This window comes from Paenibacillus xylanilyticus, from assembly GCF_047246825.1.
Taxonomy (GTDB): Bacteria; Bacillota; Bacilli; order Paenibacillales; family Paenibacillaceae; genus Paenibacillus; species Paenibacillus xylanilyticus_B.
The window spans coordinates 1-115,343 of record NZ_JBFOLB010000007.1; the positions used below are offsets into that span (position 1 = coordinate 1).

Annotated in this window: 101 protein-coding genes, 1 rRNA gene, 1 pseudogene and 1 riboswitch; of the genes and pseudogenes, 18 read left to right on the top strand and 85 right to left on the bottom strand. The window is 47.2% G+C overall.

The features are described from left to right. Both AB3N00_RS26340 and AB3N00_RS26345 read right to left on the bottom strand, forming a co-directional pair. Nucleotides 1–65, bottom strand: a 16S ribosomal RNA gene (locus AB3N00_RS26340); the annotation flags it as partial. A 503-nt stretch (nt 66–568) separates the two neighbouring features. After that, on the bottom strand, nt 569–1,450 hold the full coding sequence (locus tag AB3N00_RS26345; RefSeq protein ID WP_413037223.1) for a nucleotidyltransferase-like protein: 882 nt from the start codon (nt 1,448–1,450) through the stop codon (nt 569–571). Nucleotides 1,451–1,572: 122 nt separating this feature from the next. On the opposite strand from AB3N00_RS26345, the gene AB3N00_RS26350 reads away from it, so the two are divergent. Further along, entirely contained in the window at nt 1,573–1,971 is a 399-nt protein-coding gene (locus AB3N00_RS26350) for a DUF2614 family zinc ribbon-containing protein (RefSeq protein ID WP_413037224.1), read from the top strand. Nucleotides 1,972–2,101: 130 nt separating this feature from the next. Here the strand turns inward: AB3N00_RS26350 and AB3N00_RS26355 are convergent, their stop codons facing one another. From AB3N00_RS26355 to AB3N00_RS26435, 17 genes are all read right to left on the bottom strand, one after another. Then, nucleotides 2,102–3,850 carry a glycosyl hydrolase family 18 protein gene (locus AB3N00_RS26355; RefSeq protein ID WP_413037225.1) on the bottom strand — a complete coding sequence of 583 codons (1,749 nt, stop codon included), beginning with the start codon at nt 3,848–3,850 and terminating at the stop codon, nt 2,102–2,104. Nucleotides 3,851–3,966: 116 nt separating this feature from the next. Beyond that, the gene (gene perR / locus AB3N00_RS26360; RefSeq protein ID WP_024631328.1) at nt 3,967–4,389 is read right to left on the bottom strand and encodes a peroxide-responsive transcriptional repressor PerR; all 423 of its coding nucleotides are present in this window, start codon (nt 4,387–4,389) and stop codon (nt 3,967–3,969) included. A gap of 170 nt (nt 4,390–4,559) precedes the next feature. Further along, nucleotides 4,560–5,963: a DUF4097 family beta strand repeat-containing protein gene (locus AB3N00_RS26365; RefSeq protein ID WP_413037226.1), complete on the bottom strand. Its 1,404-nt coding sequence runs from the start codon at nt 5,961–5,963 to the stop codon at nt 4,560–4,562. 24 nt (nt 5,964–5,987) lie between these two features. Then, on the bottom strand, nt 5,988–6,581 hold the full coding sequence (locus AB3N00_RS26370) for a hypothetical protein (protein WP_413037227.1): 594 nt from the start codon (nt 6,579–6,581) through the stop codon (nt 5,988–5,990). A gap of 148 nt (nt 6,582–6,729) precedes the next feature. Further along, nucleotides 6,730–7,440, bottom strand: coding sequence for an MgtC/SapB family protein (locus tag AB3N00_RS26375; RefSeq protein WP_413037228.1), 711 nt, complete (start codon nt 7,438–7,440; stop codon nt 6,730–6,732). A gap of 33 nt (nt 7,441–7,473) precedes the next feature. After that, complete coding sequence (locus tag AB3N00_RS26380) at nt 7,474–7,938, bottom strand: GNAT family N-acetyltransferase (protein ID WP_413037229.1); 465 nt, start codon at nt 7,936–7,938, stop codon at nt 7,474–7,476. A gap of 124 nt (nt 7,939–8,062) precedes the next feature. Next, nucleotides 8,063–9,502, bottom strand: a complete 1,440-nt coding sequence (gene gatB, locus AB3N00_RS26385) for an Asp-tRNA(Asn)/Glu-tRNA(Gln) amidotransferase subunit GatB (protein ID WP_095292521.1) — start codon at nt 9,500–9,502, stop codon at nt 8,063–8,065. A 26-nt stretch (nt 9,503–9,528) separates the two neighbouring features. Continuing rightward, on the bottom strand, nt 9,529–10,986 hold the full coding sequence (gene gatA / locus AB3N00_RS26390; protein WP_175395354.1) for an Asp-tRNA(Asn)/Glu-tRNA(Gln) amidotransferase subunit GatA: 1,458 nt from the start codon (nt 10,984–10,986) through the stop codon (nt 9,529–9,531). Between the two features lie 28 nt (nt 10,987–11,014). Next, a complete protein-coding gene (gatC, locus tag AB3N00_RS26395) occupies nt 11,015–11,302 on the bottom strand; it encodes an Asp-tRNA(Asn)/Glu-tRNA(Gln) amidotransferase subunit GatC (protein WP_175395353.1) in 288 nt (95 codons plus the stop codon). A 221-nt stretch (nt 11,303–11,523) separates the two neighbouring features. Beyond that, entirely contained in the window at nt 11,524–11,907 is a 384-nt protein-coding gene (locus tag AB3N00_RS26400; RefSeq protein WP_024631336.1) for a hypothetical protein, read from the bottom strand. Between the two features lie 152 nt (nt 11,908–12,059). After that, nucleotides 12,060–12,275: a hypothetical protein gene (locus AB3N00_RS26405; RefSeq protein WP_413037230.1), complete on the bottom strand. Its 216-nt coding sequence runs from the start codon at nt 12,273–12,275 to the stop codon at nt 12,060–12,062. Next, nucleotides 12,268–12,606 carry a DUF5345 family protein gene (locus AB3N00_RS26410; RefSeq protein ID WP_413037231.1) on the bottom strand — a complete coding sequence of 113 codons (339 nt, stop codon included), beginning with the start codon at nt 12,604–12,606 and terminating at the stop codon, nt 12,268–12,270. Before AB3N00_RS26410 ends, AB3N00_RS26405 begins: the two co-directional genes overlap by 8 nt. A gap of 2 nt (nt 12,607–12,608) precedes the next feature. Then, nucleotides 12,609–13,136: an RNA polymerase sigma factor SigY gene (gene sigY, locus AB3N00_RS26415; RefSeq protein WP_413037232.1), complete on the bottom strand. Its 528-nt coding sequence runs from the start codon at nt 13,134–13,136 to the stop codon at nt 12,609–12,611. Nucleotides 13,137–13,243: 107 nt separating this feature from the next. Beyond that, nucleotides 13,244–13,495, bottom strand: coding sequence for a hypothetical protein (locus tag AB3N00_RS26420; RefSeq protein WP_413037233.1), 252 nt, complete (start codon nt 13,493–13,495; stop codon nt 13,244–13,246). Nucleotides 13,496–13,896: 401 nt separating this feature from the next. After that, nucleotides 13,897–14,529: an MBL fold metallo-hydrolase gene (locus AB3N00_RS26425; RefSeq protein WP_413037234.1), complete on the bottom strand. Its 633-nt coding sequence runs from the start codon at nt 14,527–14,529 to the stop codon at nt 13,897–13,899. A gap of 6 nt (nt 14,530–14,535) precedes the next feature. After that, nucleotides 14,536–15,105 carry a thioredoxin family protein gene (locus AB3N00_RS26430; protein ID WP_175395348.1) on the bottom strand — a complete coding sequence of 190 codons (570 nt, stop codon included), beginning with the start codon at nt 15,103–15,105 and terminating at the stop codon, nt 14,536–14,538. A gap of 2 nt (nt 15,106–15,107) precedes the next feature. Further along, the gene (locus tag AB3N00_RS26435) at nt 15,108–15,722 is read right to left on the bottom strand and encodes a DedA family protein (RefSeq protein ID WP_413037235.1); all 615 of its coding nucleotides are present in this window, start codon (nt 15,720–15,722) and stop codon (nt 15,108–15,110) included. A 161-nt stretch (nt 15,723–15,883) separates the two neighbouring features. On the opposite strand from AB3N00_RS26435, the gene AB3N00_RS26440 reads away from it, so the two are divergent. Continuing rightward, the gene (locus tag AB3N00_RS26440) at nt 15,884–16,231 is read left to right on the top strand and encodes a dehydrogenase (protein WP_413037236.1); all 348 of its coding nucleotides are present in this window, start codon (nt 15,884–15,886) and stop codon (nt 16,229–16,231) included. 116 nt (nt 16,232–16,347) lie between these two features. Here the strand turns inward: AB3N00_RS26440 and AB3N00_RS26445 are convergent, their stop codons facing one another. The 5 genes from AB3N00_RS26445 to yyaC form a co-directional block, all read right to left on the bottom strand. Further along, on the bottom strand, nt 16,348–18,705 hold the full coding sequence (locus AB3N00_RS26445) for an O-antigen ligase family protein (protein WP_413037237.1): 2,358 nt from the start codon (nt 18,703–18,705) through the stop codon (nt 16,348–16,350). 255 nt (nt 18,706–18,960) lie between these two features. Beyond that, nucleotides 18,961–20,235: a class I SAM-dependent methyltransferase gene (locus tag AB3N00_RS26450; protein WP_413037238.1), complete on the bottom strand. Its 1,275-nt coding sequence runs from the start codon at nt 20,233–20,235 to the stop codon at nt 18,961–18,963. A 109-nt stretch (nt 20,236–20,344) separates the two neighbouring features. Continuing rightward, nucleotides 20,345–21,034, bottom strand: coding sequence for a DUF6483 family protein (locus AB3N00_RS26455; protein WP_413037239.1), 690 nt, complete (start codon nt 21,032–21,034; stop codon nt 20,345–20,347). A 208-nt stretch (nt 21,035–21,242) separates the two neighbouring features. Beyond that, nucleotides 21,243–22,037: an alpha/beta fold hydrolase gene (locus AB3N00_RS26460; RefSeq protein ID WP_413037240.1), complete on the bottom strand. Its 795-nt coding sequence runs from the start codon at nt 22,035–22,037 to the stop codon at nt 21,243–21,245. A 109-nt stretch (nt 22,038–22,146) separates the two neighbouring features. Beyond that, nucleotides 22,147–22,689 carry a spore protease YyaC gene (gene yyaC, locus AB3N00_RS26465; RefSeq protein ID WP_413037241.1) on the bottom strand — a complete coding sequence of 181 codons (543 nt, stop codon included), beginning with the start codon at nt 22,687–22,689 and terminating at the stop codon, nt 22,147–22,149. Between the two features lie 157 nt (nt 22,690–22,846). On the opposite strand from yyaC, the gene AB3N00_RS26470 reads away from it, so the two are divergent. Next, nucleotides 22,847–23,071, top strand: coding sequence for a DUF1128 domain-containing protein (locus AB3N00_RS26470; RefSeq protein ID WP_175395340.1), 225 nt, complete (start codon nt 22,847–22,849; stop codon nt 23,069–23,071). Nucleotides 23,072–23,182: 111 nt separating this feature from the next. On the opposite strand, the gene AB3N00_RS26475 is transcribed toward AB3N00_RS26470, so the two are convergent. Together AB3N00_RS26475 and AB3N00_RS26480 are read right to left on the bottom strand one after the other, a co-directional pair. Beyond that, nucleotides 23,183–23,908: a pirin family protein gene (locus AB3N00_RS26475; protein ID WP_413037242.1), complete on the bottom strand. Its 726-nt coding sequence runs from the start codon at nt 23,906–23,908 to the stop codon at nt 23,183–23,185. 143 nt (nt 23,909–24,051) lie between these two features. Further along, complete coding sequence (locus AB3N00_RS26480) at nt 24,052–25,071, bottom strand: asparaginase (RefSeq protein ID WP_413037243.1); 1,020 nt, start codon at nt 25,069–25,071, stop codon at nt 24,052–24,054. Between the two features lie 177 nt (nt 25,072–25,248). On the opposite strand from AB3N00_RS26480, the gene AB3N00_RS26485 reads away from it, so the two are divergent. The 4 genes from AB3N00_RS26485 (at nt 25,249) to AB3N00_RS26500 (ending at nt 27,248) form a co-directional block, all read left to right on the top strand. Further along, nucleotides 25,249–25,944, top strand: coding sequence for a phosphatase PAP2 family protein (locus tag AB3N00_RS26485; protein WP_413037244.1), 696 nt, complete (start codon nt 25,249–25,251; stop codon nt 25,942–25,944). 129 nt (nt 25,945–26,073) lie between these two features. Beyond that, complete coding sequence (locus tag AB3N00_RS26490; protein WP_413037245.1) at nt 26,074–26,331, top strand: GlsB/YeaQ/YmgE family stress response membrane protein; 258 nt, start codon at nt 26,074–26,076, stop codon at nt 26,329–26,331. A 65-nt stretch (nt 26,332–26,396) separates the two neighbouring features. After that, nucleotides 26,397–26,804 (top strand): YtxH domain-containing protein, encoded by a 408-nt coding sequence (locus tag AB3N00_RS26495; protein ID WP_413037246.1) that lies wholly within the window; start codon nt 26,397–26,399, stop codon nt 26,802–26,804. 78 nt (nt 26,805–26,882) lie between these two features. Beyond that, nucleotides 26,883–27,248, top strand: coding sequence for a DUF5665 domain-containing protein (locus AB3N00_RS26500; RefSeq protein WP_413037247.1), 366 nt, complete (start codon nt 26,883–26,885; stop codon nt 27,246–27,248). A 13-nt stretch (nt 27,249–27,261) separates the two neighbouring features. Here the strand turns inward: AB3N00_RS26500 and AB3N00_RS26505 are convergent, their stop codons facing one another. The 11 genes from AB3N00_RS26505 to AB3N00_RS26555 form a co-directional block, all read right to left on the bottom strand. Continuing rightward, nucleotides 27,262–28,290 (bottom strand): magnesium transporter CorA family protein, encoded by a 1,029-nt coding sequence (locus tag AB3N00_RS26505; RefSeq protein ID WP_413037248.1) that lies wholly within the window; start codon nt 28,288–28,290, stop codon nt 27,262–27,264. A 123-nt stretch (nt 28,291–28,413) separates the two neighbouring features. After that, nucleotides 28,414–29,187 (bottom strand): sigma-70 family RNA polymerase sigma factor, encoded by a 774-nt coding sequence (locus AB3N00_RS26510; protein WP_095292462.1) that lies wholly within the window; start codon nt 29,185–29,187, stop codon nt 28,414–28,416. Continuing rightward, a complete protein-coding gene (gene rsbW / locus AB3N00_RS26515) occupies nt 29,184–29,636 on the bottom strand; it encodes an anti-sigma B factor RsbW (RefSeq protein ID WP_175395333.1) in 453 nt (150 codons plus the stop codon). Before rsbW ends, AB3N00_RS26510 begins: the two co-directional genes overlap by 4 nt. Nucleotides 29,637–29,654: 18 nt before the next feature. After that, on the bottom strand, nt 29,655–29,993 hold the full coding sequence (locus AB3N00_RS26520; RefSeq protein ID WP_095361785.1) for an STAS domain-containing protein: 339 nt from the start codon (nt 29,991–29,993) through the stop codon (nt 29,655–29,657). A gap of 86 nt (nt 29,994–30,079) precedes the next feature. Beyond that, nucleotides 30,080–31,753 (bottom strand): response regulator, encoded by a 1,674-nt coding sequence (locus tag AB3N00_RS26525; protein ID WP_413037249.1) that lies wholly within the window; start codon nt 31,751–31,753, stop codon nt 30,080–30,082. Between the two features lie 16 nt (nt 31,754–31,769). Further along, nucleotides 31,770–32,642, bottom strand: coding sequence for a CheR family methyltransferase (locus AB3N00_RS26530; protein ID WP_175395331.1), 873 nt, complete (start codon nt 32,640–32,642; stop codon nt 31,770–31,772). A gap of 71 nt (nt 32,643–32,713) precedes the next feature. Next, nucleotides 32,714–36,433, bottom strand: a complete 3,720-nt coding sequence (locus AB3N00_RS26535) for a response regulator (protein WP_413037250.1) — start codon at nt 36,431–36,433, stop codon at nt 32,714–32,716. Then, nucleotides 36,430–37,599, bottom strand: coding sequence for a PP2C family protein-serine/threonine phosphatase (locus AB3N00_RS26540; protein ID WP_413037251.1), 1,170 nt, complete (start codon nt 37,597–37,599; stop codon nt 36,430–36,432). Before AB3N00_RS26540 ends, AB3N00_RS26535 begins: the two co-directional genes overlap by 4 nt. Before the next feature lie 334 nt (nt 37,600–37,933). Then, nucleotides 37,934–38,278 (bottom strand): general stress protein, encoded by a 345-nt coding sequence (locus AB3N00_RS26545; protein ID WP_413037252.1) that lies wholly within the window; start codon nt 38,276–38,278, stop codon nt 37,934–37,936. A gap of 101 nt (nt 38,279–38,379) precedes the next feature. Beyond that, nucleotides 38,380–38,913, bottom strand: coding sequence for a hypothetical protein (locus tag AB3N00_RS26550; RefSeq protein ID WP_413037253.1), 534 nt, complete (start codon nt 38,911–38,913; stop codon nt 38,380–38,382). 71 nt (nt 38,914–38,984) lie between these two features. Further along, entirely contained in the window at nt 38,985–39,497 is a 513-nt protein-coding gene (locus tag AB3N00_RS26555) for a DUF948 domain-containing protein (RefSeq protein WP_413037254.1), read from the bottom strand. Between the two features lie 217 nt (nt 39,498–39,714). On the opposite strand from AB3N00_RS26555, the gene AB3N00_RS26560 reads away from it, so the two are divergent. Both AB3N00_RS26560 and AB3N00_RS26565 read left to right on the top strand, forming a co-directional pair. Next, entirely contained in the window at nt 39,715–39,879 is a 165-nt protein-coding gene (locus AB3N00_RS26560; RefSeq protein ID WP_017692264.1) for a DUF1328 domain-containing protein, read from the top strand. Between the two features lie 407 nt (nt 39,880–40,286). Then, nucleotides 40,287–40,751 carry a hypothetical protein gene (locus AB3N00_RS26565; protein ID WP_413037255.1) on the top strand — a complete coding sequence of 155 codons (465 nt, stop codon included), beginning with the start codon at nt 40,287–40,289 and terminating at the stop codon, nt 40,749–40,751. Between the two features lie 95 nt (nt 40,752–40,846). Here AB3N00_RS26565 and AB3N00_RS26570 read toward each other — a convergent pair whose 3' ends face one another. After that, the gene (locus AB3N00_RS26570) at nt 40,847–41,734 is read right to left on the bottom strand and encodes a cation diffusion facilitator family transporter (RefSeq protein ID WP_413037256.1); all 888 of its coding nucleotides are present in this window, start codon (nt 41,732–41,734) and stop codon (nt 40,847–40,849) included. A 291-nt stretch (nt 41,735–42,025) separates the two neighbouring features. On the opposite strand from AB3N00_RS26570, the gene AB3N00_RS26575 reads away from it, so the two are divergent. Then, nucleotides 42,026–42,214 carry a hypothetical protein gene (locus tag AB3N00_RS26575; protein WP_095292429.1) on the top strand — a complete coding sequence of 63 codons (189 nt, stop codon included), beginning with the start codon at nt 42,026–42,028 and terminating at the stop codon, nt 42,212–42,214. A 97-nt stretch (nt 42,215–42,311) separates the two neighbouring features. Here the strand turns inward: AB3N00_RS26575 and AB3N00_RS26580 are convergent, their stop codons facing one another. The 6 genes from AB3N00_RS26580 to AB3N00_RS26605 all read right to left on the bottom strand — a co-directional run bounded on the left by AB3N00_RS26580 (nt 42,312) and on the right by AB3N00_RS26605 (nt 50,959). Then, the gene (locus AB3N00_RS26580) at nt 42,312–43,937 is read right to left on the bottom strand and encodes an ABC-F family ATP-binding cassette domain-containing protein (protein WP_413037257.1); all 1,626 of its coding nucleotides are present in this window, start codon (nt 43,935–43,937) and stop codon (nt 42,312–42,314) included. Between the two features lie 206 nt (nt 43,938–44,143). Next, on the bottom strand, nt 44,144–45,187 hold the full coding sequence (locus AB3N00_RS26585) for an MBL fold metallo-hydrolase (protein ID WP_413037258.1): 1,044 nt from the start codon (nt 45,185–45,187) through the stop codon (nt 44,144–44,146). A gap of 67 nt (nt 45,188–45,254) precedes the next feature. Beyond that, a complete protein-coding gene (gene cydS / locus AB3N00_RS26590; protein WP_413037259.1) occupies nt 45,255–45,407 on the bottom strand; it encodes a cytochrome bd oxidase small subunit CydS in 153 nt (50 codons plus the stop codon). A 5-nt stretch (nt 45,408–45,412) separates the two neighbouring features. Beyond that, nucleotides 45,413–46,447 (bottom strand): cytochrome d ubiquinol oxidase subunit II, encoded by a 1,035-nt coding sequence (locus AB3N00_RS26595; protein WP_413037260.1) that lies wholly within the window; start codon nt 46,445–46,447, stop codon nt 45,413–45,415. Beyond that, nucleotides 46,444–47,790 carry a cytochrome ubiquinol oxidase subunit I gene (locus AB3N00_RS26600; protein WP_413037261.1) on the bottom strand — a complete coding sequence of 449 codons (1,347 nt, stop codon included), beginning with the start codon at nt 47,788–47,790 and terminating at the stop codon, nt 46,444–46,446. Before AB3N00_RS26600 ends, AB3N00_RS26595 begins: the two co-directional genes overlap by 4 nt. 322 nt (nt 47,791–48,112) lie before the next feature. Further along, nucleotides 48,113–50,959, bottom strand: coding sequence for an ATP-binding protein (locus AB3N00_RS26605; protein ID WP_413037262.1), 2,847 nt, complete (start codon nt 50,957–50,959; stop codon nt 48,113–48,115). Nucleotides 50,960–51,300: 341 nt separating this feature from the next. Here AB3N00_RS26605 and AB3N00_RS26610 point away from each other — a divergent pair, with 341 nt between their 5' ends. Beyond that, nucleotides 51,301–51,999: a response regulator transcription factor gene (locus AB3N00_RS26610; protein WP_413037263.1), complete on the top strand. Its 699-nt coding sequence runs from the start codon at nt 51,301–51,303 to the stop codon at nt 51,997–51,999. Between the two features lie 15 nt (nt 52,000–52,014). On the opposite strand, the gene AB3N00_RS26615 is transcribed toward AB3N00_RS26610, so the two are convergent. Further along, nucleotides 52,015–52,479, bottom strand: coding sequence for a hypothetical protein (locus tag AB3N00_RS26615; RefSeq protein WP_413037264.1), 465 nt, complete (start codon nt 52,477–52,479; stop codon nt 52,015–52,017). Nucleotides 52,480–52,703: 224 nt separating this feature from the next. Here AB3N00_RS26615 and AB3N00_RS26620 point away from each other — a divergent pair, with 224 nt between their 5' ends. The 3 genes from AB3N00_RS26620 (at nt 52,704) to AB3N00_RS26630 (ending at nt 56,618) form a co-directional block, all read left to right on the top strand. Continuing rightward, nucleotides 52,704–53,846 carry a virulence factor gene (locus AB3N00_RS26620; protein WP_413037265.1) on the top strand — a complete coding sequence of 381 codons (1,143 nt, stop codon included), beginning with the start codon at nt 52,704–52,706 and terminating at the stop codon, nt 53,844–53,846. Between the two features lie 146 nt (nt 53,847–53,992). Further along, a riboswitch (Lysine riboswitch) is annotated at nt 53,993–54,212 on the top strand. Nucleotides 54,213–54,329: 117 nt separating this feature from the next. Further along, a complete protein-coding gene (locus tag AB3N00_RS26625) occupies nt 54,330–55,799 on the top strand; it encodes an amino acid permease (RefSeq protein WP_413037266.1) in 1,470 nt (489 codons plus the stop codon). 180 nt (nt 55,800–55,979) lie between these two features. Then, nucleotides 55,980–56,618, top strand: a complete 639-nt coding sequence (locus tag AB3N00_RS26630; protein WP_413037267.1) for a class D sortase — start codon at nt 55,980–55,982, stop codon at nt 56,616–56,618. A 108-nt stretch (nt 56,619–56,726) separates the two neighbouring features. On the opposite strand, the gene AB3N00_RS26635 is transcribed toward AB3N00_RS26630, so the two are convergent. The 10 genes and pseudogenes from AB3N00_RS26635 to xylA all read right to left on the bottom strand — a co-directional run bounded on the left by AB3N00_RS26635 (nt 56,727) and on the right by xylA (nt 73,855). Continuing rightward, a complete protein-coding gene (locus AB3N00_RS26635; RefSeq protein ID WP_413037268.1) occupies nt 56,727–61,406 on the bottom strand; it encodes a collagen binding domain-containing protein in 4,680 nt (1,559 codons plus the stop codon). Nucleotides 61,407–61,605: 199 nt separating this feature from the next. Further along, on the bottom strand, nt 61,606–62,733 hold the full coding sequence (locus tag AB3N00_RS26640; RefSeq protein WP_413037269.1) for a transglutaminase domain-containing protein: 1,128 nt from the start codon (nt 62,731–62,733) through the stop codon (nt 61,606–61,608). A gap of 199 nt (nt 62,734–62,932) precedes the next feature. Continuing rightward, on the bottom strand, nt 62,933–65,314 hold the full coding sequence (locus tag AB3N00_RS26645; protein WP_413037270.1) for a YcdB/YcdC domain-containing protein: 2,382 nt from the start codon (nt 65,312–65,314) through the stop codon (nt 62,933–62,935). Nucleotides 65,315–65,582: 268 nt separating this feature from the next. After that, the gene (locus AB3N00_RS26650; RefSeq protein WP_413037271.1) at nt 65,583–66,518 is read right to left on the bottom strand and encodes an alpha/beta hydrolase; all 936 of its coding nucleotides are present in this window, start codon (nt 66,516–66,518) and stop codon (nt 65,583–65,585) included. Between the two features lie 122 nt (nt 66,519–66,640). Further along, nucleotides 66,641–67,273, bottom strand: coding sequence for a bifunctional 4-hydroxy-2-oxoglutarate aldolase/2-dehydro-3-deoxy-phosphogluconate aldolase (locus AB3N00_RS26655; RefSeq protein WP_413037272.1), 633 nt, complete (start codon nt 67,271–67,273; stop codon nt 66,641–66,643). 197 nt (nt 67,274–67,470) lie between these two features. Beyond that, a complete protein-coding gene (locus AB3N00_RS26660) occupies nt 67,471–68,541 on the bottom strand; it encodes a glycosyltransferase (protein ID WP_413037362.1) in 1,071 nt (356 codons plus the stop codon). A gap of 348 nt (nt 68,542–68,889) precedes the next feature. After that, nucleotides 68,890–69,483: pseudogene (locus AB3N00_RS26665) on the bottom strand (glycosyltransferase); the annotation flags it as partial. After that, nucleotides 69,434–70,150, bottom strand: coding sequence for a glycosyltransferase family 2 protein (locus AB3N00_RS26670; RefSeq protein ID WP_413037273.1), 717 nt, complete (start codon nt 70,148–70,150; stop codon nt 69,434–69,436). The pseudogene AB3N00_RS26665 and the gene AB3N00_RS26670, both read right to left, overlap by 50 nt. A gap of 210 nt (nt 70,151–70,360) precedes the next feature. Next, on the bottom strand, nt 70,361–71,854 hold the full coding sequence (gene xylB / locus AB3N00_RS26675) for a xylulokinase (RefSeq protein WP_413037274.1): 1,494 nt from the start codon (nt 71,852–71,854) through the stop codon (nt 70,361–70,363). 684 nt (nt 71,855–72,538) lie between these two features. Continuing rightward, nucleotides 72,539–73,855, bottom strand: a complete 1,317-nt coding sequence (gene xylA, locus AB3N00_RS26680; protein ID WP_175395306.1) for a xylose isomerase — start codon at nt 73,853–73,855, stop codon at nt 72,539–72,541. Nucleotides 73,856–74,054: 199 nt separating this feature from the next. On the opposite strand from xylA, the gene AB3N00_RS26685 reads away from it, so the two are divergent. Together AB3N00_RS26685 and AB3N00_RS26690 are read left to right on the top strand one after the other, a co-directional pair. Further along, entirely contained in the window at nt 74,055–75,221 is a 1,167-nt protein-coding gene (locus AB3N00_RS26685; protein WP_413037275.1) for an ROK family protein, read from the top strand. Between the two features lie 145 nt (nt 75,222–75,366). Then, the gene (locus AB3N00_RS26690; RefSeq protein ID WP_053779005.1) at nt 75,367–75,564 is read left to right on the top strand and encodes a hypothetical protein; all 198 of its coding nucleotides are present in this window, start codon (nt 75,367–75,369) and stop codon (nt 75,562–75,564) included. A 271-nt stretch (nt 75,565–75,835) separates the two neighbouring features. Here AB3N00_RS26690 and AB3N00_RS26695 read toward each other — a convergent pair whose 3' ends face one another. Together AB3N00_RS26695 and trxB are read right to left on the bottom strand one after the other, a co-directional pair. Next, nucleotides 75,836–76,066 carry a glutaredoxin family protein gene (locus AB3N00_RS26695; protein WP_095361761.1) on the bottom strand — a complete coding sequence of 77 codons (231 nt, stop codon included), beginning with the start codon at nt 76,064–76,066 and terminating at the stop codon, nt 75,836–75,838. A gap of 65 nt (nt 76,067–76,131) precedes the next feature. Next, nucleotides 76,132–77,073 (bottom strand): thioredoxin-disulfide reductase, encoded by a 942-nt coding sequence (gene trxB, locus AB3N00_RS26700; RefSeq protein ID WP_175395304.1) that lies wholly within the window; start codon nt 77,071–77,073, stop codon nt 76,132–76,134. A gap of 254 nt (nt 77,074–77,327) precedes the next feature. Here trxB and AB3N00_RS26705 point away from each other — a divergent pair, with 254 nt between their 5' ends. Then, a complete protein-coding gene (locus tag AB3N00_RS26705) occupies nt 77,328–78,059 on the top strand; it encodes a ZIP family metal transporter (RefSeq protein WP_175395303.1) in 732 nt (243 codons plus the stop codon). 188 nt (nt 78,060–78,247) lie between these two features. On the opposite strand, the gene AB3N00_RS26710 is transcribed toward AB3N00_RS26705, so the two are convergent. From AB3N00_RS26710 to AB3N00_RS26835, 26 genes are all read right to left on the bottom strand, one after another. Continuing rightward, nucleotides 78,248–80,197: a heavy metal translocating P-type ATPase gene (locus AB3N00_RS26710; protein ID WP_413037276.1), complete on the bottom strand. Its 1,950-nt coding sequence runs from the start codon at nt 80,195–80,197 to the stop codon at nt 78,248–78,250. Between the two features lie 297 nt (nt 80,198–80,494). Next, entirely contained in the window at nt 80,495–81,802 is a 1,308-nt protein-coding gene (locus AB3N00_RS26715; RefSeq protein ID WP_413037277.1) for a homocysteine synthase, read from the bottom strand. Nucleotides 81,803–82,039: 237 nt separating this feature from the next. Further along, nucleotides 82,040–82,885, bottom strand: coding sequence for a sugar phosphate isomerase/epimerase family protein (locus tag AB3N00_RS26720; RefSeq protein WP_413037278.1), 846 nt, complete (start codon nt 82,883–82,885; stop codon nt 82,040–82,042). 35 nt (nt 82,886–82,920) lie between these two features. After that, a complete protein-coding gene (gene kduD / locus AB3N00_RS26725) occupies nt 82,921–83,673 on the bottom strand; it encodes a 2-dehydro-3-deoxy-D-gluconate 5-dehydrogenase KduD (RefSeq protein ID WP_175395299.1) in 753 nt (250 codons plus the stop codon). A 102-nt stretch (nt 83,674–83,775) separates the two neighbouring features. After that, nucleotides 83,776–84,534, bottom strand: a complete 759-nt coding sequence (locus AB3N00_RS26730; RefSeq protein ID WP_413037279.1) for a DeoR/GlpR family DNA-binding transcription regulator — start codon at nt 84,532–84,534, stop codon at nt 83,776–83,778. Nucleotides 84,535–84,569: 35 nt separating this feature from the next. Then, entirely contained in the window at nt 84,570–85,409 is an 840-nt protein-coding gene (kduI, locus tag AB3N00_RS26735) for a 5-dehydro-4-deoxy-D-glucuronate isomerase (protein WP_413037363.1), read from the bottom strand. Between the two features lie 218 nt (nt 85,410–85,627). Continuing rightward, nucleotides 85,628–85,957: a cytochrome o ubiquinol oxidase subunit IV gene (cyoD, locus tag AB3N00_RS26740; RefSeq protein ID WP_413037280.1), complete on the bottom strand. Its 330-nt coding sequence runs from the start codon at nt 85,955–85,957 to the stop codon at nt 85,628–85,630. Beyond that, the gene (gene cyoC, locus AB3N00_RS26745) at nt 85,958–86,572 is read right to left on the bottom strand and encodes a cytochrome o ubiquinol oxidase subunit III (protein ID WP_095292385.1); all 615 of its coding nucleotides are present in this window, start codon (nt 86,570–86,572) and stop codon (nt 85,958–85,960) included. Further along, nucleotides 86,572–88,542, bottom strand: a complete 1,971-nt coding sequence (locus AB3N00_RS26750; RefSeq protein WP_413037281.1) for a cbb3-type cytochrome c oxidase subunit I — start codon at nt 88,540–88,542, stop codon at nt 86,572–86,574. The genes cyoC and AB3N00_RS26750 overlap by 1 nt, the downstream gene beginning before the upstream one ends. Before the next feature lie 21 nt (nt 88,543–88,563). Further along, a complete protein-coding gene (gene cyoA / locus AB3N00_RS26755) occupies nt 88,564–89,523 on the bottom strand; it encodes a ubiquinol oxidase subunit II (RefSeq protein WP_413037282.1) in 960 nt (319 codons plus the stop codon). Nucleotides 89,524–89,841: 318 nt separating this feature from the next. Further along, entirely contained in the window at nt 89,842–90,105 is a 264-nt protein-coding gene (locus AB3N00_RS26760; RefSeq protein WP_024631414.1) for a hypothetical protein, read from the bottom strand. Between the two features lie 326 nt (nt 90,106–90,431). Further along, nucleotides 90,432–91,778: a GH1 family beta-glucosidase gene (locus tag AB3N00_RS26765; protein WP_413037283.1), complete on the bottom strand. Its 1,347-nt coding sequence runs from the start codon at nt 91,776–91,778 to the stop codon at nt 90,432–90,434. A gap of 19 nt (nt 91,779–91,797) precedes the next feature. Continuing rightward, entirely contained in the window at nt 91,798–94,176 is a 2,379-nt protein-coding gene (locus AB3N00_RS26770) for a glycosyl hydrolase family 95 catalytic domain-containing protein (RefSeq protein ID WP_413037284.1), read from the bottom strand. A 279-nt stretch (nt 94,177–94,455) separates the two neighbouring features. Further along, nucleotides 94,456–96,159 (bottom strand): ABC transporter substrate-binding protein, encoded by a 1,704-nt coding sequence (locus AB3N00_RS26775; protein ID WP_413037285.1) that lies wholly within the window; start codon nt 96,157–96,159, stop codon nt 94,456–94,458. A gap of 337 nt (nt 96,160–96,496) precedes the next feature. Then, nucleotides 96,497–98,191 (bottom strand): ABC transporter substrate-binding protein, encoded by a 1,695-nt coding sequence (locus AB3N00_RS26780; RefSeq protein WP_413037286.1) that lies wholly within the window; start codon nt 98,189–98,191, stop codon nt 96,497–96,499. A 372-nt stretch (nt 98,192–98,563) separates the two neighbouring features. Then, a complete protein-coding gene (locus tag AB3N00_RS26785) occupies nt 98,564–100,255 on the bottom strand; it encodes an ABC transporter substrate-binding protein (RefSeq protein WP_413037287.1) in 1,692 nt (563 codons plus the stop codon). A 183-nt stretch (nt 100,256–100,438) separates the two neighbouring features. Next, entirely contained in the window at nt 100,439–101,341 is a 903-nt protein-coding gene (locus AB3N00_RS26790) for a carbohydrate ABC transporter permease (protein ID WP_239304898.1), read from the bottom strand. Between the two features lie 15 nt (nt 101,342–101,356). Continuing rightward, nucleotides 101,357–102,340, bottom strand: a complete 984-nt coding sequence (locus AB3N00_RS26795; protein ID WP_413037288.1) for an ABC transporter permease — start codon at nt 102,338–102,340, stop codon at nt 101,357–101,359. A gap of 279 nt (nt 102,341–102,619) precedes the next feature. Further along, complete coding sequence (locus AB3N00_RS26800; RefSeq protein WP_413037289.1) at nt 102,620–105,502, bottom strand: glycoside hydrolase family 2 protein; 2,883 nt, start codon at nt 105,500–105,502, stop codon at nt 102,620–102,622. Between the two features lie 190 nt (nt 105,503–105,692). Next, nucleotides 105,693–107,282, bottom strand: a complete 1,590-nt coding sequence (locus AB3N00_RS26805) for a response regulator (RefSeq protein WP_413037290.1) — start codon at nt 107,280–107,282, stop codon at nt 105,693–105,695. Further along, on the bottom strand, nt 107,275–109,065 hold the full coding sequence (locus AB3N00_RS26810; protein WP_413037291.1) for a histidine kinase: 1,791 nt from the start codon (nt 109,063–109,065) through the stop codon (nt 107,275–107,277). Before AB3N00_RS26810 ends, AB3N00_RS26805 begins: the two co-directional genes overlap by 8 nt. Before the next feature lie 312 nt (nt 109,066–109,377). Beyond that, the gene (locus AB3N00_RS26815) at nt 109,378–109,800 is read right to left on the bottom strand and encodes an OsmC family protein (protein ID WP_076311998.1); all 423 of its coding nucleotides are present in this window, start codon (nt 109,798–109,800) and stop codon (nt 109,378–109,380) included. A 17-nt stretch (nt 109,801–109,817) separates the two neighbouring features. Continuing rightward, nucleotides 109,818–110,564 carry an amino acid ABC transporter ATP-binding protein gene (locus AB3N00_RS26820; RefSeq protein ID WP_413037292.1) on the bottom strand — a complete coding sequence of 249 codons (747 nt, stop codon included), beginning with the start codon at nt 110,562–110,564 and terminating at the stop codon, nt 109,818–109,820. Between the two features lie 16 nt (nt 110,565–110,580). Continuing rightward, nucleotides 110,581–111,225, bottom strand: a complete 645-nt coding sequence (locus tag AB3N00_RS26825; protein ID WP_413037293.1) for an amino acid ABC transporter permease — start codon at nt 111,223–111,225, stop codon at nt 110,581–110,583. 31 nt (nt 111,226–111,256) lie between these two features. After that, nucleotides 111,257–112,084 (bottom strand): substrate-binding periplasmic protein, encoded by an 828-nt coding sequence (locus AB3N00_RS26830; RefSeq protein ID WP_413037364.1) that lies wholly within the window; start codon nt 112,082–112,084, stop codon nt 111,257–111,259. Nucleotides 112,085–112,216: 132 nt separating this feature from the next. After that, on the bottom strand, nt 112,217–112,849 hold the full coding sequence (locus AB3N00_RS26835; RefSeq protein WP_413037294.1) for a TetR/AcrR family transcriptional regulator: 633 nt from the start codon (nt 112,847–112,849) through the stop codon (nt 112,217–112,219). A 241-nt stretch (nt 112,850–113,090) separates the two neighbouring features. Here AB3N00_RS26835 and bacA point away from each other — a divergent pair, with 241 nt between their 5' ends. Then, nucleotides 113,091–113,879 carry an undecaprenyl-diphosphate phosphatase gene (gene bacA, locus AB3N00_RS26840; RefSeq protein ID WP_413037365.1) on the top strand — a complete coding sequence of 263 codons (789 nt, stop codon included), beginning with the start codon at nt 113,091–113,093 and terminating at the stop codon, nt 113,877–113,879. Nucleotides 113,880–113,950: 71 nt separating this feature from the next. On the opposite strand, the gene AB3N00_RS26845 is transcribed toward bacA, so the two are convergent. Further along, nucleotides 113,951–114,277, bottom strand: a complete 327-nt coding sequence (locus tag AB3N00_RS26845; protein WP_413037295.1) for a thioredoxin family protein — start codon at nt 114,275–114,277, stop codon at nt 113,951–113,953. 85 nt (nt 114,278–114,362) lie between these two features. Beyond that, a complete protein-coding gene (locus AB3N00_RS26850; protein WP_413037296.1) occupies nt 114,363–115,271 on the bottom strand; it encodes an aldo/keto reductase in 909 nt (302 codons plus the stop codon). Nucleotides 115,272–115,343: the final 72 nt, after the last annotated feature.

The following is a 115,343-nucleotide window of genomic DNA, read 5'->3' on the forward strand; positions in this document are numbered from 1 at the left end:
TCGACTTGCATGTATTAGGCATGCCGCCAGCGTTCGTCCTGAGCCAGGATCAAACTCTCCAATAAAGATGAATTTCAACAGCGCGGTTAGACGCCATGAAAATCATCTAGGGTATTGAAAAGAGCGATTAGCTCATTTTGAATCTGACGAGATTAAAAATCTCAATTGTGCTTCGAAATCATAAAGTCAGATGACTTGTACCGATTTCTCAGCGTCGATCTTGCAAGCAAGATCGTTACTCACTCGTTGTTCAGTTTTCAAAGATCAAACTTGATTTATTTCATTCTTTTTCGTCAACCTCATTTTCAGCGGCGACTTAAATAATGTATCACATTCAAGTTGTTTTCGTCAAGAACTTTTTTTATTTCTTTTTTTGAAGCATTTGTTCTTAACCTTTCCCTCAACGATTTCATCATGTTTTAACGATTAGCTCGTTTAGGGAACGAAATATAATGTATCACATTCTCTATTTGTGAGTCAACCTGTTTTTATTAATTTTTTATACAAACAAAAAAGGAAGGTTTCCCCTCCTTTTACTGAACGATATAAACTAGGTTAGGTGCCTTGTTCAGGCTTCAATCCAATACCGGATTTCCCGCCCCTCGCCTCCTATTAAGGATGGCCAACCAGCCGACTCTTTTACTATAGAACGAAACACCAGCTTCCGAAGAATTAATGGCAGGTCTTCCCCCACAAACCTCAATTGCGGATGATGGACGAGCTCATCTATGCTCCACGCTTCCTTCCGACTTCTAATAACCCGCAGAAGCAATTCGGAACAATCGCTCATTTTGGACATGACAGAAAATTCACAGGCGAGGAGGACGAGTTCCACCCGCTGCTCCAACGTCTCCGAACTAACCGTCAGCTCCTGATAGAGCTTCCAGAGTGCCCGGTCCAAACTCTGCACATGTGTCCAAACGGCATGGTCAGGGTATACTCCCTGTTCGATCAGTACAATCCTGGCCCAGTTACCCAGAGCCTCCAGTACATTGTAATACGCATCAACGACATGTCCTTCCTGGATGTGCCGCTTGGCTTCAACATACATTCTGAGAAAGCTTGCGAATTCGTGCAGCAGCTTTTGTTCGCGCAATTCCAATCCAAAAGCGGATAATTCTTCTCGCAGGGCACTTAGGGCACCATCTGCTTCCCAAATAATCTCGCCCTCAATCAAACATTGCATCAGATTGTTATTGTCCCCGGTAATTACACTGCTCTGCAGTTGATGACGCCCCGCGTAGATCATTTGATAACGCAGATCGCCATATCGGTAATGCCCAACCTTCGATATAATCTGATCTGTATTACAGACAATGAGTACAAGCAGTTCAAAATCCTGAATCAGGGAGCCGTGGAATCGCTCACCCGGATGGGAATAAGCGATAGCCCCAACTGCCCCTGACTCTTCCGACTGTCCGGACAAAAAAGCTAGGTTCTTTAATTCCACGATTCCCTCCATACAATTCATGGCAGATAAGCGCCAAGTCAGTTATAATGTAATTCTACATGCATACTGAAGTTTCCTTCTTTTCCAGGTCCAATACTACTCATACGATGGGAGCATTTTTCATGGTGTTTAAATCAGCTAAAATTAATGCTTTTCGCACTTGGGGATTGCTGCTTACCATGCTAGGCATGGGCCTAATGGTACTGGGAACTGCCGGAATTGTGTTTTGGGGACATGCAGGCAAGGTGTTTGCTGCCGTGGGACTCGTTATCGGTCTGGTTGCCATGATGGCCAGTTTGGCCATTTACTTTTGGGCCGGCATGCTGTCCACGAGCGCTGTTCAAGTAGATTGCCCCGAATGTGGCAAATTGACCAAAATGCTTGGCAAGACGGATCGCTGTATGTTCTGCCATACGATCCTCACCTTGGATCCCAATCAGGCCAACACAAACCGCCCTCATCTGAAAGCGCCTTCTCCACCACCTACTGACGTGGATCACGGCATAAGTCCAAAGGGTTAGCCTCTCTTCTCATCTAAGATCAAGAGCAAACAACAAAAAGGTCCGGCGTATAAACCGGACCTTTTTTGCATCTTTTTCAATTAGTGACTCAGGTTCATATAAATAAATAAGTTCAATAACCGTTTTATTTTTAACGCCCCACCTGCTGTAACGTCTGCCAGGCTGAAGCATTGGCAAAACTGCGATTCCAGGCGGCTACACCACCCAACTTCAATGAATCAATCAGATCCACACGAGCCTGTAATGAAGTAGCATCTTCGATCCAGATCTTTTTGGTGGCTCCGTCTTCGGAGTATTCCACATAATTCTGTCCACTGTCTTTATCCAGCACAGGTTTGAGCTCCTTCTCTTTGATCAGATCGGCTACGGTATCCATGCCTACCGCTTTCGAGGACACTTTAACCTCTCCCTGTTCGTCTGTTTCCTCTGTCCAGATTCGTGTATATAGCGGAACAGCCATGATCAATTTGTTTGAAGGCACTTCATCTTCTTCAAGAATTCGTCTCATGGAGGACTCAGTCCATGGCAGTGAAGCTACGGAACCAGCCTTCGGACTGGCAGCCCAATGTTCATCATATGCCATAACCACAATATAATCGGCAAAGGAACCAAGTGAACGTCGATCCAGAAAAGCAGACCACATCTCACTATTCGATTTTGGAGTTACATCTACAGATAGCATCAGTCCGTGTATACGAGCCATCGCCTTAATCTCACGAACAAATTGAGTGATGTTGGGTCCATCTTCTGTATATACGTTCTCAAAATCAATATTAATACCATCCAATTGATAGGTATCGGCGTATTCCAGCATCTGTTCGATGATATGCGTGCGTGTCTCATAAGACGACACCGCTTCTTTTGTAATATCCGGGTCAAAACTGTTATCCATCAGACCCCAAACTTCCATCCCGGAACGGTGAGCCCAGTTAACATACGCTTTGTCAGCTTTGCTTTTCAAGTTGCCTTGCCCGTCCGTAATATGGAACCACGTTGGACTGACGACATTAACACCTGGCATCTTACCGATGGAACCGACATCGGGCTGACGATTGTACACAGCCTCCCACACCAGATTTACCGATTTGCTCTGCCACTTCTTCTCTGCTGCAGTCAACGTAAACTTGGGCTTGTCCAGCACCTTTTTCTCTGTGAGAGAAACATATTTATTGTCCACGTATCCAGCATAGCCATTATCCAGCTGAACAAAACTCTGTTCATCACCCGTTTGCCATACCCGGACTCGGGCGTTCTGTTCCATATCTGCAATAATCGGGGATGACTCCCCACCACGTTTATACAAAGGAACGGTTTTATCTGATTTGGATGACAGGGTATCAATCTCCGCATATTGAATCGTGTCTCCTCCACGCATCAACAGCACGGCACCCGTGGTCGTATCCTCCTGAATGGCTATGCCATAAACTTCCTTCAAAGGTTTTAGCGGGATATATGCCTCTCCTCCAATGACCTCCGGCTTGACGGACATGGGATAATCCCTATGATTAAGTTCCGCCTTGGTGCTGCCTTCCTTCATATGAAGCACACGTTGCGGCGTCGCAATAATAATATCACCTGTGTCCGCTTCATATCGTATGCCCGGATCAATGGCCTCCTGAAGCACCTTCACAGGCAGCTTAAGCTGTTCTCCCGTACCCGAAGCTTCACCATCCATCAACTGTCCATTCACAAAAACAGGCTGATTCATTCCGAGCCAATCGGGATCTTCGTGAATCTGTTTGAGCCATACATTCGTTATAAACCAATACGCACCCCCTGCAATAAGACAGGCCCCTAAGAACCCAGGCCAGAACGAGCGTCGCTTCTTCTGCCGTGTATTTCTGCTTTTTCTACTCAAACGCCTACCTCCGTTAATCATGCTGAATCATGAAGATATATTTGCAGCTTGAAAACCATGATGTATTTTTTCCCAAAAACAAAAAACGTGTAGAATCCAAACTGAATTCTGCACGTTAATATTGTAATTCAACTCTCTTAATCCCTGCAACTTTTACAAACACCATAAACTTCCAAACGGTGTCCATGGACTTCAAATCCTGTACTCGATTCTGCCTGGAGCTCAACGCTTTTGAGCGAAGGATAACTGAAATCTTCAATTTTACCGCATTTATCACAAATGACATGGTAATGATCCGTTACATTGGCATCGAAGCGGCTGGAGTTATCTCCGTATGTCAATTCCCGAACCATGCCGGCTTCCAGAAACATCTTCAAATTGTTATATACAGTCGCCACGCTCATACTGGGAAACTGGGGTTCAAGCGCACGGTAAATTTCATCGGCTGTCGGATGCCCCATGGATTCCATCAGATAATTCAATATGGCATGGCGCTGGGGTGTAATACGGACACCGGTCGTTTTCAGATGCTCCAACGCATGTTGGACACGTGTTGCCATAAAACCCACCGCCTTACCTTTCATTCTCCTAAGAAGACCAGATCATTTATCGTCTTATCTATCAGAGTTGATTCTTAACAAAGAACACGACTTTCAATCTTTCCTGCCGTGTAACCTTGCCATTTATTATTTATTGTACGGCGATTGTAAGTTTATTGTCAACGCGGCAGTTACGGAACTTCAGACGTATTGTCCTGGAAATTGTCTCCGTTTTCGGTGGTCTGCTCCAAATTCTCGTCTGTGTCTTCCACGTTTGAAGTGTTCACTTCCGTCGAAGGCACATCGGGGTTACGATTAATGGTAAGATCGCTGTTCCCCTCAATTTTAACTCTGTATTCCCCTTCGCCCAGCTGGCCTTCTATGGTTTTATTTTGCACGGTAAATGGCAGGTCCGTCTTCAGATCCCCATAACTGCTGGAGCCGCTCAGACTGTAATCCCCCTGATGCGGCAGCAAGATGCTGATTGCACCAACGGCGCTGTATACATCCCAATCCCCGCCAACTTTGGAGGATACGATGCTGATGCTGCCATTAAGGGACTGAGCCCTGATCGCAAGATTGGCACCATCCAAAGTAATATTTCCGTTCCGCGTTTCAGCGGTAAATTCACCTATAGAATCGGTAATGCTGATGCTTCCCACCTGTGTCGTCAAATCCACATCCCCCGAAACTCCGCGAGCTTTCATGTCTCCCCGGTTACTATCCAGATCCACATTCCCCATGGCATTGGCCACAATGACATCACCGTTTAGCGTTTTGCCCGAAACGTCACCTACCGCATTCGTAATTCGGATACGTCCATTCCCCGTCTCAGCAAAAATCGTGCTAATTGCCTCCGGACGGTTTAACAATATGGCTCCATTGGAAGTACGAATATCGAGATTGAAACGCCGGTCATCCGGAATAGTGATGGTCATATTCATTCGCGGCTGTGTTTTATCGTTCTCTCCATAAGTCTTGCCCGTTGCCGTAATATGAATAACCTTGGTACCGTCTGTCTCAATAAACGATGCATCTGCCACAGCCTTTGCCTCTACCTCAGTTGTCTTATCTACCCATACTACAGTTCGTACCTCTATCTCGTCCGTATCCCCGCGTTGTACCGAGATATCCCCATTCACTCCTTGGACAACAAGATCGGACGTATCCATTCCAACAGGCACACGAATTGTTCCCTTGTCTTGCATGTATCCTGCTGCCTGGCTATAATCCATGGATGCTGCACCCAGATTAAGGCTCACTCTGTTCCACAGGTGCATGTAATGATCCTGTTCTGTCACGATAAATACGGAAGCTGTAAGGACAAGGGAAACCAGAATGCCTTTTGCATCCGGCCTGAAACGAATCTTTACTTTCTCATCCTGCAACTCATCTGATAATGCCCTTTTCTTGCTGCGTGTCCACAGGAATAACAGTATGTATTCCACACCCAATACAATGAGCAGCAATGGCCACCAGTCGACCATTTCATATACGTAGTCCGTTCCCCACCGTTTATCCAAAATCAACAGCACACCGACCGCTATGATTAAGGCGGCAGCCGTATAGCGACCGACCCGGACTTTACGGTTCATCACTTTCCCTCCTTGATTTCCCATCTATACTTTCTTTTTGCGCAGCATGACCCAGATCTCTCGTCCAAACAGGATCAGCCCACCGATAATTAACAAACCGGCAAATACATATCCACCATATACAGCTAGAATTTCCTGGAACCAGCGGGGTTTACGGAAAAACAGGACCATCAGTCCGCCACCTATTATCAGCAGGAGCCCAAACGAAATGCCTCGCTCCCAAGCCATAAATGCTTCACCAATGGCTCGTTCGCTTGTTATAGGCTTGTCCATATTTCCCTGGGTTGCGGCTCTACGTCTGCGCATCATGACCCAATCCGCCGATTGTAGTACATCGAATACATTGTAAAAGTAGATTACCGGAATGAACAAAGCGAGCAAAATTAAAAGAGGTACATTAATCTGTATGCCAATGGACGAAAAATATAAAAGTGCCGACAGGTCGAGCAATACTAGCAGCATAAATGTTAAACCTCTCATATACAGCCGCAAATAGATATGTCCCAGACCCGGAATCACCGCACTTAGCAGTCCGGCAACAAATTTATGTGTCCGATTCCGGAGCGGCTTTGTTTTGGTCTTTTGTCCGTTTCTCCTCGATTGACGTTTTCTTTTCATGACATACTCCTTTCTTATGAAATCGTATTCCCGCTCTTCATGCATTTGGTTAGATAGTACCCTAAAGAGCCCGGAGAGTAACTGGTAAAAATATGGGTATGACCAAAAACCCTCCGGCACAGCAGGCTTGTGGAGGGTTTTCGATCATTTATTCTATCGACACTTTGGTCACATGTTCCCATTGCCTTAATTGGGTTACCAGTTGTACGGTATTGAGTTCATGTGGCACATGCACATGGAGCACAATCTCAATTTTGCGCTCAACCGAAATTATTTCTGCAAAGGCTAAATCCTGCTCATTTACTGTGATTTTACGTATCTTGATCTTCTCTTGCTCCATAAATGAAGACACCTGTTCCAGAAAACCGGGTTCTGACAGCGTATGGAGTGTCACAACATGCAGTTTGTTCCCCCGTATATACCTGAGCTCCAGCTTGTTGAATACCCATAGATTGAGCAGTACCAATACCGTAGATACAATCGAGGCAAAAAAGAATCCCGCGCCAGCAGCCAGTCCGATGGCTGCTACAACCCAGATTGAAGCTGCAGTGGTGAGTCCTGTAATGGACTTTCCGGTAAAGAGAATTGTACCCGCTCCGAGGAATCCGACACCCGTAATTACTGCCGTAGCCAAACGGGCCGGATCAATCCTTACATTTAATTCATTGGCAAAATCTTTAAAACCATAAACAGACAACATCATAATCAGTGCAGACCCAAGACACACCAGAATATGGGTACGCAGACCAGCAGCATGATTGGAACGTTCACGCTCCAGACCTACAAGTCCTCCAAGCAGCATGGCCAGTAATAATCGCAATAAAATGTGCCACTCATCGATAAACCAGGGATTGCCCAAAACTGGTATTCCTCCTCCACAAAGTTCACATGATTAATGTTTATTCTTATGAAATGTCGTTAATTCCACGCCAGGCGCAATCGAAATAACCTCTACGGGTTTGAATCCGAATTTGGTATACAAACTCACTGCTGGCTGGTTCAACGTGCCGGTTGAAACGATATACCGAGGAAGATTGGGATACTGCTCAAACACATGTCTCATCAATGCAGCAGCAATGCCTTTTCGAAAATGCTCAGGGTGCACCATCATGCGTGTAATCGTCAACGTGTTCTCCTCTTCCTCAGCCACAGCAACGGCACCAAGAAGCTCTTCATCATCGTCCACTAAACCGTAAAAGGTCTCTCCGCAGCTTTGCAGGGATTCAATCGTATCCATCAAAGGCGGAATTTCCTGAAAACCGATCATCTCTGCTTCCAACCGATATGCTACATGCTGAAGTCTCCATAGCTGCCCCGCCGTCTCCGGATCATTCAACGCCAACAATTGAATCTTCATATCCGCTCTCATCTCCTTCGTACGCTGCTAAATCCGAATTACAAGAGTACATCCTTGCCTCACAAAATAAGAAAAGAGGCTGTCACAGGGACGAGCCTCTTTCTGTCCGGCCTCACCGGATGGATTAGCGGTTCAGTACATCTGCAAGCAGTTGATTAACCAGACCCGGATTAGCCTTGCCTTTACTTTCTTTCATCACCTGACCAACCAGGAAACCAATCGCTTTCTGTTTTCCTGCTTTGTAATCTTCCACGGATTGAGGATTGTTCGCGACAACCTGCTCAACAATGGCGAGAATGGCACCTTCGTCACTGATTTGTACAAGACCTTTTTCCTCAACGATTTGCTGTGGTAACTTGCCGCTCTCCAGCATTTCCTTAAAGACGGTTTTGGCGATTTTGCTGCTTATCGTGCCTTTTTCAAGCAATCCGATCATTTCACCCAGTCCCTGACCCGTCAGAGGCACCTGGGACAATTCCAGGTTGCTGTTGTTCAGATAACCAAGCAGATCACCCATAATCCAGTTAGATACAGCTTTGGCATCCTGGGTATATTTCAGACTGTCTTCAAAAAGATCAGCAACCGCTTTGGAAGAGGTGATCACCTCTGCATCATAATTAGGCAGTCCATAATCAGCAGTATAACGGGCTTTGCGCTCGTCCGGAAGTTCAGGGATCGAAGCTTTGATTCGTTCCTTCCAAGCTGCATCAATATGCAGTTTCACCAAATCCGGATCCGGGAAATAACGATAGTCATGCGCTTGCTCTTTGCCGCGCATCGTCAGCGTTTTCCCTTGTGCCTCATCCCAGCGACGTGTCTCCTGTACCACTTCACCGCCGTCATCCAAAATTTCAGCCTGACGGAACTGCTCGTATTCCAAACCGCGCTGTACGCCACGGAAAGAGTTCATGTTTTTCAGTTCTGCTCTGGTTCCCAGCTTCTCCTGCCCATGCGGACGCAAACTGATGTTGGCGTCACAACGCAGGGAGCCTTCTTCCATTTTCACGTCAGACACATCACAGTACTGCATGATTGCACGCAGTTTTTCCAGATAGGCACGGGCTTCTTCCGGAGAAGAAATTTCCGGTTCGGATACAATCTCCACCAGAGGTGTACCCACGCGGTTGAAGTCGACCAATGAAGCATAGCCCCCATCAACGTGAGTAAGCTTACCCGCATCTTCTTCCAAATGAAGACGGGTGATGCCGATTCGTTTCGTTTCTCCGTTGACTTCAATGTCAATCCATCCATTTTCACCGATCGGTTGATCAAATTGCGAAATCTGATAGGCTTTCGGAGAATCCGGATAAAAGTAGTTTTTACGATCGAATTTGCTAACATCAGCAATGGTACAGTTGAGGGCCATGGCTGCTTTCATGGCATAATCCACAGCCTGGCGATTCAGTACCGGCAATACGCCCGGATGTCCGAGACAGACCGGACAAGTATGGGTATTCGGCGGTGCTCCAAAGGCCGTGGAGCAGCCGCAAAAAATTTTGGAGTTGGTGTGCAACTCCACATGGACTTCAAGTCCAATGACCGTTTCGTATTTAGATGCGGACATTTCAATATTCCTCCGTTCCGGGCAGTCTACAGCTGCGGACGCTGCTTGTGGAATTCCGTATTTTGTTCAAACGCATGCGCAACGCGCAGTACAGTTGTTTCATCAAAGGCTTTACCAATAATCTGCATGCCGACTGGCAATCCTTCCGAGAAGCCGCATGGGATGCTTACTGCAGGTACGCCTGCCAGACTGACCGGAATGGTCAGGATATCATTAAGATACATTGTGAGCGGATCATCCACCTGAGAACCCAATTTGAATGCGGTCGTAGGGGCAGTTGGTCCAATAATGACATCATATTTGGCAAATACATCATCGAAGTCCTGTTTGATCAATGTACGGACTTTTTGGGCTTTCAAGTAATAAGCATCATAATAACCGGAGCTGAGTGCATACGTTCCGAGCATGATACGACGCTTCACTTCCGGACCAAAACCCTGGCTGCGGGACTGGTGATACAGATCCAGCAGGTTGTCCGGGTTATCAGCACGCACGCCATAACGCACACCGTCAAATCGAGCCAGGTTGGAAGAAGCTTCTGATGAAGCCAAGAGGTAGTACGTAGCAACCGCATATTCGGTATGCGGAAGGGATACCTCTTCCCAAGTGGCGCCGAGTCCCTCGAGCACTTTCAGGGCAGAGAGAATGGTCTCTTTGACTTGCGGATCAACGCCTTCACCGATGTATTCCTTCGGAACAGCAATGCGCAGACCTTTGACATCTCCTGTCAGTCCACTTAAATAATCCGGAATTTCCACTTTTGCGGATGTCGAATCTTTGGCATCGTAGCCGGCAATGGCTTGCAGCACATAAGCAGAATCCTCAACATTTTTCGTCAGAGGTCCAATCTGATCCAGGGAGGATGCAAATGCAACCAACCCAAAGCGTGAAACAAGTCCATAGGTCGGTTTCATGCCGACAACTCCACAATACGAAGCGGGCTGTCTGATGGAGCCGCCTGTGTCTGATCCCAATGTGAAGTAAGCTTCTCCTGCAGCAACAGCTGCTGCTGAACCACCGCTGGAGCCACCTGGAACACGGTCCAGTGCCCATGGGTTACGAACAGGATAGAAGCTTGAATTCTCATTCGAGCCGCCCATGGCGAATTCATCCATGTTCAGTTTTCCGATCGTCACGGTATCTGCAGCTCTCAACTTCTCGACAACCGTTGCATCATACACCGGGTCGAAGTTGCGCAAAAACTGGCTGCCGCACGTGGTGCGCAGTCCGTTCGTAACGATGTTATCCTTAATCCCTACCGGCAATCCAAAAAGCAAACCTTTCTCCTCACCACTGACGAGCCGGTCATCCAGCTGACGTGCACGGGAACGCGCCTGTTCTTCATCCAGTGCAAGATATGCTTTAACCTTGTCTTCACGCGCACCAATAGTCTGGTACGCTTGGTCCACCAGGTCGCTGACTGACAACTCCTTGGCATGCAGCTTGTTATGTAACTCAGGCAACGATTGTTCAAATAAACTCACGGTTTTTCGTCCTCCTTCCGGTTATCCGTTACTCCATTACAGCAGGCACTTTAAACTGCCCGTCTTCTTCTTCCGGTGCATTCCGCATCACCTGTTCAATCGACAGGCTTTCCTTCGTTTCATCTTCGCGCATCACATTGCTGACGTGCAGAACGTGAGTGGTTGGCTCAATGTTCTCTGTATCCAGCTCATTCAGCTTCTCTGCATATTTTAAAATCGCGTTCAGCTGTCCTGTTAGCGTCTGTTCTTCTTCAGAAGTCAAATTGAGCCGGGCCAGCTTGGCCACATGCTGAACGTCATTATTCGAAATACTCATTTCCGGATGCCTCCTTCATTTCGTTCAACTTCCCGAAACTGCCTGAAACGAATCGCTCGTTTAACGGGCTAAAGTCCCAAGATAACTTTTTTCATTATAGGGGAGATGGTTCGACAATTCAATGCAAATGACCTGACTTGTCCAATAAGCAAAATAACCCCAATCCATGGAGTTCGTGTAATTATCAAAAAAGAGCCGGCATCAGCCGACTCTCTAAAATCCTAAATCCAAGCACGCAGATTAACCTGCTTTATAAAATCCGCTTGTGACATAACATCGTTCGCGGTTTCCTCTTCCTCTTCCACAGCTTGAAAATCTCCGTTCATCAGATGATGAAACAGCTTCTCATTGTGTGTCGCAAGGGCGTAATCTATCAACGCTTCTCGCTCGACCCGCTCAGCTTCCTGCTTCAGCAGAACCTCTTCCAGATCTACGTCGCCGGATGGAACGAAAAAGTTCCGGTTTACCTGCGGCACTCGAAGCACGTAATCGAACGCATTGTCCGGATTCCGGTCATAAGCGATGATGAATCCATATTCCCCCACAGGAAGATTCTGCTCAAACGCATCCGCGACGATGACAACCTTTTCTCCTAATCGCAGCATCGTCTAACCTCCTGGTAGTCTATCTTTAATATTTATTTGTATAGTCTACTAGAAAAGAATAACGATGTCTACGATTACTAGAATTAAACAACATATTTGTGCAAAATCTTTTTATATCCATAGAACCTGCCGCCGATCGTCCACAATATTCGTTAGGATCGTTTGCGCTCTGATCGAACAACAACCAACCAATATACAATAAGAGGTGTCGGAAATCCGGTGATTCCCCACAATCCCCACAACCAGGGGAAACGCCCACGCTTACGTGCATCCTGAAAAATCCATGTCCCTTGCACAAACAAAACAATTGCGATCAATATTAGCCAAATCGGAGAAATCTCATTCAACGAATAATGCATATTACTCATGATGGGCTTCCTCCTTCCGATTCTTTCCTGCCCAGATTATTGCCGCTATAACTGCTGCCCCTACGCCGATTGCCTGGATACCCAAATAAAGAGCCGGAGCAGACAGGAACAACAACGCCCCAGAAGCGATAACCAACAGTCCCACAACCCAGAACAGGATCATTTCGATCAAATTCTTCCGACGTTTGATACGTCTTCGTTCCCTGACCTGCACTTCGAGCGAAGCTAATGAAGGGATGCTGACAGGCTCATATGCATCGTCCAGCACTTTCATCTGCTGCTGGAGTCGTATCAGGAGTTCCTGCTCATCTTGCTCATCCGTCCTGCTCATACTTACCCCAACTCCTTTCTCAATTGACGAAGGCCATAGGCCGTACGCGATTTCGCCGTTCCGGATGGAATACCGAGCATCTCCCCAATTTCATCATATCCATAACCATAATAATGCTTCAGCAGAACAGCAACACGATGCTCTGGTGTCAGTCTTGTCATCGCATCCATGACATCCGTCCATTCTTCATTCCGGCTCTCGAACTGCCAGCGGAATCGTCTTATGGCCTCACTCCGAATCATATCCAGCCAGCCATTCTCTCTTTTCTTACGCCTTGTCTTGTCAATATATATACGGGTGGCAATCGTAATCATCCATGACGAAAAGGCAGACGAACCGTCATAACGGTGAATGTTCTCCATACATCGGATCATCGTATCCTGCACCGTCTCTTCAGCAACATTTGGATCCATCGTAACCTTGACCAAATATTTGTACACAAAAGCATAGTGTCGTTGAAGCAGTGCTGCCAGCGCACGATCGTCTCCTTCTGCTGCTCTGCGGACCTCTTCCAATTCGGCTGCCTCCATCTAGTTCATCACCTGCTTCCCGTTTATTCTTGTGTTAATACGACAGTCTCTGCAGAAACGTTCAATGGAATCACAAAAAAATCTGAAGCCGACAATTTCCCGGGCAATCAGACTTGATTCCGGTAATCCTGCAGCTTGTCGAACCAAGGCTGGTTGCGGGCCCCGCTGCTTAGTAATCGGTCTCTCCACATATTTTGCTGCTGTTTAAAAGGTTCATTCAGAGCCTTGCTTCTGTAGTTATGTAATTGAGGACGATCTTTCGCTAATTCAAGTTTGCTAATGTCTATCATAGGACGGGTTTCTTCAATGGAAGGATACTTGGCACGCTGTGCAAAAGGTATGACTCGTTTCTTCTCCACTTCTTCTTCCTCGCTCTCCTGTTACTCATGTTTCATCAATTACTATTCACTTACTATTTACTTCCTATTTACTAACTATCATTGCTTCTTTGCACTTGCTAACAAAATTAAGCTGTCTGTATTACAATGACTTATCTTATGTAGGTTGTCTCTGGGTGGATCTCCACTTACAAATGCTGCAAAAAACAAAAAAAGAACGCAAACCGGGTATAGACCACAGTCTGCGTGCTTCGCAAGTTAGGGTACTGCTATTCAATGCTTTAGTTAGATGATGCCTTAACGCTTGTAACAACTAATTGCTATTCTAATGAAAAATTTGTCACTTGTCCAGACTTTCTTCGCATCGAAATTTGTCAGCATTCGATAAAGGGATAAATCTCAGATCCTATATCCAATGTTGGTCATCTCGCGGAAACGTAAGGGTTGTTCTGTTTCTCATAACCGATCGTCGTTTTGGGGCCATGACCAGGGTATACCTTCACTTCATCTGCAAAGGTGTACAGCTTGTTCTGAATCGAATCAATCAGATCCCGTTCCCGTCCACCAGTCAGATCCGTTCTCCCTACACCCATGCGGAACAGAACGTCTCCTGCGAACAGGTCATCACCACATAGCAGGCTTACACTGCCAGGGGAGTGCCCCGGTGTATGATAGACCTTAAACGTGTGGCCAACAAAATGTAAGGTTTGTCCTTCATCCATGGCATATTCTGCAGGATCTGTCGAAAGAGGCGGTGAAGCCTGAGGCCAGTTCAATGACCCATTCAGTTTCGGGGAGGTGAGCCAGTCACTCTCCAAATCATGCAAATAGACCGGACAACCCTTCAATTTACGGATTTCATCCACACCGCCCATATGATCAAAATGAGCATGTGTCAGCAAAATCGCTTCAATTTCCAAGTCTTGAATCGCTTTGAGCAGCGGGCCCGGGTTCATGCCCGGATCAATGATAACCGCTTTACCTGGATCTTCGCCCTGCAGCAGATATGCATTCGTCTGGAGCGGACCGAGTGTAAATGTACGAATGTTAAGCATATTGAATTAGTAACCCGAAATCAGTTCACGCAGCTCACGGATAATGGCTGCATGCGACTCCGTTCCTTCCCCATAGCGTTTACCTATTTCCTGACGTACTACAGCCATCTTCTCCTGGTAGTCAGCTGCATCGCGATCCGGATTCTGGCGTTTGAATTCAACCATGACTTCCTGTACATGCTGAGGACGCGGTCCCCATTGGCCCAGCACGTGTCCGCCCGTATCCGCGAAAATAACGATCGGTACGGAGCGACCGCCCATCGTAAGGAATTCATCCATCACTTCAGGATGATTTTCCATAATAAGAACTTCTGTTGGAATGCCCGAAATCTCCAGCGCCTGAAATACAACGGGTATGTTGCGAACAACATCTCCACACCAGTCAGCAGCCAAAATCAATACACGCAAATCATCGCGGTGGTTCAGACTTTCGAAAAATTCGCGATCATCTTCGCTTGGCCATGTGAAGCTGTCATAGTTCGCCTGAAATTCGCTTTGGTTCTTGGTCATGCTCTCAATGAATTCCTTCGGCGGCAGACCCTTACCGAATTTGTGAGACAAGTTTGGTTTACCCATAACTAGACACTTCCTCTCTTTTTGCGAACATTCATCCATTTAATAAGCACATAAACAATCATAAGTGCGAGCGCAACGAGCAAAATCGGCATGATGTAAGGCGCTGCTTTCTCGTTAATATGTTCCCATTGATCTCCCAGTACCATCCCTAAATATATAAACAATGCAGTCCAAGGTATAACAGCAAGTGTGGTCAGCAGAATGAATCTGCCTGTATGCATTTTAGATATGCCTGCAGGAATCGAGATGGCATGACGCACAACCGGAACAAAACGCGCCGTGAAAATGACACCTGTACCATACTTGCGGAACCACTCCTCGGAATGGTCGATGTGTTTTTTCTGGATCAGTATGTATTTTCCGTAACGTTCAAGTACAGGCCTGCCGCCATAACGGCCAATCCAATAAATAAAGAGCTGGGCTACCACGCCGCCCACTGTACCGAAAATCATTGCGCCAAAGAAATTGATATTGCCCTGTGAAACGAGAAATCCTCCATATGCCAGCACAATCTCACTGGGGATGACTTCAAGCATTAATCCCAGCATAATTCCAAAGTATCCAAGGCTCTGAATCCAGTCGAATAATTGACCGACAATGTTATGAATAACGTCCATCTCGACCCTCTTTCTTCATCCTGTTTGGCGGCGCTCTGCAGCACCATGGATGTTCGTCCCTATTTTAGCACAGGGCTGCAGTTTGTTGCTACTTCCTCGAACCGGGTTAGTGTCCTGCAAGTCGCCCTTCGCATATGGTATCGGGAGAGGAGCGTGAGAAGATGTCACCCAAATCAACACCCGGCACTCCCCCGGTCAAACATAACACCCCCGGCCAGAAGTTGCCTTCCGCCAGAGGTATTCGCAGAGCTTGCAGCAAGGAGCTGTACCGGACAGCCAAACGGCTGAAAGTGTACATTTCTCCCGATCAGATGAAACAGGCAGAAGAGCTCTATTACGGCAAAGTCATTGCCAACCTGCTGTGGATCGGTGAAAACAGGGATAATCGAAAAAAACTATGTGAGTGGTGGAACGCCGACGTCAGTGCAGAAATTGCTGCTCTATGGAATGTGGACATTGAACCGCTGCAGGCTGCGTTTCAGCAGGCGTTTGGCGGATATCGTCTGTAGAGTTGGTCAGATTCATTGGATTTCATACAGTAAGAAGCACGCATAAAAAACACGAATGCTTCTCCAGAATAACTCGGCAGATACCAGAGTCCTAGAGAAGCGAAAGAAGCAAATATTCAGGGAGTTCGTTCGATCTGTTCCAAAGGTTTGGCAGCTGATGCGAGGATGCGCAGATGGTTGCCATAATTGAAGGCATTCCGATCAAGGGTGAAACGGCGATCATTGCGAGCATTCCCCGCTGCCACTTTTTCGCGCAACTGTTCATAATGGTCATACATTCGCACGCCTGCGGCGGCGGTCTGCCTGGCTCGATCCGGGTAACCGGCAGCCCATTCCCGCCTTGATGCATAAGCCATCCAGTACAAGGCAGCGGAATGACTCCGGGTATCATATCGATTCAAGGCGATTGCTTGCTCAAAGTAAGCACCAGCCTGCGCTCCCCGCCCTGCTTGGGCTGCACGTTTCCCCAGCTCCTGGTAGAGCTGCGGCTCTGCCGGGGAGTGGGACAAGCTATTCAGCAGGAGTGCTTCTGCATCATTTGATTCAAACGTACGTGAGAGGAAGATGGTGATTTCCGGTCTGTACGGATTCGACTGAAAAGCAGCAATAAATGCGGCCTTTTGCTGATTGGTTCCCTCCAGTGCAGATCTAGCCGAGCGGTACTGCACTTCGGCTACTACACCATGACTGGCCAGCCATACGGTTCCCCCAAGCCAAATCACGATGGCCAGCCCGGTTACCGTTGACATTGCCCGTATAGCTGGATAACGAAACCAAGCAGGCAAGCGTGATTGTTGTGTGGATGGATCACTCGTGTATGACACTGATGCCTGTCTCTCATTGAATGCAGCGGGCTCTTCGGCAGCGGACATGTGCCTGTTATCCTTATATGCGTATGTCCAAGCTCCCAGCCAGATAAACAGCATCCACATGAGCGTAAAGCTCCAGTCAAAATCCATGGCCCCATGCAAAATAAAAACAAGCATGGAAGGCATCAGCACGGGAGCATGCTCCCTGGTATTACGCAGGGTGAAAGCAAACCAGGTGCAGATGATCATTAAGCCGATCAAGCCTGTATCGAGAGCAATATCGATGAGGCCATTGTGTACCTCGCCGCCGACATATGGCGAGGATTGGATGGCGCGGTACATGCTGCGCCATGTATCCCCCCCGTGGCCGAACCATGCGGCCTCGGTCCAGAGCCCCAGGGCGTCCCGCCACATCTGAAGGCGGGACAGCCCTGTGCCGACACCCGCCGTGAGACGTTCGGCGGTGGAGGCCACGGCCAGCGCGGCGGCGGCAGTAACCGCCAGCGCCATGGCCGTCAAGGCAGCGGCGCGCGCTCTGGCGCCGCTGTGCCACAGGCGGCACAGCAGCAGCGTGCCGAGCAGCGCAGCTGCCCATGCCCCGGCCAGTGCCAGCAGGCCGGGCACGGGTGTGGGCGCCAGCTGGGCAGCAGCCAGCTGGCGGTACAGCCAGGCCGCGCTCGCCAGGGGCGCGGCCGTGGCCAGCAGCAGCGGCAGGCGGTGCCCGCGCCGCTGCAAGGCGAAAGCGCAGGCTGCTGCGAGGCCGGTCGCCAGCCAGGCGCCGCGCGACTCACTGAGCAGGAGCGCAGCTTGCGCGGGCATAAGCGGCAGCGCTGCTGTGATAAGCCGCCAGGCCGGCACAGGCCGGGCCATGGCTCGCGCGACTGCAGCCAGCCGCTCCAAAGCGTACATGCCGGCAACGGCGCCGTACGCATTGGGGTACTGCAGCAGTCCGCCGAGCCTCGCGCCGGCGGAACTGATCTCGGGGTCAGCGGTCCGCATGACCCCAAAGGGCAGCGGCAGGACACCGCACACGGCAAGAATGCCGCTCAGCACAAGTAGGCCGCCTGCTGCCTGCCAGCCGTAGGCAAACCATCGCAAGCCGTTCATGCGGGAAGCCAGTATCCCTGCCAACAGGGCGAACATAGCCAGCAGACTCCACCGCAGCATTTCATTCAAACTGCCGTGTGTACTTACAGAACCTGACCAGGCATGTAGACCGTAACAACACATCATCACGACAGGCCAAATCACCCAGCATATATTAGTCATTTGCAGAAATCGTATTTTCGTTTGTTTGTTACCTCCACTTGAAAAGATGCTGTTTTTCCTTCTCTGGAGTATGAATAACAGAAGCAGCATGCTCCCTCCCATCAGGAGACTCCCGGCTGCGAACAGAATGACCCCATATACATCCACAGGAAAATACAAACCTCGCCCCAGACATGCAGCCATCAACACGATCGATCCAATCAAGCCCAGCGTAATCGTCAATGCCGAATTTTGTATCTCACACTTCGTCATCTTCTTCTGCTTAACGTCGGAACGCAAGGTTCCTCCCGCCGTACAGAGTGCTGGCTCCATGCTGCATACAGACTGCTCCGTCCCAGGCTGAGCCTTGCTGTTTTGATGCTTAACCGTACGATCATCATCTCCGAGCTTTTCCATATGCCACCTCCTTTCCATCTTGTTGAACCATAATCGCAAATTTCCTAATTACATTTCGTTCATGCCCCGCGTGCACTAAAAATAAAAAAGACAGAAGCTCCCTCACAGGGTCTTCTGTCTTATGCATAACCGTCGTCATTTCGATTCATATATAATACATCATTTATTCGCATACATGGCGAGACCCTCATACCAGTATGTCCCATTCATGGACATGGCAGACGATCTTCAACTATCGGTTAACCTTTAGATCATTCAGCAATGATCACAGGAATCTGCACCGGTTGTGGATTTTTCGGATGAACGCTCTGCATTCCCTTCCGTCACAACGGTCTCTGCTGTTGCAATCGACTTGGCACCATCCGGCAGCAGATCTGCACAAGCGCGCTCCAAATACGGATCGGCATGTATGAAATCACGGAATTCCGTATATTCCCTCCACATGTCAGTCATTTGACCTGCCTGGCCGCGTACGGCACGAATCAATATATTTTTCGGTGTATGCTCCATATCGATAAATTCCAGCAGTTGCGTTTTGTATCCCATCAGATCCAGAAGCTTGGCACGAATGGCGTCTGTCGCCAGTGCGGAGAAGCGCTCCTTCAAAATGCCATGGGACAATAACGGATTCATCACAGGGGATTCGATCTGATCAAACAACTCGTGCTGGCAGCACGGTACGGAGAGAATAACCGAAGCACCCCAACGAACTGCCTTCTCCAGAGCAGCGTCTGTAGCCGTATCACAGGCATGCAGTGTCACGACCATATCCACTTCATTCAACTCGTCATAATCTGCAATGTCACCAACAAGGAACTTCAGATCACCGTAGTGCAGCCTGATTGCCAGATCATTGCAATGTTCAATGACGTCTGCCTTCAGGTCGAGACCGATAATTTTAAGCGATCTGCGCTGTTGTACCGACAGGTAGTGATACAGAGCAAAGGTCAGGTAAGACTTACCGCAGCCAAAATCAACAATGGTAAGCGGGCGTCCCTCCGGCAGATGCGGGATGACATCCTGAACCATCTCAAGGAAACGATTGATCTGTCTAAACTTGTCATACTTGCGGGCCAGCACCCGGCCTTCTTCATTCATGATCCCCAGTTCAACCAAAAAGGAGACAGGGACTCCTTCTTCGAGCACATATTGCTTCTTGCGGTTATGCGAGAGATCCACCGCCGTCTTGGATGGGGATTTGGTCAGAATGGATACTTTATATTTTTTGCTGATCAAAATTTGATAATCTGCCTCTGTCGTACAGAGCAGCCCTTGACGAAACGTCTCTTCGCACAGCAAAGTCATGCGTTCTATCGCTTCAGCCGGAGTCAAATTCTCGTGCAGCACTTTGTTGTTGTAATGAAATGCGAATTGATAATGCAGCTGATTCTTCAGCGTTACCGGCTTGACTTGCACTTTGGTATACGAGACATTGTCCCGTCTGCGCAGCTGGCTCCAGGTCGCTGTAATCAGCGAATTCTGTTCAAAGATGTCTTGTATAAGCTTTCGCAATGAATCCACGGGGTACATCTCACTTTCGATTTGGTTTGGTCAACCGTAACCATACCACAATTCCGTTGGCTCTCCAAGTAAAGGCACCTAACAAGCCTTAATGCATTTGTCACTTGTTTTTTCCCACTCAGCGGGTTAACTCAGCGAGTCCTTCCTCGACTTCTTCACGTGGCAGGCCACCTTGCTCCAGTTGCTCGTCTTCAAGCTTGCGTAAACGTTCGTAAAAGGACCGTACCTCGTCACGATAATTCACGGGAAGTCCATCCCCAACCTGCAGCGCCCTGTACCAGCTGTTCTCGGCCTGGTCATAACGCCCCTGCTGTTCACGATACAGCGCAAGCTGTTTTTCCGTACGGGCAGGAAGTTCGTATTTCTTCGTTTGCTCCAGTATGGATTCGACGCGTTCCGGTGCTTCCAGCAGCCTCGGATTGGCACCATGATTTAGGGCATACAAATAAAAGTGTAATGATTTCATTAACCGGGTAAGTCCTTCATCCTCTGAATCCTGTTTTTCCTGATCACTGATACCTTCCACTCTGGCCTTCTCTGCGTAAATATAAGCTTCTTCTTCGATCAGCCGGGCAGCTTGCTGCAGATTGTCCACTTCAATGATCCCGCGAAAACGAAACATTTCAATGACATCCTCGGCAGGCAGAGAGTTCAGCAGAGACAAATTCATGCCAAACTGCCTGCGAAGCAGCTCGTCCAGCTCCGACAGTGCCTCCGTATGTTTCCGCTGCTGTCGGAGTGTTAATGCTTTGCCAATCGCCTCGGTCATTTCTTCAATCATGCGGAGCAGATAGTCTTTTCTGAACATTAGATACGCCCCCTCGTTCGCTCATTCGAATCATCATCCATTATTCTTAGTTTAATTCATGCCATGTCAAAAAGCCAAAGCAGGTTTCTTGCCTCATGGATGCCGTGACTCGAAGAAACCCCTGCCGTCGTATGAAGACGTGGCAGGGGTCTGGTGACATTGCACAAGAAGTGAATAAGTTATCCGGTAAATGGTTAATTCCCGTAAGTTATGCCTCTGGTAATTCGTTCATAAATTGTTGAATGACCTGAATCAACTGTTCCGGTGCCTCGTACATGCTCATATGTCCCGCACCGGCAATTACTGCTTGGACGATATGCGGCTTGTCACTTGTAAAGGTGCGTTCCGGTGGAATGACAGAATCCTTCTCACCTGCAACCAGCAAAACCGGGAGCGGTGTAGCTGATAGAACATCCCGGCGATCCGGACGTTCCCGCATAGCCAGTGCGGCTCCGGCAGCTCCCTGCGGTGCTGTCTGGTACCCGATTTCCTTGACACGTGATACTTGTGCCGATAATGATTCCACATGTTCCGGAGCGAATAAGCCTGGAACCAATCCATCCACAAAGCTTACAATGCCCTCTGTCTGAATGGTGGATACTGCACGAAGGCGCTTCTCCTTGCCCTCTTCACTATCCGGGTATGCAGTAGAATGAATTAAACCAAAAGCTCTCAATCGTTCCGGATGGCGTTGAGCGATGGAGAGGGCGATATATCCTCCCATTGAATGTCCGAGCAGGACTGCCTTTTCCACGTTCAGTTCATCCATTAATTGCAGGACATCATTGCCCATCTGATCTATTGTGTAATTGCCCATAGGCGCGTCTGTCTTGCCGTGTCCACGCAGATCGGGTACGATGCAGCGATAATGACGTGCCAGCTCCGGCACTACTTCATCCCAATAGGACGAACTGCCGCAGTAGCCGTGGAGCAAAATAAGTGCTTCTCCCTTACCCTGTTCGGCATAACATATTGTCGTTCCATCACATATCACTTTTTCCATATGAATCCCTCTCTCTGCGCGAATTGTATTGATCACGTTCATTTTATATAACAAGCTTCTTGTAGTTCAAGTTGTATATTATTAAGCTTTCATTCCATGAATGAAACGTTTATCTCGTTTTCCAGGCTTCCAACGCAGCATCGGCGATCGTTCGGGACATGCCCATAACGAGGTGAAGCGAAGTCATCTGTAAGATGGAATACGGTCTCGGTCCATTGGCGTTTACGACTGCTGCCACACTATATTGTCCAACGGGCGGCAGTTTGCCTCCCACTGATTCTGCCGGAAGGAGTGCACGGTGCGAAAGATAATATGTACCCGTTGCATGTTTGGGACCAAGACAGGCATCGATCGCAACAATCGCGTGATGCGCCGGAATTTGAGCCATTCGTTTCTCTAGTGTATCTGCATCACAAGGGGCAGACAGCGTCCCCACAACATGGCCGACTCCATGCTCCTCCAGCAGGGTTCCGGTGAGGGGCCCAAGTGCATCTCCAGTGGAACGATCTGTACCAATGCAGACAAATGTTATTTCATCAGGTGAATGTTGCTGGTAGATATGTCTGAAAAATAAGATCAGGTCTTCTCCCGAAACACTTTTTGGGATTTCCCGGCTCTGGTGGCGCACAAATTCCCGCTTGTATGCTGCCAATCTGTTTTCTCTCCTTTACACGTAACGGTCCACATTAAAGAATGGTTGTATTCACATTTTATCCGATAAAAGCTATACCCGCAAAAGCATTGGCCTGTGCCTGTCCAATCATGATACAATGACTACAGTTTCCGATACGGAAGGGATGGACATAACGATGGATTTAACACAAGCGAACGCTGCCAACATGGAATATATGATTGAAGCGATTAAAACCAAGCTGCGGATGGCCAGCGGTGCAGCCATGCAGGCTTCGGCTTTCCCACTGGACAAGTACGAGGATCTGTACGACCTTTACGAGATGGTCCTGGGCAAAGAGCATCTCAGTATCTCCGAAGTGGAAGCTGTTGCTTCCGAACTGGGAAAACTTCGTAAAGTTTAGCTGATCCCAAATTCAGCAGACTTCAGCAAAAAGGACCTGACTCCCCTTCATGGGAGAACAGGTCCTTTTTGTTCTTATGCAAACCAATCATTAACTCTGCATGACTTGTTGTTAAGGCAAATCTACCAGTACGAATTCAGCGGATTCGCTCCCCGTACTCGTAATTTGCAGATCACAGCTTTTGCGAATACGGGCAGCATCCCCTGGCTTCAGGTTAAAGTTCCCGTCCGCACATGTAATCTCCACATGACCACTGATCATGAAAAGATGTGTGCGCCTGTCTTCATGCTGTGGATACATGATTTTTTTCCCGGATTCTAATTGGGTCAGATAACACGTCACATCCTGGGAAATGTGCAGCGCGCCTTCGGCCCCTTCCCCTCCCTGTCCGGATACAATAGGACACAGACGGTTAAGCTGGGCCTGCTGCTCAAATCGCTGATTTGTATACGACGGCTTCAGCATGCGCTGAGACGGCAGGAACCACATTTGCAGGAAGCGCACCGGTTCATCCTCAGACGGATTAGTTTCCGAATGTTCCACCCCGGTTCCTGCACTCATCACCTGTACGGTTCCCGGCTCAAGCACCTGTTCGGTTCCCATGCTGTCTGTATGTTTCAACTTACCGGATATAACATAGCTAACAATTTCAAGGTCATGATGTGGATGTCGTTTAAAGCCTTCCTGCGGCATCAGCGTGTTGTCATTATGAGCCAGCAGGCAGCCAAAATGGGCGTTGCTTGGATCGTCATAATCCGCAAAAGAAAAGCTGAATTCACTGTGTATCCAACCTCGATCCGACGTGTGCCTTTCTTCCGATGTCACTACTTTAATCATGTTCATCCACCTCCAAGGGTTTAGAGCTGCCGCTTACTTTCACAGCAGGTCTTGCGTGTATATGAATGCTTATAAATCAATACCAGTTGGTATCTCATCTTTACCCGGGGTCCGGGGATTCTAATCACGCCCCTAGCTTATGGTTATACGCTTTCTTCAGGTGAGTGAAGCACAAATTCACAATCCGCACGTCCCACTATTTTTCCGGCATCATTGCGAATTTCCGGAGGGAAAGCTTTGGCAAGCCGTTCAATGGTTGTCCGGTTGGAATACCCAATCTGTGTAAGGATGGATTGTGCAATCCAGGCCCATTCCTCCTCTGAACCGTCAAGGATTTTAAACGTGATTCCCAAACGCTCTTTTTTCAGCGCAAAACCAAACACACCCTTGAATCCGCCCTTCGCCACAATGTTACTGTCCTCCAGCAATACGGAGTCTACACGTCCAGTTCCCCCAACCATAAGAGGCTGATCGTTCATCGCCGACGTAATGGTTTCTACCGCCGCCCGTGTAGGGGCATCTTCGATTAAATCCGGGCAGGCCAGCTTCAGATAAGCATTCGACAAGGCCGATAATGGCAGCGAAAATACCGGAAAGCCGCAGCCATCCGTCCCCAGTTCAATTTCCTTCTGATCAATTCCAGCCATACCAGCCATCGTCTCCAAAATTTCACGCTGCACCGGATGTTCTCTCTCGGCGTAACTTTCCAGATCGAAATTTTTCATGCGGCTGTAACCGAGGATCCCGAGGTGTTTACCCGAGCAATTATGCAAAATACGCCGTTTTTCCCCCTGGTTGCGCAGCCATTGATTCCGGCTCTCCTCATTTAACGGATAACTTGCGGCGCAGATCAAGCACTCTTCTCCCAAACCGATTTTGGCCGACAATTGTTCCAGTACCTGAATGTGCTCGGGTTCCGAACGATGGGAAGATGCCATGATTGCAATTTCCTCAGATGATAACCCATAGTGGGCTGCAATGCCTGCACGAATGCCTGGAATGGCCTGAAAAGGTTTGGCAGATGAGCGGGTAAACGCTCTAAAGTGCGGATTCCCCGCTGAATAAACGACATTTCCTTTCTCATTCGTGATGCTTATGTGTCCAAAGTGGGCGCATTCCATAACGCCTGCACGATATTCCTTGACTAACAACGCACTCTCCATGCGAGTTCTCTCCTTTTTACTCCCAGTCTCATCTCTGCTTTGCGTCATCACGCTGCATGGGATATCTTTAAATTATAGTACAAAAACGATGTTTTTTCAGTTTTTTCGACATGTTTTTCGGGTAAGCCTATACCAATCCGGAACTAATAACCAATCTTAATTGAAGGAGATCTCATCATGCTGCGTGAAAGCAATTCATCTTTATTTGGAAGTTCCCCGCGTTTATCCTGGCGTTCCCTCTTTGTCTGGAGCGGAGTAGGCGTTCTGTTCAGTTCTGCTCTTGTTATCCTTCTGGCCGTAGTTGGTGCCTGGCTAGGGACCCATTTTATCATTCAGTTGGACGACCAGATTCAACACTGGTTTTATCTCCATTCTGAATCTCGTCTTGCACTGCTGCCTGTCATTTCCTTCATTACTGCAATCGGATCTTTCAAAATCTCGGCATTGGCAGCAGTCTGTACGGCAGCCCTGTTCTTTATACAGCGCAATCCACGATACTTCATTTATGGTTATGTAATCCTTGGCAGTTTTGCAGTCATGTGGCTGCTTAATACGGGACTGAAAGAAATTTTTCGTCGAAGCCGTCCTGAACTTGATCATTTAATGGTGGTTCATGGATATAGCTTCCCCAGTGGTCATGCCATGATTTCCATGGGGTTCTATGGCATGTTTTTTGTGATCTGGGCGATCGAAAGACAGAGAAAACCCGCCTCCATCGTACTCCCTGTTGTCTGCGGTATAGGGTTTATTGGACTCATCGGAATAAGCCGAATTATGCTTGGCGTGCATTATCCTACCGACGTATTTGCCGGATTTGTTGCCGGACTAGCCTGGCTTGCCTGCATGATCGGTGCAATGAAACGAATGATCTGAGTTTCCCTTCAACTTCCAGCTTGCCCATATCTGCTTCAGTTGTTTCAGCTTGATGCACGGCGTTTATATACGAAGTAAGCAAACGCGAACAGACAACATCCTGCATCAAGTGTAAAGGAGGCGGTTGTTATGTGGGGCATCATTCTCAGCATTGTACTGGCGGTTATCATCGGCCTAATTGGAGATGCACTAGCCGGTCACAATATGCCTGGAGGTATCATTGGGGCGATGATTGCCGGATTTGTCGGAGCTTGGCTGGGCGCACTGTTGCTTGGTAACTGGGGACCGGTTATCGGTAACTTCGCCGTTATTCCTGCCATCATTGGTACAGCGCTCTTTGTCTTTTTGCTGGGGCTAGTGTCCAGACTGTTCAGACAGGCTGCCTGATCGGTCAACAAGGTGTTCGTTGTTTCGTTATTCGTTTCTTAAATTTGAAAAAGGAGTGATTTGACATGAATAAAGCAGAAGATCAATATCCTGTACAAAGCGGTTCGACGTTCGCCAAAGGTATTTTCATCGGTGGTTTGCTGGGAGCAGCAGCAGCATTACTCTTCGCTCCTAAACCAGGTCGGGAGCTCCGCGGTGACCTCACTGAGAAGGTCGGTTTGGTTACCGATCGAACCAAGGAAGTTGCGGCAGTTGTAACCGACAAGGCTACTGAACTGGCCAAAACCGTTTCTACCAAAACAGCTGATATCGCAAAAACAGTGAATCAAGGCCGCAACGACGTTATGGATTCGGTAAGAAAGGCTTCCGCAGATGTAGCTGATGAAGCAACCAAAGCGACCAGCGAAGTCGCTTCCGCTTCCGAGGATGCCAAGGAAGATACACGAAAAGAGCTGAATTCGACCAGCCTGTAAGGGCTTGAGCGAATGGTCAATAGCCAGCTGAGTTTCAGCTGGCTATTTTTCATCCACTGTAATAGGAGGAGGACTGACATGAGTAAAGTCACATTAAACGGAAACACCCCCGTTACCGGAGCTAAACCATCGCAGCAGTATGACACGGCAGAACATCCTTTTGAATTGCGCCATGAGGTAAAAAAGCTGAACACGCGACTGGATCAGCTTGCAGACAGTCTGGAAAAGGCACAGATTAAGGATATTATCGAGAATTACACCAGTCCCAAAAAACGCATCATTACCAACTTCACGGCTGGTATGGCAAGAGGACTCGGACTTACACTGGGAACTTTCGTAGTCCTTGGTCTCCTTGGACTTATACTCAGCCAGTTTGTGAACATGCCGATTGTGGGACAATACATTGCTGATCTGCTTGGGTATATCGAAGATTACAAGAGTTAGGCGATAAGAACGATTAACCCTTCCGCACGGATTTGCCTCGTTTCTCGGGGGCATCAGCCGGTCGCTGCGTGGACTTCACCCTTAACAGATCTCCGGTCCAGCCTTTCATCATCATCCATACATACATGCTGGCCATGCTGGCAAGGATGAGTGAGATGACCAATACAACCCCCCATGTCTTATCAATCAAAGGCAGGTTTTCGAAGTTCATCCCCCAGATTGCACCGGCAGCCGTTGCGGGCGTACATACCGAAGTAACGATGGTTAGTGTCTTCATAATTTCATTACCACGTACACCGGAAGTCGCATTATCTATCGAGATGAGTGTGTCGATCTCTTTTTCATAATGCTGAAATAGGCGCTCCATACGCTCTATACGATGCTGAAGCTGCTTGAAGAAGCGATTGTCCTCTATTTCGTCCAGAAAGGCTTCACGGGCAGCAGCCATTAATTCGGAATAGGGAATAAACAAATTGCTCCAATACAAGAGTTCAAAACGTGCCTCAAGGATCTGGTCCATCAGTGTTCGGGCATTACGCGATTCCATCTTTCGTTCCAGTTCCCGCAAATGCGCCTCAAATTGATCCATTCCTACATGGTAATAGTGCAATATGGCTCTGAACAGCACAAACATCCCGTCGCGAGCCATGTTACACTGCTGCAGCATGGCAGAGCGTTCCCCCGTATTCATGATCCCTCTTGTGTTGTCGTCCAAATTTATCGTTACCAAGCGGTTTTGGTCTACATAGAAAAACATCTGATTATCCTTGCGTTCACTATCTTTCTCATTTTTGACTGCGTATAGAAGGGAACCAAATATGACTGGCTCTGTCCCATTCAAAAATCGTACAGACAGGTAGTTGGAATGCACCTCGGGGATCTTGCGAAGCCAGTACTGCATCTCTGGGAATACTTCTGTGAGTTCCCCCAATACTTCAGCCATGTCCTCCTCTTCTGGTGCCACCCAGTCCCACCATTCCCACTGCTCCGAAAATGATAATTTGTCTCGCCTGGCTGCCAGGTTGACCTTATCCAACGTCACAATACCACTCCCGCTTTCATAAATCATACTTCTGTACAAATTTCAAAAAAGGACACGTATGTATTCCAGCGGAATCACGTGTCCTTCTCTATGCCGTACTTAACAACATCAGGGCTTCACATTTCATAACATTGAAGCATTTGACATGATCTGTTTCAATTTTTCAGTAGCTCTCTTCTGAATTCGGGAAACACTCATCTGGGATACGCCCAATTTCTGAGCAATTGCCCGTTGAGACTGACCATCCTGAAATGCCAAAATAAGCACCTTTTGTTCCTGTTCCTTCAATTGTCCCAATGCCTGTTGCAAGTCCATCCGTTTCTCAACCGAATCAAAGTCGTTCACGTCTGCACTGATCAGTTCACCAAGCGTTGCTGCACTCTCGTCCTGAGATAGAGGGGAGTCGAGTGAAACATAGTGGTAGCATTCCCGACCAGCCAACACTTCGATGGTTTCCTCAGGGGTCAGATCAAGGTATTCAGCGATCTCATCCACACTTGGTGAGCGTTCAAACTTCACCGTCAATTCATCAATGGCATGCTGTACAAGCGCGCCCTTTTCCTTGATTCGTCGTGGTACCTGAATATACCATGATTTGTCCCGAAGGTAGTTCTTCATATGACCGATCATACTTTTCATAGCATATGGTTCAAACGGAATACCGAGATTAATATCATACTGCTGAAGAAGACGAATCAGAGCCATTTGGCCGGTCTGATATAAGTCTTCATACAGATCCGGACGATTCCGGGCAATTTTACCTGCCGCCATTTTTACCATCGGTTCATATTTACGGATAAGAACTGTTGCAATTTCATTATCCTTGGTCTGCTGGTACTCCCAGATCAAACCTACGGATTCAGACATGGACTCTGGGGGAGTCACTTTTTCATTCATACTTTCTCCTCACTTCTTGCAAGACGTTTTACGAGTACTACTTTCGTACCTTTGCCCGTCTCACTTTCCACGCTGACATCATCCATCAGGGCTTGCATTAGATAGAATCCAAGTCCGCCAATTTGGGCATCTGTCAGTTCAGTGTCGTGAAGGCCTGCACGCGATACTGCAGGGTTGACGTTTTCGAAGCTTGCACCTTCGTCCTTGACTGTGATTGCCAGCGTGTCGCTGTCCACTTCAAAAACAACCTCAACCATGCCACCTTCGTGTGAGTAGGCATAAAGTACAGAGTTGTTACAAGCCTCAGATACAGCAACTTTCATATCCTCAATGTCCTCATAAGAAAATCCCATTTTGGACGCAACACCATAAAGATTAAGTCTTACAATATCCACGTAATCAGCTGTCGCCGGTAAGTTAAGGGTGACTCTTTGAACTTCTGCATTCATTCCTTTTTCGATCCTTTCCTATTGGGAATTCTTCTGTGAGACAAAGAATTTGGCAATACCCGTCATATCAAAAAGCTTCTGAATCTGCGCAGGAACTTCTTGTACTTCAAAGCGTGCTTCCATTCCATGTCGTGCCTTCAGAACAGATAACAGGATTCCAATCCCTGTGCTATCGATATACTTCAGGTCCTTCATGTTAATAATCAAATCCTGTTCCTTGTTGTCCACAAGAGGCTCCATGACCAAACGAAATTCAGGAGCTACTGACAAATCCAGTTCGCCAGTAAGGTATACCGTGCACACGCCGTTTTGTGTTTCGGTCTTTGCATTGAATTTTTCATTTTTATTTGTATTCATTAGACATCTCTCTCCTGATCAATGGTTTCCTTACCTAATAACCCAACTTGAGCCCATATGAAACAAAAAGGGAATTAACAATTATTTCAATTGGCATGATTCATGGCTGACGAGTGGGATTTGTAGATTTGCCGCTCCTCCTGAAATCGTGACAATTTTTGCTTCACACTTCCCATCTTGACGGGTTTGCTGATGTAATCATCCATCCCGACAGCCAGGCAGCGTTGCTGAATACCTTCCATTACATTTGCGGTCATGGCCAAAACGACAGGCTGTTTCTCTTTGGGCAGACTTTCCCGAATTCTGCGTGTACATTCCAAGCCATCCATCACCGGCATTTGCAAATCCATAAATATATAATCATAGTTTGGATTCTCTAGAACCATATCCAGCGCCTTCTGTCCATCTTCAGCGGTATCCGAGATAAAGCCCAGCTTGCTAAGCATAATGGCCATCAATTTCTGGTTAATCGGGTGATCATCGACAATTAATACGGAAGGCTGCATTTCATAACTCTCTACATCCTCCGATCGTTCTTCTCCATTCCCACTTAACAGCTCCGTCTCTACATAACGCTGAACCTGAATTGTGAAAATAAAGGTAGCACCACGCTTTTCGCTCGTGTCCAGATAGATGTTCCCACCCATCATTTCCACTAACGTTCGACAAATAGCCAGTCCCAGGCCGGTTCCTCCGTATTTGCGTGTCATGGACGTATCAAGCTGAGAGAATGGTTGAAACAGACGATCCACTTTGTCAGATGAAATCCCTATCCCTGTATCTTTTACTGCAAATTCCAGCGTCATTCTACCGTCTTTTTCTTCGTTAACGGATACAATCAGATACACTCCGCCTTGATCCGTAAATTTGATTGCATTGGCAATCAGATTCATTAGGACCTGACGCAGTCTCGCCATATCCCCATAAACCAGTTCCGGGACGGAATCCTCCAGAAAGTAGTCCAGCTCCAGATTCTTCTTACCCGCTTCCACAGCAAACAGGCCCAGTACTTCTCTTATACATGTAACGAGATCAAATGGATGCTCCTCGAGCTCCATCTTCCCGGATTCCATTTTCGTAAAATCAAGAATATCGTTGATAACTGTTACAAGTGCATCCGCACTTCGTCTTACGATATCGACGTATTCTTTCTGATCGTCTTTCAATTCAGTCTCCATCAGCAAATCAACCATGCCGATGACACCATTCATCGGTGTCCGGATCTCATGACTCATCATGGCGAGAAATTCGGTTTTGGCATTGGCCGCAATCTCCGCTTCCTCTTTGGCCTGAATAAGCTGCTGATTCATTTTTTCGAGTTCCTGTGTTTTCTGGTGAAGCAGCATGGTTTGGGTTTTCAGTCGTTTGTTTGTAATGAACATTTCGACAAACCCATCAATTTTCGATTTCAAAATTTGAGGGATAAACGGCTTAACCATGTAATCGATGGCACCCGCCGAATAGCCGGCAAATAAATGTTCTGCTTCCCTGCTGTTGGCAGAGATAAAAATAATCGGTACATCCTTTGATTTATCGCGCGCTTTAATTAACTTTGCTGTCTCAATTCCGTCCATTCCAGGCATCTGCACATCCAGCACAATGACCGCAAATTCGTCTTTAAGCAAGCATCGAAGTGCCTCTTCTCCAGAAGTTGCCTTGACGAGTTTATACTGTTCCGATTCCAATACTGCTTCCAGAGCAAGCAGATTCTCGGGGCGGTCATCTACCAATAATATGTGGATTGGTTCATTGAGCCCCATGGCTAACCCTAACCCCCTATTTGATCTTCCGGTATATTTTTTCCGTCCGGTCTAACGGCTCGTAGGCATCGCTGAATTCCGTGAAATGTATTGATTCCTTGGATCCCAGAACAAGGATGCCGAAGTGGCTCAAGCTCTCATGAAACAGCCCGTGCACATGATTCCGCAGTTCATCATTAAAATAAATCATCACGTTGCGGCAAAAGATAACGTTAAACTCGTTAAATGACCGGTCAGTTGCCAGATTATGCTCCGCAAAAATAATGTTTTTCCTCAAATAAGGATGAAACATAACGGAGTTATACTTCGCTGTATAGTATTCGGAGAAGGCTCTAGTACCCCCTGCCTCCAAATAGTTTGTCGTGTATAATTTCATCTTTTCGATGCCGTATACGCCTTCCTTGGCTTGCTGCAAAGAACGGTCATTCATGTCGGTAGCATAGATGCGTGCCTTATCATAGAGACCCTCCTCATGCAGCATGATCGCCATGGAATACACTTCTTCGCCCGTGGAACAACCCGCGTGCCAAATCCGAATATAAGGATATGTTCTTAACACAGGAATGATCTTTTCACGGAACGTCCGGAACAGCGTAGGGTCGCGAAACATCTCGGTCACAGGAATGGACAGATTTTGTACGAAACGCTCAAATGCAGAACGCTCATGTAAAACCAATTCCTGCAGACCGGATATCGTCTTAACACCTTCCGAATGGGCATAATGCCAGATTCTTCGTTTCAAAGACGGCAATGCGTAATTTCTGAAATCATATCCATATAGACGGTGCATACCTTCCAATAACAACTCAATCTCAATCAATTCGCGTTCTTCGTCTTGCGGCATGCGGACCGATTGTTCATCAGCCTCGGTAGGTTCCCACGGTGTCATAGATTCTCTCCACTTCTTCATTTGTTACTTGCGTAATCGTTGTATTGTTGTTCATTACCCAAACTATCGGGTTACGAATACAGCCACACACGCATTAATGATAACAGTTGATCCGTTTGGATCGGTTTTTTCACATAATCGGATGCACCAGCTTCAATACACTTGCCCCGATCATCCTTCATGGCTTTGGCCGTCAGCGCAATAATCGGCAATTTCTCAAACCTTGGAATCTGTCTAATCCGTGTCATAGCCTCGTATCCATCCATTTCTGGCATCATCATATCCATGAGTACAAGATCAATCTCCGGATTCTTATCCAGAATCTCCAGGGCTTCACGGCCGTTTTCAGCAAACGTAACATCCATTCGGTAACCTTCAAGCACACTCGAAAGTGCAAATACGTTTCGGATATCATCATCTACGAGCAATATTTTTTTGCCTTCAAATAAGGTCTCCTTGTTGTGAAGCTTCTGCAAAATTCTCCGCTTGTCTTCCGGCAGATTGGCTTCTACCCGGTGCAGGAACAAGGTTGTCTCATCAAGTAAACGTTCAGGTGATTTCACGTCCTTGATAATGATGGACTCCGCATATTTGCGCAGCTTCATCTCTTCCTTGCTATCCAGCTCCTTGCCTGTGTAGATAATGATCGGAAGATCATTCAGATATTCATCATCCCTGATCTGATCCAGCAATTCGAATCCGGTCATGTCCGTCAACATCAGATCCAGTACCATGCAATCGTACCGCTGGCTATGCAATTCCGTTAAAGCCTCACTGCCTGTAGATACAGCGGTTATGGCAACATCATCATGTCCAATGAGTTCTATAATGGCTTTACGCTGAACTTCATCATCTTCCACAATAAGCAAACGTTTCAACTGATTCTCTGTATATGATTCGATATGCGAGAAGGCTTTATCCAGCGAATCCTTGCTGGAAGGTTTTTTCAGGTAGGCAATTGCGCCCATCATCAATCCCTGTTTCATATCGTCAATCACAGAAATGACATGTACTGGTATGTGACGTGTTGCCGAGCTGCTTTTCAGTTCGCCCAGAATCGCCCAACCATCCATGACCGGGAGCTGAATATCGAGAATAATCGCATCCGGCAAATATTGACGGGCCATGTCGAGCCCCTTGTCTCCTTGAGTTGCCACAATCGCCTTGAATCCTCTTCCTCTGGCCATATCCATCAAAATATGAGCAAAGTTGACGTCATCCTCAATAATGAGCAATATTTTGTCACCCTCGATGAGATTGCTCTGATCATCCTCTACATGCACGGATACAGCTGTGTCGGTTGCTGGCATCTTCATAAGGGAAGTAGCATCAGGATCCGGTGCAATTACAGTCTGCCGGCTTGAACGCATGGTTCGGGACTGCCTTGCAGACGAATCATACTCTGCAGATGCGGCAGCTTCGATAACTCCTTCGTCCTCCGGAGCCGCTTCTTCATGATTGTCAGGAAGGTATAACGTAAACGCACTGCCCACACCTTCGGAAGATTCGACTTGGATCGCACCTCCCAATAGACGTGCCAACTCACGACTGATGGATAATCCCAGTCCGGTACCGCCGTATTTGCGGCTGGTTGTTCCATCCACTTGCTGGAAGGCCTCGAAGATCAGATCCGTTTTGTCAGAAGGTATTCCGATTCCGGTATCCTTCACGGTAAATCCTACATACTCCTGATTGGTGTTCAGATAACCCGGAAGTTCCTCAGGTGTCATTTTCCGTCCAATAATGCTTACGGATCCCCGATTGGTAAATTTGAAGGCATTCGACAGCAAGTTGCGCAAGATCTGCTTCACACGATGGCTGTCGGTATACACCCATTCAGGTAGAGTGCTGTCGAATTGAATATTTAGATCCAGTTCTTTTTTGTTCGCCATAGGACCAAAGTTTTGTTCCACAAAAGCGGTCAATTCATCCATTCGAACCGTCTCATAATTGATATCCATCTTGCCCGCATCGACCTTGGAAAGGTCCAAAATCTCATCAATCATCTTAAGCAAATCTGCGCCCGACATATAGATCGTTTGAGCATATTCCTGCTGCTTGCTGCTGAGGTTGCCTTCCTTGTTTTCAGACAGCAATTGGGACAGGATGAGCAGACTGTTCAGCGGAGTTCGAAGTTCATGCGACATATTTGCCAAAAATTCGGACTTATATTTGCTTGTCATCGACAGCTGCATCGCCTGCTGTTCCAGCTGTGTTTTCGTTTTTTCAATCTCGTCATTTTTCTCTTCCACTTCACGAACCTGCTCTTCAAGTGCACGAGTCTTGGCAATCAGCTCGGTATTGAAATGTTCGAGTTCTTCCTGCTGACGCTGCAGCAATTCTTCTGAGCGCTTAAGAGCCCCCGTCTGTTCTTCCAGGTTTTCATTGGAGCGACGCAATTCCTCCTGCTGTGTTTGCAGTTCCTCGGATTGCACCTGAAGTTCTTCTGTAAGTGCCTGCGACTCACGCAGCAGCTCCTCCACGCGCAAGCGGCGCCGAACATTGTTAAGAATGACACCCAGGTTCATGATCAACTGAGAGAATAACTGCTTATGCAGATCATTAAACCCTTCAAAAGAAGCCAATTCGACCACACCGATCAGCTCATCCTCAAAAACGACAGGATAAATCATGATACCGGTAGCACGGGTGGAGCCTGAAGCCGAACCAATGTGCACATAATCTTCAGGTGTATTTTCAAGAATAATAGGTTTCATATCGAGGGCTGCCTGACCGATTAGCCCTTCGCCAACCCGATATATTTCCTTGCCAACGTCGTCGTTCTCTTCAAATGCGTATGCACCATATCGTCTCAATTCATCGGGGTGTTTCTCTTCATCAATTATATAAACCACGCCCAGCTGTGCTCCAAGTACCGGAGTAAACTCACTGATGAACATTTGAGATATCTGACGAATTGAACCGATACCGCGCAGCAGTTCAGGCACTCTGGCTATGTTGGAGCTCATCCAGTTCTGATCCTGCTGTGCCTGCATATAGGCCTTTTCAATGTCCAATTTTTCTTCCAGATCAGCAGATACATCTTTGAATACACTGGCAATTTGCCCAATCTCGTCCGTGGACTTGACCTGAATACGTCTGATGGTGCGATATCGACCTTTACCAAAACTTGTAATCATCATCGACACCGTATTCAGACCTCTTGTTATGCTTGGCAGCACCCAGAGGATAACGCCAAGTGCAAGCAGAAGCCCGACAATCATAATGCCTACGGTAATCTGAACTGCACGGTTAAATTCCTCGTTGGCCAGCTTGATTTCCGTATCAATCTCCTGATCCTGAAAACGGGAGAGTGCATTCAGGCTATCCACAGCTTCCTTTTGTACAGCAAGCCCTGTTGCATTGCGGTAGTTATTGGCATCTTCGATCCGCCCTTGAGACAAGAGGCTGAGCTGTTTCGTTGAGTAGGTACCGTAGGCTTCCCAGGCGTCATTGACACGGTCAACCAATTGATGTTCACCTGCGCTGTCTGCCCGTGCCCGAACTTCCTCCAGGTAGCCCTCTCCTCTTTCTTCCATCTCTTTGAGCTCAGCATCAGCGGCACTGATCGAATTGTTAGGGTTAAGCAACAAGTTAGTCAGCAATTTGCCTATATCATTGACCTCTCCACGTACCGATGAGGTGTTCCTGACTTTCAGATAACGATCCTGATACATCTGATCGAGCTGTTGATTGGCACTACTCATCCGCTCGTAACTCACGAAGGTTAGCACAAGTAGAATAGCCATGAGAGCGGTAAAACCAATCAGCAGTTTATTTCTGATCTTCATTCAGCTTCCGCCCCTTTATTCAATGTAATCCATACCAAGCATTTATCATCATCCCGCTCCTGCGGAATCTCATCATCAAAAAATAACGCCTGCATCGCAGGTTCATTCCATTGATGTTCGCCTTTTAACTGTTCAATCAAAAATTCGAGCTGCTCTTCCTGGTCTCCTTGAACAGCTTCCGTTAATCCATCCGTATAGAGTGCAATATGTCCTTCACCCTCATAATGAATGGTTTGCGGTTCAATATCCATTTTGTCGAACAAACCTACCGGACAACAAACCGAATCAAATGTGGTCACACTTCCATCCTCCTGGAAAAATAAAGCTGGCGGGTGCCCTGCGTTGACATAATCAATACGCTTCATTCGGGTGTCTACAACCAAGTAAATGGCTGTAAAGTAGTAATGTACCAACTGTTTCCCCAAATCCAGCTGGTTAAAACGACGATTCAGCTCCTGAATCACCTTCTCCGGATCCACATAGGTCGTAACCGTATCTTTCAGTACCGAGGCAATGAACATGGTAAACAGGGAGGAAGAGATTCCGTGTCCCATCATATCCAGCAGCAGTACTCCATAACGCCCTTCCCCAAGTGGATACCATGAATACAGATCCCCCGCAAGTTCGAATGAAGGTTTATAGATCGCATTGACATGAAACAACGGATCTTCGATGGCCGGACTTAATACCGCATTCTGTACCATGGCAGCCAGCTTAAGCTCATCCTGAATGCGCTGATCACGTTCCTTATGCCAGTCCTTTTCCTGCTTCAAACGGAGAGCGAGGCGAATTCGGGCCATCAGTTCCACTTTGTTTATCGGTTTGGTTACATAATCCGACGCTCCGGCGTCCAATGCTTCGGCAAGTTTTTTGGAGTCACCGATCGCAGTAACCATAATAATGGGGATATCCTTAAGATTTTCGAATTTCTGCACAATTCTGCAGGCTTCGATTCCATCCATTTCAGGCATCATCATATCTAGCAAAATAAGGTCAATATCCGACGGTTTTGGACGGAGTTCGTTGTTTTCCTCCCCAATTCCCAATACTTCAAACATTTCCATGGCTGAACTTGCCGTTAAAATGTCACGATAGTTCTCTTTTTTCAGAATTTCTCGAATAATAATGACATTCGTCGGATTGTCGTCAACAATAAGTATTTTCATTTCTATCTCCCTTATCTGTGGCGTTCCGTTCCGGGTTTGTCGATTTTTATCAAGTCATGTAACAACCCAAAATATACATTTTTCGCGATCAATACGGCGGTAGACATAATATTTCCTACTATAACTATAATCTTAAAAGCAAAAAACATCTATCAGTAAATGGCACCACCACAGGAAAATACACCTGCTCGCTGCCCTGTTTTTGCTGCGTTCTGATCCCGCTTCCAAACTCGCAAAAACATAGATAAGGAATGGGGAAATCCCCATTCCTTATCTATGTTTTTGATCCTACAGCCTGTCCTTTTCAGGATGCTTCGGTTAACATGTATACCAATCAATCTTTCTTTTTGGCAATAACAAGCACTTTGCCTTTATCGAGTTCAGTCTCGTAGAAGTCCGCCTCAGCTTCGGTAAAGCCCATGGATACAATTTTGGCCCGGAGTTCATCACCACGTGAACGGAACAAATTCGCCATGGAATCAAATACGCCTTCCTCCTTGATACCGATCTCCTTGGCATCAGCTGTATCAGCAATTCGATCCGTACGATCCTTCTCGTGGGCCAGAACGAAGATATGATCAGCAAGGTATCCGGTATTCTGCAATTCTTTCACCGCTTCTACCGCTTGGACTCCGTTTTCTACCACTTTTGCATAAGCTTGCGCATTGGTTGAATTCATCGTTTCCACTCTCCTCTGATAATCTTCAATTCGAGCTGCTTTTAATATATAACCTTACAATATTCGATTGAAACGCATCTTTAGAAGAAACTATTTCCCTCTTACTGGAGATGATCCTCAAAAAGATCAACACCATCAATACGTTCGGTGCCAGGTTTCATATAAACCTTGATGGCCTGATGACCTCGCAGATACACTTCTCCATCTTCAGCCACAACATAGGGCTCGCCCAGAACCTGGCGGATGGACTCAATATCCATGTCAATCCACTGCTGATTGAGCTTCAACCGATCTTCGGTTCCATCAATATGCACATACTGGATTTCTCCGGTATCTTCACAGAGCCCAACCTTGACATCATTGAATTCATATTCAGGACAACCAAGGTATGGATCTACCTTCTTTTGAAGCGGCTGACCCTTCTCTGATAAAATATGACCTTTGCTGTCATCCAGAGAGATGCCATTCAGAGTCCGAAAATGCTGAACCGGTTCGGATCGATCAGCAGCCAGATTAATCTCTGGTACTTCCTCTTCCACTACCGTCCACTGCATATCTTGAGCAGCAGGTACCGCTGCCGGTTGAACGGAAAAGGGAGAAATTACGCTAAACATAACAAGCAGTAGTTTCATCATGATTCTCACCCTTTCATTTAGTTCAGTTCATCACCGCTCTGAAGGACATCCAGGATTACATAGCGGTCATGTTACTTACGCATACGCTGCCAAACATTAGCGGCCAGATCGATATATTTCACCCAATTTTTCCCGCCCTTTGCATTATCATTATATGTAGCTTGATAACTTTGCAGGGTCCGGTCTGTCGGTGTTGCAGGCGTTGTCTGTACTTTGGCTACCTCTGCACGTTTGTTCTGCTGTTCATGATTGTTGCGTTTGGTTTGAAATTTGGCAATCATGGTTGTGGATACCTGTTTGGCAGCCTCTGTCACCTCATTCAAAACCTCACCAAGATTTTGTACCGATTCCATTACCGGATCAATTTGCTTCATTTTGTGCTGTACATCAACAGTAATGTCGTTTGCATGCCTTACCGTCTGTTTGACTTCATAACTCAGTTCATCAATCGTCTTCTGAACTTCCTGAAGTGTCTTGGATACGTTGTCGAGCGAGCCTTGAGCAGATTTCAATGTACGAATCAAGAAGAAAACCAGCACTGCAAACGCCACTGCAATCAAGGCAACACTAATCTGATAGATCATAGAAGAACCTCGCTTTCTCATTTACATCGTTTTGTTATTGCTATAGTTACCCGAGCATTTCAAGTGCGAAACAAATTCGAATTGAACTTCAGCATATACTTAATTTGGAAAAAGCTCTTGTGTTTCAAGGTAAAAACCCTAGGTTAAAGAACAACTACAACACGGCGGCGACATGAACCCTATCGCACCGAATCTCAAAACGAAAGGATGAATCCTCATGTTGAAATGGTCTGTACTATTTCTGATTATTGCTCTTGTTGCAGGTATTTTCGGCTTTTTCGGTATTGTTGAGGCAGCGGCTTCCATCGCGAAAGTTCTCTTCTTCATCTTTGTGGTATTGTTCGTCATCTCCCTGATTACCGGACGCAGCCGAATGCGATGAATCAAGTTAATCTCGGCACGTATTTAACAAGATTACATACAAAAGCCTAACGCGCTTGCAAAAGCCGTTGGGCTTTTGTTATGCTCTCACCTTTTTGCATCAAACGACCCAGGCCAAAAGGTCCCCCACCTAATTATTATGTATTACACTCCTTTCGGGTCTATTCCATCCTTATTCCGCTCCAAACAGTTCCTTATATGTAGAAACAGGACTTTTCTTACATAGCCAACCCGGTTTTCTCCCACTCAAGTCTGATATTCACAAGATTTCCCTATACCCACATATGCTCCAGTTGACACTGGAGAATAAAAGAAAATATTGTTAAAATGTTGATTCATAAGTGAGCTTGCCTGGTTACTTTTAACACAGAACAACAAATTACATACCTAACCCGAGGAGGAAAACAAATGAAAAAAATCGTAAGTTTTGCCGCTGCTTTAACTTTGATGGGTTCGATGGCTGCTGCTGCCGGTGCTGAGGAAGCGGTTACTGGAACCGTGACTCCAGAAACAGGAACGGAGGCAACAACACCTGCTGAAACTACACCTGCGGTTGAAGTGAATAAACCGGTTGTAGAAACGGTTGAAGGCACAGCGGAGACTGTTACTGGTGCAACTTATGGAACGGATGAAGACAAAATCTTTGACGAGCCTGTTGTAAAACCGGGTGACGAAGTTCTTGTCCCTACAATGCTGCTCAACCTGCTGGAGCGTACATGGTTCTACGATGCACCTAACGGCAAACCAATCGGTGCACTGGGTGCCCAAGTTATTGATACAACAGGTGAAGTTGTAGACGGTTTCGATGGCGGCGAGTGGGTTCAAGTATACACTTGGAAAGGCAAAGCGTGGATCCACGTTGCCATTCAATAGTATCGTATAATCGTTCTAAACATAAGTAAAGAGGACAGCGCACATAGCGACTGTCCTCTTTTTTTTAACAAACGTTACCTGTCTTCTAAGACCTTTCACGAATGCTCTGCCAAATCTTCCATTCTCGGCTCTACGTGCACATGAACATGCATAATATTATGTGACCGCTTCAGCCGTTCCTCCACTTCATCGCAGATTTGATGACCTTCAATCAGACTAAGCCCGCCATCCACCTCAATCACTACATCCACAAGTACATGACTCCCATGTACACGGGCCTTGACGTCCTTGATCATTTCAACACCAGGAACCCGGGCAACAGATGATCTAAGATCCGTTAACTGTTCCTGATCGAATCCGTCCGTCAAGCGATGCGTGGAATCCCGAAATATTTCCCAGGCGGTTTTGCAAATCAAAAGCCCGACAGCAATCGCAGCTACCTTGTCCAACCACGGTATTCCGAATTGTGCACCCACAATCCCGACTGCGGCTCCGATACTTACCCAGGCATCTGAACGGTTGTCCTTGGCAGCTGCCATAAGGGCCTGATTGTTGATCTGTAATGCCAAACGATGATTATAGCGGTACACACCGAGCATAACCACTGCACAGATTCCAGCGACCGCTGCAGACCACAGATTAGGTGCTGCAAAGTCCCCTTCATACCACGAACGTATGGCTTCCACTAATACCTGAAGCCCAACCATGGCCATAATAAAGGAAGCAATTAAGGCAGCAACCGTTTCTGCTCTGAAATGGCCATATGCATGATCTGAATCGGGTGGTTTCTGGGAAATCCGAAGCCCGATCAATACAGCAACAGAAGCAACAATATCCGTAAGGTTATTAAAACCATCTGCCAGCAGGGCGCTGGAAGCGAATAAATATCCACAGATTAGCTTAAAGGCGGACAGGACCAGATAGGCCGCGATACTGACCCAGGCCCCTCGTTCCCCTTTACGTATTTCCTCATAGGCGTTCAAACCGGGCGACACTCCTTTTACGTTTCGTATTACGGTTTTTCCATGGTACCAAATGCCACCCGTGTGGGTCTATAGAAACAGTGTTGCCAGGTTGCATGGCTGTAGGGAAGCCGAAACAAAGTTGCCAAGCTGCATGGCTGTAGGTGTAGAGAAAAAATGTTGCGCCAGTCAAAAAGTCAAGGATCCCCGTTTATTATCAGGTTGCCCTTGTGGGGCTTTTGCAAAACGTATAAAATAAGTACATCCCGTCCAATCCGGACGGCTTACTGTAAGACCGGGAGGGAAATAATGATGAGCGAAAACACTGAACCGAAAAAAATCAGTTTGCAGGATGCCATACGCCAGAAACTGGCGCAAAAGAAACAACAGGCGAACTCCGGTAACCAATCCAGCGCCTATTTTGAAGGCGGACCAAAAGCGATGAAGAGTCAAAACAACAAAAAGCCTAACAATCAGCGTCGCCGTACGGGTGGATCCTAGAGATAGCTGGATCCGATCTATGCAAAAAGAACCGCAAGCTCCTTCAACAGGGCTTGCGGTTCTTTGTATTACTGGCGTTTTAACCCGATTGCCTTAATTAAGCTTCAACAGGGTACATTTTGTTACGCAGTTCTTTAATTTCGTCACTCTCCAGATATTCATCATAGCTCATTTGGCGATCGATAATGCCATTTGGCGTAATTTCGATAATCCGGTTTGCAATCGTTTGGATGAACTGATGGTCATGGGAAGTGAACAGCATGGTGCCGTCAAAGTCAATCATACCATTGTTCAGCGCGGTAATGGACTCGAGATCCAAGTGGTTCGTTGGTTCATCCAGAATCAGGGCGTTGGCACCTGTTTGCATCATTTTCGCCAGCATACAGCGAACTTTTTCTCCCCCGGAGAGAACACTAGCCTTTTTCAGGGATTCCTCGCCTGAGAAGAGCATACGACCCAGGAATCCACGAAGATACGTTTCGTCCTGATCTTTGGAGTACTGGCGCAGCCAGTCGACCAAAGTCATCTCTACACCGTCGAAGTATTTCGAGTTGTCTTTCGGGAAATAAGCCTGTGATGTCGTTACACCCCAAGTATATTCACCGCTATCCGCTTCCGTTTCGCCCATAAGGATGTCAAACAACAGCGATTTAGCATTACCGTTGGGTCCAACGAATGCAATTTTATCCCCTTTGTTCACCACAAAGCTGACATCATTCAGCATGTTCACACCATCAACCGACTTGCTAATACGATCCACGGTTAACAATTGTTTACCCGCTTCACGTTCAGGTTTGAAGTTGATGAATGGATATTTACGGTTTGATGGACGAAGATCATCCAGCGTAATTTTGTCGAGCTGCTTCTTACGCGAAGTCGCTTGCTTCGACTTGGAGGCATTCGCCGAGAAGCGTTGAATAAAGGCTTGCAGCTCTTTAATCTTCTCTTCTTTTTTCTTGTTGGCATCACGCTGCAAAGCAAGTGCCAATTGGCTGGACTCGTACCAGAAGTCATAGTTACCTACATACAGCTGGATTTTACCAAAGTCAATATCCGCAATGTGAGTACATACTTTGTTCAGGAAGTGACGGTCATGGGATACGACAATTACAGTACCTTCATAATCCATCAAGAAGTTCTCAAGCCATTGAATGGATTCGAGATCCAAGTGGTTGGTAGGCTCATCGAGCAGCAGGTTGTTTGGACGGCCAAACAATGCCTGTGCCAGCAAGACACGAACTTTCTCATTACCGCTCAGTTCTGTCATTTTCTTCTCATGCATGTCACGATCGATACCCAGACCGATCAGGAGTGCAGCTGCATCCGGCTCAGCATCCCAGCCGTTCAACTCGGCAAATTCACCTTCAAGCTCACCTGCGCGCAGACCATCTTCTTCTGTAAAGTCTGCTTTGGCATACAGCGCATCCTTCTCTTTCATGATGGAGTAGAGACGACTGTGACCCATAATTACGGTTTCGAGAACCGGGTACTCATCATATTCAAAGTGGTTTTGCTTCAAAACGGCCATACGTTCGCCCGGGGTGATGTGCACCTCTCCCGAGTTTGCTTCAATTTCACCGGACAAAATTTTCAAAAATGTTGATTTGCCGGCTCCGTTGGCGCCGATCAGGCCGTAACAGTTGCCTGGTGTGAATTTGATATTCACATCTTCAAAAAGTGCACGTTTTCCGTAGCGGAGCGTGATGCCGCTTGTACTAATCATTAAGCATACCATCCTTTATTTTAATAATCTGCATACTGCATTAATAGCAATCATGGATTCAATATCCCGTGCCTATTCTGGCACCATATTATAACACAAAAAAGCGGCAAATTCGAAAATTGGCCGCTTTTTACTCGTTAAAGTTTTGGTAAATGTGAAATTCATGCGGATATATCTTTACACTAACATATCTGGATCACTTTTTGTTAGTCCTTTCGATGATCCTCGTGACGAATACGCAGCGTCTCCCCATGTCCAAGTACCCGAATTCGCTCTTTTTTGATTCCAAGTCGTTCACGCTCGACTTCAAGCCGGTCCAGGGCTTCCTTGGGTGTATCGTCCGCGAGTTTGAACGTGCCATAATGCATTGGAACCATGAGTTGTGAACCGGACTCCACAAATCCTTGCAGCGCTTCCTCGGGCGTTACATGCTGGGATGTCATAAACCATTCCGGGTCATAGGCACCGATCGGCATTAAGGTGACACCAATGTCAAAGCGTTCTCCGATCGTTTTGAAGCCCTGGAAGTATCCTGTATCACCAACAAAATACAACACAGGCGGACCCCCTGGTTGCTGCGATGTTTGAGTTGTTTGCGATCCAGAGGATGCTTCCTTCTGCTCGCTTGCAGCCGCACTCTCCTCAGCGGAAGTTGTCAGTGCATGATTCTGCTCCAATACATACCCGCCCCAGTGTGACGTATTCGTATCAAATAACGTTCGGCGAGTCCAGTGCTGTGCAGGAACAAAAGTTATTTTGACACCGCCTAATACCATATGCTCCCACCACTTCATCTCATGGCAACGATGAAAACCTTTGCGTACCATTTTCCGTTTGAGCCCATCCGGTACGATGAGCAACGTTTTGGCGGTGACCAGCTTCCGCAATGATGCCAGATGTAAATGATCATAATGGGAATGGGAGATCAGGATAACATCCAGCGGTGGAATATCATGAATGGGAATACCAGGGGGACCCAGTCTCCGTTGAAATCCCATTTTTTCAGCCCACACGGGGTCAGTCACGATGTTCAGTCCATAATATTGAATAAAAAAAGTGGAGTGACCGATCCAGGTGATGGTCGTCTCATCCCGGTTGGCATGCAGATAATCCAACTCGGGTGGGTGCTTGGGCACGGTATACGAATAATCCTTCACCTTGCTCCGCCGCTGCTCCCTCCACTGCTTGAATTCCTTCAACGTTTTGTCCGTACTTACATTATCAATGTTGTTATAACGAATTTTCGGCATGAAAGGGCCCTCCTCCCTTCCTAATATCTTAACCCATCCTAAGCCTTTTTGAAAAAAAGAGCAGTGATTAATCTTTTGGGTTTTTGCACACAGCCAGATACACGAACAGAAACGCAATAGCGGCTATTATAATCAGCGGCGGAGCATACATGATCGTGAATTCCTCAAAAAAACTCAAACCCGTTATCCCCGGAATACCTGTTGCGCCTTCCAGATTCATGAGGTTCACCCTTTCTTTTTGCCCGAATGGCCACGGACATAATTCGCATCAAACAGGAACAGCTTCATAATCAGAATCAGTGATGGAATAAGCACCAGCAGACCGAGACTGAATGCGGTAATGAGTGCAATCCCCATCGTCCGGTTGGTGAAGCTGTCATAAATATTAATGTAGGGATACAGGATGTATGGCAGGTGTGACCGTCCGTATCCGTACCAGGCGAAGGCAAACTGCAGCATCACGGCGATAAAGCACCAACCAAGATACTTTCGTTTCCATACGAGAGAGACCGCAACAACAAAACAAATAAACGAGGCGATAAACATCCACGAGATATTGACCATTTGCTCAAAGTGCACCGGATTTTGTTTGTTAATTTGCAAAAAAGCCAGAAAACTGGCAAAGATCGTGGGCAAGCTCCACAGCAGAGCATACTCCCTCAGCACTTCAAATGCAGTCTCATCTTCTGCCCTCTTGGCATAATAGGAAAGGAACATCGCCGAAATATATAGCACACTTACGAGCGCAAGCAGCACGACCGACCATGTATAGGGATTCGTCAGGAATTCACCCCAGCGAAAAAACACCTGCTCTCCGACCTGCTCGATAATTCCGCCCTCGGATATCGCCAAAATGGTGGAGAATACAGCCGGAATCAGCAAACCCGTCGCCCCATATAAAGCCATGTAGATACGACTGTTTTTCCCATGATTGCCATAGGTGTTGTACGCATAATAGACACCCCGAATGGCCAGAAGCACAATGGCCAGGGAGCCGGGAACCAGCAGAGCTGTCCCATAATAAAAGGCGCTATCCGGATAGAACCCAACCAGCCCTACTACGAAGAAGATCAGAAACACATTCGTTACTTCCCACACGGGTGACAGATAGCGCTGAATAATGTTATGAATCTTGTTCTCATGTCCCGTCAACAAACTGTAGAAACTGAAAAATCCTGCTCCAAAATCGATGGAAGCCACAATCAGATAGCCAAACAAAAACGTCCATAGGATCGCGATGCCTGCAATTTCAAAGCTCAATGCACGATCCCTCCTTCCAGGCCAAGCGACTCCAGCTCTTTCTCTGCTTCCTTGTTACGAAACAGTTTGCTGAGCACGCGAATAGCAGAAAAACAAAGGACCAGGTAGAGCAGGGTGAACAGAACTAGCATCCAGCCTACAGATGTAGAGGTGGTTGCAGCTTCCGACACTTTCATATACCCCCGCAAAATCCAAGGCTGTCTGCCCACCTCGGCAAACATCCAGCCCAGCTCTATGGCGATCATGGCCAGCGGACCGAGGAAAACGATACCGAGCAGAAGCCACTTCGGATACGGCTTTCTTCCAGGAAGCCAGCGGCGGAACACATACAGGACAGGAATCAGCAGGATGATTACCCCTGTCGTTACCTTCAGATCGAACATGTAATGAATAGACAACGGCGGCCGAAGATCAGCGGGGTATTCTTCCAGTCCTTTTACTTCGGTGTCCAGTCGATTCCCTGCCAAAATGCTGAGCGCATAGGGAATCTCAATCGCATATTTCACCTCATTATTCTCGTCCAGAATTCCCCCATAAAGGAGTGGAGCCTCCTTCATGGTCTTGAAATGCCATTCTGCTGCCGCCAGCTTCTCTGGCTGGTATTTGGCCAAAAACTTGCCCGAGGAATCTCCGAGCATGACCGTGCTGACGGCAAATACAAGTGCACACACGGTGGTGAGTTTAAGTGCCTTTTTGTAATAGACATGGTCCCGGCCACGAAGCAGACTGAACGCAGCGATGCCTGCAAGGACGCCCGCACTCAGCGTATACGAGGAACCCAGCACGTGAGAAACCTTGGTTGGTGTGGCCGGATTAAGCATGGCAGCAATTGGATGAATGTCCTTCATGATCCCATTAATTAACGTAAACCCTTGAGGCTGGTTCATGAAGGAATTTACCGTTGTGATAAATATGGCCGAAGCCGATGATCCCAGTGCTACCGGAATGAGCAGCAGCATATGTGTATATTTCTTCTTGAACCGATTCCATGTATACAGATAAATCCCCAGAAAGATCGCCTCCACAAAAAAGGCGAACGTCTCCATAAACAAGGGCAGGGCTATAGCTTGGCCCGCTACCCGCATGAACATCGGCCAAAGCAGACTAAGCTGCAGACCGATGGAGGTTCCGGTAACAACACCCACGGCAACGGTAATAACAAACCCCCGTGCCCATCTGCGTGCCAGCAAGGTGTAGTGGATATCGTTTGTTCGTAACCCCCTCCACTCGGCTAGTGCAATCATTAGCGGAACGCCTACGCCGATGGAGGCAAATATAATGTGCACAGCCAAGGTAAGGCCAGTCAAAATCCGGCTGAGCAGAACAGGGTCCAGCGATGACATGAGTGACAACTCCTCTTCAACAGTAGTCTTTATGTACAGTTTTCTTGCACTTGCTTGTCCTATATCTCAATAACTCATGATACGGATGATACTCTTCACAACGGCATACAGTACGACAACTGCCGCGACCAGGCAGACAATAATGAGCGTTTTCTCCTGTTTGCGAAACATATACCTGCCATCCTCCTTTTGAAACGAATGCAAATTATGGCTCTATAGACAGTTTGCAAAAGATCATGTTTTTTTATCCTGAAAATTTAAAAAACAAAAAAGCCTTTATCCTTCAGCATATCGTTCACTGAAAAATAAAGGCTTGAGTATCTCACAGGAGATCCTCCTGCTTGGGCAATCGAATCTTGAATGTACTTCCTTTGTCAGATGCAGATATAAACGTAAGCGTACCATGATGGTCTTCCACAATTTTGCGTGAGATATACAGTCCCAGTCCGGTTCCCCCGATCTGCCTGTGGTCCGAGTTATCAACACGATAAAATTTGCTAAACAGCATGTCCTGCACGTTCTCTGGTATGCCTATTCCGTAATCACGCACATCGATGCATATCCATTTGTCTTCTTCCCACAGGGTAATGTCAATCCGGTCTGTTCCAGGCGAATACTTGACTGCATTGCCAACCAGGTTATGGAGGACCTGAACCATCCGGTTTTGGTCCGCATATGCAAAAAAGTCACCGTTAAAGGCGTGCACATAAATGCGCTGAACCGATTTGATATTCCATTGCTCGGCAACACCCTCCACCAATTCGAGCAGAGGTACATAGGTCATATGATAAGTCATGCCATCGTTGTCCAGACGCTGGATATCCAGTACATCATCAAGCAGACTGCTTAGCCGGCTCCCCTCCGACGAGATGGTTTCCATAAACTCCTGACGCTGTGAAGCGGGTAAATCATACATCATCATTAATTCTACATAACCCATAATCGTTGCTACAGGGGTCCGCAGCTCATGGGATACCACACTGATCAACTCATTTTTCATCCGGTTCAGCCGTTCTTCTTCCGTACGGTCACGGAACACTAGCAGGAACCCATGGTTTTTGCCGGGTACGTCCACTTGCTTGATATAGAGGGAAAACACACTTTTTTCCATGTTATTGAATATAAATTCGGTCTCCACGAAGGAACGTTCCCCGTGTAAAAATGCCCGCGTTTGTTCCATCAGATTGAAGTCATCCGTCAAGACAACCTTATCAATGGCTTGGGCAAATTCTTCAATGGATCTGCCCAAGAAGTCCCCTAGGCCGAACATCTCTTCAATCCTTCGGTTTACGATGGTAATTGTGCCGGAGCGATCTGACATGACAAGCCCTTCCCGGACCGACTCAATAAAGTGTTCACTAATATCACGCTGTTCCTGAATGGCAATCTTCTCATTAAACAGCTCTGTATTCAGTCTCTCCAGTGCAAGTGCATGGCGCACACGTTCTTCTTCTGCTCTTGTTTTATCGGTAATATCCTTGATGAAGAGGTTATATAGCGTTTCATTATTACCCAGTTGAATTTCCACAATTTTGTATTCAATGGGAAACACGGAACCGTCTCTGCGTATGCCTGAAATCTCCTCGACGTTTGCATGTCGCTTGCCTCGAATATATTCGAATCTCTCCAGCATTTCTTTGATTTCCATGCAACTCGCTCCCTGAAAAAGGGATGGTGCATCGGTCTCGAGGATGACCTCTTCCCGTTTCAATCCAAACATCCTTTCGGCTTCGGGATTGAACTCAATGATCAAGCCGTTGGAATCGACAGCAATAATGGCATCAATCGATGAATCAATGATGGCCCGTTTGATCTCCTCGCTATTTTTCAACGCCTTGGTTCGTGCACGGACCCTGTCCTCCAGTGTCAGCTTGTCCTGACGAATCTGCTCGAATTGCTCCAGAAGAACATCTGCCATCTTACGCAGATTGCCGATCAAAATTTGAACCTCGGTGACATGGCTTGTTGGCCAATCCATCTTGCCTTTTCGAAATAACAACCTCGGGAGCAAACCTGTCATCCGGGTAAGCCTGATCAGAGGACTTACAACCTTTCTGCTCAAAGGAGCGGCCACAACCATGGAAGTTACAAAAATGAGAAACAGGCTTTGAAGTGTGGTTAGATAAATGGATTCAATCCTGGGATAATATTTGGCCGAACTTGTCTCCACAAAGACACGGTAAGAAGTACCCGACTCCATATCTGCTTTATAAATAAATGATGCATGTTTCCAGTAGGTGAGCGCATCACTGTAATACGCATCTCCTGAACGGAAGAGCATGGAGGTTTCCCCTGGCTTCAGATAACGATATTTGTCCATATCGAGATAATCACCAACCTGAAGGGTATCCAGTCCAGAAGCAAGAACCCGATCATTGCGATTCAAAATGATGACATTCACATCTAAAAGATGATGATAACGCACCATGCTCTGCTGCATATTCTGAATCGTTAAATATCCCTCGTCCAAATCCTGAATCACTGCACTCGAAGCATGCTCGAGATTAAATACAATCGTCTCGTTAATTTGATTTAACTGTCTGCGGCTGTCCGCAGATAAAAGAGAAAGAGATACAACCACAACAAAAACGACTACATATTTAAAAGCAATTCTGCTCAGAGGGATCGTGCCTGTCCTCTTTGATTGCGGCTCGCCATTGGTAATCCAGAAGTCCACCACCAATCCAGCGATCAGTGCGTTAACCATGCTGATTACAGCGATATGCATATATGCATACTTTACATCGTCCAAATTCATGTTCAGGATGAAGTGACCATAACCTAACACAGGCAATAACATAACGACCCAGAATACGGCATTCGCCTTCATGATACTTCCATTTTTCCAGCGGATCTGCCACCCCAGCATCCAGATCAATTCAATGAAGTGAGCGCAAACCATATATATACCATGTGCAGTTGGCCCTGTATACAACAGGTGTAAAGCACTGATTGCAGTTATGGTAACAAATCCATAAATGCCACCGTGCAGACGAAGGGCAACAAGTGCTGCTGCACTGCCAAACATCAATTGGACGCCATAAAACAACGTTAGTGGATAGATGCTCCCTAGCGTTCCAAGCACAATCAGGATCACGGTACCAATCCAGGCCACCCGAAGCTTCTCTACGACCCATCCCAGCATTTGGGCTGCCTTTATCTTGAGCATGGGCTGAAGTCCTCTTGGTTCGTTTCTTTATTCGAGTTCAACAACAACGTTGGTTCCTCCTATAATCTAAAGCAATTCTGCCTACTTTTCTTCCCTCAACTCCCCCTGATACATTATACTGTAATTATCACAGGTTTTTTTGTTGGCAAAATTTGATTTATCGGCAAAATAGCAACAGCTATGGTAAAATACTGAAGTTATGCTTGAGTTTGTCCTCCCCTACATATACATCCTATATTTTGGAATATAAACATTAAAAAAATTGGTGTATTTCTACACAAATCACAGCTTTTTTTTCGTATTTTCTTAACAAATTTCTTTTCATCAGGAGTGTGACCTCAATGTCTATCAAAGTACTTCTTATAGAAGATGAGAAAAATCTGGCTGACATGATTGCTTTCTTTCTTGAGGAGGAAGGATACATAACAGAACGGGTTCATCATGCCCGTGAGGCACTTCAACTTTTCCCACGGTTCGGGCCGGATATTGTTGTGACTGACCTGATGCTGCCCGAAATGGATGGAAATGACCTGGTAGATGCATTTCGCCAGCATTCCACTGTACCCATTCTCATGATTTCGGCAAGCACGATGCTGAATGACCGACTCAGAGCATTGCATAATGGTGCTGACGACTTCCTGTGTAAGCCTTTTAGTCTCAGGGAGCTCGACGCACGAATCAAGGCACTGCTTCGCAGATCCACCATCGCCTATCCCGATAAACCAGCAAAAGAGGATAAGCCGTCTGAAGATACGGGGCATGTGAGTGTAAATGAATATAGACGGACCCTTTTTGTGAATGGAGTGGAGATCGAGGTCACTCATATTGAATTTGAGATTATGAAGGAATTGTACAAAAATCCTGGGAAAGTATTTACCCGTAATGAACTCATGGATCGAATCAAAGGTTCGGAGCGAGCCTATTTGGATCGTACCATTGATGTACACATCTCCAGCTTGCGAAAAAAAATTGAACCTGATCCCAAAAATCCCCGCTATATCAAAACCGTCTGGGGAACAGGCTATAAGTATGTGATCTGAACTAAGTAAGCCTTTCTAATGGCCATGCCCTCTCCGTGTGAATTTTTGAATTGACATGGCGGAGGGCATGGCCTCTTCATGATTCTGCAGCGTGGAGTGCAGCCACTCCTGTATGTCCAACATGAGTTGATGTGGTTCACGTTCATTCCACAGAATCATCTTGATGACGCCATTACCCGTGACCTGCTGCAAATGCTGTCTGCGAATTAACGATTGAAAATCCGTTATGACCAGCAGAGGAATCTGCGGCAAAAAGGCCCGGATTGCATTGGATGCAGAGATTGCTTGGCCGGCATCCATGTAATCGATAATACAGTAACGTGATTTTTCCCAAGTGGATAACAGGCGTTTCTTCTCGTTTTGTTCATTGTCCCGGTTGGACACTTCCTGCCCTTCTATCATCCACTGATTGAACATTTCAATAATATTCTCATAAGCAATACCGCGGTTTCCGTCCGAAAGTACTGTTATACGTTCCATAGCTGTTACCTCCAGTTGATTCATTCTATTTATTGTGCCAATCTTCATTTAAAAATGTTTGTGAGTGAACATGAAAGAAGTGTTAACTATCTTAGTACTTCTCACACAACTATGTAAGGTTCATCAACCATTTCGCAGTTTGGGCCCATTCATGTAAAATAGGAGTATACCCGTACTATCACGGGAACTTTAATGTTGAATCCGGTACAGGAGGTTATGAACCGATGAATATTGTTTCAATTGAACCAACGCCCAGTCCCAATACAATGATGCTTCACCTCGATGAACGGCTGGAGGACGGGATCCGCAAAACATACACGCTGGACAATGAACGGTCTGCTCCTGCGTTTATCCGCCAGATGCTGCACATTCCTGGCGTTAAAAGTGTATTTCATACCACTGACTTCGTTGCGCTGGACCGTAAGGGTAATGCCGACTGGTCTGTCATTCTGGGAGAAGTTCAGAGCCGTCTGGGACAACAAGGAATTGACCTGGACTGGATTGAATCCGAAGACACATCAGGCGAGCACTTTGGTGAAGCACAGGTTTTCGTTCAGTTTTTCCGTGGTGTACCCATGCAGATTCGGGTCAAGGCCGGTGCCAAAGAGGAACGGATCTCCCTATCCGATCGATTCGTTAAAGCTGTTACTGAAGTGGCCAGCGCAACCCTGATCAAGGAACGCAAATTAAGTGATTATGGTGTGCGTTATGGTGAGCTGCCGGATATTGCCCGCGAGGTTGAGCAGGAACTGGAAGCCGCTTATCCGCCGGAACGTCTGAAGCAAGTCATCGAACAGGCTATTGCGCATGGTACCAAAACGGAAGAGTTTGTGGAACGGCGTCGTCAGCTGGAAGGTGCCGAACTGGAAGAAGCGCTGAACAGTGAGGATTGGAACGTGCGTTACGCGGCCTTTGACGGCATGGAACCCACAGAAGAACGACTGCCGCTTGTAGCTCGTGCCCTCCATGACAGCAAGATGCAAATACGCCGGTTGGCCGTTGTTTATCTTGGTGACATTCGGACGCCGGAAGCCATGGAATTACTGTATGAAGCACTCAAGGACAGCTCCCCCGCCGTACGTCGTACCGCTGGAGATACATTGTCCGACATCGGCGACCCGGCTGCAACCGCTGCGATGACAGCAACACTTACCGACAGCAGCAAACTGGTACGCTGGCGTGCAGCGCGTTTCTTATACGAAGTGGGAACCGAAGAAGCGGAACAGGCTCTGCGGAAGGCAGCCGATGATCCCGAGTTTGAGGTCAGCCTCCAGGCCAAGATGGCACTCGAGCGAATTGAATCCGGTGAACAGGCTGCTGGTACGGTGTGGCAGCAAATGGCTGGACGCAACAAAAAGACGGAATAATCCTCATTCCGGTGAACATCCAACTTTTGTTATTGCATGATGAAACCAGGAAAGGTATACTGAATGTCTGTTTGAGCAACAGAACATGGCATGTAACGTTCTGCTATTCAATAATTTCATAGACAATAGATACACCTCATCCACGATGATGAGGTAGAGGTCGCGGGTGCGATCAGTAAGCTGAAGGAGGCGCTAAGGAGCCGCTCATGAGATCAGCCGAAAGGTGCACCCGCCGAAGCCTGCTGGACGGTTCCTTACGTTGTCCAGTACGGTTGGGGCTGCTGCCGAAAGGTACAGAACTGTCACAGAGATACAAACCAGCCAGCTTGGATGGTATGAATTCTTCTGTGTTGAGCTATCTTATAACATCTGGGACAGGTGCGGACAATGGATATAAAGACCGCGGGCTGATGCCTGCGGTCTTTTGTGCGTATAGCCTCATTGATCCATATCATCAGTACGCTGAGTAAAGGAGTGTTTTCATTGCAAGACCGCAACAAACAAACAACAACAAAAGACGGTTCTCTGAAAAAAGGATTGCGTGCACGGCATATGACGATGATTGCCCTCGGTGGCTCCATCGGTACAGGATTGTTCCTCGCAAGCGGCACCGCCATCTCCACAGCCGGTCCGGGTGGCGCACTGATTGCATATGCTGCCGTAGGCATCATGGTTTATTTTCTGATGACAAGCCTTGGAGAACTGGCTACTTTTATGCCTGACTCCGGCTCGTTCAATACGTATGCTGCACGTTTCGTCGATCCTGCACTTGGCTTCGCCATGGGCTGGAATTTCTGGTACAACTGGGCGGTTACCATTGCTGCCGAGCTGGCCGCCGCTACGGTACTCATCAAATACTGGTTCCCTGACAGCTCATCCATGTTATGGAGCCTGCTGTTTCTCGTCTTAATCTTTGCTCTGAATGTATTATCCGTTAAAGGTTATGGAGAGTCCGAGTACTGGTTCGCCATTATCAAGGTCGCTACCGTCATTATCTTCCTTACAGTGGGTGTGCTTATGATCTTCGGTATCATGGGCGGAGAAGCAGTCGGTTTCAGCAACTTTACTGTAGGCGATGCACCGATCCATGGCGGATTCTTCGCTGTGCTTGGTGTATTCATGGCTGCCGGGTTCTCGTTCCAGGGAACCGAGCTGATTGGTGTAGCAGCCGGTGAGAGTGAAAATCCGCGTGAGAATGTACCTCGTGCCATTCGGCAGGTATTCTGGCGGATCCTGATCTTCTACATTTTGGCGATCACCGTAATCAGTCTGATCATTCCGTATACTCATCCAAACCTGCTTAAGGGTGATCTGGAAAACATCGGTGTCAGTCCGTTTACGCTCGTATTTGAAAAAGCCGGGCTCGCCATTGCAGCTTCCGTCATGAATGCTGTCATTCTGACCTCTGTGCTGTCTGCCGGGAACTCCGGCATGTACGCTTCAAGCCGGGTCCTCTATGCTCTTGCCCGTGATGGCAAGGCACCGCGCTTCCTTGGACGATTGAATAAAAAAGGGATTCCGATGAATGCCCTGCTTGTAACCACAGCTGTCGGCATGCTGGCGTTCCTCGCCTCCCTGTTCGGTGACGGTATTGTGTATACCTGGCTGCTGAATGCATCCGGCATGTGCGGCTTTATTACTTGGCTCGGAATAGCAATCAGCCACTATCGCTTCCGTCGTGCTTACGTTGCTCAAGGCAGGGATTTGAAAGATCTGCCCTATCGCGCACGCTGGTTCCCATTCGGACCGATTTTCGCCTTTGTACTCTGTATCATCGTCATTATCGGTCAGAACTATCAGGCGTTTACGGGTGACCAAATTGATTGGAGCGGAGCGCTCGTAGCTTACCTGAGTGTACCTTTATTCCTGATCCTCTGGTTGGGTTATAAATGGATCAAGAAAACCAAGGTGGTTCCCCTGCAGGAATGTGACTTCACAACTTCTGCCGAATAGCTTTTTCCAATCGGCAAATGCAAGGATAGATGAAACAAATATGCATGCAACGTACAGGCAGCATTCTCTCCGGAGTGGAGAAGAGGCTGCCTGTTTGTCTGTCTTGTTCAGGTTTTGTATATGTTCCCCAGGTAAGATAGTACATCAGTACATTTCATTCTTAAAAAGGGGCCTATGCGCATGAAAAAATATTTTTCCCTTCTCGTCCTTTTGGGGATCTTTGTCATTCTATTTCCAACTCTACAGGAAAAGTATTATGACTGGCAGCAGGACAAAGTTATGGACAACCTCCAATCCGACTTATCCAAACTTAATAACTCATTTGAACAAGCCATGAGCGACACCAGCTCAACCGATCCAGCCTTCGAGGAAGAACGTATACCGAATGTGGACACAGGCGCGCTAGGCGTCATCGTTATAGACAAGATTGATGTCCAGCTGCCCATTCTGGAGGATGCAACGGAAGCCAACATGAAGGTTTCAGCAACCCATCTGGTGGAAACAGCCCCGATCGGCAGTGAAGGAAATACAGCAATAGCAGCCCACCGTGCTCATAAAAAAGGACGCCTGTTCAATCGGCTCGGAGAACTGGAGATTGGCGACCAGATTGATGTTACATTGGCAGATCAAACCCAAATCCGGTACAACATCGATCGAATTTCCGTTGTGGAGCCTACGGATCTGTCTGTGCTTGAGGATCCACATCTGGGACAGGTGCTGACCCTAATCACTTGTGACCCGTTGATAAACCCGACACATCGATTAATCGTGCGAGCCGTTGCCGATACCACGGATGCCCCTGATCGTGATCTTTCGTAAACCCACTTCATATTTAAACACCCCTGGTGTATGCGAGGAGGAACTTAATCCTCCAAGCATATACACAGGGGTGTTTTTGTAGTCATGCAATTAATGATACGCGGTTTATTAAGCTTGGTTATGCTTCATTTGTTGTCTACGGCGAGTATACCAATAACCTAGACAGCCCAGCAGAATCAAAGCTGCTCCGGTAAAGGTGTACCCTGCCCGGCTCTCTTCTCCTGTCTTAGGAAGCATGCCTTGGGATTGTTGGTTTTGAGCATTTTGTGCCCCCGCGACATCGGTTTCTGAAGGAGTCGAAGCATTCCCCCCATTCCCATTGCCAAGATTCGATTTATCACCTGCATTTGCAACTGACGTCGGGTCCTCACCAGGAACGGCTGGATTTGCTGAATCCGGTGAAGTGCCCGCAGACTCCAGATCTGTCGGATTCTCAGGAACCGTTGGTTCTGGAACTGACGTATCCGGGGAAGTAGATTCTGTATCCGTACCCGGAACAACTACAGTACCTGGAACGGTTGTCCCTGGATTTGATGTTTCTGGTGCCGGAGACTCTGGTGTTGGTGTTGTTGGTGTTGGTGTTGTTGGTGTTTCCGTTATTGGTGTTCCCGGATTGCTTGGTGTACTCGGACCACCCGGAATGACAATGACTTTATTCGTTTTTTCAACAACAACGGTTTCCGTTTGCTTATTCGTAATCTCGAATTCAACTGGAGTGTTATCCAAAACATATCCTGAAGGTGCTTTAACTTCAACCAGTTGATATCGGTTTGGCTCCAGGTCCTCCAGATAAAGCTCCCCGTTTAGATCGGTTGTAAGCTGTGCTTCATCAATGTCAGGAACCGCTTGGAATTGCCAATCTCCATTTTGATCCATCAGGGCCGTCTGGACACGTAATTCAAAAACAGCACCTTGAAGATGTTGCGTTTTGCTTTCATTGGTTTTAACCAATTTGACAGAACGGTCATTTTCTTTGTTTTCTATCGTTAGCTTTGTTTCCGGTTGAATAATCGATACCAGTGTTTCAGGCTGCTCGATCACGAAACCGTCCGCCTTCGTCTCTACCAATGTGTATGGACCGTAAGGTAATCTGTCGAATTCAACTACACCGTTAACATCCGTAACATCTTTGCCAATTACGGTACTAGTTTTATCACGCAGTTCGAATTCAATTCCGCTTAACACGGACTGATCCTTGGCATTGACTTTGGTAACAATCAGCTTGCCATCCGTTCCCATTACATTGGTTTGCGTGAGGGTAACAATTTGGGTTTGATTAGCGACAATGGTAAATGGAATCGGTGCTGCATCCAGTGTGTAATACTCCGGAGCCACAACTTCAACCAGCTCATAATCTCCGGGCGACAAATCACCTGCTGCGATTCTTCCATCCTCTCCTGTCGTTAAATCCTCACCAATCTTTTCTCTGGTTTGATCCGTTTTCTTCAAGTACAGCTCAAACGTTGCACCCTTCAACGTCTTCGAGGCATCAACAGAATCAACCTTGGTTAATTGAAAGCCCTGACGAATTTTTTTGTTTTCAATTTCAAACGGTTTGTCCGCATCTTTAAATGGGACCGTTTTGCCTGTAGCAGATCCATACTCGGAGTCTATCAAATAACCCGTCGGTGCGGAAACTTCTTTTAGTTTGTACGGAATTCCATCGTTCTCATTCAATCTATAGTTTCTGGTTGAACTGGTTTCTCCGTTGGAGTCTGTAGGTTTCAATGTTTCAAGAAGCATGCTTCCCGAAGCATTATAAATTTCAAATACCGCTCCCTCTAATGGAGCTCCAGTATCATCTACTTTTTTAATCTTAATCTGACCAAGTCCGGTAGATGAACCTCCGCCTGCTCCAGCCAGTGAAACGCGAATACCTTCCTTATTATCTGAACCTAGCACGGAGGAGGACTGACCTGCAAAGTCAACTTTATTGGAAATTCGATCGCCGCTATCCGCATTAATAAACGATTGATATTCCAGAATAAATGCGGTATCAACTGCCTTAAGGAACGTAAATGTAAATGTGTTTCCCTCTACAACCAATTCATAATCATCCGTGCTCACAGCACCGGCTTTGGTTGAAACATTACCTGAATTGTTCGCCGGAAGATCGGTATGATACAACTTCAGGGAATCCGCCAGTAAAATCTGATTGTCCGACAGAGTATCAGTCAGCACAGACCTCGCTGCAATATAGGATTGACTTGGGTTGATGTTCACTGTCCAGGAGGCCAGATCACTTGTGCCTTCTTGCTTACCTGTTTTGGCTACATAAACGCCGCCGTGTGCAGGTGTTACAGTGGCTGATTTATTAAATCGCACCTCTCCACCTTCTCCATCACTCAAGGTTGCATGATTGGAGTACGTGCCGTCTACGTCATATTCGCCATCCAGGCTTGTTTTATAAACAATCCGATAGGCTTCCTTGCCGATGTTGCCCAGATCCAGTCTGAAGCCCTTCCCGTCCGGATTGAGTTGAAATTGTCCATCGTTCAAAGAAACCTCGTCACCAATGGCGATAACATTATTTTTTCCTTCCAACTGCAGCTTGTTCACTTTCAGGGAACCATCTACAAAGGATTGATCACCAATGTAGTTATCCTGGATAATTGCATCCTGAATGTCGTACAAATTATAGTTCGTATCGATCGTCCAGGTGATCGTTTTGTCCTTGGCGCTGTACTCACCTTTTTTATTCCCGTTATCAACGGTGTAACTTTGAGGTGTTACATCTGCCCACTTCGTAATGGAAGTCTGGGATACGCTTGATTCCTTCCAATCGATTGTACCTGTGTTGCGGTATACATTACCTGCTGGCATTCCTGCTGTCGGATCAAAGCTTGTCTTGTATGTGATGGTGTGTTCGCCACTGATCATACCACCATCTACCAGACGAATGGAGAATCCTTGTTCAAATTCAGAGTCATCTGTGGTCGCGATTGGGTCCTGCACAAACTGATCTGCCTGAGGTCCAGTGATCTGCAGTGTACCGGGCACCAATTTCATATGTCTGCCTTCATAATCATCTGTAATGACGATATCCGTCATTGCTTTCTGATCGCTATTTATTACTAATTTCCATTCAATTTCTTTCTTATTGAAATCTTCGCTTTGTACACTTTTGGCAAAGATGACTTCTCGGATATCTTTCGTCGTTGTTTTTTCCAACCCACCGTACATTTTGACTGTATTGGATACGGTGGCATTTTTGTAAACACGATCAATGGCTTTGGTTTGATACACAATTTCATAAGCCTTGGAGATATTATTATTGAATTGCAGCTTGAACCCTTCATCGAACCCTGTGCCTACGCCTTGTATTGCATATTCACTAGAATTAACCGGTGTTGAACCAGATGGTCTGCCACTGTTATTGATCTCCACTTGGTTTACCTGGACCGAACCATCTACCAGCGCATACTTCGTCGTGTCAAAATGGTCCTCAATCCACGCATTTTCCTTCGAAATCGCTTGTTGATTGTAGTTGTACTGAACCTTCCACGTAATCGTTTGGGTTACCGGATCATAACCGCTATCTTGCCCGGATTTATTCAGCGGTTCATTAAAGCTAATGTTTACTTTACCTTTAGCGGTTTCCTTGTATCCATCATCACCAGTAAGGTTGACCTGATTTTCATATGGACGATTGGTAAATGACCCTGAAGTAGGCGCTGTAACACTCGTTGTGTACGTTACCCGGTACCCTTGATTAATGTCGCCAAGAGAAACAGGAAACTGGGATTCTGTTTTGGCGATATCTCCCGCTTTTACGGATCCATTGATTTGAACTTGCAATGGGCGAATCTCGATATCTCCCTTGAGGTTTAAACCTTCTGGAAAAATATCTTCAAGTACCACATTTTTGATTTCTTTTTCACCCTGGTTAAAATCAACGGTCCATACGATTTCATCCGAGTTGAAATTGCTTTTATTTGCGGCACCTGATTTCGTCAGTTTGTCCACAGCCGTATTGGCAAAATGCACATCAATAATGCCTTGTCCAATGGAACTGAAATCGAATGGCTGCTTTAAGCCGCCTTCCATCTTGCTTGCATCATATTTGACCCATACATAAAAGCTGCCTTGCAGCTGCGCACCTTCGATCAGGTCACTGAACGTAAACGTAACCTTTCCATCCGGATCGACGACATATTCGCCTGCTCCACCATCCAAATTGCCTTTTAATTGCGATTCAATCTTGAATTTGTCTGGCAGATCGAACGTATATGTTGAACCCGCTCCATAACCGTGAGAATCGCTCGGGAACGACCAGCCGAAGATAACTGCTACCTGATCATTCACATTCGGACGAATCTGATCGACCGGACTGCCTTTCGGTGTAATGTTCCCATTCCCATCATATCCGGGAATTTCATCATACATTTGAACTCTTGTGATTATTTGTTCCTGGATCTCTGAGCTTGCTGCCATGGCTGTCAGACTCTCCAGAGCATCCACTACAGCCTCTGCACCCTCTGCTGCCTCACCTGATTCAGGAGTGACAGGTACAGTGCTGTCCGGTACGGTGGTATCCGGTTCAGCAGTATCTGGTTCAGCAGTATCTGGTTCACCGGCATCTGGTTCGGTGGTGTCAGGCACCTCGCCAGGATCCACATCCACAGATTCGGCCGATCCTTCTTGGCCTGGCGTCTGAGCAGTTCCCCCTTCCCCCTCTGACGTGACCGTAATATCCTGAGCATGTGTGATTTGAGTAAATGCAAATCCGTGCATTAATTGTGTAACCAGCAGCAAAGCAATGATCACTATGCTCACTTTTCTTTTCATCCGTTGTATATCCCCCTCTAGCATAATGTTGGCATGACAATAGGCCAAGAATTAGAATACCAAGGGCATATATACAAAAAATAGACAATTCTTTATTAAGGGCCTGACAGAAACTTAAAATACAAAAAAAGGACGCTCATCATCGGAGCATCCTTATAAAACTTCACACCATATTCTAGCTTGAGTAGCATAGCGATTCTTATAACGTCCAATTAATTTTCACACGCAGGTCTGTCGTATCTTCCATTTTGGACACATAATACGATATCGATTTCATCCCGAGCTGGTATAAATGCTGCAAATCTTCAACCAGGCCTGTTTCTGTACCTTTGTATCTGAAAGTAAGTGTGGTGCCGCCATCCTTCAGTACGTTCTGCACCTTGGTTTCCAGTGCGGAATGCCCACTAATCGCATCTTTCTCATCATAGAGCGAGTATTCCAGAGTATGATACAGCTTCTGATATGCAGCTGCCTTGCTTCCTCCTGTCTGCATCAAGGTTTGCAGGGCTTCCCGATAGGGATCGGGTGCAGCCGGGTATTTGCCTTTGCCCGACCATATATGGTCACGTGCCATTTCGTCGTCACTGAGCAAATAATAATTATGACTAACCTTCCCTCTGCGGTCAGGTGTCGGATCATCCCAGGTTGTGTCCATATGATACCACTTCCCGTCCAGATTCACGATATTCCAGGCGTGCAGTTGGTCACCTGCCGTACCTTCCACGATCCGGTTATCAATGCCAACCCGCTCCAGCATGCGGTAAGCAAGCAGGGAATATCCCTGACATACGGTGCTGCCTGTGACGAGTCCGTCATATGCCGTGTATTTTTGCAGAGATGTATCGTAGGCAAGGTTGAGAACAATCCAGTCATGGATTGCTTTCACCTTCTCATGATTCGTCATCCCCGGTGTAATGATCTCTTTTAATACACTGGTCACTTTACGATTAACGTAATCGGTCTGTTCCTTGGTCTCCCGGTAGGACAAATTCACATGGACCTCGGCGGATACGTTGGAACCTTTATAATTAAAAGCATAACTTTTGACGGTATATTGGATATAGGGATCACTGGTCATTGCTTCATCAATGGAGCTCTGCAGCTGTTTTTTGAGGCCTTTCACATCGCCCTTGTATGTAAAAACAAGCTCCTCCGTCCGCTGTGACATGGCCGTTAGCAACGTCTGGCGTAAATCCGTTGTCGTAGATATATCTGATGTGCCCGAAGCAGCATACAGCTGATCCAGGTCAACCGTACGCGGTAAGGCTACAGCAATCAGACAGCCTGCCAGCAATATGGTGATTACTCGTTTCCCGTTCTTGCCCATGAAAGGATACCACCTCTCTTTGCAAAGTTCTCATGCCTCATTGTATCACAAAAGGATCTGACGTCAGGCTTCTAGTTTTGTCGAAAAGAATCAAAAGAGACCTTCCGCAGAAGGTCTCCCTTATCTTCAGCAACATACCTCTACATACCCGTTATGCCAATCCTATGACTTCCTTCAACGGATTATGCAACAATGCATCTTAATACAGACGGCTGCCTGTCATAAACGTATCCGTCTTGCCCTGCAGCTGGGCCAACCGCTCCAGTACCTGTGCCGCTTCGGCCACGGTCACTTTGCGCGCCGGCATGAAACGCCCTTCAATGGAAGGCAGCAGCCCCAGCTTCATGCTGAGAGATACCGCACCCTTGTTCGTAACGGCATTTGCATCGACAAGGTTGGGCAGATCCGATGGCAGTGTGTAGAAACCAGCCAGCTTCTCGTAACGCAGTATACGCACGAGCAGAACAGCCAGTTCTTCCCGGGTCATCTCCTCCTGTGGATTCAGATTGACTTCCGGATCAGAACCCGCGAGCCAGCGCTGGTCGATTAATGTACGCACTGCCGGATAGTAAGGGCTCTCGGACGTAATGTCCGCGTACAGCTTGTCATTCCCGTTCACAGTGTAATATAAGTCCAGATTCGGATTAACCGCTCTAGCGAGATAGTTAAACCAATCTCCTCTGGTGATCACCCGATCCGGGAAAACGCGTCCCTGCTCATCAGGAATCAGGACACCATGCTGGTTCATATTGAGTATTGCCTCTGCAGCCACATGACCAGCAATGTCACTGGGTGCAGCTTGGGCTGCCGTGCTGGAAGTGTTGTACAAAGACATCCATTCGCCTGTATTGGCATCAAGTACTTCATAGCTGCCGTAGATTGATTTATCATCCCGTGTAGGCATATACGCAAGATTTATTCCCGACGGAGTGACTTGGCCACTGTTCGTACCGTGTCCACCGTAACGGGAGTATGCCAGAACCAGCTTGAATTCTTCCAGGTAGGCAGCTTTTGCCTCTTCGTAACTGATCTCCGGCTCCTTGCTTGCGGGCAGCTGCTCAGGCGTTGCAGCAAGATTGGCATAAAATTCGCTAATCGTTCCATCCTTCAGGACCTGTACCTGTACCAGATCATCCTTAACCGCAATTCCATTCAGGTAGCGCTGAAAGATAAATGTACGGGCGTCCTCTACCTCAAGCACGCTGGATAGCTTGAACTGTTCCGCAGCATCCGGCACAAGTGCAATAACCGAATTGATTGCAAGTTTCTCGGCTTGCGTACGGGTTATGGACTTGCTTTCATTTTCTTCAGTCGGTTTCTCTTGTTCAGCATCCGGACCCATTCGCTGATACAAGCTATAGCTGTAAATTTGTCCGGTGGTGGCATCCACCTGAGCTGAAATGTCTCGCATGAACATATAGGACATATTCGCGTTTCGATTGCTCCAGCTCAGACTCCAAACCTGATTGTTCGGACTCCAGTAGCTTCCTTTATTTAACTGGCTGTAATCCAACTTGTATCCTTCCGGAATATCAAAGTTCTTTTTAACCAGGTTCTCCGCCTGCTTGGCATTCAGTCTCTGTCCATTCGCTGGAACAAACGCAGCAACGCTGCCTTTCAGTGGTTTGTCCTGCTGTACGGTATCCTCAGTAATGGCTTTCCCAGTCATAGCGTTGAACCGTTCCAACGTATTCGCCTCAAGGGGAACCATGCTGGAATCCTTCGGCATATATCCAAGATAGTACTGCTGGCCTTGCTTTGAAGACAAGCGGTTTTTCGAAATGTAGGCTAGTTCCACATCGAACTGTTCTTCGAATTGCTGCCGTGCCTTCTCTGCAGGTACGGCCGGTTTCGATGAAGGATATTCCGCTGCGGTCGTCATTCGTGAATAGCCTGTTACCAGGCCACTTTGATCCACACTTATGTAAACCGTCTCCGCCTCAGATAACAAACCGTCATGCTTCAGTTGGTACGCATATTGATATTCGGTTCTCCCAAACAACGATTGCTGCCCTGGCGTTTGGTACAGATCTCCCAAAGATGCATATGCGTCTTCCTTCAATCCAGGGATTGCCTTGTACAGAAAGGCCACGGCCTGTTCTTCGACTTCATCCTTGGTTAGTCTAACTTCCGATTCAGCCAACTGCTTATCCAGTAAATCAGATGGCATATGCACACTCAGTACTTCCCCTGTCCCTGCATGTACAGATGCGCTAAATCCCATCGAATGATTACCTTCGGTAATCTGGAATCCGATGTCCCATGTTTTGTACTCCAGCGGAGGAAATTGGTTGTTCGGATCAAATTGTGCCGATGTAATGGTAGCTTTCTTTAACATGGGAAACAGTTTCAATATATTCTCACTGGCTTGCTTGGAAGAGATTTTAGCCCCCTCCGGCACGTCATTGCTAGTCACGTCTAGTTGTTCATTTTCCCCCGGTACAGCTTCTGTTACCTGCTCTGCTTGCGCTGCTGACACACTGCCTGCAAACCCTGGAACCTGCGATGCCAGAAGCAATGCCGCCATGGCTGCTGATGCAGCTTTGGCTGTCATCATTTTGAAACGAATCTGAAAACTCAAATCTGGACCTCTCCCTTCAATTTCATACATCGGCATTTTGCATTATCGGTATCTTTGGATTTATGCAAATGCTCACATGGATGCATGCCAAATAACCCCGCATGAATATGGCCAGTCTATTCTATGATACCATAAGCTTCCTTTTTAATCGTCCTTTTCCCAACAATTTTACAAATGAGAATTTTTTCAAAAGATGCTGAACAGCAAAAAAAACGCCAACCTGGTTGGCGTTTTCTATGTCAGCCCGCAGCATTATGTAGGCTGATGATCATTCACAATCTAATACAGCAGTACTGGAATCGGTCGATTTCGCCTGAACCTGTACATGGTTTCTCAGGAAAGGAATTACTGTCTGCCAGAATACAGGATCTTCCTCTGAACAACTGTGCCCTCCGCTATTGACCCACAGATGTTCGACAGGCGGATCTGCCTTGGACATGAAGTACTCCAGTTCACTTGGCGGGATAAAATTATCTCCCTTGGAGTGAACCATGAGCATCGGCAGCTGCATGCCTTTGCGCCGTTCATTCAGAAGCATGACGGGATCGCGCTGACGATACGTTTTCAGTGATTCCCCAAGCCGCCAGAACCAGATTCGCGGAATCAACTGGGCGAGTGGAAACAGGGGCAATCGCCGACGTTTCAGCTCCGAACTGACAATCACTTCGAACTGGGATGGCATTGAATCCGTAATGACTGCCGATACCGGAATATGTTCCGTTACTGCCATTATGGTTCCCAAACCGCCCAACGAATGTCCCAACACACCGATGGCACCCGGATCTATCTCCGGCCGGGAAGTCATGTAGCGCAATGCTGCGAGCAGATCATCACGGAACAGGTAGGCAGATGCCGCTTTTACCGGATCACTGGCCCCATGACTTCGGACATCATACATGAAGAGAGCATATCCTGCTTCCCAGATGGGACGGGCGTAGCGGAGTACACGTGATCGATTGGAACCCCAGCCATGGGCTATAATAATTAGCGGCCACGGTTTGGAAACGTGGGCCCCAGCGGGAATAAACCATCCGTGAACCCGTCCTCCGCCACTATTGAAGGTTACATCTTCAAACGGCATAGGCGGGGTATGCGTTATGGGGATCTTTTTGGGTGTCTGGCTCTTCACCGCTGCCTTCCATAAACCACCTGCCGTTACAGCAGCAACAGCAATAACTCCACCAATCATCGTTCTGGCTTTCACTGTGCACTTCTCCTCTCCGGCCTCTATCATACACCTATTCTACGACAATACCATTAACGCCCTGTTAAACAGCCACATCTTTTATATATACCCAAATGTACATATTGTTGATTTGTGTTATCTTACCTTTTGATTCTCGCTGCTTCCACAAATGCATGTGTACATGCAGCAATCTGTTCATGATTTCCCGCCTCCAGTGCCACTCTTGGCAAGAGTGCACTGCCAAGTCCAACTGCCGCTGCACCAGCAGCAAAGTAGTCCGTAATATTGTCCAGATTAGCTCCACCAGTTGCAAGCAGTGGAATATGATTGAGTGGCGCCTTGATCTCCCGCAAATACGGCAGCCCTAGACTCGCCATCGGAAATAACTTCACCACACGTGCACCTGCTTCATGGGCAGCTACAATTTCGGTAGGCGTCATGGCTCCCGGCCAAATCTCCACCCCATGTTCTACAGCATATTCAATTACAGACAGATCGACATTGGGCGATACCAGAAATTGCGCACCCGCTGCGACTGCTTCCTTAGCCATCTCTACATTCAGGACTGTGCCTGCTCCAACATAAGCTTGTCCTTCATGCCGAGTCCGCCAGTCTCCAATAATCTCAAACGCCCCAGGCGTATTCAGCGTCACTTCCATCAGGCGAATTCCCCCGTCTGTCATGCCTTTTCCTGCTGTTATGGCAGCTTCCCGGCTAATGCCGCGAACAATGGCAACCAGCCTCGACTCCAATAGCACTTCCGTCAAATTCATGCGAGCTTCCCCTTGCTTCATAGATTCGGAGCTGAAGACAGTATTAGTATCACCGCTTTTCCGTTAATTCATATTGTAAAACGATTCTCATCTTGTTGAAATACAAAACTAAAAAACCTCTCTTGTAATCATGGACGAATGTTGGTGGAATTCCACCCATCTGAACCATAACTATAAAAGAGGTTTTTGCCTTGAGTTTAGGCCTCTTCCAGAACACTATCGTTTTCCATATCCTTAAAATACCGGTCGTTGTACAACATGCTGGGGTGTGTGGGGTGATACGCCATAGCAATATCATTATGCTCCTTCGCCTTGGCGCGATTGCCCAACCGGTCATAACATACACACAGCTGCAAATGAGGCATCCACGTCCATGCTGCTTCGTTCAGTACAACCATCGGATCTGCAGGACGAACAGCCCGAGTCGCCTGTTCATACCAGAACAGCGCCTTGCGATAATCTCCACGGTCTGCGAAATAACCGCCTACTCGGCAGCAGATCTCTGCTCTCGGCAGATCATAGGCCAGGGATCTCAGAAGGGCTGAAATTTCCTGTTCAGCGTGGCCAAGTGCTGCTTCACAGTCTGCGATTTTCTGGCATGCGGCAATCTGATCTTCAACCCAGCCAAGACCAGTATCCAGAAACTTCCCGTAATACGCAATAGCATCCGCATGCTGTCCATGATCTTTCAGTTCATTGCCAAAGTAATAGAGATCCCGGGGAGAGAAATTCTCTCCAGCCTCCTCCCGTCTGCGGTAAATCCTCAAGTTGCGATCCGTGTACTCCTTATCTTTCTTATGGGTAACCGCAATATCGCTATGCAGCAAATTGCCGCCAACTTCCAGATATTCATGCACTGCACCAATCCAGCGGTAATTTCGATCACGGCGTACCAGCCGGTTCCGTCTCAGACTGTAGGCCACCTTCCCATCTGGCGTGAATGACAGATTGTAGGCCATGGTAACGCTGTCCACAGCGGGATCCAGGGAACGTTTCAAGGCGATGAGCTTCGCCCGGTCCTCCGGTTCAAACACATCGTCAGCATCCAGCCATAATATGTATTCATTGGTTGCCTGATCAAAGGCAAAGTTACGCGCGGCTGCAAAGTCGTCAATCCATTCAAAATCGATAACTCGCTCCGTGTATCTTGCAGCAATTTGCCTCGTGCGATCCGTTGAACCAGTGTCCACGATGACAATCTCATCAGCAATGCCATTCACCGAATCCAGACATCTGGCGAGGGAAGCTTCTTCGTTTTTTACAATCATACACAGTGTAATGCTGATCGCCTCTTCTCCTCGTCTGACCCTGCGATTATAAGCAGCTGCGCCGGGGAGTTCAGACAAGCGATAGATATGATAAGCCGGCAGGTGGGTATCCACGTATAAACGAAAACCCAGTGCCTGGGCACGTATGCAAAAATGGCGATCCTCGCCCCAGAAGGATACATTGGGAATCTGATCGAAGGAAACTCCTGCTTCCAGAGCTGACTTGCGAATGAGCGTACATGCGCCAAGCCCGCCTACTTCGTAACAGCCAGGCTCACGCAATTGATTCAAAAAGGCATTCGTTTGAGTGCTCTCATCTTCCATCTCCTTGCCCGCCTCGATCTTGCCGCCTTTGCGAAACAGGGCATACTCATCCTGCAGCCATACTTGCGGCATTTCCCTTGTGCCCGGCTGCCAGCGCGTCCAGAAAATATTCGATACAATGTCCTTTTGGGAGGAGACAAGCTGCTCCAGCGTCCGGGGATGCAGAACAAGATCCGAATCAATCAGGAAAACAGCGTCATACTTCTGGTCCCGGGCATATTGCAAAATGCGATTTTTCAAACCGGCTACTCGCCAGATCTGCTCGTCGCGCCAATAATGGCCTCCCTCATCCTTGTTGTATACCCCTTTTTCCTGGACGGATTCATCATCATGATCTGAAGCAAAGACGGTTCCTTCATGCCGGAGAGCAAAATCACGGAGGATATTGGACGATGCTTGCTCTTCATTATCATCCACAAATAAATAGTCCGTCTCCACTGTCGTTCGCTCCAGCAGTTCCAGAGATTCCAGAAACTCGCGAAGCACCGCAGCTGTCTGACGAACCGGACTGGCGATCAGCACCTTTTCCTTTTGTTTTACCTTCTTCAAAATGCATGTTCCCCCTTCCTTATTCCAACCATGGCACCAGCCTTGGATCTGTATCCAGGATGGATTCATACTGTTCTCGCCAGCCGTATCTGGCTTCCGGGTCCAGAGCCTGATAGCGCTCAAATTTTCGTATACGATCCTCTTGGCGGGCCCAGCCATAATGCTTCACACGCGGCGTGTGGCATCCATAGGCAAAATGCTGAATGGTTAACGGAAAACGTCCACAATGCTGCGGCGTTTCCTTCCATTCATAACTCCATTCAGGACGATAACGGACGAGAAATGGCCGGTAATACGCATGGGCTTGCCAGTATTGATCTTCCCGGTAGTGGGTATCACTCCACATATCAAACAGTCTGAAATAGATGGCGTCCTCGTTCCCGCTCAGCAGCTGATTCCGCTGAACGCCAAAATCAGCCGTAAGAATTTCATCGGCATCCAGATTCAGAATCCATTCGGGCTCAGTAGCCACCGTTGTCTCCCATTGCTGTTTGCGCAGAGTCACTTCATCGGCAAACCTGGACGCCGGATTCTCCACCAACAGAAGTGGGATCCCTTCCAGCAGATCTCTGCACATGGCAACCGTATCATCCGTGCTCCCGTCATCAATGATGACTGCTCGATCAATCCACGGCCTGTGCGTTTGCAAAGCCTGACTGAGATATCTCTGCTCTTCATTGCGAACAATCATGGACAGCGTAATATGCGGTCTTCCGTCTTCCTCCCGATCATTCAAAGCCCCACCCCCGTGCGTAAGCTGGCTCGAAAACCTTCTATACTCAATCTATGCGTATCTGGAATACGGTTATGTCTGACGACTCACCATTCCTTCTGATTCCCCGCTTATCGTATTCCCGAGGTTTCAATTCCTGCAGACTTAAAAAACAAAAAAGGCACCCGCTTCAGCGAGTGCCTCTGTTAACTACTATTGGATTAATGTCATGAATTAACGATACTCTGCCAACCGGTCATTCAGGCTGCGTGTCTGTCCATATACATCCTGATACAGCGCAAAGAGTCCATCATATACGGCTACTGTTTCCGGATTCGGTTTATAGGATTTTGCAGGGCGAATGAAGGCTGCCGCACAATCCTGCAAGGATGGGAACCAGCCACAGCCATACGCTGCAAGCATCGCCGCACCCATTGCCGGACCTTGTTCACTCTCCAGTTTCACAATGGTAGCGTTAAAGATATCTGCCTGCATTTGCAGCCAGGCTTCATTTTTGGCGCCGCCTCCGATGGAGATGACCTCATTGACCGTTTTACCTGCACCACGAAGAATATCGATCGATTCCCGCAGGGAGAAGGTGATTCCTTCCATCACTGCTCGCCCAAAGTGCTCAAGCTTATGCCCTGCATCCATGCCGATGAAGCTGCCGCGAATATTCGCATCTGGATGAGGCGTGCGCTCTCCAACAATATAAGGAGTGAACAACAGTCCGTTGCTGCCCGCCGGAATGGCGTCAATGCCCTGCAAGAGCACGTCAAACGATTTGTCCGCTGCAAACGTATCCTTAAACCAGGACAGGCTGTATCCTGCTGCAAGAGTTACACCCATGATATAGAAGGCATCCTTCTCCCCATGGTTAAAAAAGTGCACTTTCCCTTCGAAATCGAGATCTTTGCGTTCTTCGTAAGAAAGTACAACCCCGGACGTACCGATGCTGCACATCGTCTGTCCTTCACTCAGAATGCCCGCGCCGATGGCTCCGCACGCATTGTCCGCGCCGCCTGCGAATACTTTCGTTGCAGCCGCAAGACCCGTTTGATCTGCAATCTCCGGAAGCAATGTACCCACTTCCTCAAACGATTCCACGAGACGTGGACACAGCGAGATCGGCAGTTCAAAAGCTTCCGCAATCTCTGTGCTCCACTGTTTGCCTGCAACGTCCAGCAGTAATGTACCTGCTGCATCCGAATAATCCATGGCGTAATCTCCTGTCAGGCGATAACGAACATAGTCTTTCGGCAGAAGGAACAAGGATGCTTGCTGCAGCAGTTCCGGTTCATTCTCCTGTACCCACAATATTTTGGGCAGTGTAAAGCCTTCGAGGGCACGGTTCCGGGCGATGCTTAACAGTTTGCCATCCAGCACCTTCTCAATCCGTCGGCACTGGGCCGTTGTACGTGTATCGTTCCACAGAATGGCATTGCGCAGCGGTTTGCCCTCTGCATTCACCAGAACGAGTCCGTGCATTTGCCCGGAGAAACTCAGCCCCTCAATCTCCGAAGGCTGTACGCCGGAAACTTCCAGCAATTTGCGCAGGGAGACAATCGTCTGCTCTACCCAATCTTCCGGATTTTGCTCACTGTATCCAGCCTTGGGCTGGTGCAGCGGATATGCCTCGGATGCTTCAAATGCCACTTTTCCTTCACGGTTAACCAGTACGGTTTTGACCGCGCTTGTTCCCAGATCGACACCAATTACGTAACTCATGGGTTTGCTCCTTTCGTTTATAACAAGGTTGTATAAATGAAACCCTTATGCTCCTGTGTTCACTCCGTGATCAGAAAACCCTCGGCTCGCCGTTACCCCCAGATTTCCTTTATACCCTTTAGCAAGGGAGAAATCCGGGGATAAGCCTATGCTTCCGAAGCCAGCTTTCTTTCAGAAAGCTCTGAGCGAACGCTACCGCTTCCTCGGGTCCTTTCTGCTCACTTCGTTCTGCCTGCACCATCTTAGACAACCATTTATATCAAAACAGTAAAAACGTACTCGTTCTTATAGTGGAAAGATTGATCCAATGACCTTGATTAGTCATTGGTTATAAATGAAACCCTCATCAATTGAACATGTAACCACTTCGTGATCAGAAAACCTTCCGATCGCCGTTACCCCCGGATTTCCTTCATTCCCTTTTCCAAGGGAGAAATCCGGGGATAAATGCGAACGCTTCGCTTCTTCAGGTCCTTTCTGATCCCTTCGTTTAGCATACAAATTATTCATTCTATAAAAAATTTAAAAACCGCTTTGTTCGGGTATCAAAAAACCGCCCCTGCCTTCCCAGAGGAAAGACGGGGACGGTCCGAATGTCATGCTTGTTCAGGCGTTCCATGGTACAAGCTTGTTTACAACAGAGGCAGATGCTAATGCCCTGCCTCGTACATGTTTCTTCAGGTATTAGTCAGCCAGAATGTACTGGTTGAGTTTTGCTCTCAGCAATTCTTGACGTCCGGATTGGTTTTTGCGTGGGTTTTCGTTGTTCAACGCGTATTCTGCAAGGGAAGCCAGTGTAGCTTTACCTGCAACCACATCTGCACCAATACCTTCGCTGAAGCTGCTGTAACGTTTTTCGATGAAGTCATCGAATACACGGTCTTCGATCAATTTCGCAGCAACTTTCAGACCTTTCGCGTACGTATCCATACCTGCAATGTGAGCCAGGAACAGATCGTCTGCTTCGAAGGAACCACGGCGTACTTTGGCGTCAAAGTTCACGCCGCCGCGGCCGATACCACCGTTTTTCAATACTTCGTACATCGTCAATGTAGCGTCGTACATGTCCACTGGGAACTCGTCCGTATCCCAACCGATCAGCATATCGCCTTGGTTCGCATCGAGGGAACCGAGCATGCCATTTGTGCGGGCAACGCGGATTTCGTGGTCGAATGTGTGGCCAGCCAGAGTCGCATGGTTAGCTTCCAGGTTCAGTTTGAAGTGTTTGTCCAAACCGTATTTTTGCAGGAATGCAATCGAAGTTGCTGCATCATAGTCATATTGGTGTTTCGTTGGCTCTTTCGGTTTAGGCTCGATCAGGAATTGTGCATCAAAGCCAATTTCCTTCGCGTAGTCTACAGCCATGTGGAACATGCGGGCAATGTTGTCTTGCTCCAGTTGCATGTCTGTATTCAGCAATGTGTCGTAACCTTCACGACCGCCCCAGAATACATAGTTTTCAGCGCCCAGACGTTTACCCACTTCCAGACCTTTCTTGATTTGTGCTGCTGCATGCGCATACACGTCAGCGTTGCATGTGGAAGCTGCACCAAACATGAAGCGCGGGTTGGAGAACATGTTCGCCGTGTTCCAGAGCAGTTTTTTGCCGCTGGATTTCATGTGGTCTTCAATCAGGTCAACGATCGTGTCAATGTTGCTGTAGAACTCACGCAGGCTGTTGCCTTCTGGTGCGATGTCCACATCGTGGAAACAGAAGAACGGAAGATTCATTTTTTCCAAAAATTCAAAAGCCGCTTCCACGCGCACTTTCGCGAGGTCCAGACCGGAGTATTTATCCCAAGAACGAACAGCTGTCTCCGCACCGAACGGATCACTGCCTCCTGCTGTTAATGTATGCCAGTAAGCCATGCCGAAACGGAAGTGCTCTTCCATCGTTTTGCCGGCAACAACTTCTTCCGGATTATAATGTTTGAATGAAAAAGGATTGGTGGAGTCTTTGCCTTCAAACGCAATTTTATTAACGGATTCAAAATAGGCCATGTAAAATGCCTCCTCAATAGTTTTAAAGAAATCGTTTACACCGTTATCCTAACACATCGGTTATACTTTGTCTATTGGTTAAACAAAGTAAAATAAAAATGTTTTTTACGGGTTTGTTTACGCTATAATAGTCGAATAGCTTCGGCACGGGATGAATGATTGAACCCTTTTATATACAGAATAGGAGTGCCTGATCCATATGAAAATTACCGGAGACCAGATGCTGGTCAAGAAAATAAACAAGTCTATTGTCCTGGATACGATTCGCCGTCATGCCCCCCTCTCCCGCGCGCGGGTATCCGAGATTACGGGACTCAACAAAGCAACCGTATCCAACCTTGTTGCCGATCTGATCAGCGATGAGCTTGTACAGGAAATTGGTCCGGGTGAGTCCAGTGGCGGCCGCAAACCACTCATGCTGCTGTTTCGGGGAACGGCTGGATATGCGGTTGGTCTGGAGCTCAGCGTAAAGCACCTGAAGGGTGTTCTTACCGATTTGGAAGGCCATATTATTACGGAGTACGCCATGAAGCTGGAGCAGCACGATGTCCCTTCCGTATTGGCACAGTTGAAACTTGCAGCTGAACATCTGATTGAATCCGCCCCCCCTTCCCCGCATGGTGTGATTGGCATTGGCGTCGGAGTGCCTGGAATGGTGGATGAGGCCGGTACGGTCCTGTTTGCACCCAACCTGGGTTGGGAAAAGGTCGCTCTGCGCTCCATGCTGGAGGAGGCGTTCGAGCTTCCTGTTACGATTGATAACGAGGCTAATGCAGGGGCTCATGGGGAACTGAACTTCGGCAGCGGAATCGGTGTGCGTCACCTGATCTACATCAGTGCAGGCATGGGGATTGGATCAGGAATTATGGTGGATGGTGAATTATACAAAGGCGCCTGGGGCTACGCGGGCGAGACAGGACATATGTCGATTGAAGCGGAAGGCAGACCTTGTTCCTGCGGCAATCACGGCTGTTGGGAGCTGTATGCTTCCGAGAAAGCCTATGAGTACCCTGACCATCAGCTTCGTTTGCCTGCCCACACGACCCGGGAGCTGGTAGAATATGCACAACAAGGAAATGAAGCCGTACTGGAACTGTACGAGAACATTGGCCGCAAACTTGGGGTGGGCATCACAAATATCGTCAACAGCTTCAATCCTGAGCGCATCATTATTGGCGGGCCTCTCTCGGAAGCAGGTCCTTGGATTGAAACAGCTCTCAAACAAGTGGTCGAAGAACGAACTCTGCCCTATCACCGACGCAGTTTGCAGATTGAATGGGCCGCGCTGGGCAGCCGTTCTACACGTATTGGTGCCGCTTACTCAGCCATTTCCCAGTTTCTAGGTAAAATACGAGTTTCGGTCTAATAACCGAAGAAAATTGACATCATTTCGCCCCATTTCCTCCCTTTTTGTTAAAGAAATCCAGAGTTATAATGAGGATATGTGATTTTTGTCATGGCGGAATGATTGCCGCTGTGTTAATTCCTATAACGAAACGGAGTGAAAACCCGTGACCTACGTGGATACTTCAGATATCTCGGCGCAAATGTTTGTCACCGTACTCCTGTTCTTGATCGTGCTTGCGCCGCTGTTCAGCCTCGGCATACTTCGTTTGTTTCAGAGCAAAAAGAAGGCTGGCTTCATGTATATGCTGTCAGGCGTATTGGTGTATGTTGTTTTTCAGACGTTTATGAGCATCTTTTTTTAGATGGAATAACTGGATTAAATGATGAATCCCCTTCCGCAGCAACACGTAGAGCTCTTGTTACCATCTGCTCTTTGTTGCTGTGTAAGGGGATTTTCATGTCATCTATTTTCAATTATCAAGCTTACTACGTGTTGAGGAAACTGGGTTAATCCAAGTAAAAGAAGCCTCAGTCCTGTTCTGGACTAAGGCTTCTTTTATATTATATATTCAAACGGCTCGCGCGAACCGGAATAGCTTAATGCAGCTTGATTAAATCCCTGTATCGGGATAATTAAGCGTCCAGCGCTTTTGCGAATTGCGTTTTGTTCATCCCCAGGATGCGGTGTTCACCAATAACGGTCAGAGGTACTGCACGTACGCCCATATCCCATACTTGTTGTGCGAACTCGTCACTTGTCTCGATGTTGCGCTCTTCATAAGAGATTCCTTTTTCCGCCAGGAAAGTCTTAACTGATTTGCAGTTCGGGCAGTTGGTCGATGTGTATACAATTACGTTTTCCATTATTCATTCACCTCATATAGTTTATATATAGTATAGCGATTATTTAACCATTTAAACGAGTTACCTTACAGTGCTACTGCGCTATGCTCCAGGCTCTCGATGAATTTCTCTGCATCCATTGCAGCCATACAGCCGCTGCCTGCTGCTGTAATCGCTTGTTTGTAACGAGTGTCTTGAACGTCTCCACAAGCGAATACGCCTGGAATGTTCGTTTCGGAAGTACCTGGTGTGGTCATAATATACCCATGTTCGTCCGTTGTAATCTGTCCACCGAGGAAACCTGTGTTTGGCGTGTGACCGATCGCTACGAATACGCCGCTTGCCGGAATGATTTCTTCTTCACCCGTTGCGTTGTTCAACACTTTCAGTCCGGTTACCCCATTGTCGCCAGCAATGACTTCGATCGGTGTACGGTTCAGTGCCATTTCCACTTTTTCGTTGCTGCGTGCACGATCTTGCATGATTTTGGAGCCGCGCAGTTCTTCACGACGGTGTACCAGGGTTACTTTGGAACCGAAACGGGACAGGAAGCTTGCTTCTTCCAATGCAGAGTCGCCACCGCCGATGACGATGATCTCTTTGTTGCGGAAGAAGAATCCGTCACATGTTGCACAAGTGCTGACACCGCGGCCCACGTTTGTTTCTTCTCCAGGAATACCAAGGTACTTGGCAGATGCTCCAGTAGACAGGATCAATGTTTCCGATACCAGTTCACCCATGCCTTCAACCTGGATTTTGAACGGACGCTCACTCATATCGATGTTGTTTACCCAGCCTGTGCGGAATTCTGCACCAAAGCGTTCCGCTTGTTTACGCATGTTGTCCATGAGTTCAGGACCCATGATACCATCAGGGAAACCTGGGAAGTTCTCCACTTCAGTTGTTGTTGTCAGTTGACCACCAGGTTGTGGTCCTTCAATAACGAGTGGGTTAAGGTTGGCACGAGCCAGATAGATTGCTGCTGTCAGCCCTGCAGGGCCAGTTCCGATAATAATGGATTTATACATGTATAGTTCCTCCCCCGAGTTCTGCAAAAAGGCCGGGCTCACCGTCATCAAAAGCAAACGCCTTTGCATACACTAGATCGATAAGCCTAAATCATGTCCACAAGACCTGCCCGATATGACAATGGCCCTATGCAGAAATGGAATTCTAATTTATAATCATTCTAATCTGTTGTTCATTATGATCTCTTTTATGTACGGTGTCAATGCTCGGCAGCGATTATGAAGAAGTCTTCATCAGGAGGGAAAATGGAAGCATGAACGATGCAATCATTGGCAGCTTTATCTCAGCCATGTCTACCGGCCTTGGGGCCGTACCTATTCTATTTATGCGCAAAGTGACCCACCGTCTGCGCGATATCTTGCTTGCTTATGCAGCAGGCATCATGACCTCGGCTTCGGTGTACAATCTCATTCCCGAAGCGCTGGGACAGTCAAACCTGTTCGTACTTGCCTTTGGTATTATGCTCGGCAGCATGGTCTTGCTGGTACTCGAGATGAAGATTCCCCATGTGGATCTGGAAAATCCGGAGAAGATGCCTTTCAAAATTGAAGCCAAAGCCTTCATGATTATTGCAGCCATCACCATGCATAACCTGCCTGAAGGGTTATCCGTAGGCGTCAGTTATGCCAGTACCGATGCCAGCCTGGGTAATCTTATTGCCTTTTCCATCGGGCTGCAGAACGCTCCCGAAGGATTCCTGGTCGCTCTCTTCCTCGTGAATCAGAACATCGGCCGCTTCAAGGCACTTGGTATTGCTACCCTGACAGGCGCGGTTGAAATTATCACAGCCATGATTGGTTACACGCTCAGCAGTCTTGTGGCTGGCCTCGTACCCTATGGACTCGCGTTTGCGGCGGGTGCGATGATGTTCATTGTTTACAAAGAGCTAATTCCCGAAAGTCACGGGGACGGCAACGCACGTGTGGCTACTGTTTCATTTTTGCTTGGACTGATCACCATGATCGGGTTGACTGAACTATTCTAAGCAAACCTTTTTTTAGAAAATAAATGTAAAACGAAAAGAACCTGAGGACAGATCAACTCTGCCCTTCAGGTTCTTTTTTTGGTCACAAATGAAGATTCCATGAAATTACTGGTAGCCTTTGTAAGGTTGCTGAATACGTCCATCAGGATGGATTAGTACTGATTCCACTCAGGTTCACTTTCAGACTATTAACGCAACAATCTTAGACCATTCAGAATAACCAGAATTGTACTGCCTTCATGGCCAACAACTCCTAGTGGCAATGCCACACCTTGCAGAAAGTTTCCTGCAACCAGAGCCATTATAACCGTAATCGCAAAAAACATATTCTGCTTCACGGTCCGTTGAGCCCTGCGTGCCTGCCCAATGGCCCAAGCAATTTCTTCGATATTATCATTCATCAGCACCACATCTGCCACTTCCAGCGCCGTACCGCTACCAGACATACCCATTCCCATACCCACGGTAGCCGCAGCAAGTGCAGGTGCGTCATTGACGCCATCACCAACCATGAGCACCTGCCCATATTGTTTACGCAATGCCTGTACCTGCTTCACTTTGCCTTCAGGCAGCAAATCGGCGTAGACGAGGCTTACTCCTGTTTCTTGTGCAATCACGGCTGCGGGCTTCGCTCGGTCACCTGTCAGCATGGCCACTTTCACGCCCAGTTCTTCCAGCTTCTTCACCGCCGCTGCGGCCTGTGGCCGAATCGTATCCCGCATGGCAATTAGACCAGCGAATTCACCATCAGCCATGACTACAGATACCGTTTTGCCTTCACTCTCAAGACGGGCACGTTCCGCATCCCAAGTTGAATTGGTACCCGCATGCATTTCGTTTGATTTACCAATACTCCATAGAACACCGTGCACGTTCCCTTCAATTCCCCATCCCGTTAGTGTTTGTACCTGCTCGGCATCTTGAATTGCAAGGCCTTCACGGGCTGCCTGATCGACAATGGCACGAGCCAGCGGATGCATGGACAGATTTTCAATCGCCGCAACTGCAGACAGCATTTTTACCCGATCCATGCCTGCGGCCGTTAAAATATCTGTGACTTGGGGTGTGCCCAAGGTCAATGTTCCTGTTTTATCAAAAGCCACCACCCGGGTTTGAGCCATGTTCTCCACATGGGCCCCACCCTTGAACAATATGCCACGACGAGCACTGCTGGACATTGCAGACAGCATGACCGGCATGATCGAAGAAACCAGCGCACAAGGTGAAGCCACAACTAGAAAGACCATCGCCTTATAAAAGGCCTCACTCCAAGTCCATCCAAACAATAAGGGAGTTCCTGCGATAACCAGCACAGTCGCCCCGACAACTATCCGTGCGTAGATCCCTTCAAATCGCTCAATAAAACGCTGGGAGTCCGGTACTTCGGCCTGTGCCTCTTCCACCAATTTAATGATTTTGCCAAACAGTGAACCTTCAGCCGATTTGGTTACCTCTACGTACAAAGCCCCCTCCCCGTTTACTGTGCCTGCATACACTTTGTCACCTTCAGCTTTATCCACAGGCAGGGATTCTCCTGTAATGGAGGCCTGATTAATGAATGAACTCCCGCGGTACACGATACCGTCAGCGGGAATTAACTCGCCCGGTTTAACCAGCAGCAGATCGCCAGGCACCAGTTCATCGATGGCGACAAGATTCATCTTCCCATCCTCAATGCGCAGTGCCGCCTCCGGCTTGAGTGCCAGCAGCGATGAAATATCCTTATGACTCCGTTCTGTCGCATAACTTTCCAGTGCACCACTTAATGCAAAAATGAAGATCAGCATCGCACCTTCATTCCAGTACCCGATGGCTGCTGCACCCAGTGATGCAGCGATCATAAGCAGATTCACATCCAGATCACGGTCCTTGACCAGTGTCTCGATGCCCTCTTTCGCCTTGGTCCATCCCCCCAGTGCATAAGACACAATGTACAGCATGACGGATAATGTGTTGAAATACGGTGACGTTCCCCATGCGATAAGCATTAACAATCCGCTGCCGAGAGCCGCCTGCATCTCCTTATTCCGAAGCATGGCCCGAAAGTTCGGTCTGCGTCCACGGTTTGGATTAGGTGAATGTACGGAGCGCTGTTCCGCTTTTGCCTGGGTTTGTAAAGGTTGATGTATTGCTTGCATGTGAATCACAATCCTTTCTTCGTTTCATGGATATCATTGGTGTCGTATTGAGAATGAGAGCCATTGTTAATGCCCTAAAAATGACACATGCTGCTGCGGGAATCCCGCAGCAGCATGGTTTTTGAATGAGAATGATAATCATTTTTGTACTTATGCAATTATGTTTACCCAATACAACTTTGGCTTTATTATATGCCTCGGCCTGACGTTTGTAAATGGGCATTTTCCAATCGTTCGATAGAACGACAAAAAAACCGCCTGTCCCTGAGGACGGCGGCTGTTGAAGTATTTATCTGATTACACGCCAACACTTGCTCCCTGACTTGCCTTGATGGCCTGTTCCAGATCATACAATATATCCTGAATATTCTCCGTACCCACAGACAAACGAATCAGTTCAGGATTAACCCCTGCGGCTGTCTGCTCATCTTCCGTCAGCTGCTGATGCGTTGTACTTGCCGGGTGAATGATCAGTGACTTGGAGTCACCCACATTCGCCAGGTGAGAGAACAGTTTTACACTTTCGATCAGCTTGCGCCCTGCATCTACGCCGCCTTTAATCCCAAATGTCAGAATTGCCCCCTGCCCTCTAGGCAGATACTTCTGTGCGAGTTCATATGAGGCATGACTCGGTAGACCCGCATAGCTCACCCACAGAACATCCTCGTGTTTCTCCAGATATTCCGCAACAGCCAGTGCATTGCTGCTATGACGTTCCACTCGCAGATGCAGCGTCTCCAGTCCTTGCAGCAGCAGCCATGAATTAAATGGTGAGATGGTTGCGCCCAAGTCGCGCAGCAGTTGTACCCGAGCTTTGATAATATACGCAATTGGGCCAACGGCTTCAGTGTATACTACACCATGGTAAGAGGCATCCGGTTCGGTCAGACCCGGGAACTTGCCACTTGCTTTCCAATCGAATTTTCCACTATCGACAATCACGCCTCCAATGGATGTACCGTGACCGCCAATAAATTTCGTCGCCGAGTGAACCACAATATCCGCACCATGTTCAATGGGACGAAGCAAGTACGGGCTTGGGAAGGTGTTATCCACGATCAGAGGAATGCCATGTTCATGAGCGATGGCTGCCACCGCTTCAATGTCCAGGACATTTCCCTGCGGATTCCCGATCGTTTCCGCATATAATGCTTTCGTTTTCTCTGTAATGGCCGCCCGGAAATTTTCCGGATTACTGGAATCAACGAATTTTACATCAAGGCCCAGTTTCGGCAGCGTTGTCGAGAACAAATTATACGTACCACCATACAAGCTCGCTGAGGATACAATTTCATCCCCTGCACCTGCAATATTGAGGAGAGAAAACGTGATGGCTGCCTGACCGGAAGCTGTAGCCAGTGCCCCTGCTCCTCCTTCCAACGCCGCTATACGTTGTTCAAACACATCAGTTGTCGGATTCATCAGACGGGTATAGATGTTGCCAAACTCTTTCAAACCAAACAGATTGGCAGCATGTTCTGTGTCCTTGAAACCATAGGATGTAGTCTGGTACAAAGGTACAGCACGTGCATGGGTCGTCGGATCAATTTCCTGGCCTGCATGAATTGCCAATGTTTCAAATGAAAGCTCACGTTCGTTTGACATAAATCTGAATCCTCCCTTGGCTTATACGTTTCAAGATCCTGATGTCCTCACATGGTGGCGTATGTTTTCCATATTCTCTCACAAGATGTCGTGTTTGAAAAGAATTATTTCCGATTTATCCGATGAGAAATATTTTATATGGTTGATTCACAAGCTCATACCAAAAAACCTTTGCACGGGCAAAGGTTTCCTGGCTACTTAAATATCTGCAGACATCAGCTTATCCTGAGCCTATCCCTATACCCGCACACCATTCCATACTTCACGCAAATGTTTGGCCGCAGGCACAGCTTCTTCTGCCGTTACGCCCTCAAGTGAAATATCGATATGCGGTTTATAGGTTTTTAACAACTCAAAAAATAACGGGTAATCCAATATGCCTGCTCCTGGCACAGGATTAATCTTCTCGCCCTGTGCATTGAAGGCCACATCCTTCGCATGAATGACAATGATTCGCTGGTATAGGCTCTCCATCACATCACGCAGGAAAGCTCCTTGATCAGCGATATGGGGCTGCTTGATCAAATTGCATGGATCAAACAGCATGCCCAGATTGGAGGACGGAATCTCTTCAAACAAACGGGTCATATGTTCACGTGTATGAAGTGTATGTGTAGACACTGGCTCAATGGCCGCATGCACACCCCATTTTTCAGCTTCCTCCGTGATTTCCTCCAACGTTTCCCGCAGCACTGTCCAAGCTTTTTCTTCATACCCATCGGGATGAGTGGCTTGGTATGTGTCCAATCCTCCCGTTTCGGTCGCTACCATGCTGCAACCGAAATCCCGGGCATAACGCAGATGTTCTTTGAACCGTTCAATATCTGCACGTCTGCGTGCAGCATCCGGATCGATCGGGTTAATATAACAGCCCAATACAGCAATCTTAACTCCGCGCCTTGCAAATTGATCCCCGATTTCATTCGCCAGTCCGGGGCTCAGTTTGCCATTAGCCGAGTCCACATCAGATAAGGCTTTGGCAAGTGCCAGCTGTACTGAATTGAATCCGTGATCTGCAACCGTTTGCGCTAGCTGCGCTGTAGGCTGCTGGCCAAACGTATGTGCCAGAATACCAAGTTTCATGTCACTGCCTCCTTAGCATTTGATAGCAGAACAGATTAACGAGCCATCCAGCCGCCATCCACATTCAGTACATGACCATTCAAATAGTCCGAAGCCGCTGATGCAAGAAAAACCACCGGACCTTTCAGATCTTCTGGGGTTCCCCATCGTCCTGCCGGAATGCGTGCTGTAATATCCCGATAACGGTTTTCATCCGCACGAATCTGAGTGGTATTATCCGTCTCCATATAACCTGGTGCAATACCGTTAATTTGTACACCCTTGCCTGCCCACTCATTGGCAAGTGCTTTGGTTAAGCCTGCAACGCCATGTTTACTGGCCGTATAACCTGGTACGTTTATGCCGCCCTGATAGGACAGCATGGATGCGATATTGATAATTTTGCCGCTGCCGCGCTCAATCATATGTCTGCCCGCCAGTTGGCTCAGGAAAAATACCGTGTTCAGGTTAAGGCCAATTACATCGTGCCAGTCCTGTTGTCCGTGGTCAGCTGCAGGCGTGCGGCGAATGATTCCGGCATTGTTAACGAGAATATCAATTCTCCCCTGAAAAGCTAACGCCTTTTCAAATACCGCTGGCAATTCATCTTCACGACTTAAATCGGCTTCAATGATATATGCTTTGCGCCCGAGAGCTTCAATCGCACTTGCTGTTTCTGAAGGCTTTGAATAGGAAACGAGTACCACGTCGGCCCCGGCTTCAGCCAGGCCAATAGCCATTCCCTGTCCCAAACCGCCGGACGTGCCGGTTACAAGAGCAACTTGTCCGCTTAGATCAAATGGATTCATGAATGATTCCTCCGCATGTTATGAGATGCAAACCTATAAGTGATGCAAATCAACTTTTTTTGCTTATGCTTAGCTATTCAGGCATCAAGTGCGTCTGTGCATTTAGCTTTGATAATCGACTTTGACTCCGATTTGGTTATACAGTTCTGCTGTCTCCTCATCCAGATGACTGTCACTGATAATGCAATCCAGCTCCGAGCAGTGTGCAAAGGTCCGAAGCGCAAATTGTCCGAATTTATAATGGTCGACAACGCCGAAGACCTGCTGAGAGGCAGAGATCATTGCCTTTTTCAGTGGAACCAGATCACCTGTGTATATGGATAGGCCGAACTCCGGATGTAATGCTGTGGTCGAGATAAATGCTTTATGAATGTTAAGACTGGAAATGAAAGATGCCGTGTCCTCACCCACCAGCATATTACGGACTCTTGCTCCTCCGGGCACGACCAGTCGCACCTGCTCCTTTTTGGTCAGCTCCGCGATAATGAAAAGATCATTGGTTACGACAGTGAGCGGCTGATTGTCGAGCCGCTTCGCCATTTCCAGTGTTGTGCTCCCTCCGTCCAGTGCAATGATTTCATGGGGACGTATATAAGCGAGCGCACGCTCGGCGATTTCCGTTTTCTCCGAATGATGCTTCTCTGTGGCTCCACGACTCGTGAGAATGCCATACTGGTCATTCTGAGCCAGCATGGCACCACCATGGACACGTACTAGCAATCCCATCGCTTCCAGTTTGTCGAGATCCTCCCGAACGGTCTTACCCGTTACCTGCAGCAGTTCGCTCAGATCATTGACGGTCACTTCTTGGCGCTCCAGCAGAGCCTCCATAATCTTTTCATGTCTTTTCAATGGATTCATGCAATCAACTTCCTGTTTCTTTGGAATTTACGCGTTTATTTCAGGTCTTTCATCGCCACGCCGTCCATATCCTCGAACGTTTGGTTTTCACCAGCCATTGCCCAACAGAACGTATAGCTGCTTGTGCCAACGCCACTGTGGATGGACCAGCTTGGAGAGATGATCGCCTGACGGTCACGCACAACCAGATGCCGGGTCTCATTCGGTTCACCCATCATATGGAATACCACACCGTCTTCCGGCAGGTTGAAATACAAGTATACTTCGGAACGACGATTGTGGGTATGTGCAGGCATCGTGTTCCACATGTTACCCTTATCGAGCTCCGTAATACCCATTACCAGCTGACAGCTCTGAATTCCGCCCTCACCCTGATGAATGTAGCGATAAATGGTCCGTTCATTCGAGCTTTCAATACTGCCCAGATGGTTCGGCTGAGCCTGTTCCTGGGTTGCCTTCTGTGTAGGATAAGCATGATGTGCCGGTGTAGATACAAAGTAAAACTGAGCCGGTTGATCGTTTCCATTACTTTTGAACACGACCTCTTTGACACCTTTTCCGATATAAAGACATTCTTTGGCCCCAATCTCATAACCCTGACCATCCGCAGTAACGGTTCCGTGGCCTCCAACATTAATGATACCGATTTCACGACGCTCCAGAAAAAAGTTCGTACCGATATCCTTCAGGTTTACTTCAAGCGCAATGTCTTTGCTCTGTGGTACGGCCGTTCCTACGATATAACGATCCACATGGGAATATACAGTCACCAGTTCATCTGTCGCGAACAGCTGCTCCATCAAAAACTCCTCACGCAGACGGGACGTATCATAATTTTTCACTTCATTCGGGTGTGCAGCATAACGATTTTGCATCATTAATCCATTCCCTTCGTCATTTGAATGATGTTGATTAATTTTTAGATAAGGTTCATATAAGTTCATTTTAGTTCATTTTGTATCTTTTGTGTACCTCTTTTTAAATAAAAGATCGTTTAATTCCGGTTTATTTTGACGCTGCTTATTCTGGATAAAACAAAAAGAGGATCTCCACAGTCTGCAGTGCAGACCGGGAGATCCTCTTTATTCAAACCTTAATGTGCAACGGCATTGTTCAGCATGATCCAGATCGAACCAATAACGATGGTCATCATGATCAACAGACCGAAAATCAAAGCCATGACATTCCAGCGTGGTTTTCCTGTTTCACGAATATGCATGAAGAAGAAGAGTTGAACCACAAACTGAAGTGCAGCCGTTACGAGAATTACAACCATTGTTCCTGTTCTGCCCATCATGTCGTTCAGTACAACCACCAACGGAATGATTGTGAGGACGATGGACAGAATGAAGCCGATGACATAGGACTTCATTGAACCATGCTGTTCGTGAGCATGGGAATCATGTGAGTTATGCTCTGCCATCTACATCACCCCCATCAGATAAACGATCGACAGGAGGAAGATCCAGACGACGTCCAAGAAGTGCCAGTACAAGCTGATTACGTTGATTTTACCGCGAGTAACATCGGTAATACCACGTTTTTTCAGTTGGAACATCAGTCCGATCATCCAGATCAGACCCAGCGATACGTGAAGTCCGTGAGTTCCCACGAGGGTGAAGAATGCGCCGGAAGCAGCACTTGTAGTGTAGCTGAACCCTTCGTGAATCATCTCAACAAACTCCGTTACTTCGAGTGCGATAAACGCTGCACCGAGAACGGCTGTAACTGCCAGCCAGCTAATCAGTTGCTTCACTTTACCTTGGTTCATCGCAAGCACTGCAAGTCCACTTGTAAATGAACTTGTGAGCAAGATAAATGTCTCGGCAATAACGCCAGGCATTTTGATCAATTCAGACAATATAGGTCCACCCGCCGTATTGTCACGCAACACAATAAAGGTTGCGAACAATACGGAGAACAGGATAACGTCGGAAATCAGGAAAAACCAGAAACCGAGCAATTTCAATTCTTGTGGATCATGGTGACCATGGTCGTGACCGTGATCGTGACCATGCTTAGCGGCTGCTTGAGCCATTATACCGACCCCCTTAACGACGCTTCGGTACGCTTAATTTCGTCGACCGGAATGTAATAGTCCGTGTCGTATGAGAATGAACGAGCGATCATGCAGATCCCTACGCCAGCGAGTCCGAGAATCGCCATCCACAGCCATCCGAATACAAAGCCGAAGCCGGCGATGAACCAGAAGACGGACATGATAAACGGAATTGCGGAGTTCTTAGGCATATGAATCGGCTCAAGCGGCTGTTCTGGTGGATAGATGCCTTTGGCACGACGTTCTTTCTCTTCCCACCACTCATCAATATCATCTCCGCGCGGTGTAATGGCGAAGTTGTACTCAGGAGCTGGTGAAGGAATCGACCACTCGAGTGTACGACCATCCCATGGATCGCCGGATGCTTTGAGCGTTTTGTATTTGCGAATACCGTCTGCAATTTGTGCAACCTGGAACAGGAACCCGACACCCATCAGGAATGCCCCGATTGTGGATACAAAGTTCAGTTCCCACCAGCCGGTATCCCAGCCGTAGGTGCTCAGACGACGTGTCATACCCATCAGACCTACAGCGTACTGCGGCATGAAGCAGACATAGAAACCAATATTCCAAGTCCAGAAAGCCCATTTGCCCAGTTTCTCTTCAAGTTGGAAACCGAACATTTTTGGCCACCAGTAGTACAGACCCGCGAAGTATCCGAATACTACACCACCGATCAATACTTGGTGGAAGTGGGCAATCAGGAAGTAACTGTTGTGGAACTGGAAGTCAGCAGGTGCAACGGACAGCAGAACCCCCGTCATACCACCGACGATAAAGCATGGAATAAATGCGATTGTCCATAACATCGGGGTGGCCATGCGAATCCGTCCACGATACATCGTAAACAGCCAGTTGAAGATTTTAACCCCTGTCGGAATCGCAATCAACATCGTTGTTACAGCGAAGAAGGCATTAACATCCGCTCCCGAACCCATCGTGAAGAAGTGATGCGCCCATGTGAAGAAGGACAGGAAGCTAATGATTAACATCGCAAATACCATCGATTTGTAACCAAACAATTTTTTCTTCGAGAAGGTACTTACAATCTCGGAGAACACACCGAATGCCGGCAAGACTACAATGTATACCTCAGGGTGACCCCACATCCAGATCAAGTTAATATACATCATCGGGTTACCGCCCAAATCAAGCGTGAAGAAATGCGCCCCGCCGAATCGATCCAGGAAGAGCAATGCAAGTGTCACAGTCAAGATTGGGAATGCAAACAAGATGATAATACAAGTGGAGAATACCGACCATGTAAACATCGGCATTTTCATCCATCTCATGCCTGGCGCACGCATTTTAATGATGGTAACCAGGAAGTTGATACCGGTAGCCAGGGAACCGATACCCGATATCTGTATACCCCATATATAGAAGTTCTGCCCTACCCCCGGACTGTGTGACAGCTCCGATAGAGGCGGGTAACTCAGCCATCCTGCATCAGGTGAACCACCGATAACGAAGGACAGGTTAAACAGCATCGCTCCCAGGAAGAATAACCAGAAGCTTAGTGCATTCAGGAACGGAAATGCGACGTCCCTTGCCCCTATTTGAAGAGGCACAATTACGTTAAACAAACCGAACATAAACGGCATCGCCATGAACAGGATCATGATGGTACCGTGAGTCGTAAAGACTTGGTTATAATGTTCAGGATGCAAGAAATCCATGTTAGGCATAGCTAGCTGAAGACGCATCATCAGCGCATCGACACCACCACGGAACAACATGATGATGGAAGCAATGATATACATAATACCGATCTTTTTATGATCGACGGTTGTTAACCAGTTACGCCAGAGCCAGCCCCATTTTTTGAAATAAGTCAGCACCGCTACGATGGTAATCATCGTAATCCCGATGGCCACGTCCGCACCATAAATCAGCGGGTCACCGGTAACGAAAAACTCCGATGCAAACTCCTTAAGTCTCTCTAACATTGGGGGCCTCCTTTCGAATCTTTAGTTAGCACTCTTGTCCACTTCAGTGGACACATTTTTTGAGGCGCCTGAAGCTTCTTCCGAAGTTCCATGATTATGAGCGCCTGAACCCTCGACAACATACTTGGTCACAATGTCTTGGAACAATCCTTCAGGGAAGGAAGAATAATAAGCGACATTGCTTGTTCCCGGTTCCGCCAATGTGTTATACGTCTCTTGTGTCAGCGGCTGGGATTGTAGTTTCACTTCATCTACCCATTGTTTGAATTCTTCATCTGATGTTGCATTGACGTCGAAACGCATTTGGGCAAAATGTTCACCAGTAAAGTTGGCACCTGAACCGAAGTAAGTTCCTTCGTGATCAGCTTGCAAATACAAGGTCATCGCCATACCCGACATCGTATAAATTTGTCCACCAAGCTGCGGAATCCAGAACGAGTTCATCGGTGAATCCGCAGTAAGCTCAAATTTCACGGGCCGGTCTGCCGGAATATTCAACGTATTGACCGTTGCAATGCCTTGCTCAGGATACATAAACAACCATTTCCAGTCCAGTGAAGATACTTGAATGGTAATGGGTTCTTTCTCAGAAGCCAGCGGCTTCGAAGGTTCCAAATCATAGGTATAGCGTACAGTTACAATTGCAAGCAAACCAATGATAACAATTGGAACCGTCCACCAGATAGCCTCAGCTTTGGTACTATGAGCCCAGTTCGGCTCATAAGCAGCTTTATTGTCCGGCTTGTCGCGGTAACGCCAAACGATTACAGCAGACAAAATCAACACAGGCACGATAACGATCGCACAAAGAATCGTCGAAATGACAATCAAATCTCTCTGCGAGGCGCCAATAGGTCCCTTCGGATCCAGAACAACGTACTGCCCGCCTGCCAGCATTGGCCAGACAATCAATGCAATTGTAACCAACGTCAGGACAACCGGAATAATAATCCGGGCTAGCGACCTAGGTTTCTTGTTCATCTTGATCCCCTCTCCTTAAATTCGCTCATACTGAAAAATCAGTATACTACTCTCTTCCTTCTAAAGATATCAGAAATGAGCAACTTTTTTGTTCTTGTTAACAAATTTGTCGATTTTACACCTTAAATGTGTGAATTTTTTCTCACAAATCGCTTGCACACTTGATATTTCTCCATTGTAATCATTACACTTCGAGTCACAAAATAAAACCCTTTGCAGTCCCGTTGAATAGTATCAACGAATCCACAAAGGGCTTTATTGACTGGATTCCGGGTACTCATCCAGTCTTATTATGAACGAAAGACCGCCAGATTATAATTAATCGGCTCCTTCGTCTTCCCGGCGTGTATGAACAAGACCAATCGATTTGGCGATCACATAAATAAACACACTACCTACCAGAAAACCAATTCCGACCATCAAGCCAAGATTACGGTCATTAAAATCGTTCAGGTTAATCAGGCACATAACCACTCCTGTAATGAGAGCAATCCAGGCCAGAACTGTCATCGTCAACACTGCGCGCCGCATATTCTTGTCTTTGCGCTCCAATTGGCTTACCATTGCTGTCTTCGATGCCATAGTAAACACTTCCTTTTCCCTTTTTGTAAGTGCTTTCCTAATACCAATATACCACATCAGTATGATTTTTAGTCAACAAATGTTCAAATTTATTTCGCAATTTGGACACTTTATTTTAATTTAAGCTGTTGACAAACACTTATTTATCTTCTTGTTATGTATAACCCAAAAACAACCTCTTCATAACAGGAATGAGGTTTAACCTTATGAAAGCTTTATGAACATGTCTTATTCCCATAAAAACCAGAACAAAAAAACGGCGATTCGGATAAACCGAATACGCCGTCTTTTATCTTTACCTATAGTGCAGCGAAAGATCATTCCAACTAGTTACGCGTTTCCAGCCAGTTGTTCTTGATCACATTTTGATACCAGTAAAAACTCTCCTTCGGTGTTCTAACCAGCGAGCGATAGTCCACATGAACAAGACCAAAGCGCATCCGGTATCCTTCTGCCCATTCAAAATTGTCCATCAGAGACCACGCCATATATCCCTTCAGGTTAATGCCATCGTTAATAATCCGGTGAATTTGGGCTAAATGCTGTTCATAGTAAGAGATCCGGCGATCATCATTGATCTTGCCATTGTCCAGATCATCATTGATGCAAGCACCGTTCTCGGTGATATAGACATCGACGTTTCCATACTTTTGCAAATAATGCATGAACTCATACAGCCCACGGGATTCGATCGGCCAACCAATATCCGTTTTGGTCAGTCCCATATCCACTTCTTCCGACTGCAAAGCTCCTGCCTCCGGATTGAAGCGATTGATTCCCATGGTGTAATAGTTAATGCCCAGCAAGTCAATCGGCTGCGAGATGATCTCCATATCGCCTTCCTGAATCGGCACTGTAGCACCTGCTTGTGCAAACCAATCGACAATGAATTGCGGATAGGTACCTTTGTAGATCGGATCAAGGAACCAGTCTGTGTTGAGCGCGATGGAGCGGTCGCATGCCGCCTGATCCTCAGGTGACTTGCTGTAAGGCTCAGCCCAGCACACGTTTGGTGCAATACCGATCTGTCCCGTTATGCCGAGCCTGCGGAAGGATTGCACCGCTTTACCATGAGCAACAAGCAGTCCATGGGCCACATTAAGGGATGTCTGCAGATCCTTGTTCCCCGGTGCATGAACCCCCAACAGATTGGACAGGAATGCGATACACCACGGTTCATTAAACGTCAGCCAAAATTTGATTTTGCCAGTGAACTCTTTGAAGATAACTTCTGCATATTTAACAAACGCATCGACGGTTCTGCGGTTTCCCCAGCCCCCGTCATCCTCCAGCACTTGTGGAAGATCCCAGTGATACAGTGTGCAGAAAGGCTCGATGCCTGCCTCTAGCAGCTTGTCCACGAAGCGGTGGTAAAAGTCCAGACCTTCGCGATTGATCTCACCATCTCCGTCCGGTATAATACGCGGCCAGGCAATAGAGAATCGGTACGTGTTGATACCAAGTTTCTTCATCAGCTCAATATCTTCTTCATAACGGTGGTAACTGTCGCAAGCGACATCCCCATTGTCCCCATTAAATACTTTACCAGGTGTACGTGCAAATGTATCCCAGATGGATACTCCGCGTCCGCCTTCCTGTGCTGCTCCTTCTATTTGATAGGAAGCTGTAGCTGTTCCCCAGCGAAAATCTTGCGGAAATTGAAAAATAGTCATTGGTTTCTCCCTCGTCTCCTCATGATACGCGGACGGTCTGTCCTGCGGTCATGGATAAAGTAATTACATAATCCCCTTGCGGTGTTAGCTCAGCCTGTTGCTGCTCCTCGTTATCCACCCGCAGCACATGTGCGCTTCGAATGGTCACCGAACCATCACGTTCAGCCTTGATTTCGGCAGAAACCAATTGGCTGTCCGCCCACTCCATGGATAATGTATAGCCACCTCGCGCACGTAAACCTGATACACTTCCTTGTGTCCATTCCTCGGGCAGGGCTGGCAGCAAATGCAGTTCATTCAGATGGCTCTGCAGCAGCATCTCGGCAATCCCGGCAGTACCTCCGAAGTTGCCGTCAATCTGGAATGGTGGATGGTCATCGAACAGATTGGGATGAGTTGACCGGGCCAGCAGTGTACGCACAAACTGATGCGCCTGCCTGCCGTCAAGCAGACGTGCATACAGATTGATCAACCATGCGCAGCTCCATCCGGTATGCCCGCCCCCCTGCGATATGCGACGTTCAAGCGATATGCGTGAAGCCTCAACAAGCTCAGGTGTATGGATTCGATTGATCTGTTCTCCAGGATACAGGCCATACAGATGGGACACGTGACGATGTCCTGGCTCCGATTCAGCGAAGTCCTTAAACCATTCCTGCAGCTGCCCTTCACTGCCAATCCGGAACGGATATAACCTGCTCAGACTGTTCTCCAACTCGTTGACCAATGCCTGGTCGACCCCAAGTGTTCCCGCTGCTTCAATACATCTGGAGAACAATTCACGAATCAATGTCATATCCATCGTCGACGCCATCGAAATGCTGCGAGCTTCTCCTTCTTCTGTCAGGAACTTGTTCTCCGGAGAGGTTGAAGGAGCAGTAACCAGATAACCATCCGGTCCTTCAATCAGCCAATCCAGACAGAAGAGAGCCGCCTCCTTCATGACCGGATAAGCACGTTCTTGAAGAAAGTCTTGATCACCGGTAAATAGGTAATGCTCCCACAGATGGGATGTCAGCCAGACACCACCCATCGGCCAGAATGCCCAGCTGGCATCTCCGCCTGTAGGTGTTGTCGTTCTCCAGATATCCACGTTGTGGTGGGCTGTCCATCCACGCGCGCCGTACAAAATGCGAGCCGTTCTTCGCCCAGTGTTACTGAGGTCCTCCAACATGCTGAATAGCGGTTCATGACATTCGCTCAGATTGCATACTTCTGCTGGCCAGTAGTTCATCTCGGTATTGATATTGATTGTATAATCACTGTGCCAAGGCGGCTCAACCTGATGATTCCATATGCCCTGCAGATTAGCCGGCTGGGTGCCTGGCCGCGAACTGCCCATTAACAGATATCTGCCATATTGAAAATAAAGAGCTTCAAGCCCGGGGTCTTGAACTCCAGACTGGTAAGCTATAAGTCGCTCATCGGTAGGCAGCTCCCCATTAGGCGTGGATCCCAGATCAAGACTGACACGTGAAAATAAAGACTGATGATCAGCCTCATGACGAATACGCAGACTTTCATGACCCAAGCTCATCGCTTTGGCTATGACATCTTTACAGCCTTGTTCCAGCAACTGCTCATCCTTGGTTGGCATAACATCGTAATTCTCGAAAGCCGTAGCTGCCGCCAAGTAAAATACGACCTGTTTAGCTCCCTGTATATGAAGCTTGCCATCCATAGTAAAAACCTTTGCCTCTTTTCCGATTACAGTAACGGCCAAACGAACCGCGTATGCGGTCCCCCGATCCTCTTCATAGATAACCGATTCGGGATGGTCCCGGAAATAGTTCGATTCCACATGACTTGGACAACGACTGAACATCGTCACTGCGTTTTCTGAATCCTGGGTTGTGTACGGATGCGGGCTGTCCAAATGAGCAATGGCATTCACAGCTCCGTCCCGATCAGCCGTAAGCGTACATACCATCAGATCATCCGGGGCACTGGTATACACCTCACGAACAAAACGAACGCTTTCATAGGAATAACTCGTCTTAACGATTCCGGATTCCAGGTCAAGTTCACGTTCAAACTCTTCATAATCCTGCTCTCGAAGCTCCTCCTGCTCTATCATGAAATGACCCATCGGTTGGTAGGCTTCTACATCGCGACCCAGCATTTCACGGTTCAGAAGCTCTTCAGCCTCACTATATTGTCCTGACATAATGAGTTCGCGGGTTTGCTTCAAGTACCGCTGGCTGCTGTACTGAATGGTGTCACGCGGAAAACCCGACCACAGGGTATCCTCGTTTAACTGGATACGCTCTTCGGCTGCACCTCCGTACACCATACCTCCGAGTCGTCCGTTCCCAATAGGAAGGGCTTCTTCCCAGCGGGTGGCGGGTTGTCGATACCATAGACGATTTATTTTTGTTTTCTCATTGAATGGGGACATAAAATAACTCCTCTTTATGAATCATCTATTATTTTTATAGTAAACACTAAAACGTTTTCGGATACTACATTATGTAAGAGTTATTTCGTATCCACTGGCTCTTTGCATGGTCAAACCCGCTGCTCTAACAGCCTTAAACTGAAAGTGCTTTCAGTAAGAAAAGTATATTGGATTTATATATCTGCGTCAATGTAAAACATCACAAGAAAAAGCAAGAAAGAGACCCTGAATCAGGGCCTCTTTCTTGCAATGAATGAATTCCCATCCACCACGCTTATATTACTTCACTTCTTTGCCTGTCCACAGAGAGATACGGTCTTTAACCCATACCGTATATTGTTTCTCCATTTCCACTGCACCAGCTTTGTCCAGCTCAGCGAGGAAATCATCATACACTTTATCGAAGTTCGCTGGCGAGGTCAGAACGGCTTCAGGAATCCGTTTGCGTACGATATCCTGAGTTTTTTGGAACGTTACGTCATAATCTGTACCTGTAGGCACGGACATATTATATAATGCTCCCCATTCTTTGAGTGGAAGTTCTTCTTCAGACGGGAAGAACTCTTTCCACGTTGTAATGCCATAGGCTTTGAGCGTTTCTTTCTCAGCCGCTGTATAACCAGCGATAATCTGCTCAGGGAAGTTGGTTGTGTAATAGTTATCTGTTGAATCCTTCACACCATCACCATATCTTGCACTAAAGACATTGTACAGACCAATACCTGTTTCTTTGCTGAAGTTGGAATTGTCATTGGTCTTACGATCCTGGACTTCATCCGGAATGACACGTTTGCCATCCACTACATTGTAGTGCTGGCCCTCGATTCCCCAGTTTCGGAGCACTTGACCTTCGTCCGAAGCGAGCCAGTCCATAAATTTGATAATACGTACTGGATCTTCCGCAGAAGTAGTAATTCCGATTCCGTAGCCATCAAATCCGGTTGGCTGGAACGAATGGTCGACGATATCTTCGTTCAGGGATACAGAGAAGTGAGCGTACGTGCTGTCATCCTTGCCAGCACCTTTCAATGCATTTTCAGCTTCTTGATAGTTCCACTCTTGGTCAATCAGACCGAGTACACGGCCGCTGGCAATTTTAGATTTGTATTGGTCGTCTTTTTGAACAAATGTATCTTTGTCAAGCAGTCCTTCATTGTACATTTTGTTCAACCAACGGAAATATTCTTTTTCTTCTGGACGTTTGTAGTGCAGCATCGCTTCATAGGTTTCTGGATTGACATAGTATTCACCGTCATCCGGAGCTCCTGTTGCCTGGAATGCCGGGTTGGTTACCGTAATCATGATTTTCCAGTCATCCGCATTCAATGTCAGTGGAATGGTAGGTTGTCCATCAATCGTTGGATGTTTCTCATAATAAGCTTTCAGTACATTTTCGTAATCCTCAAGTGTTTTTACCTCAGGATAGCCGAGCTCTTTCAAAACCTTTTGTTGAATTTCGAACCCGCCTGTTGCATCAAACGTCATATTATCTACACCCATATTGGTTGGGATCGTGTAGATTGCTGGATCTTCCGTGCTGTATTTCAAACGATTCATCTGATCGCCATAGATTTTTTTCAAGTTCGGTGCATGCTCCTCGATCAGATCCGTGAGGTCAAGCATCGCACCCGCATCCACGAGCTTAGACAAGTTACCTTTTGGGAAAATGATATCCGGATAATCGCCACTGGCAGCCATGAGAGATATCTTTTGCTCGCCGCCATTGTTTACATCATATTCCGCTTCAATCGTAACGCCTGTTTGCTTCGTAATTTCTTTGCCGACTGCATCTTGCATCTTGTTCCAAGTTGGACTTGCATCAGCACCAAAAAACGTGACTGTAATCGGATCAGTTCCACTGGACTCTCCGGAAGAGGAATCCTTGCTTCCCGAATTTCCGCAACCAGCAGTAACCAACAGCGCACTTGCGAGCATCAACATTGCAAAAGTCTTAGGTGTATTGCCTTTCATTTTGCCTCTCATTGTCTAGTTCCCCCTATTATTATGAAGGTTTTATCTGTATAACAGGCTGAAGCCTGCGAATACCACATTTGAAGCGCATTTCTGTATGCGCTTACCGAAATAACATTTCACACTTTTCGCAAACATTTAAAACGTTGTACATTTAAATTACTAACTCTCATTTAACAACGGTAAAACGTTTTCGAAAACTGATTTAAAACGCTTACTGAAAGTGCTTACATCAATGATTATATGCTATCCTACCCGTTCCGTCAACAACAAAAAAAGGCCTTTCTGATAGGCCTCTTTTTGTAAATGAAAAGCTATATTTTCACAGGTTATTTCCAGCGTTGTTTCATTATTTCACATCTTTACCAGTCCACAGAGCAACACGTTCCTTCACCCATACGGTGTACTGTTTCTCCATCTCCACTGCACCTGCTTTGTCCAATTCAGCTAGGAGGCTGTCGTAGACTTGGTCAAAGTTTTCCGGCTTCGCAAGAATTGCCTCCGGAATACGTTTACGGATAATATCCTGTGTTTTCTGGTAGGTTACGTTGTAGTCGGTATCTGATGGAACCGGCATATTGTATGCAGCGCCCCAGTCTTTCAGCTTCAGTTCATCTTCAGATGGGAAGAAGTCCTTCCATGTAGTTATGCCATATGCTTTTAGCGTTTCCTTCTCAGCTGGAGTATAACTTGCCTGGATCTGCTCAGGGAAGTTCGTAGTGTAATAGTTATCCGTAGAATCTTTCACGCCGTCACCGTATCTTGCACTGAAGATATTGTACAATCCAATTCCAGTTTCTTTGGTAAAGGCTGAGTTATCATTGATTTTGCGATCCTGTACTTCGTCAGGAATAACACGCTTGCCGTTTTCAACGTTATAGTGTTGCCCTTCGATACCCCAGTTTCTCAATACTTGACCTTCATCTGAAGCGAGCCAATCCATGAATTTGATAATACGCACCGGATCTTTAGCCGTCGTAGAAATTCCGATTCCATAGCCGTCAAAACCGGTAGGCTGGAACGTATGATCTACAATATCTTCGTTCAGAGATACGGAGAAGTGAGCGTATGTGCTGTCATCCTTGCCCGCTGATTTAAGAGCATTTTCAGCTTCACCATAGTTCCAGTCTTGGTCAATCAGACCAAGTACACGACCACTGGCAATTTTGGATTTGTATTGGTCGTCTTTTTGAACAAATGTATCTTTGTCCAGCAGTCCTTCATTATACATTTTGTTCAACCAACGGAAATATTCTTTTTCTTCTGGACGTTTGTAGTGCAGCATCGCTTCATAGGTTTCCGGGTTTATATAGTATTCACCGTCATCCGGAGCACCTGTTGCCTGGAATGCCGGGTTCGTTACGGTAATCATGATCTTCCAGTCATCCGCATTCAATGTCAGTGGAATGGTTGGCTGTCCATCAATCGTTGGATGTTTCTCATAGTAGGTTCTCAATACGTTTTCGTAATCCTCAAGTGTTTTTACTTCCGGATATCCGAGCTCTTTCAACACTTTTTGCTGAATTTCGAATCCGCCACCAGCATCAAAAGCAATATTATCTACACCCATGTTCGTTGGAATCGCATAAATGGATTGGTCTTCCAGGCTGTATTTCAAACGGTTCATTTGATCGCCATAGATTTTTTTCAGGTTTGGTGCATGTTCTTCAATCAGATCGGTAAGATCAAGCATTGCGCCTGCATCAACTAGCTTCGATAAATTCCCTTTAGGAAAGATAATGTCAGGGTAATCACCGCTGGCAGCCATCAAAGGTATTTTCTGATCTCCGCCATTATTCACATCGTACTCTGCCTCAATTGTAACACCTGTTCGTTTGGTAATCTCTTGGCCCACTGCATCCTTCATATTGTTCCAGTTTGGACTTGCATCTGCACCAAAGAATGTAAACGTGATCGGACTGGTTGTATCCCCTGTATCCTCTGGTGTTTCCGAAGCGGTAGTACCTCCTCCACAGCCTGCCGTGATGGCAAGTGCACTTGCGAGCAGAAGCATTGCGAATGTTTTTGGTGTTTTGCCCTTCATGTATAATCCCCCTTATGGATAAAATGAAGCTATCTATTGTATAACAGGCTGGCCTGCACATACCGGAAAGAACTGAATGTAAATCATTTGTTTTTAATACATTAAAAGCGCTTACTTCTTAACTTGAAGTTTTCCTCATCACTCTATAAATCTGATGTCACTCTCTTTTTCAAACTTGAATGAAAAGCCGTTTTGAACTGTCATACCACAGATGTAAGTGCTTTCATATTTGCATCATAATCCCTCTACAAGTCCTTGTCAATAGTGAATTCATAAAATTGAAAACGTTTTTTAGAAAACGTTTTAGACATAAAAAAAGAACCCAGGTAACTGGGTTCTCCTCGTTCAAAAATAAACGATACACTTGGCTGATTATTGGCTCGCTTCACCGTTCCACAATTTAACACGGTTTTGGACAAGCTCGGTGTATTGTTGTTCCATTTCTTCTGCTCCAGCTTTGTTTACTTCCGCAATCATTCCATCGTAGATGCTGTCAAATTGATCCGGGGAACTGAGAATAGCTTCCGGAATTCGTTTACGGATAATATCCTGCGTTTTCTGGAAGATGACGTTGTAATTGGAGTCACCTGGAGTTGGCAAATTGTATGCCGCTCCCCATGGCTTAACCGGGAACTCATCTTCACTTGGGTACAGGTCTTTCCAAGTTGTAACACCATATGCTTTCAGTGTTTCTTTCTCTGGCTCGGAATATGCTGCTACGATCTGTTCAGGGAAATTCGTCGTATAGTAGTTATCCGTTGAATCCTTAACTCCGTCACCATAGTGACCCGACATATTGGTGTATAGACCAATACCAGTCTCTTTTTGGAATACGGCAGCATTGTTTGTCTTTTGATCCAGAACGTCGGCAGGGATAACGCGTTTGCCATCCTTCACTTCATAGTGTTTGCCTTCAATTCCCCAGTTCATCAGCACTTGACCTTCTTCAGAAGCCAGGTAATCGAAGAATTTAATCGTACGCACTGGATCCGGATTTGTCGTTGTAATACCTACACCCCAACCGGATACGAAGCCCGTATCCTGATAGGAATGATCCTTGATATCTTCAGACAGCGTTACCGGGAAGTGTGAATATGTTGCTTCAGGCTTGCCTGCCGCTTTCAATGCGTTCTCCGCATCGGAATAACCCCAATCCTGGTCAATAACACCAAGGACACGTCCACTTGCGATTTTGGATTTGTACTGGTCTGTTTTTTGTACGAAACTGTCCTGATCAAGCAATCCCTCGTTGTACATTTTGTTCAACCAACGGAAATACTCTTTTTCCTCTGGACGTTTGTAGTGAAGCATCGCTTCATATGTTTCCGGATTGATGTAGTATTCACCGTCATCCGGTGCACCCGTTGCCAAGAAAGCCGGGTTCGTTACCGTGATCATGATTCTCCAGTCATCTGCGTCCAAGGATAACGGGATCGTAGGTTGACCATCAATCGTTGGGTGCTTCTCTTTGTAAGCCTTCAGCACATTTTCAAAATCCTCGAGTGTACGCACCTCAGGATAGCCCAGCTCTTTCAGCACACGGTGCTGAATACCGAACCCGCCGCCTGCATCAAAGTACTTCTGGTCTACCGCATAATACGTCGGCAGCACATAAATGGCCTGATCCTCATTACTGTATTTCAACCGGTCCATGTAATTACCATACAGCTTCTTCAGATTGGGAGCATACTGGTCAATCAGATCTGTCAGATCCAACATCGCTCCTGCATCTACCAGTTTGCTAAGCTCTCCTTTTGGTGACACGATATCGGGATAATCACCGCTCGCTGCCATTAAGGATATTTTGTCCTGACCACCGCTGACGGCAAACTCACCGTTAAGTGTTACTCCTGTTTTCTCCGTGATAACCTGGCCGACCTCATCCTTCATGCCATTCCAGTTTGGACTGGGATCGACGCTAAAAAAACTGAATGTGAGCGGAGACGTGTCACCACTTGTGTCTTTAAACGACGTTTCGCCGCCAGTTCCTCCGCCACCACAACCTGCGAGCAAAGACATCGCAAGTACAGGAGCCAGTGCCCCTTTCATTTTAAAACCTGCCATTATGGTAATCCTCCCTGATTCATATGTCTGTCTTGTCCGGGACTTTTTTGTCCCTGTCTATAGCTTCATGAATGCCGCTCCGCAGCCCTATACGGTGAGGCGCAAACCAATGGATCACGCCTCGGGCATCTGATGCTTTTTTTTAGTTTACGGCTGCTCTTTTTGGCAGCTCTATAATGTTGTTTATGCTTTTACTGCACCCAGTGTCATACCACCTACAAAGTACTTTTGCAGGAATGGATATACAACCAGGATTGGAACGGTAACGACAATCGTAATGGCCATCTTGATTGATTCTGGTGAAATCTGTGTCATCTGCTGTGCCATGTCATTGGCATTCCGTCCAGCGCCAGAACCTTGCTGCGTACTCTGCAGCACTTTCATCAGCTCATACTGGAGTGTTGTGAGATGTGCCTTGGAACCGTTGTACAGATACGTATCAAACCATGCGTTCCATTGGCCTACTGCCAGGAACAATGCAATCGTTGCAAGTACCGGCTTACAGAGCGGCAAGATGATTTTGTAGAAAATCTTAAAGTCATTTGCACCGTCCAGTTTTGCGGATTCCTGCAGCGCATACGGCAGTCCGTCAATGAATGAACGGATGATGAATACGTTGAATGCACTGATCATGCCTGGCAATACATATACCCAGAATGTACCGATCAGGTTCAGGTCACGCATCAGGATGTACACCGGAATCAGACCACCGGAGAAATACATCGTGAGTGCCAGTGTAGTCGATACGAACTTTCTCAATTTGAAGTCAGGACGGCTCAGTGTAAAGGCGATCATGGATGAACTGATCAGACCGAGCAGTGTACCTACAATCGTACGCAGGATGGAAATCTGCAGACCCTGCAGCAGCCCGTCATATTGGAAAATCGTTTTGTAGTTTTCCAGCGTGAATTCCCGCGGCCACAAGTATATTCCGCCACGTACAGTATCGGTTGAGTTGTTCAGCGAGATCGCAAGCACGTTCAGGAATGGATACAGCGTTACGACCAACACCAGCGCCATCGCGATATAATTGAATATATCGAACAGTTTATCGCCCCGTGTAGCATTGAATGATTTGTTCGCCATAATGTTTCCCCCTCCCTACATAATGCTTTCTTTGGTGAATTTTTTGAACAACCCGTTCGCTGTAAACAGAAGGATGATACTGACAACGGAGTTGAATATACCTATGGCTGTACCATATGAGAATCGTCCCATATTCAAACCATAATTGAGCGCGTAGAGATCAAGGACTTCCGAGTAGTCTAATACCAGACTGTTTTGCAGCAACATCTGCTTCTCGAAACCGATACTGATCAAGTGTCCAATGGACATGATGAATAGTACAGAGATCGTAGTACGAATGCCTGGCAGTGTGATGTGCCACATTTGTCTCCAGCGGTTAGCTCCGTCGACACGTGAAGCCTCGTACAGTTCCTGGTCAATACCTGTAATCGCAGCCAGATAGATGATGGCGTTCCAGCCCGTTTCTTTCCACATATCTGAAGCGGTTACAATGTACCAAAACAGGTTCCCCTTCGCCATGAATTGGATCGGCTGATCAATAATATTCAGGCCCAGCAGAATGTCGTTGACAATCCCTCCATCGGTGGAGAGCATCTTGGTAATGATCCCGGCTACAACGACCCAGGATACAAAGTGAGGCAAGTAGGACACGGTTTGGACCGTCCGCTTGAATAGCATGCCCTTCATTTCGTTCAATAGAATTGCAAAGAAAATCGGCACGACAAAACCGACAATCAGCCCCATTAAGCTCATTGCAAGTGTGTTTCTTAGTACCAGATAGAACCGTTCATCACTAAACAGCTCTACAAAGTGTTTAAAACCAACCCACTCTTGTTCGCCGAATGATCTGGCCGGTTTATAATTTTGGAAAGCCATCGTCCATCCCCATAGTGGCAGATAGTTAAATACAAAAACCCAAACTACGAATGGCAGTGACATGAGATAGAGATATTTCTGCTGCTTGATGCTATCCCAAATTCCGTTCCGCCGTCTCTTCGCTGGCGGCTTGGGGTTACTGCTTCTTTTCGCGGAAGCGGATTTTTTTGTTAGCGTTTCCATCTCCGTTCCCCCTCCTCTGTTTTATAGATCAATCATACCTGATAGAGCGTTTTCAAAATACCATCTGGATTTTAGAGAAAATCATATAAAAATTAGATATCTCCCCATCTAATTCGACATCATCCGATTAAAATCGGATAATTTAAGCCCTTTCATCTACAATATCCGCCATAAAAAGGTATAAACAATTGATAATGTTAATTTACGAAAACGTTTTACGGAAATCGTTTACTTCCTATTTTAGAGAATGAAAAAAGGACCTGAAACAGGTCCCGGCACTTACAATGTAAATTGAATGGTCTGCAGCTTGACGATGCCTAATAATTCACCCACTGACACGGCAGCTTCAGGTTTGAATTGATCTCCCAGCAGGTAAGCGACCATCTCCTGAAACAGGTAGGCGGCCTCGGGACGTTTCATCATGGAGACATCGGCAAACGGGAATGACGATACAAGCACACTACCCTGCCCCACCTTAGCCTCAAAGGCATATGCCAGACGTTTGGCCCTGTGAAAATGATCAATCACTTCGATTAATGGTCGCACCCCGTTCAACGAATCAAGGCATATGGCAGGAATGCCATTCACCAGATGATACCAATGCCAATCCGAAGCCTGATCATGGGGGAAATTGCCCAGCAAAGGTACATGCTTCTGCAAGTTCATCCCCATCGTTGCTCCAGGCTGTGTTGCAAACATGAGATAATTCCAGAATACAGGCAGATACTTGGTGTCTACCGCATCATATAGTTCATCCGGTTTGACGTGAAGCCAGACATGTCCACCATTCATCAAATAATCGAGGACATTGGGTGTTAGTGAGGAAGTAATCACCAGATCCATCTCATCTTGACTGAGCAGTTCCTTCCCATCCAGAACATTCACCTGATTATGATTCGAATCTAGTAGAAATGGCTGCAGCTCCTTCACGCTGTTCCAAATCCGGTGAGATTGATCGTGAAGATGATAGAGAGGAAACGACCAACCATGCCATACGTTGGCAGCCATGCGCTCCGAATGACCCGATCTTATCTCAGCTTCAATGTGAAAGGCAGCCGCACCCTGATGGGGTGCATGAATGGTCAGACGCCCAATCGAAACAACAGAGCCACAGCTGATGTCCCCACATGCCCACTCGCCTTCGTCCTCGATTATATTATTGCAGATCAGTCTCCAATGTATGGATGCATCCATAATCGGCTGCTGTCCATAATGGGATATACTCGCTTCAATGTGAATGGGCTCTCCTGCATAGAAGGTCCGCTGACTGCATCCCAGTAACAGTACAACGCTTGCATTACACTGCCTGAATGCTGCTGGCTCCGTTATCCCCTTGCTCTCCCAGAAAACATCCAGTAAACCCGTTGTTGCATGCCCCTGTCCGGGGAAGTCACGAATATCAAGCAATTGTATGCCCGCTGCATCCGATGTCCGCCGGACACGCTCCATCGCTTCCTTTAACGACCGAATCAGATGTATTCCACTGGCGTATTGAAAGGATTCCACATCAGCATCCAAACCTTTGCGTAACAATGATTCCTCGATTGATTCCAGCCAGCTCGGACGCAGGACTCCTGTGTATTTCTCCTTCTCCTGGGGACGTACATACATGGTGAACTGGGCATGTTCATGTCCAATGACGGGATAGTCCGCAAGTCGGGTGACATCATGGTAATCCAGAGTAGTATCCGGTACCGCAGACAGCTCCGACTCCAGTGGAGGATGCCAGTTCAGCGACTGGATGTAATAATCTGCACCTCGTCCTTGAGCCGGCAGCTGACCAAACCCTGTATTATCCGTATACAGCCGGGTTGGATCAAGGGAACGAGCCAGTTCCACCAATTCATTCAGTTCAGGGTGACCATTAGGCCCAATTAGTTCATTCCCCATCGAGAACATGACAAAGGACGGATGTGTGTGCAAAGAGTGTAATAACCCCTTCAATTCACGGGTCAAAAATGTCATGATCTCTGCTGGTGCGGTCACATCACGGTTTTCAAACCAACGCGACCAGTGGGGAAGTTCAGCCTGGACTAACATGCCTTCTTCGTCCGCTGCCTCCCAGAACGGGCGGGGTGCACTCCAGCCATGCAGACGCACATGATTGAAACCGTATGACTTAGCCGTACGAAACTGCTGTACATAATGCTGCTTGTCCCAGACCGGATAACCCGTTAGCGGGAAAATGCAGCAATCCACGTAGCCGCGCAAGAAAACAGGCACATTGTTCAACTCAAGCTTTTTTCCATTCGCTCTGAAAGAACGCATCCCAAATGTTCGTTCCACCCGATCCAGTTCCTGCTTCTCATCATGCAAGGAAACAGCGAGCTGATACAACATCGGGGATTCATCCGACCACAGTGCTATGTCTTTTTCCTGCCCAAGCTCCAGCTCCCATTGCAACCTCCCACAATTACCATCTAATAACGTCTCTTCAACGGGATGAGACATCAAATCGATACTACGGCTCTGTCGGGTAAACCAACTTCCGTCAGGGTGCCTGATATCCATATGAAGTTGATATGCACGAGATTTCGCCGAGGCGTTAACGCTTACATCATACTGTATCGTTATGATCCCTTTCTCAGCATCCGTCTGGATATGCAATTGCTGAATTCGACAAGGCGGCAGCTGGTACAGATAAGCCCCACCGGTAATACCGCCCCACGCTGTAGCCGTATGAATAGAATGAATATGACTGCCAGCCAAAGGCAGTTTCATGGTGTTATCCACACGCAGCTCCAGCCGATTCACCTTTCCCGAATGGATTAGCGATGTAATATTCCATTCTTGCGCAGCGAGCAGACTGTCCTGCTGCCCTGCATGATGCCCATTTACCCAGAGGTCTGATGTCCACCTTACTCCCTCAAGTCTAAACACATACTGGCAGTCCGTCTCTGACGCTGTGAGATCCACGTTAGTTGCATACCAGGCAGCACCTTCATATTCACGTACTTTGGTCCATGTATCCATCCTGTGATAGTCCGGCTCGTTCCCGTATCCCTGCTCTTCCCAGGAGCCTGGAACCTGAATGTTCCCCCATGCTGAGTCATCAGGATGGGGAGGCCTCTGGTCATTAGCGAGGTCCGGTTCCAGACAGAACTGCCAGGTTCCCTTCAAGTCAAACGTATGTCGAACAGCGTGTACGCCCGGTAATTTCATCTGCTTGTCTCTCCTTGTCTGGAATAAGATACACCCAGTTTATGATGTACAGTCGGAAGGCTCCATTGCTTATTTAAGGAAGACGATGGACTATCTACGGATGAAAAACGAACCAAGATGAATCCGAAAACGTTTTATAAAATATGATGTGTAAAATAGAACTGCATAAACCATGTGAGCCTGCTGCCAATTACACTTCATCAGGCTCTTCGGACTGACCCTTAGACTGGGATCTGGCATGTTTATACGCTGAAGGAGACTCTCCTACGTATTTCTTGAACTTACCGTGAAAATAATCCACGTTGGCGTACCCTACTCTCGCGGCAACCTGATGTACCTTCAATCCTTCGTCAAGCAGTTCCTTCGCTTTTTCCATTCGGACCTTGTCCAAAAATGCGTTGAAATATTCTCCCGTATGGTTTTTGAACAGCTTGCCCAGATAACTGCTGTTGTAGTTAAACACCTCGGCAAGGACCTCCAGCTTGAGATTCTCCCCCGGATTACGCCGGATAAAATCGATCATCTGTTTCAGTACCGTATCCTTGCTGCCACCGCCCATGCGCTGAATTAGCCGCGTCAAATGGCCTTCAGCCATGACCTTCAGATCAGATACCGTTAATTGGTGATACACTTCGTTGATCAGGACGGAATGTTCCTGTGTGATCGATTGCATGTGCTGATTCGATGCAGCCAGCTTATTGATCGCCATAGAAAATACCTGTGAGAACGCTGTTTTGATCGCCTGCTCTGTCCGGTGGTAGGGAACAATTCGTTCTTCAATCTCGGTCAGCACCCGAATGACCGATTCAGTGCTGCGTATGTCGAGTGCATAGTACAGCTTGTCTGCCAGTTCTGACTCCACCGGCTCAGCACTTTCATCCTCAGCTATTATTGATGCAGCGTTTTCATGCGCCGCGAGTTCTTCATTCCATAACATGATACGTTGTTCCGTAAACAAAAAACGTTCTGCAAGCAGTCCGTTGGCCTGTTTATAGGACCTGATAATGTCGGATGTGGTATTCACCGGTTCACCCGCTGCCCCGTACATGACGATGTTCCATTCTCCCAACAAATGCTTCAGCTCATCATAGAGATGCTGGGCAGACTGTGCCGATGTGATCGGCTCCCTGCACAACAAAGCAAGTCCGGAATGATAAGAAAAGACGATCCCCCGATCCTTTTGATCGAAGGCTTCCGCCAATTTGCGTTTGGCTACATTTCCGCGCTGTATATCCGGTGCAGCATGCATCTCAAGCAGTACAACCTGATACTCCGGCCACTTCAATCCAAGTGCATCCTCGTCAATGGGCCCAACACCCTCCAAATTATCAAACAGAAGTGCCTCAATCTGATGCTCCCGATATGCCGTATCTTCACCTGCATGACGTGCCAGCGTCTCCTGTTCACGTGTAAGCACTGTGGCAATACGCTGAAGCTCGCCAATCATTTCTTCTTCATCCACAGGCTTGAGCAAATATCCGTCCACACCGAAACTGATCGCTTTCTTGGCATAATCAAAATCTGCATAACCACTCAGTATTAAAAAATGTGAGCCCGGATGTTGTTTCCGCACCTCTTCGATGACGTCCAATCCGGTCATGCCGGGCATTCGGATGTCTATAATGGTCAGATCAGGCTTAAGCTCATCGAATCGTGTAATGGCCTCACGACCGTTCGCAGCTGTAGCGATGACCTCAAAACCATACTCTTTCCAATCGATGATTGTTGTCAGTCCCTCGCGTATGCTCGGTTCGTCATCTACCAAAAATACTTTATACATGCTGGTCCCCTCCTGAAGGTAAGTCAAAAGAAATCTCTGTTCCTTCCCCATACACACTTGTAATCTGTAATCCGTACGGTTCACCATAGGTCAGCGTCAACCGTTGATGCACATTACGCAGACCAATCCGGCTCTTCTCCTGCTCCTCCGGTCCGCGGATAAATTGCATCACCTCAGCCAGTCGTTCCGGCGTAATGCCTGCACCGTCGTCCTTGACGTGAACCTGTACAATGTCATTTACCAGATGAATCGTTACATTTACATGGACCGTTCCTTCTTTATTTTCCAATCCGTGCACAATGGCATTCTCCACCAAAGGTTGAATGATCAAAGGCGGAATATATATCTTTTCTGCATCAGGATCAATATGAATCTGAAAGGCGAGGCGGTCGCCATAGCGGAATTTCTGAATTTCCAGGTAGGAACTCACCATTTCGAGTTCAGCCTGAAAGGTTGTTTTGCCACTGCCGATTTCCAGGCTTTTACGCATTAGTTTGCCCAGCAGCCTGACGATATTGGCTATCTCAGCCTCCCCTTTGATATGAGCTTTCATTCGAATGGACTCCAGGGCATTAAACAGAAAGTGGGGATTAATCTGACTCGCCATCATTTTCAGTTTAATCTCTTTCTGCGCAATTTCCAATTGGTTGTTCTGCTCGGTCGCTTCAACGACCTGGGTCATCAATTCGTTTATGCTTTTGACCATGTAATTGAATTGTCTGGACAACTGTCCAATCTCATCATTTCCGTCGATTCTGGATGAAACATTCAAGTCCCCCAAGGCAAGCTTGTTCAGATGTTTGCTTAGACGCAGCAGCCTGTTCGATGTAAGAAATGAGATAATGTATACGAGCAAAAGTGCAATGACCAGAACAAGGGAGATAAAAACCATCCCGATCAGACTGATCGTATTGGCATCCTTGACGATATTTTTAGTGGCAAACACCGAGATCACCTTCAAGCTGTTCATACTCGAAACGGGACGCAGCTCATCAATAACGATGTTGGATGGCTCTCCCTGAAAATCGGCTTCCAGTGTTCCTTTGGCCTGATTCTGCAAATCCACGCCAAAATCCAGTTCATCCAGCGTTTTGCCAACCAGCTCGGTATTCTTCGCAGCCACAACGTAGCCCTGCTCATCTGCAATCAGGGTCTCAAACGGTTCCTGCCGCAGCAGTTCGTTCAACTCGTCCTGATTAATTTCAATCATCAGTACTCCCTCAGTACGATATTCGGGAAAGGGTACTTTGCGGACCAGACTGAGCTTGTGCACCGGATTATCTTCCTTGTCCGGAATGTAGAACCATCCCGTACTCGTGGATAGCAGCGCTTTCTGATACCAGTAACTTTCCTTGGTCTTCTCATCCAACGGGATAAACTCCAGATTGTTGATCAGGGTAGGGTTGGCGGAATAAAAACGAATTCCTGCCACCTCACGGTATTGTCGCTTGTATTCCTGAAAATCCTTATAGGCCAAATAAGCAGAAGTCAGTTCCATCACGCTGGTATAGCGTTTGTTCACAATCTCCTTCAGTTCGTTATTGAACATCAGGATATCGGAAATATCCGTCGGCACACGCAGCAGTGTTGCAGTCTGGCTTTTGATTTTATCCACGTTATTAATGGTCTGACCAATTGCGTTATCCAGCGCCTGCTGCCGAAAGTAGCCGGTCACGGCAAGTCCGATAATGAGAACCGGAATCATGACTACAAGTACATAGGAAATGAGCAACTTATGCTTCAATTTGAGATTGTTGGATATTCGTATGAGCCTCTTTAACATGTCTGCACCTTCCGTTTTCTATATAAGCGCTTACATATAAGGAGCAGGATTAAACCATTTCCGCCCTTCCGTTTATCATACCATACAACCTTACAGGTCTGTTCTTCCGCCAACTATTTCCTAAGATTAGCACACATTCCTGCTCATTTGCAGTGAACAAAGGATGTACTTGTGAGACGAACATACAAAAAGGCCGCCATTCGCATGGCGACCGGGCTTGCAACTTATATTTATTGCAAACGTACGATGATATGAAGCACCCGATTGCAGATAGCTGCCTTCAGCCTGAACTGGGAGCGCTATCCTGATCTCTTAAGGACGGGGTGTCTCTACCCCATTCAGAATCAGTTTGGGATGAATATCAGCGCTTAGGGAAGCGGATACGGCACAATACTTCTCTTCAGCCATTTGAATGGCTTTCCAGATGCGGTAATCCGGGATATCTCCGTCGACTTTAAAGATCAGATCAATGGAAGTAAAACCTTTCGGCATACCTTCGCTGCGGGTTCCCTGAGCTTCAATTTCGATTCCTGTAATTTTGTCCAGAAAGGCATCCAGAATCATCGTAATATCGATCCCCATGCAGCCCCCAAGACCTGCAAGTAACAGTTCCATCGGTGTAGCACCCTTACTGTCACCACCATAAGCAGCCGTGGCGTCCATGCCTACAGCATAGCCAGAGGGTCCTTCGGAAGTAAATGCGCGTTTGCCTTTCCATACGGTTGTTACATTCATGATGTTATCCTTCTTTCTTAGAATTCAGTAATTTGCTGCAAAAATTTCCGTGTTCGTTCCTGTTTCGGATGCTCAAAAAATGCCTGCGGACTTGCTTCCTCCACAATCGATCCATCTGCCATAAATACGATTTTGTTAGCCACGTTACGGGCAAACTTCAACTCATGCGTGACCACCAGCATGGTCATGCCTTCCTGTGCCAGTTCCTTCATGACGGAAAGAACTTCGCCCACGAGTTCGGGGTCAAGGGCGGAAGTTGGCTCATCGAACAACATGACTTCCGGCTCCATGGCGAGTGCACGGGCAATCGCAACCCGCTGCTGTTGTCCGCCTGACAACCTGGATGGATAAGCATCCTGCTTGTCTGACAGCCCTACCCGATCCAGCAGAATCCGGCCGCGTTCGGCCGCTTCGTCCCGCTTGATTTTTTTCACCGTCACGAGGCCTTCCATCACATTCCCGAGCACTGTCTTGTGCGGATACAGGTTAAATTGTTGGAACACCATACCTGTCTGACGGCGAATCTCAAGCACCCGCGAGCGCTGAAGTCGCAGCGGATCGGCGCTGTCTACAACAATGCCGTTCACTTCAATTTTCCCGCCGGACAGTTCCTCAAGTCCATTCAGACAGCGGAGCAATGTGCTTTTGCCGGAGCCGCTGGGTCCCAGCAGCACCACAATGTCTTTTGCATCCACGTGCAGGTCTATGTTCGTGAGCACTTCATTATTTTGAAAACGTTTCTTCAGTCCTGTCGTTGTAATCATCGGTTCTCTCCTCCCATCAGTAAGCCCGGGCCAACCGGCGCTCCACTTGTTCCAGAATGGCCGAGAAGCCGATACTCATAATCCAGTAGATCACGCCGATCGCCAGATAAAATGGCATGTTAACATAGTATTGTGCGACCAGCAGCTGTGCTGATCGCAGCAACTCCGTTACTCCGATGGTTGCCACAAGTGATGTTTCCTTCAGCATACCAATAAAGGTATTACCCATAGGTGGAATGGCAATGCGGACAGCCTGCGGAAACACGATCCGCTTCATGGTTTGGAAAGGAGTCATCCCCGTAGCGTAAGCTGCTTCTGTCTGCCCTTTCGGTACAGCTTGAATGGCACCCCGGAATGTCTCGGACAGGAATGCACCTGCATTCAGACTCAGTCCCAGACAGGCGGCTGTGAGCGATCCCAAGGTTACGCCATAATCGACCAATCCGTAATAGATAACGAATAATTGCACCAGCAGCGGGGTTCCCCGCATGATGGACACGTAGAATCTTGCAATTAATCGGAGCCACTTCGGCCCCTTAAGACGAGCGATGGCAACAAGCACTCCGATGATAAAAGCAAAAAACATGGATATTACAGTTACGTATAGTGTGTAATATGCCCCCTTCAAAAAGAAGGGGAAATTCTCATATACCAGTTCCATGGATCAAACTTCCCTTCGCCTTGCAGGTTCATTATTGCGCAGGCTCTTCACCGAACCATTTTTTGAAAATGGTATTGTACGTACCATCATCCTTCATGCCTTGGAGTGCTTCATTCAGAGCAGCTACGAGTTCCGGATTGTTTTTACGAACGGCGATGCCGGCTTGGTCACTCTTAATTGGTTCACCTACTGCTTTAATATCGAATCCGTTGGCATCCACGATTGGTTTCAGTGCATACAGATTGTTGATTGTAGCATCAATACGTCCCGCATTTAGGTCTTTGAGTGAAGAGATTACATCGTCATATGTCTTAATGGTGAAGTCGCCCACTTTCGGCAGCACTTCGTTACGCAGGTAAGTTTCATCATTCGTGCCAAGACCTACACCAATCGTTTTACCTTTGAAATCTTCGAGCTTGGTAATATCATTATTATCACTTTTCACAATAATTTTCACTTGGTTGGTGATATAGCCTTCACTGAAGTCCAGCGCCTGTTTCCGTTCATCGGTAATCGTCATTTGGCTGATTACAGCATCGATTTTCTTGGATTGCAGACTTGGAATCAGGCCGGAGAATTCCTGGGATACAAATTCAACTTCAACTCCGAGACGCTTGGCAACTTCACGTGCAATATCCGCATCAAAGCCATCCATTTCTTTGTTGTCATTCAGGAAGTTGTACGGAGCATATGTGCCCATCATACCCACTTTAATGGTACCAGCCGACTTGATCTGTTCCAGTTCATTACTCGCTTGTGCTCCATTAGTGCTGTCTGTATCGGTTGTTTTGCTGCCACAAGCACTTACAACCAGCACGGTCATAAGCAGAATTGCTGTCAGCATCCAGCTTTTGCGCATTTTTTTGCCATAACGTTGTGTTCCATTATTCATCACGTTAACTTCCTCTCATTCATGTGGTTAATAGTTGTACCCATTATTCCCTGATCCTGCATCAATCATGTAAAAAGGCCCCCGGTACCAGCACGTCCATTACGTGCCCAGCAAACCGTAAAATTCAAAGCTTGATGCTTCCACAGCAAGTGATTGTGCCGTTTTGGCTGATATTCCTTCATGCAGCTCCGCGGAGCCAAACAGCCAGCGGGAGATCATGCCTTCAATCATGCTCACCAGTAATGCAGCTCGTACTGGCACATCCATCGATTGTGGCAGCATGCCAAGTTCAATCGCACGCTCCATGTTATGGCGGAACGCTGACTCCACAGCATTACGAGTCTCTTCAACCAAACGACGTACTGACTCTTCTGTCACGATACCCTTCAGCAGCAGCTCCATAAAATAACGGTTGTCGGCGGCAAAAGAGAACAAATTCATGAACAGTCGCTCTGAAGCCTTGACCATATCCTCAACCGAGCCTGCGTCCTTACGATAACCTTGACCGATGGCTTCAAGCAGCTTCTCTCTGCCTGTTAACACAATCTCTGCAGCGATGGCTTCTTTGCTCTTGAAATGCCAATAAAACGTCCCTTGGGCTACGCCAGCTTCACGAACAATATCCGAAATTTTGGTCTGATGGTATCCGTGGGTCGCAAATCGCTGCAACGCAATACGTATAATCTGATCCCGTCGTTCTTCACCGGGTTCCTTATGATTTACTTTGGACATTTCAGTACCTCCCGATTGATCAGTCAGTCAGTTAAGTATATCCTATTGGATAACTAGGTTTTTGTCAATATGGTTTTAAACAATCAATTCAATGCATAAGTTGAAGTTGGACACGTTTCTGATCATAATAGATGATAGCCTTGTTCTGCTGAACAAGTGTTGTCAGTCAAGCAGAGCAGACTGCATTCTGTCATCTGCATTTCAAGGAGGAAGAGAATTGGACATTTTATCATCCATTATTATGGGCATCATCGAAGGTTTGACTGAGTTTTTGCCCGTGTCCTCAACCGGACACATGATTCTGACTGCCCACCTGCTGGGATTATCGGAGGACAACGAGTCAGTCAAAACGTTTGAGGTGGTTGTTCAACTCGGTGCTGTACTTGCTGTCGTTGTGCTCTACTGGAACAAATTCATTGACATGTTCCGCTTCACCGGAGGGAAGAGGAGCTATTCCCAACGTCTGAACCTCGTACATATCTTTTTGGCGATGGTACCGGCTGTAGTCATTGGACTTGTTTTCCGTGACTGGATCAAGGCACATCTTTTTGGGCCAGAGACCGTACTGTACAGTTTGGTCATCGGTGGGCTCTTGATGATTGTAGCTGAGCGCTGGAGCAACCGCAGTGATCGAATCACCACACATGATGTGGACGATATTACGTATAAACAGGCATTTGTTGTGGGACTTTTTCAGATTTTGGCGTTATGGCCAGGCTTCTCCCGTTCCGGTTCAACGATCTCCGGTGGATTGTTCGCAGGTGTGAGCCGCGTTGCTGCTGCTGAGTTTACCTTTCTTGTGTCCGTACCCATCATGATTGGAGCCACAGGATACGACCTCTACAAAAGTATCGATCATCTGAACGGTAGCGACTTCCCTATCTTTGCGATTGGATTTATCGCTGCATTTATCGTAGCCATGCTCGCAATCAAGACGTTCCTGTCCATTTTGAAAAAACTCAGTCTGACGGTCTTTGCGATCTATCGCTTTGTGCTGGCAGCCGTGTTCTTTTTCATTTTGATGATGTAATTACAGAAAAAAGTAAACCCAAAAAGGCGACACGCGTTCCAACCGGAACCTGTGTCGCCTTCTTCATACCTTTATACCTTGGATTCCAGCGTCTCCAAATACTCTGAGATTTGTGTAGGTGTTTTTGCCCATTTACTGTGCAGATGTGCGATCTTCTTGCCATTCTGGAAAACGAGCAGACTTGGAATACCGCGTACTGCGTTCTCTTCAGCCAGGGGCTGGAACTTCTCGGCATCCATCGCATAGAAGGTTTTATCCGCGTGCTGATCTACGACTTCGCCAATAAAACGATCGAGGTTTTTGCAGTCCGGGCACCAGGTTGTATCGAATTTGATGACGGTCAGCCCGTCTGAATTAATGGTATCACGGTATTGTTGTTCACTTTGTATTCTTTCCATATGTCATCTCTCCTTGTACAATTCTTTTTGTGTTGATTTCTATTGTACCTCTAATAGTTACAATTGCAATAGGTAGTTCTGCAAATTATCGGTGCTGCTTGTACTGATTGGCCGGATACTGTTCCCGTATCGCTTGAATCTCCGCAGCCGTAAGTGGAGCAGATTTTGAAGCCTCAATATTGTGCAGGAGCTGTGCTCGTGAACTTGCTCCAGGGACTACGGCGGCTACTGCAGGATGCGACAGAGCATATCGGATGGCGGTTTGTGCCATGCTCCGCTCGTCTGTAACAAGACGGCTCAAGCCTTCACGAATGGCAAGCAGTTGCTCTGGAGTATAATCCAGGTATCCCTTGTCCACCTTCGCACCACCGGAATCTGCGAGCACCCCGCTTGCGACGGGTCCGCGGGCAATGACACTGATCCCCTTTTTCTCCAACAAGGGCAGCACTTCCTCTTCCGCTCGGCGATCTGCAACACTGTACTGGTTCATAACACTGACAATAGAAGATCTTTGTACATATTCCCGAATTACATTGGGGCGTATCGAGGATATCCCATAATACCGAATCAGTCCTTCCTGCTTCAGCTCCTCAAACGCTTCAATCGTTTCCTCGATGGGATCGTCCAATGTACCTCCATGCAGTTGATACAGATCGATATAATCCGTTTGCAGGCGTTTCAGGCTGTCATGGACAGCTTGCTTGATATACGCCTTGGATGGATCCCATGACCAGCCCTCTTTCCCAGGCACTCGGCGATTGCCTACCTTGGTAGCCACAATGACCTGCTCTCGGCGTCCCTTGATAGCCTCTCCCACGATTTCCTCATTGCGTCCTGCATCGTACAAGTCGGCTGTATCCAGCAGATTGACACCATGATCCAATGCCTCATGAATCAGGTTTACAGCGGGCTTCACTTCAGTTCCGAGCGACATACAGCCCAGCCCGATCTCCCCGACCCAGAGTTCAGATGAGCCCAGACGGTTTTTCTTCATGTGTATATCCCCTTTCATACGTTCTGCAAGTATCCATTGTATCATTCTTCCCGGCAAAAATCGCACCTCGTT

Excerpts from the sequence above, each read along its gene's own strand:
- AB3N00_RS26640 (WP_413037269.1), bottom strand. The coding sequence starts at position 62,733 with ATGGGCAAGAACGGGAAACGAGTAATCACCATATTGCTGGCAGGCTGT.
- sigY (WP_413037232.1), bottom strand. The coding sequence starts at position 13,136 with ATGGAGGCAGCCGAATTGGAAGAGGTCCGCAGAGCAGCAGAAGGAGAC.
- AB3N00_RS26380 (WP_413037229.1), bottom strand. The coding sequence starts at position 7,938 with ATGAAGATTCAATTGTTGGCGTTGAATGATCCGGAGACGGCGGGGCAG.
- AB3N00_RS26785 (WP_413037287.1), bottom strand. The coding sequence starts at position 100,255 with ATGGCAGGTTTTAAAATGAAAGGGGCACTGGCTCCTGTACTTGCGATG.
- AB3N00_RS26750 (WP_413037281.1), bottom strand. The coding sequence starts at position 88,542 with ATGTTAGAGAGACTTAAGGAGTTTGCATCGGAGTTTTTCGTTACCGGT.
- AB3N00_RS26760 (WP_024631414.1), bottom strand. The coding sequence starts at position 90,105 with ATGGCATCGAAGACAGCAATGGTAAGCCAATTGGAGCGCAAAGACAAG.
- AB3N00_RS26730 (WP_413037279.1), bottom strand. The coding sequence starts at position 84,534 with ATGAATCCATTGAAAAGACATGAAAAGATTATGGAGGCTCTGCTGGAG.
- AB3N00_RS26580 (WP_413037257.1), bottom strand. The coding sequence starts at position 43,937 with ATGATTAGTACAAGCGGCATCACGCTCCGCTACGGAAAACGTGCACTT.
- AB3N00_RS26495 (WP_413037246.1), top strand. The coding sequence starts at position 26,397 with ATGAATAAAGCAGAAGATCAATATCCTGTACAAAGCGGTTCGACGTTC.
- AB3N00_RS26530 (WP_175395331.1), bottom strand. The coding sequence starts at position 32,642 with ATGACACCGTGGGAACCTACCGAGGCTGATGAACAATCGGTCCGCATG.
- AB3N00_RS26480 (WP_413037243.1), bottom strand. The coding sequence starts at position 25,071 with ATGGAGAGTGCGTTGTTAGTCAAGGAATATCGTGCAGGCGTTATGGAA.
- AB3N00_RS26815 (WP_076311998.1), bottom strand. The coding sequence starts at position 109,800 with ATGAATGTAACAACCGTATGGAAAGGCAAACGCGCATTTACTTCCGAA.
- AB3N00_RS26795 (WP_413037288.1), bottom strand. The coding sequence starts at position 102,340 with ATGGAAACGCTAACAAAAAAATCCGCTTCCGCGAAAAGAAGCAGTAAC.
- AB3N00_RS26500 (WP_413037247.1), top strand. The coding sequence starts at position 26,883 with ATGAGTAAAGTCACATTAAACGGAAACACCCCCGTTACCGGAGCTAAA.
- trxB (WP_175395304.1), bottom strand. The coding sequence starts at position 77,073 with ATGTATAAATCCATTATTATCGGAACTGGCCCTGCAGGGCTGACAGCA.
- rsbW (WP_175395333.1), bottom strand. The coding sequence starts at position 29,636 with ATGAATGCAGAAGTTCAAAGAGTCACCCTTAACTTACCGGCGACAGCT.
- AB3N00_RS26440 (WP_413037236.1), top strand. The coding sequence starts at position 15,884 with ATGTCACCCAAATCAACACCCGGCACTCCCCCGGTCAAACATAACACC.
- AB3N00_RS26520 (WP_095361785.1), bottom strand. The coding sequence starts at position 29,993 with ATGAATACAAATAAAAATGAAAAATTCAATGCAAAGACCGAAACACAA.
- AB3N00_RS26775 (WP_413037285.1), bottom strand. The coding sequence starts at position 96,159 with ATGAGAGGCAAAATGAAAGGCAATACACCTAAGACTTTTGCAATGTTG.
- cyoD (WP_413037280.1), bottom strand. The coding sequence starts at position 85,957 with ATGGCAGAGCATAACTCACATGATTCCCATGCTCACGAACAGCATGGT.
- AB3N00_RS26705 (WP_175395303.1), top strand. The coding sequence starts at position 77,328 with ATGAACGATGCAATCATTGGCAGCTTTATCTCAGCCATGTCTACCGGC.
- gatB (WP_095292521.1), bottom strand. The coding sequence starts at position 9,502 with ATGTCCGCATCTAAATACGAAACGGTCATTGGACTTGAAGTCCATGTG.
- cyoA (WP_413037282.1), bottom strand. The coding sequence starts at position 89,523 with ATGAACAAGAAACCTAGGTCGCTAGCCCGGATTATTATTCCGGTTGTC.
- AB3N00_RS26720 (WP_413037278.1), bottom strand. The coding sequence starts at position 82,885 with ATGAAACTTGGTATTCTGGCACATACGTTTGGCCAGCAGCCTACAGCG.
- AB3N00_RS26765 (WP_413037283.1), bottom strand. The coding sequence starts at position 91,778 with ATGACTATTTTTCAATTTCCGCAAGATTTTCGCTGGGGAACAGCTACA.
- AB3N00_RS26370 (WP_413037227.1), bottom strand. The coding sequence starts at position 6,581 with ATGAAAAGAAAACGTCAATCGAGGAGAAACGGACAAAAGACCAAAACA.
- AB3N00_RS26620 (WP_413037265.1), top strand. The coding sequence starts at position 52,704 with ATGAATATTGTTTCAATTGAACCAACGCCCAGTCCCAATACAATGATG.
- AB3N00_RS26460 (WP_413037240.1), bottom strand. The coding sequence starts at position 22,037 with ATGGAAAAAGTGATATGTGATGGAACGACAATATGTTATGCCGAACAG.
- AB3N00_RS26365 (WP_413037226.1), bottom strand. The coding sequence starts at position 5,963 with ATGAACCGTAAAGTCCGGGTCGGTCGCTATACGGCTGCCGCCTTAATC.
- AB3N00_RS26770 (WP_413037284.1), bottom strand. The coding sequence starts at position 94,176 with ATGTCCCCATTCAATGAGAAAACAAAAATAAATCGTCTATGGTATCGA.
- AB3N00_RS26525 (WP_413037249.1), bottom strand. The coding sequence starts at position 31,753 with ATGGGGCTCAATGAACCAATCCACATATTATTGGTAGATGACCGCCCC.
- gatC (WP_175395353.1), bottom strand. The coding sequence starts at position 11,302 with ATGAGTATTTCGAATAATGACGTTCAGCATGTGGCCAAGCTGGCCCGG.
- AB3N00_RS26535 (WP_413037250.1), bottom strand. The coding sequence starts at position 36,433 with ATGAAGATCAGAAATAAACTGCTGATTGGTTTTACCGCTCTCATGGCT.
- AB3N00_RS26435 (WP_413037235.1), bottom strand. The coding sequence starts at position 15,722 with ATGGACGTTATTCATAACATTGTCGGTCAATTATTCGACTGGATTCAG.
- AB3N00_RS26830 (WP_413037364.1), bottom strand. The coding sequence starts at position 112,084 with ATGCGCAAAAGCTGGATGCTGACAGCAATTCTGCTTATGACCGTGCTG.
- AB3N00_RS26810 (WP_413037291.1), bottom strand. The coding sequence starts at position 109,065 with ATGTTAAAGAGGCTCATACGAATATCCAACAATCTCAAATTGAAGCAT.
- AB3N00_RS26790 (WP_239304898.1), bottom strand. The coding sequence starts at position 101,341 with ATGGCGAACAAATCATTCAATGCTACACGGGGCGATAAACTGTTCGAT.
- cyoC (WP_095292385.1), bottom strand. The coding sequence starts at position 86,572 with ATGGCTCAAGCAGCCGCTAAGCATGGTCACGATCACGGTCACGACCAT.
- AB3N00_RS26450 (WP_413037238.1), bottom strand. The coding sequence starts at position 20,235 with ATGTACCCCGTGGATTCATTGCGAAAGCTTATACAAGACATCTTTGAA.
- AB3N00_RS26550 (WP_413037253.1), bottom strand. The coding sequence starts at position 38,913 with ATGATGAAACTACTGCTTGTTATGTTTAGCGTAATTTCTCCCTTTTCC.
- AB3N00_RS26350 (WP_413037224.1), top strand. The coding sequence starts at position 1,573 with ATGGTGTTTAAATCAGCTAAAATTAATGCTTTTCGCACTTGGGGATTG.
- cydS (WP_413037259.1), bottom strand. The coding sequence starts at position 45,407 with ATGAATCTGGAAGGCGCAACAGGTATTCCGGGGATAACGGGTTTGAGT.
- AB3N00_RS26470 (WP_175395340.1), top strand. The coding sequence starts at position 22,847 with ATGGATTTAACACAAGCGAACGCTGCCAACATGGAATATATGATTGAA.
- AB3N00_RS26585 (WP_413037258.1), bottom strand. The coding sequence starts at position 45,187 with ATGCCGAAAATTCGTTATAACAACATTGATAATGTAAGTACGGACAAA.
- AB3N00_RS26455 (WP_413037239.1), bottom strand. The coding sequence starts at position 21,034 with ATGTTCAGAAAAGACTATCTGCTCCGCATGATTGAAGAAATGACCGAG.
- AB3N00_RS26805 (WP_413037290.1), bottom strand. The coding sequence starts at position 107,282 with ATGTATAAAGTATTTTTGGTAGATGACGAACCGAGCATACGCGAGGGA.
- AB3N00_RS26695 (WP_095361761.1), bottom strand. The coding sequence starts at position 76,066 with ATGGAAAACGTAATTGTATACACATCGACCAACTGCCCGAACTGCAAA.
- perR (WP_024631328.1), bottom strand. The coding sequence starts at position 4,389 with ATGGCAACACGTGTCCAACATGCGTTGGAGCATCTGAAAACGACCGGT.
- AB3N00_RS26540 (WP_413037251.1), bottom strand. The coding sequence starts at position 37,599 with ATGAAAATACTTATTGTTGACGACAATCCGACGAATGTCATTATTATT.
- AB3N00_RS26565 (WP_413037255.1), top strand. The coding sequence starts at position 40,287 with ATGAAAAAAATCGTAAGTTTTGCCGCTGCTTTAACTTTGATGGGTTCG.
- AB3N00_RS26510 (WP_095292462.1), bottom strand. The coding sequence starts at position 29,187 with ATGAATGAAAAAGTGACTCCCCCAGAGTCCATGTCTGAATCCGTAGGT.
- AB3N00_RS26555 (WP_413037254.1), bottom strand. The coding sequence starts at position 39,497 with ATGATCTATCAGATTAGTGTTGCCTTGATTGCAGTGGCGTTTGCAGTG.
- AB3N00_RS26800 (WP_413037289.1), bottom strand. The coding sequence starts at position 105,502 with ATGAAATTACCGGGCGTACACGCTGTTCGACATACGTTTGACTTGAAG.
- bacA (WP_413037365.1), top strand. The coding sequence starts at position 113,091 with ATGGGCATCATCGAAGGTTTGACTGAGTTTTTGCCCGTGTCCTCAACC.
- AB3N00_RS26780 (WP_413037286.1), bottom strand. The coding sequence starts at position 98,191 with ATGAAGGGCAAAACACCAAAAACATTCGCAATGCTTCTGCTCGCAAGT.
- AB3N00_RS26410 (WP_413037231.1), bottom strand. The coding sequence starts at position 12,606 with ATGAGCAGGACGGATGAGCAAGATGAGCAGGAACTCCTGATACGACTC.
- AB3N00_RS26850 (WP_413037296.1), bottom strand. The coding sequence starts at position 115,271 with ATGAAGAAAAACCGTCTGGGCTCATCTGAACTCTGGGTCGGGGAGATC.
- AB3N00_RS26430 (WP_175395348.1), bottom strand. The coding sequence starts at position 15,105 with ATGGGTAAACCAAACTTGTCTCACAAATTCGGTAAGGGTCTGCCGCCG.
- AB3N00_RS26845 (WP_413037295.1), bottom strand. The coding sequence starts at position 114,277 with ATGGAAAGAATACAAAGTGAACAACAATACCGTGATACCATTAATTCA.
- kduD (WP_175395299.1), bottom strand. The coding sequence starts at position 83,673 with ATGAATCCATTTGATCTAAGCGGACAAGTTGCTCTTGTAACCGGCACG.
- AB3N00_RS26405 (WP_413037230.1), bottom strand. The coding sequence starts at position 12,275 with ATGAGTAATATGCATTATTCGTTGAATGAGATTTCTCCGATTTGGCTA.
- AB3N00_RS26490 (WP_413037245.1), top strand. The coding sequence starts at position 26,074 with ATGTGGGGCATCATTCTCAGCATTGTACTGGCGGTTATCATCGGCCTA.
- AB3N00_RS26445 (WP_413037237.1), bottom strand. The coding sequence starts at position 18,705 with ATGGAAAAGCTCGGAGATGATGATCGTACGGTTAAGCATCAAAACAGC.
- xylB (WP_413037274.1), bottom strand. The coding sequence starts at position 71,854 with ATGAGTTACGTAATTGGTGTCGATCTGGGAACAAGCGCGGTCAAAACC.
- AB3N00_RS26425 (WP_413037234.1), bottom strand. The coding sequence starts at position 14,529 with ATGCTTAACATTCGTACATTTACACTCGGTCCGCTCCAGACGAATGCA.
- AB3N00_RS26400 (WP_024631336.1), bottom strand. The coding sequence starts at position 11,907 with ATGCTGCGATTAGGAGAAAAGGTTGTCATCGTCGCGGATGCGTTTGAG.
- AB3N00_RS26615 (WP_413037264.1), bottom strand. The coding sequence starts at position 52,479 with ATGGAACGTATAACAGTACTTTCGGACGGAAACCGCGGTATTGCTTAT.
- AB3N00_RS26475 (WP_413037242.1), bottom strand. The coding sequence starts at position 23,908 with ATGATTAAAGTAGTGACATCGGAAGAAAGGCACACGTCGGATCGAGGT.
- AB3N00_RS26560 (WP_017692264.1), top strand. The coding sequence starts at position 39,715 with ATGTTGAAATGGTCTGTACTATTTCTGATTATTGCTCTTGTTGCAGGT.
- xylA (WP_175395306.1), bottom strand. The coding sequence starts at position 73,855 with ATGGCCTATTTTGAATCCGTTAATAAAATTGCGTTTGAAGGCAAAGAC.
- AB3N00_RS26655 (WP_413037272.1), bottom strand. The coding sequence starts at position 67,273 with ATGAATTTGACGGAAGTGCTATTGGAGTCGAGGCTGGTTGCCATTGTT.
- AB3N00_RS26545 (WP_413037252.1), bottom strand. The coding sequence starts at position 38,278 with ATGAATTCAACCAATGCGCAAGCTTATGCAAAAGTGGTAGAAAACGGA.
- kduI (WP_413037363.1), bottom strand. The coding sequence starts at position 85,409 with ATGCAAAATCGTTATGCTGCACACCCGAATGAAGTGAAAAATTATGAT.
- AB3N00_RS26685 (WP_413037275.1), top strand. The coding sequence starts at position 74,055 with ATGAAAATTACCGGAGACCAGATGCTGGTCAAGAAAATAAACAAGTCT.
- AB3N00_RS26820 (WP_413037292.1), bottom strand. The coding sequence starts at position 110,564 with ATGATTACAACGACAGGACTGAAGAAACGTTTTCAAAATAATGAAGTG.
- AB3N00_RS26660 (WP_413037362.1), bottom strand. The coding sequence starts at position 68,541 with ATGATTGTAAAAAACGAAGAAGCTTCCCTCGCCAGATGTCTGGATTCG.
- AB3N00_RS26610 (WP_413037263.1), top strand. The coding sequence starts at position 51,301 with ATGTCTATCAAAGTACTTCTTATAGAAGATGAGAAAAATCTGGCTGAC.
- AB3N00_RS26605 (WP_413037262.1), bottom strand. The coding sequence starts at position 50,959 with ATGCTCAAGATAAAGGCAGCCCAAATGCTGGGATGGGTCGTAGAGAAG.
- AB3N00_RS26635 (WP_413037268.1), bottom strand. The coding sequence starts at position 61,406 with ATGAAAAGAAAAGTGAGCATAGTGATCATTGCTTTGCTGCTGGTTACA.
- AB3N00_RS26575 (WP_095292429.1), top strand. The coding sequence starts at position 42,026 with ATGAGCGAAAACACTGAACCGAAAAAAATCAGTTTGCAGGATGCCATA.
- AB3N00_RS26825 (WP_413037293.1), bottom strand. The coding sequence starts at position 111,225 with ATGGAACTGGTATATGAGAATTTCCCCTTCTTTTTGAAGGGGGCATAT.
- AB3N00_RS26715 (WP_413037277.1), bottom strand. The coding sequence starts at position 81,802 with ATGTCAAACGAACGTGAGCTTTCATTTGAAACATTGGCAATTCATGCA.
- AB3N00_RS26485 (WP_413037244.1), top strand. The coding sequence starts at position 25,249 with ATGCTGCGTGAAAGCAATTCATCTTTATTTGGAAGTTCCCCGCGTTTA.
- AB3N00_RS26630 (WP_413037267.1), top strand. The coding sequence starts at position 55,980 with ATGAAAAAATATTTTTCCCTTCTCGTCCTTTTGGGGATCTTTGTCATT.
- AB3N00_RS26710 (WP_413037276.1), bottom strand. The coding sequence starts at position 80,197 with ATGCAAGCAATACATCAACCTTTACAAACCCAGGCAAAAGCGGAACAG.
- AB3N00_RS26355 (WP_413037225.1), bottom strand. The coding sequence starts at position 3,850 with ATGATTAACGGAGGTAGGCGTTTGAGTAGAAAAAGCAGAAATACACGG.
- AB3N00_RS26600 (WP_413037261.1), bottom strand. The coding sequence starts at position 47,790 with ATGTCATCGCTGGACCCTGTTCTGCTCAGCCGGATTTTGACTGGCCTT.
- AB3N00_RS26835 (WP_413037294.1), bottom strand. The coding sequence starts at position 112,849 with ATGTCCAAAGTAAATCATAAGGAACCCGGTGAAGAACGACGGGATCAG.